General features: G+C 62.7%; 117 protein-coding genes and 1 tRNA gene. 62 read left to right on the plus strand and 56 right to left on the minus strand.

The window, feature by feature from the left end:
• The coding region (locus tag Q4G24_RS08550; protein WP_303366101.1) for a beta-ketoacyl synthase at positions 1 to 872 on the plus strand (872 nt) is incomplete at its 5' end.
• Positions 873 to 1,753: 881 nt separating this feature from the next.
• Here Q4G24_RS08550 and Q4G24_RS08555 read toward each other — a convergent pair.
• Positions 1,754 to 2,659 (minus strand): invasion associated locus B family protein, encoded by a 906-nt coding sequence (locus Q4G24_RS08555; protein ID WP_303366102.1) that lies wholly within the window; start codon positions 2,657 to 2,659, stop codon positions 1,754 to 1,756.
• A 557-nt stretch (positions 2,660 to 3,216) separates the two neighbouring features.
• Between Q4G24_RS08555 and Q4G24_RS08560 the strand changes: the two genes are divergently transcribed.
• The gene (locus tag Q4G24_RS08560; protein ID WP_303366209.1) at positions 3,217 to 4,689 is read left to right on the plus strand and encodes a helicase HerA-like domain-containing protein; all 1,473 of its coding nucleotides are present in this window, start codon (positions 3,217 to 3,219) and stop codon (positions 4,687 to 4,689) included.
• On the opposite strand, the gene Q4G24_RS08565 is transcribed toward Q4G24_RS08560, so the two are convergent.
• Positions 4,632 to 5,075: a DUF6477 family protein gene (locus tag Q4G24_RS08565; RefSeq protein ID WP_303366103.1), complete on the minus strand. Its 444-nt coding sequence runs from the start codon at positions 5,073 to 5,075 to the stop codon at positions 4,632 to 4,634. The two genes, Q4G24_RS08560 and Q4G24_RS08565, sit on opposite strands and share 58 nt — an antisense overlap.
• 88 nt (positions 5,076 to 5,163) lie before the next feature.
• On the opposite strand from Q4G24_RS08565, the gene Q4G24_RS16625 reads away from it, so the two are divergent.
• The 3 genes from Q4G24_RS16625 to Q4G24_RS08575 all read left to right on the plus strand — a co-directional run bounded on the left by Q4G24_RS16625 (position 5,164) and on the right by Q4G24_RS08575 (position 6,811).
• Complete coding sequence (locus Q4G24_RS16625; protein WP_368660935.1) at positions 5,164 to 5,649, plus strand: hypothetical protein; 486 nt, start codon at positions 5,164 to 5,166, stop codon at positions 5,647 to 5,649.
• Positions 5,633 to 6,193, plus strand: a complete 561-nt coding sequence (locus tag Q4G24_RS16630) for a DUF6456 domain-containing protein (RefSeq protein WP_368660936.1) — start codon at positions 5,633 to 5,635, stop codon at positions 6,191 to 6,193. Before Q4G24_RS16625 ends, Q4G24_RS16630 begins: the two co-directional genes overlap by 17 nt.
• A gap of 87 nt (positions 6,194 to 6,280) precedes the next feature.
• Positions 6,281 to 6,811: a CAP domain-containing protein gene (locus tag Q4G24_RS08575; protein ID WP_303366104.1), complete on the plus strand. Its 531-nt coding sequence runs from the start codon at positions 6,281 to 6,283 to the stop codon at positions 6,809 to 6,811.
• A gap of 39 nt (positions 6,812 to 6,850) precedes the next feature.
• Here the strand turns inward: Q4G24_RS08575 and Q4G24_RS08580 are convergent, their stop codons facing one another.
• From Q4G24_RS08580 to mdh, 11 genes are all read right to left on the minus strand, one after another.
• The gene (locus Q4G24_RS08580; protein WP_303366105.1) at positions 6,851 to 7,336 is read right to left on the minus strand and encodes a lytic transglycosylase domain-containing protein; all 486 of its coding nucleotides are present in this window, start codon (positions 7,334 to 7,336) and stop codon (positions 6,851 to 6,853) included.
• A 98-nt stretch (positions 7,337 to 7,434) separates the two neighbouring features.
• Positions 7,435 to 8,823, minus strand: a complete 1,389-nt coding sequence (gene lpdA / locus Q4G24_RS08585; RefSeq protein ID WP_303366106.1) for a dihydrolipoyl dehydrogenase — start codon at positions 8,821 to 8,823, stop codon at positions 7,435 to 7,437.
• Positions 8,824 to 8,888: 65 nt separating this feature from the next.
• Complete coding sequence (locus tag Q4G24_RS08590; protein ID WP_303366107.1) at positions 8,889 to 9,287, minus strand: MAPEG family protein; 399 nt, start codon at positions 9,285 to 9,287, stop codon at positions 8,889 to 8,891.
• Positions 9,284 to 9,538: a hypothetical protein gene (locus tag Q4G24_RS08595; RefSeq protein ID WP_303366108.1), complete on the minus strand. Its 255-nt coding sequence runs from the start codon at positions 9,536 to 9,538 to the stop codon at positions 9,284 to 9,286. Before Q4G24_RS08595 ends, Q4G24_RS08590 begins: the two co-directional genes overlap by 4 nt.
• Before the next feature lie 53 nt (positions 9,539 to 9,591).
• Positions 9,592 to 11,157: a 2-oxoglutarate dehydrogenase complex dihydrolipoyllysine-residue succinyltransferase gene (gene odhB / locus Q4G24_RS08600; RefSeq protein WP_303366109.1), complete on the minus strand. Its 1,566-nt coding sequence runs from the start codon at positions 11,155 to 11,157 to the stop codon at positions 9,592 to 9,594.
• A complete protein-coding gene (locus Q4G24_RS08605) occupies positions 11,154 to 14,126 on the minus strand; it encodes a 2-oxoglutarate dehydrogenase E1 component (protein ID WP_303366110.1) in 2,973 nt (990 codons plus the stop codon). The genes odhB and Q4G24_RS08605 overlap by 4 nt, the downstream gene beginning before the upstream one ends.
• Before the next feature lie 185 nt (positions 14,127 to 14,311).
• Entirely contained in the window at positions 14,312 to 15,196 is an 885-nt protein-coding gene (sucD, locus tag Q4G24_RS08610) for a succinate--CoA ligase subunit alpha (RefSeq protein WP_303366111.1), read from the minus strand.
• A gap of 50 nt (positions 15,197 to 15,246) precedes the next feature.
• A complete protein-coding gene (locus Q4G24_RS08615) occupies positions 15,247 to 15,789 on the minus strand; it encodes a hypothetical protein (protein ID WP_303366112.1) in 543 nt (180 codons plus the stop codon).
• Positions 15,786 to 16,985, minus strand: coding sequence for an ADP-forming succinate--CoA ligase subunit beta (gene sucC, locus Q4G24_RS08620; RefSeq protein WP_303366113.1), 1,200 nt, complete (start codon positions 16,983 to 16,985; stop codon positions 15,786 to 15,788). Before sucC ends, Q4G24_RS08615 begins: the two co-directional genes overlap by 4 nt.
• A 268-nt stretch (positions 16,986 to 17,253) precedes the next feature.
• A complete protein-coding gene (locus Q4G24_RS08625) occupies positions 17,254 to 18,801 on the minus strand; it encodes a hypothetical protein (RefSeq protein WP_303366114.1) in 1,548 nt (515 codons plus the stop codon).
• A 72-nt stretch (positions 18,802 to 18,873) separates the two neighbouring features.
• The gene (gene mdh, locus Q4G24_RS08630; protein ID WP_303366115.1) at positions 18,874 to 19,836 is read right to left on the minus strand and encodes a malate dehydrogenase; all 963 of its coding nucleotides are present in this window, start codon (positions 19,834 to 19,836) and stop codon (positions 18,874 to 18,876) included.
• 108 nt (positions 19,837 to 19,944) lie between these two features.
• Here mdh and Q4G24_RS08635 point away from each other — a divergent pair, with 108 nt between their 5' ends.
• The 14 genes from Q4G24_RS08635 to Q4G24_RS08700 all read left to right on the plus strand — a co-directional run bounded on the left by Q4G24_RS08635 (position 19,945) and on the right by Q4G24_RS08700 (position 29,092).
• A complete protein-coding gene (locus Q4G24_RS08635) occupies positions 19,945 to 20,682 on the plus strand; it encodes a sulfite exporter TauE/SafE family protein (RefSeq protein WP_303366116.1) in 738 nt (245 codons plus the stop codon).
• Positions 20,683 to 20,759: 77 nt separating this feature from the next.
• A complete protein-coding gene (locus Q4G24_RS08640) occupies positions 20,760 to 21,599 on the plus strand; it encodes a CoA ester lyase (protein WP_303366117.1) in 840 nt (279 codons plus the stop codon).
• A 3-nt stretch (positions 21,600 to 21,602) separates the two neighbouring features.
• A complete protein-coding gene (locus tag Q4G24_RS08645) occupies positions 21,603 to 22,151 on the plus strand; it encodes an NnrU family protein (protein WP_303366118.1) in 549 nt (182 codons plus the stop codon).
• Between the two features lies 1 nt (position 22,152).
• Positions 22,153 to 22,359 carry a DUF1737 domain-containing protein gene (locus Q4G24_RS08650; RefSeq protein ID WP_303366119.1) on the plus strand — a complete coding sequence of 69 codons (207 nt, stop codon included), beginning with the start codon at positions 22,153 to 22,155 and terminating at the stop codon, positions 22,357 to 22,359.
• Positions 22,356 to 23,390 (plus strand): MaoC family dehydratase, encoded by a 1,035-nt coding sequence (locus tag Q4G24_RS08655; RefSeq protein WP_303366120.1) that lies wholly within the window; start codon positions 22,356 to 22,358, stop codon positions 23,388 to 23,390. The genes Q4G24_RS08650 and Q4G24_RS08655 overlap by 4 nt, the downstream gene beginning before the upstream one ends.
• A gap of 283 nt (positions 23,391 to 23,673) precedes the next feature.
• Positions 23,674 to 24,066 carry a succinate dehydrogenase, cytochrome b556 subunit gene (sdhC, locus tag Q4G24_RS08660; RefSeq protein ID WP_303366121.1) on the plus strand — a complete coding sequence of 131 codons (393 nt, stop codon included), beginning with the start codon at positions 23,674 to 23,676 and terminating at the stop codon, positions 24,064 to 24,066.
• 13 nt (positions 24,067 to 24,079) lie between these two features.
• Positions 24,080 to 24,466, plus strand: a complete 387-nt coding sequence (locus tag Q4G24_RS08665; protein ID WP_303366122.1) for a succinate dehydrogenase, hydrophobic membrane anchor protein — start codon at positions 24,080 to 24,082, stop codon at positions 24,464 to 24,466.
• A gap of 7 nt (positions 24,467 to 24,473) precedes the next feature.
• Positions 24,474 to 26,276, plus strand: coding sequence for a succinate dehydrogenase flavoprotein subunit (gene sdhA, locus Q4G24_RS08670; RefSeq protein WP_303366123.1), 1,803 nt, complete (start codon positions 24,474 to 24,476; stop codon positions 26,274 to 26,276).
• A complete protein-coding gene (locus Q4G24_RS08675) occupies positions 26,276 to 26,629 on the plus strand; it encodes a hypothetical protein (RefSeq protein WP_303366124.1) in 354 nt (117 codons plus the stop codon). The genes sdhA and Q4G24_RS08675 overlap by 1 nt, the downstream gene beginning before the upstream one ends.
• Positions 26,629 to 26,940, plus strand: a complete 312-nt coding sequence (locus tag Q4G24_RS08680) for a hypothetical protein (protein ID WP_303366125.1) — start codon at positions 26,629 to 26,631, stop codon at positions 26,938 to 26,940. Before Q4G24_RS08675 ends, Q4G24_RS08680 begins: the two co-directional genes overlap by 1 nt.
• A 3-nt stretch (positions 26,941 to 26,943) precedes the next feature.
• The gene (locus Q4G24_RS08685) at positions 26,944 to 27,723 is read left to right on the plus strand and encodes a succinate dehydrogenase iron-sulfur subunit (RefSeq protein ID WP_303366126.1); all 780 of its coding nucleotides are present in this window, start codon (positions 26,944 to 26,946) and stop codon (positions 27,721 to 27,723) included.
• Positions 27,724 to 27,867: 144 nt separating this feature from the next.
• Positions 27,868 to 28,002, plus strand: a complete 135-nt coding sequence (locus Q4G24_RS08690) for a hypothetical protein (RefSeq protein ID WP_303366127.1) — start codon at positions 27,868 to 27,870, stop codon at positions 28,000 to 28,002.
• 53 nt (positions 28,003 to 28,055) lie between these two features.
• Positions 28,056 to 28,895 carry a DUF1989 domain-containing protein gene (locus Q4G24_RS08695; RefSeq protein ID WP_303366128.1) on the plus strand — a complete coding sequence of 280 codons (840 nt, stop codon included), beginning with the start codon at positions 28,056 to 28,058 and terminating at the stop codon, positions 28,893 to 28,895.
• Positions 28,892 to 29,092 (plus strand): hypothetical protein, encoded by a 201-nt coding sequence (locus tag Q4G24_RS08700; RefSeq protein WP_303366129.1) that lies wholly within the window; start codon positions 28,892 to 28,894, stop codon positions 29,090 to 29,092. The genes Q4G24_RS08695 and Q4G24_RS08700 overlap by 4 nt, the downstream gene beginning before the upstream one ends.
• A gap of 22 nt (positions 29,093 to 29,114) precedes the next feature.
• Here Q4G24_RS08700 and Q4G24_RS08705 read toward each other — a convergent pair whose 3' ends face one another.
• On the minus strand, positions 29,115 to 29,507 hold the full coding sequence (locus tag Q4G24_RS08705) for a helix-turn-helix transcriptional regulator (protein WP_303366130.1): 393 nt from the start codon (positions 29,505 to 29,507) through the stop codon (positions 29,115 to 29,117).
• 181 nt (positions 29,508 to 29,688) lie between these two features.
• Between Q4G24_RS08705 and Q4G24_RS08710 the strand changes: the two genes are divergently transcribed.
• From Q4G24_RS08710 to Q4G24_RS08730, 5 genes are all read left to right on the plus strand, one after another.
• Positions 29,689 to 30,039, plus strand: coding sequence for an AtpZ/AtpI family protein (locus Q4G24_RS08710; RefSeq protein ID WP_303366131.1), 351 nt, complete (start codon positions 29,689 to 29,691; stop codon positions 30,037 to 30,039).
• 105 nt (positions 30,040 to 30,144) lie between these two features.
• Positions 30,145 to 30,852 carry a F0F1 ATP synthase subunit A gene (locus Q4G24_RS08715; protein ID WP_303366210.1) on the plus strand — a complete coding sequence of 236 codons (708 nt, stop codon included), beginning with the start codon at positions 30,145 to 30,147 and terminating at the stop codon, positions 30,850 to 30,852.
• A 55-nt stretch (positions 30,853 to 30,907) separates the two neighbouring features.
• The gene (locus tag Q4G24_RS08720) at positions 30,908 to 31,144 is read left to right on the plus strand and encodes a F0F1 ATP synthase subunit C (RefSeq protein WP_303366132.1); all 237 of its coding nucleotides are present in this window, start codon (positions 30,908 to 30,910) and stop codon (positions 31,142 to 31,144) included.
• Between the two features lie 75 nt (positions 31,145 to 31,219).
• The gene (locus Q4G24_RS08725) at positions 31,220 to 31,846 is read left to right on the plus strand and encodes a F0F1 ATP synthase subunit B' (protein WP_303366133.1); all 627 of its coding nucleotides are present in this window, start codon (positions 31,220 to 31,222) and stop codon (positions 31,844 to 31,846) included.
• On the plus strand, positions 31,846 to 32,400 hold the full coding sequence (locus Q4G24_RS08730) for a F0F1 ATP synthase subunit B (protein WP_303366134.1): 555 nt from the start codon (positions 31,846 to 31,848) through the stop codon (positions 32,398 to 32,400). The genes Q4G24_RS08725 and Q4G24_RS08730 overlap by 1 nt, the downstream gene beginning before the upstream one ends.
• 207 nt (positions 32,401 to 32,607) lie before the next feature.
• Here the strand turns inward: Q4G24_RS08730 and Q4G24_RS08735 are convergent, their stop codons facing one another.
• Positions 32,608 to 33,270, minus strand: a complete 663-nt coding sequence (locus Q4G24_RS08735; RefSeq protein ID WP_368660937.1) for an OmpA family protein — start codon at positions 33,268 to 33,270, stop codon at positions 32,608 to 32,610.
• A gap of 199 nt (positions 33,271 to 33,469) precedes the next feature.
• On the opposite strand from Q4G24_RS08735, the gene nth reads away from it, so the two are divergent.
• The 9 genes from nth (at position 33,470) to cysE (ending at position 40,555) form a co-directional block, all read left to right on the plus strand.
• Positions 33,470 to 34,135, plus strand: coding sequence for an endonuclease III (gene nth, locus Q4G24_RS08740; protein WP_303366135.1), 666 nt, complete (start codon positions 33,470 to 33,472; stop codon positions 34,133 to 34,135).
• Entirely contained in the window at positions 34,132 to 35,148 is a 1,017-nt protein-coding gene (locus tag Q4G24_RS08745) for an adenosine kinase (protein WP_303366136.1), read from the plus strand. The genes nth and Q4G24_RS08745 overlap by 4 nt, the downstream gene beginning before the upstream one ends.
• 131 nt (positions 35,149 to 35,279) lie before the next feature.
• On the plus strand, positions 35,280 to 36,539 hold the full coding sequence (gene fabF, locus Q4G24_RS08750) for a beta-ketoacyl-ACP synthase II (RefSeq protein WP_303366137.1): 1,260 nt from the start codon (positions 35,280 to 35,282) through the stop codon (positions 36,537 to 36,539).
• Positions 36,540 to 36,541: 2 nt separating this feature from the next.
• On the plus strand, positions 36,542 to 37,723 hold the full coding sequence (mltG, locus tag Q4G24_RS08755; RefSeq protein WP_303366138.1) for an endolytic transglycosylase MltG: 1,182 nt from the start codon (positions 36,542 to 36,544) through the stop codon (positions 37,721 to 37,723).
• Between the two features lie 309 nt (positions 37,724 to 38,032).
• Positions 38,033 to 38,383, plus strand: a complete 351-nt coding sequence (locus Q4G24_RS08760) for a permease (RefSeq protein ID WP_303366139.1) — start codon at positions 38,033 to 38,035, stop codon at positions 38,381 to 38,383.
• Positions 38,334 to 38,591 carry a hypothetical protein gene (locus tag Q4G24_RS08765; RefSeq protein WP_368660938.1) on the plus strand — a complete coding sequence of 86 codons (258 nt, stop codon included), beginning with the start codon at positions 38,334 to 38,336 and terminating at the stop codon, positions 38,589 to 38,591. The genes Q4G24_RS08760 and Q4G24_RS08765 overlap by 50 nt, the downstream gene beginning before the upstream one ends.
• Before the next feature lie 67 nt (positions 38,592 to 38,658).
• Positions 38,659 to 38,970, plus strand: coding sequence for a hypothetical protein (locus Q4G24_RS08770; protein WP_303366140.1), 312 nt, complete (start codon positions 38,659 to 38,661; stop codon positions 38,968 to 38,970).
• Complete coding sequence (locus Q4G24_RS08775; protein WP_303366141.1) at positions 38,963 to 39,688, plus strand: DUF2793 domain-containing protein; 726 nt, start codon at positions 38,963 to 38,965, stop codon at positions 39,686 to 39,688. The genes Q4G24_RS08770 and Q4G24_RS08775 overlap by 8 nt, the downstream gene beginning before the upstream one ends.
• 57 nt (positions 39,689 to 39,745) lie before the next feature.
• Positions 39,746 to 40,555 (plus strand): serine O-acetyltransferase, encoded by an 810-nt coding sequence (gene cysE, locus Q4G24_RS08780; RefSeq protein WP_303366142.1) that lies wholly within the window; start codon positions 39,746 to 39,748, stop codon positions 40,553 to 40,555.
• On the opposite strand, the gene Q4G24_RS08785 is transcribed toward cysE, so the two are convergent.
• Positions 40,552 to 41,598, minus strand: coding sequence for a quinone-dependent dihydroorotate dehydrogenase (locus Q4G24_RS08785; RefSeq protein WP_303366143.1), 1,047 nt, complete (start codon positions 41,596 to 41,598; stop codon positions 40,552 to 40,554). The two genes, cysE and Q4G24_RS08785, sit on opposite strands and share 4 nt — an antisense overlap.
• Positions 41,595 to 41,930 (minus strand): DUF952 domain-containing protein, encoded by a 336-nt coding sequence (locus Q4G24_RS08790; RefSeq protein WP_303366144.1) that lies wholly within the window; start codon positions 41,928 to 41,930, stop codon positions 41,595 to 41,597. Before Q4G24_RS08790 ends, Q4G24_RS08785 begins: the two co-directional genes overlap by 4 nt.
• A 106-nt stretch (positions 41,931 to 42,036) precedes the next feature.
• Here Q4G24_RS08790 and Q4G24_RS08795 point away from each other — a divergent pair, with 106 nt between their 5' ends.
• The 5 genes from Q4G24_RS08795 to Q4G24_RS08815 all read left to right on the plus strand — a co-directional run bounded on the left by Q4G24_RS08795 (position 42,037) and on the right by Q4G24_RS08815 (position 48,980).
• The gene (locus tag Q4G24_RS08795) at positions 42,037 to 43,632 is read left to right on the plus strand and encodes a bifunctional UDP-sugar hydrolase/5'-nucleotidase (protein WP_303366145.1); all 1,596 of its coding nucleotides are present in this window, start codon (positions 42,037 to 42,039) and stop codon (positions 43,630 to 43,632) included.
• A 154-nt stretch (positions 43,633 to 43,786) separates the two neighbouring features.
• Positions 43,787 to 46,852 carry a DUF4781 domain-containing protein gene (locus Q4G24_RS08800; protein WP_303366146.1) on the plus strand — a complete coding sequence of 1,022 codons (3,066 nt, stop codon included), beginning with the start codon at positions 43,787 to 43,789 and terminating at the stop codon, positions 46,850 to 46,852.
• Positions 46,853 to 46,855: 3 nt separating this feature from the next.
• Positions 46,856 to 47,401, plus strand: coding sequence for an SMI1/KNR4 family protein (locus tag Q4G24_RS08805; RefSeq protein ID WP_303366147.1), 546 nt, complete (start codon positions 46,856 to 46,858; stop codon positions 47,399 to 47,401).
• A gap of 268 nt (positions 47,402 to 47,669) precedes the next feature.
• A complete protein-coding gene (locus tag Q4G24_RS08810; protein WP_303366148.1) occupies positions 47,670 to 48,035 on the plus strand; it encodes a hypothetical protein in 366 nt (121 codons plus the stop codon).
• A 195-nt stretch (positions 48,036 to 48,230) separates the two neighbouring features.
• A complete protein-coding gene (locus Q4G24_RS08815) occupies positions 48,231 to 48,980 on the plus strand; it encodes a hypothetical protein (protein ID WP_303366149.1) in 750 nt (249 codons plus the stop codon).
• Positions 48,981 to 48,986: 6 nt separating this feature from the next.
• Here Q4G24_RS08815 and Q4G24_RS08820 read toward each other — a convergent pair whose 3' ends face one another.
• The 8 genes from Q4G24_RS08820 to Q4G24_RS08855 all read right to left on the minus strand — a co-directional run bounded on the left by Q4G24_RS08820 (position 48,987) and on the right by Q4G24_RS08855 (position 55,102).
• Entirely contained in the window at positions 48,987 to 49,394 is a 408-nt protein-coding gene (locus Q4G24_RS08820) for a hypothetical protein (protein WP_303366150.1), read from the minus strand.
• Between the two features lie 8 nt (positions 49,395 to 49,402).
• Complete coding sequence (locus Q4G24_RS08825; protein WP_303366151.1) at positions 49,403 to 50,635, minus strand: type II and III secretion system protein family protein; 1,233 nt, start codon at positions 50,633 to 50,635, stop codon at positions 49,403 to 49,405.
• Positions 50,632 to 52,692 (minus strand): type III secretion system export apparatus subunit SctV, encoded by a 2,061-nt coding sequence (gene sctV, locus Q4G24_RS08830; RefSeq protein ID WP_303366152.1) that lies wholly within the window; start codon positions 52,690 to 52,692, stop codon positions 50,632 to 50,634. Before sctV ends, Q4G24_RS08825 begins: the two co-directional genes overlap by 4 nt.
• Positions 52,689 to 53,219 (minus strand): hypothetical protein, encoded by a 531-nt coding sequence (locus Q4G24_RS08835; protein ID WP_303366153.1) that lies wholly within the window; start codon positions 53,217 to 53,219, stop codon positions 52,689 to 52,691. Before Q4G24_RS08835 ends, sctV begins: the two co-directional genes overlap by 4 nt.
• A 21-nt stretch (positions 53,220 to 53,240) precedes the next feature.
• Positions 53,241 to 53,570 (minus strand): hypothetical protein, encoded by a 330-nt coding sequence (locus tag Q4G24_RS08840; protein WP_303366154.1) that lies wholly within the window; start codon positions 53,568 to 53,570, stop codon positions 53,241 to 53,243.
• A gap of 63 nt (positions 53,571 to 53,633) precedes the next feature.
• Positions 53,634 to 54,581: a hypothetical protein gene (locus tag Q4G24_RS08845; protein WP_303366155.1), complete on the minus strand. Its 948-nt coding sequence runs from the start codon at positions 54,579 to 54,581 to the stop codon at positions 53,634 to 53,636.
• 101 nt (positions 54,582 to 54,682) lie between these two features.
• Positions 54,683 to 54,838 (minus strand): hypothetical protein, encoded by a 156-nt coding sequence (locus Q4G24_RS08850; RefSeq protein ID WP_303366156.1) that lies wholly within the window; start codon positions 54,836 to 54,838, stop codon positions 54,683 to 54,685.
• Positions 54,839 to 54,853: 15 nt separating this feature from the next.
• Positions 54,854 to 55,102: an EscE/YscE/SsaE family type III secretion system needle protein co-chaperone gene (locus Q4G24_RS08855; RefSeq protein ID WP_303366157.1), complete on the minus strand. Its 249-nt coding sequence runs from the start codon at positions 55,100 to 55,102 to the stop codon at positions 54,854 to 54,856.
• Positions 55,103 to 55,369: 267 nt separating this feature from the next.
• On the opposite strand from Q4G24_RS08855, the gene Q4G24_RS08860 reads away from it, so the two are divergent.
• Positions 55,370 to 56,383 carry a hypothetical protein gene (locus tag Q4G24_RS08860; RefSeq protein WP_303366158.1) on the plus strand — a complete coding sequence of 338 codons (1,014 nt, stop codon included), beginning with the start codon at positions 55,370 to 55,372 and terminating at the stop codon, positions 56,381 to 56,383.
• 71 nt (positions 56,384 to 56,454) lie between these two features.
• On the opposite strand, the gene Q4G24_RS08865 is transcribed toward Q4G24_RS08860, so the two are convergent.
• The 16 genes from Q4G24_RS08865 to Q4G24_RS08940 all read right to left on the minus strand — a co-directional run bounded on the left by Q4G24_RS08865 (position 56,455) and on the right by Q4G24_RS08940 (position 66,895).
• Entirely contained in the window at positions 56,455 to 57,477 is a 1,023-nt protein-coding gene (locus Q4G24_RS08865) for an EscU/YscU/HrcU family type III secretion system export apparatus switch protein (protein WP_303366159.1), read from the minus strand.
• Positions 57,474 to 58,328, minus strand: a complete 855-nt coding sequence (locus tag Q4G24_RS08870; protein ID WP_303366160.1) for an EscT/YscT/HrcT family type III secretion system export apparatus protein — start codon at positions 58,326 to 58,328, stop codon at positions 57,474 to 57,476. The genes Q4G24_RS08865 and Q4G24_RS08870 overlap by 4 nt, the downstream gene beginning before the upstream one ends.
• Positions 58,328 to 58,588, minus strand: coding sequence for a type III secretion system export apparatus subunit SctS (gene sctS / locus Q4G24_RS08875; RefSeq protein WP_303366161.1), 261 nt, complete (start codon positions 58,586 to 58,588; stop codon positions 58,328 to 58,330). Before sctS ends, Q4G24_RS08870 begins: the two co-directional genes overlap by 1 nt.
• Positions 58,588 to 59,244, minus strand: a complete 657-nt coding sequence (gene sctR / locus Q4G24_RS08880) for a type III secretion system export apparatus subunit SctR (protein WP_303366162.1) — start codon at positions 59,242 to 59,244, stop codon at positions 58,588 to 58,590. The genes sctS and sctR overlap by 1 nt, the downstream gene beginning before the upstream one ends.
• Before the next feature lie 12 nt (positions 59,245 to 59,256).
• Positions 59,257 to 60,465: a FliM/FliN family flagellar motor switch protein gene (locus Q4G24_RS08885; protein WP_303366163.1), complete on the minus strand. Its 1,209-nt coding sequence runs from the start codon at positions 60,463 to 60,465 to the stop codon at positions 59,257 to 59,259.
• Positions 60,419 to 60,964 carry a YscO family type III secretion system apparatus protein gene (locus Q4G24_RS08890; protein WP_303366164.1) on the minus strand — a complete coding sequence of 182 codons (546 nt, stop codon included), beginning with the start codon at positions 60,962 to 60,964 and terminating at the stop codon, positions 60,419 to 60,421. The genes Q4G24_RS08885 and Q4G24_RS08890 overlap by 47 nt, the downstream gene beginning before the upstream one ends.
• Entirely contained in the window at positions 60,961 to 62,292 is a 1,332-nt protein-coding gene (locus Q4G24_RS08895) for a FliI/YscN family ATPase (protein WP_303366165.1), read from the minus strand. Before Q4G24_RS08895 ends, Q4G24_RS08890 begins: the two co-directional genes overlap by 4 nt.
• The gene (locus Q4G24_RS08900) at positions 62,289 to 62,891 is read right to left on the minus strand and encodes a hypothetical protein (protein WP_303366166.1); all 603 of its coding nucleotides are present in this window, start codon (positions 62,889 to 62,891) and stop codon (positions 62,289 to 62,291) included. The genes Q4G24_RS08895 and Q4G24_RS08900 overlap by 4 nt, the downstream gene beginning before the upstream one ends.
• A complete protein-coding gene (locus tag Q4G24_RS08905) occupies positions 62,888 to 63,547 on the minus strand; it encodes a hypothetical protein (protein WP_303366167.1) in 660 nt (219 codons plus the stop codon). The genes Q4G24_RS08900 and Q4G24_RS08905 overlap by 4 nt, the downstream gene beginning before the upstream one ends.
• Positions 63,544 to 64,335 carry a type III secretion system inner membrane ring lipoprotein SctJ gene (gene sctJ, locus Q4G24_RS08910; RefSeq protein WP_303366168.1) on the minus strand — a complete coding sequence of 264 codons (792 nt, stop codon included), beginning with the start codon at positions 64,333 to 64,335 and terminating at the stop codon, positions 63,544 to 63,546. The genes Q4G24_RS08905 and sctJ overlap by 4 nt, the downstream gene beginning before the upstream one ends.
• A gap of 67 nt (positions 64,336 to 64,402) precedes the next feature.
• Positions 64,403 to 64,738: a hypothetical protein gene (locus Q4G24_RS08915; RefSeq protein WP_303366169.1), complete on the minus strand. Its 336-nt coding sequence runs from the start codon at positions 64,736 to 64,738 to the stop codon at positions 64,403 to 64,405.
• Positions 64,732 to 65,079 (minus strand): hypothetical protein, encoded by a 348-nt coding sequence (locus Q4G24_RS08920; RefSeq protein WP_303366170.1) that lies wholly within the window; start codon positions 65,077 to 65,079, stop codon positions 64,732 to 64,734. Before Q4G24_RS08920 ends, Q4G24_RS08915 begins: the two co-directional genes overlap by 7 nt.
• A 102-nt stretch (positions 65,080 to 65,181) precedes the next feature.
• The gene (locus Q4G24_RS08925) at positions 65,182 to 65,403 is read right to left on the minus strand and encodes a hypothetical protein (protein ID WP_303366171.1); all 222 of its coding nucleotides are present in this window, start codon (positions 65,401 to 65,403) and stop codon (positions 65,182 to 65,184) included.
• Between the two features lie 32 nt (positions 65,404 to 65,435).
• Positions 65,436 to 65,876, minus strand: coding sequence for a hypothetical protein (locus Q4G24_RS08930; protein ID WP_303366172.1), 441 nt, complete (start codon positions 65,874 to 65,876; stop codon positions 65,436 to 65,438).
• Positions 65,877 to 65,894: 18 nt separating this feature from the next.
• The gene (locus Q4G24_RS08935) at positions 65,895 to 66,200 is read right to left on the minus strand and encodes a hypothetical protein (RefSeq protein WP_303366173.1); all 306 of its coding nucleotides are present in this window, start codon (positions 66,198 to 66,200) and stop codon (positions 65,895 to 65,897) included.
• Positions 66,197 to 66,895, minus strand: coding sequence for a hypothetical protein (locus Q4G24_RS08940; RefSeq protein ID WP_303366174.1), 699 nt, complete (start codon positions 66,893 to 66,895; stop codon positions 66,197 to 66,199). Before Q4G24_RS08940 ends, Q4G24_RS08935 begins: the two co-directional genes overlap by 4 nt.
• Before the next feature lie 217 nt (positions 66,896 to 67,112).
• Here Q4G24_RS08940 and Q4G24_RS08945 point away from each other — a divergent pair, with 217 nt between their 5' ends.
• Positions 67,113 to 68,060: a hypothetical protein gene (locus tag Q4G24_RS08945; RefSeq protein WP_303366175.1), complete on the plus strand. Its 948-nt coding sequence runs from the start codon at positions 67,113 to 67,115 to the stop codon at positions 68,058 to 68,060.
• 76 nt (positions 68,061 to 68,136) lie between these two features.
• Here Q4G24_RS08945 and Q4G24_RS08950 read toward each other — a convergent pair whose 3' ends face one another.
• From Q4G24_RS08950 to Q4G24_RS08960, 3 genes are all read right to left on the minus strand, one after another.
• Positions 68,137 to 68,526, minus strand: a complete 390-nt coding sequence (locus Q4G24_RS08950; protein WP_303366176.1) for a hypothetical protein — start codon at positions 68,524 to 68,526, stop codon at positions 68,137 to 68,139.
• A gap of 17 nt (positions 68,527 to 68,543) precedes the next feature.
• The gene (locus Q4G24_RS08955; RefSeq protein WP_303366177.1) at positions 68,544 to 71,513 is read right to left on the minus strand and encodes a LysM peptidoglycan-binding domain-containing protein; all 2,970 of its coding nucleotides are present in this window, start codon (positions 71,511 to 71,513) and stop codon (positions 68,544 to 68,546) included.
• A 176-nt stretch (positions 71,514 to 71,689) separates the two neighbouring features.
• Positions 71,690 to 71,764, minus strand: a tRNA-Thr gene (locus Q4G24_RS08960).
• A gap of 113 nt (positions 71,765 to 71,877) precedes the next feature.
• On the opposite strand from Q4G24_RS08960, the gene Q4G24_RS08965 reads away from it, so the two are divergent.
• The 4 genes from Q4G24_RS08965 to Q4G24_RS08980 are packed head-to-tail and all read left to right on the plus strand — an operon-like array spanning position 71,878 to position 74,273.
• Positions 71,878 to 72,042 (plus strand): hypothetical protein, encoded by a 165-nt coding sequence (locus Q4G24_RS08965; protein ID WP_303366178.1) that lies wholly within the window; start codon positions 71,878 to 71,880, stop codon positions 72,040 to 72,042.
• Positions 72,043 to 72,045: 3 nt separating this feature from the next.
• Positions 72,046 to 73,326, plus strand: a complete 1,281-nt coding sequence (murA, locus tag Q4G24_RS08970; protein WP_303366179.1) for a UDP-N-acetylglucosamine 1-carboxyvinyltransferase — start codon at positions 72,046 to 72,048, stop codon at positions 73,324 to 73,326.
• Entirely contained in the window at positions 73,319 to 73,792 is a 474-nt protein-coding gene (locus Q4G24_RS08975; protein ID WP_303366180.1) for a DUF2948 family protein, read from the plus strand. The genes murA and Q4G24_RS08975 overlap by 8 nt, the downstream gene beginning before the upstream one ends.
• A complete protein-coding gene (locus tag Q4G24_RS08980; protein WP_303366181.1) occupies positions 73,785 to 74,273 on the plus strand; it encodes an N-acetyltransferase in 489 nt (162 codons plus the stop codon). Before Q4G24_RS08975 ends, Q4G24_RS08980 begins: the two co-directional genes overlap by 8 nt.
• On the opposite strand, the gene Q4G24_RS08985 is transcribed toward Q4G24_RS08980, so the two are convergent.
• Positions 74,262 to 75,047 (minus strand): peptidoglycan-binding domain-containing protein, encoded by a 786-nt coding sequence (locus tag Q4G24_RS08985; protein WP_303366182.1) that lies wholly within the window; start codon positions 75,045 to 75,047, stop codon positions 74,262 to 74,264. The genes Q4G24_RS08980 and Q4G24_RS08985 overlap by 12 nt on opposite strands.
• A gap of 167 nt (positions 75,048 to 75,214) precedes the next feature.
• Here Q4G24_RS08985 and hisD point away from each other — a divergent pair, with 167 nt between their 5' ends.
• From hisD to Q4G24_RS09005, 4 genes are all read left to right on the plus strand, one after another.
• Complete coding sequence (hisD, locus tag Q4G24_RS08990; protein WP_303366183.1) at positions 75,215 to 76,528, plus strand: histidinol dehydrogenase; 1,314 nt, start codon at positions 75,215 to 75,217, stop codon at positions 76,526 to 76,528.
• Complete coding sequence (locus Q4G24_RS08995) at positions 76,525 to 77,004, plus strand: UPF0262 family protein (RefSeq protein ID WP_303366184.1); 480 nt, start codon at positions 76,525 to 76,527, stop codon at positions 77,002 to 77,004. The genes hisD and Q4G24_RS08995 overlap by 4 nt, the downstream gene beginning before the upstream one ends.
• A 1-nt stretch (position 77,005) precedes the next feature.
• The gene (locus Q4G24_RS09000; RefSeq protein ID WP_303366185.1) at positions 77,006 to 77,467 is read left to right on the plus strand and encodes a low molecular weight phosphatase family protein; all 462 of its coding nucleotides are present in this window, start codon (positions 77,006 to 77,008) and stop codon (positions 77,465 to 77,467) included.
• Positions 77,468 to 77,554: 87 nt separating this feature from the next.
• Entirely contained in the window at positions 77,555 to 79,240 is a 1,686-nt protein-coding gene (locus Q4G24_RS09005) for a methyl-accepting chemotaxis protein (protein WP_303366186.1), read from the plus strand.
• 50 nt (positions 79,241 to 79,290) lie between these two features.
• Here Q4G24_RS09005 and edd read toward each other — a convergent pair whose 3' ends face one another.
• On the minus strand, positions 79,291 to 81,087 hold the full coding sequence (edd, locus tag Q4G24_RS09010) for a phosphogluconate dehydratase (RefSeq protein ID WP_303366187.1): 1,797 nt from the start codon (positions 81,085 to 81,087) through the stop codon (positions 79,291 to 79,293).
• A gap of 117 nt (positions 81,088 to 81,204) precedes the next feature.
• Here edd and Q4G24_RS09015 point away from each other — a divergent pair, with 117 nt between their 5' ends.
• From Q4G24_RS09015 to pgi, 5 genes are all read left to right on the plus strand, one after another.
• A complete protein-coding gene (locus Q4G24_RS09015) occupies positions 81,205 to 82,428 on the plus strand; it encodes an RSP_2647 family RNA methyltransferase (protein ID WP_303366188.1) in 1,224 nt (407 codons plus the stop codon).
• Position 82,429: 1 nt separating this feature from the next.
• The gene (locus Q4G24_RS09020; protein ID WP_303366189.1) at positions 82,430 to 82,960 is read left to right on the plus strand and encodes an RSP_2648 family PIN domain-containing protein; all 531 of its coding nucleotides are present in this window, start codon (positions 82,430 to 82,432) and stop codon (positions 82,958 to 82,960) included.
• A gap of 62 nt (positions 82,961 to 83,022) precedes the next feature.
• Positions 83,023 to 84,471, plus strand: a complete 1,449-nt coding sequence (gene zwf, locus Q4G24_RS09025) for a glucose-6-phosphate dehydrogenase (RefSeq protein ID WP_303366212.1) — start codon at positions 83,023 to 83,025, stop codon at positions 84,469 to 84,471.
• A 2-nt stretch (positions 84,472 to 84,473) separates the two neighbouring features.
• On the plus strand, positions 84,474 to 85,145 hold the full coding sequence (gene pgl, locus Q4G24_RS09030; protein WP_303366213.1) for a 6-phosphogluconolactonase: 672 nt from the start codon (positions 84,474 to 84,476) through the stop codon (positions 85,143 to 85,145).
• A 30-nt stretch (positions 85,146 to 85,175) separates the two neighbouring features.
• On the plus strand, positions 85,176 to 86,780 hold the full coding sequence (gene pgi / locus Q4G24_RS09035; RefSeq protein ID WP_303366214.1) for a glucose-6-phosphate isomerase: 1,605 nt from the start codon (positions 85,176 to 85,178) through the stop codon (positions 86,778 to 86,780).
• Here the strand turns inward: pgi and Q4G24_RS09040 are convergent.
• The 4 genes from Q4G24_RS09040 to Q4G24_RS09055 all read right to left on the minus strand — a co-directional run bounded on the left by Q4G24_RS09040 (position 86,777) and on the right by Q4G24_RS09055 (position 90,478).
• Positions 86,777 to 87,286, minus strand: coding sequence for a GNAT family N-acetyltransferase (locus tag Q4G24_RS09040; RefSeq protein ID WP_303366190.1), 510 nt, complete (start codon positions 87,284 to 87,286; stop codon positions 86,777 to 86,779). The genes pgi and Q4G24_RS09040 overlap by 4 nt on opposite strands.
• Positions 87,287 to 87,385: 99 nt before the next feature.
• Positions 87,386 to 89,212 carry a M3 family oligoendopeptidase gene (locus Q4G24_RS09045; RefSeq protein WP_303366191.1) on the minus strand — a complete coding sequence of 609 codons (1,827 nt, stop codon included), beginning with the start codon at positions 89,210 to 89,212 and terminating at the stop codon, positions 87,386 to 87,388.
• Between the two features lie 22 nt (positions 89,213 to 89,234).
• A complete protein-coding gene (locus Q4G24_RS09050) occupies positions 89,235 to 90,194 on the minus strand; it encodes an alpha/beta fold hydrolase (RefSeq protein ID WP_303366192.1) in 960 nt (319 codons plus the stop codon).
• Positions 90,194 to 90,478, minus strand: coding sequence for an SCP2 sterol-binding domain-containing protein (locus tag Q4G24_RS09055; RefSeq protein WP_303366193.1), 285 nt, complete (start codon positions 90,476 to 90,478; stop codon positions 90,194 to 90,196). Before Q4G24_RS09055 ends, Q4G24_RS09050 begins: the two co-directional genes overlap by 1 nt.
• A 60-nt stretch (positions 90,479 to 90,538) precedes the next feature.
• Between Q4G24_RS09055 and Q4G24_RS09060 the strand changes: the two genes are divergently transcribed.
• From Q4G24_RS09060 to Q4G24_RS09080, 5 genes are all read left to right on the plus strand, one after another.
• On the plus strand, positions 90,539 to 91,126 hold the full coding sequence (locus tag Q4G24_RS09060; protein ID WP_303366194.1) for a hypothetical protein: 588 nt from the start codon (positions 90,539 to 90,541) through the stop codon (positions 91,124 to 91,126).
• A complete protein-coding gene (locus Q4G24_RS09065; protein ID WP_303366195.1) occupies positions 91,123 to 94,014 on the plus strand; it encodes a helicase-related protein in 2,892 nt (963 codons plus the stop codon). Before Q4G24_RS09060 ends, Q4G24_RS09065 begins: the two co-directional genes overlap by 4 nt.
• Positions 94,015 to 94,164: 150 nt before the next feature.
• Positions 94,165 to 94,452: an RNA-binding S4 domain-containing protein gene (locus Q4G24_RS09070; RefSeq protein ID WP_303366196.1), complete on the plus strand. Its 288-nt coding sequence runs from the start codon at positions 94,165 to 94,167 to the stop codon at positions 94,450 to 94,452.
• Positions 94,453 to 94,509: 57 nt separating this feature from the next.
• Positions 94,510 to 94,848, plus strand: a complete 339-nt coding sequence (fdxA, locus tag Q4G24_RS09075) for a ferredoxin FdxA (RefSeq protein ID WP_303366197.1) — start codon at positions 94,510 to 94,512, stop codon at positions 94,846 to 94,848.
• A 312-nt stretch (positions 94,849 to 95,160) separates the two neighbouring features.
• Complete coding sequence (locus tag Q4G24_RS09080) at positions 95,161 to 95,670, plus strand: CarD family transcriptional regulator (RefSeq protein ID WP_303366198.1); 510 nt, start codon at positions 95,161 to 95,163, stop codon at positions 95,668 to 95,670.
• A gap of 50 nt (positions 95,671 to 95,720) precedes the next feature.
• On the opposite strand, the gene Q4G24_RS09085 is transcribed toward Q4G24_RS09080, so the two are convergent.
• Both Q4G24_RS09085 and Q4G24_RS09090 read right to left on the minus strand, forming a co-directional pair.
• Positions 95,721 to 96,041, minus strand: a complete 321-nt coding sequence (locus Q4G24_RS09085; protein WP_303366199.1) for a putative quinol monooxygenase — start codon at positions 96,039 to 96,041, stop codon at positions 95,721 to 95,723.
• Complete coding sequence (locus Q4G24_RS09090; protein ID WP_303366200.1) at positions 96,031 to 99,102, minus strand: hypothetical protein; 3,072 nt, start codon at positions 99,100 to 99,102, stop codon at positions 96,031 to 96,033. The genes Q4G24_RS09085 and Q4G24_RS09090 overlap by 11 nt, the downstream gene beginning before the upstream one ends.
• Before the next feature lie 173 nt (positions 99,103 to 99,275).
• On the opposite strand from Q4G24_RS09090, the gene Q4G24_RS09095 reads away from it, so the two are divergent.
• Entirely contained in the window at positions 99,276 to 100,136 is an 861-nt protein-coding gene (locus tag Q4G24_RS09095) for an SIMPL domain-containing protein (protein WP_303366201.1), read from the plus strand.
• Positions 100,137 to 100,188: 52 nt separating this feature from the next.
• Here the strand turns inward: Q4G24_RS09095 and Q4G24_RS09100 are convergent, their stop codons facing one another.
• Both Q4G24_RS09100 and ssb read right to left on the minus strand, forming a co-directional pair.
• On the minus strand, positions 100,189 to 101,472 hold the full coding sequence (locus Q4G24_RS09100) for an O-acetylhomoserine aminocarboxypropyltransferase/cysteine synthase family protein (protein WP_303366202.1): 1,284 nt from the start codon (positions 101,470 to 101,472) through the stop codon (positions 100,189 to 100,191).
• A gap of 104 nt (positions 101,473 to 101,576) precedes the next feature.
• Positions 101,577 to 102,077 (minus strand): single-stranded DNA-binding protein, encoded by a 501-nt coding sequence (gene ssb / locus Q4G24_RS09105; RefSeq protein WP_303366203.1) that lies wholly within the window; start codon positions 102,075 to 102,077, stop codon positions 101,577 to 101,579.
• A 190-nt stretch (positions 102,078 to 102,267) separates the two neighbouring features.
• On the opposite strand from ssb, the gene Q4G24_RS09110 reads away from it, so the two are divergent.
• Positions 102,268 to 102,897 carry a lytic transglycosylase domain-containing protein gene (locus tag Q4G24_RS09110; protein WP_303366204.1) on the plus strand — a complete coding sequence of 210 codons (630 nt, stop codon included), beginning with the start codon at positions 102,268 to 102,270 and terminating at the stop codon, positions 102,895 to 102,897.
• Positions 102,898 to 103,030: 133 nt separating this feature from the next.
• Here Q4G24_RS09110 and Q4G24_RS09115 read toward each other — a convergent pair whose 3' ends face one another.
• Entirely contained in the window at positions 103,031 to 103,633 is a 603-nt protein-coding gene (locus Q4G24_RS09115) for a YSC84-related protein (RefSeq protein WP_303366205.1), read from the minus strand.
• Positions 103,634 to 103,713: 80 nt separating this feature from the next.
• Positions 103,714 to 104,709, minus strand: coding sequence for a porphobilinogen synthase (hemB, locus tag Q4G24_RS09120; protein ID WP_303366206.1), 996 nt, complete (start codon positions 104,707 to 104,709; stop codon positions 103,714 to 103,716).
• A 67-nt stretch (positions 104,710 to 104,776) separates the two neighbouring features.
• Between hemB and Q4G24_RS09125 the strand changes: the two genes are divergently transcribed.
• Both Q4G24_RS09125 and mfd read left to right on the plus strand, forming a co-directional pair.
• The gene (locus Q4G24_RS09125; protein WP_303366207.1) at positions 104,777 to 105,337 is read left to right on the plus strand and encodes a hypothetical protein; all 561 of its coding nucleotides are present in this window, start codon (positions 104,777 to 104,779) and stop codon (positions 105,335 to 105,337) included.
• A 38-nt stretch (positions 105,338 to 105,375) separates the two neighbouring features.
• On the plus strand, positions 105,376 to 108,858 hold the full coding sequence (gene mfd / locus Q4G24_RS09130; RefSeq protein ID WP_303366208.1) for a transcription-repair coupling factor: 3,483 nt from the start codon (positions 105,376 to 105,378) through the stop codon (positions 108,856 to 108,858).
• Positions 108,859 to 108,947 lie beyond the last annotated feature (89 nt).

Raw genomic sequence — 108,947 nt, forward strand, 5'->3', positions numbered from 1 at the left:
GGGACGAAAATTACCGCACCGTGTTCGAGGAAGGGAAGAACCGCGTTCACCCCTTTGTCGTGCCTAAGCTGATGAATAACGCCGCCGCCAGCCATGTCAGCATGGAGTTCGGCTTGCGTGGCCCGTCCTTTACCGTCGCCACCGCCTGCGCCAGCAGCAATCACGCGATGGGGCTGGCGTTCCAGATGGTGCGATCCGGCGCGGCGCGGGTCATGCTGACCGGCGGGGCCGAGGCGATGCTCTGCTTTGGCGGCGTCAAGGCGTGGGAAGGGTTGCGCGTCATGTCCAAGGACGCCTGCCGTCCGTTCTCGGCCAATCGCAACGGCATGGTTCAGGGCGAGGGTGCCGGGGTTTTCGTCTTTGAAGATTATGACCACGCGGTTGCCCGTGGTGCGGATATTCTGGCGGAGGTCATTGGTTTTGCAATGTCCTCTGATGCGCAGGACATTGTTATGCCAAGCGCGCAGGGGGCCGAACGTGCCATTACCGGCGCGATGCAGGATGCCCGGCTGAACCCGGAAAGCGTGGGCTATATCAACGCGCATGGCACCGGAACGGCGGCCAATGACAAGACCGAATGTGCCGCTGTTGCCCATGCGTTCGGCCATCATGCTGACCGGCTGATGATCTCGTCCACCAAGTCGATGCATGGCCATGCCATTGGTGGCACCGGGGCGATCGAAATGCTGGCCTGTATCATGGCGCTGCGCGATGGGGTGATTGCGCCGACGATCAATTACGAAGAACCCGACCCGGAATGTGCGCTGGATGTGGTCCCGAACGAGGCGCGTGAGGCGCGTGTCGATGCGGTCCTGTCCAATGCTTTTGCCTTTGGCGGGCTGAATGCGGTTATCGCATTGCGCCGGGTTTAGTGAGGCGCTTGACGGTTGATGGTGCTGGTGATGCCGACCGGCTGGCTGCTTTGTGATGCGGCAAGGGTCTGATCCAGAAGGTTTTTTCTGATGGGCTGGGGGCGTTTATATCCCGGTCATGCTGGGGCAGGGCAGGGGATCGGGCAGGCTGTCAGCGCGCGTTTAGCTTACCAATCCGCCTGATGGCTCTGAGCAGCAGTCCGGAGAATGGGTTTCATCAAGCCTGCTCAGGGTCTTGTTGCAAGATGCGCCGGATACGCATGACGAATGGCACCCGGATGCAGGCTGATTGCTTTTGTTGCAAGGATTTGGTTTATATAAGAAAAATAGATGGGTCCGCGAATATGGAAATGGTGCTGGTGCCAGAATGGCAGATGATAAGTAAGGGGCTGGACAGAAGCGGCAATCTTTTATCGCAAGGCTTTTGAGGAGGAGATTCTGAAAGCAGCGGGTTATGTGGCGTTTGTCGCAAATAAGCCTTGCAATGCCTCATGCTGGTTTCTGCTTTGATCGTTTTCCCAGAAAGGCGATGCCGTTATCGTCGCCCGGTTCCGGCAAGAAGACGCATTGGGCGTTCGGGCAAAGCAACTCAATCATTCCGCGCGGGGTCTGACAGTTTCAAGACCATGAAGCGGCCCGTTGTTTCCAAGCGGCGATTTCTGAAACGCAGCGCCATGTCACGCGGCATCCGGAGGCTTCTGGTTGATGGAATTGGAAAACAGATACGCTTGATTACTTGAGCGACAATTTTCGTGGTTCGCGTAACAGAAACACCAAGAAACGGTGACGGGCGGCACCGGCAACATTTCGTCGGCCAGATCACCAAGCCTTGACCGTTGAGGGCGCCCGGTCAGCCGGACGCCCGATGTTTCTTGCTTGGATCAGTTTGCAGCCGCAGCGCCGGCGCGCAGTTCGGCGGCATAGGCGGCCAGCGCGTCATAGCCGGCGGTAAAGCCGGTCAGCGACAGGCTCAGGTCCACGGCCTGATCTTCGGGGGCGCCAAAGGGCAGCAGGGTCACAGTGGCCTTGTTGCCGCGCTTCATTGCGGTCAGTTCCTCATTGGTCAGGCCGATGCGCGACACGCAGCCGACAGGGGTGCAGACCGCAAACGGGTAAGCGTTCTTTTTGCCGCTGTCGATCTGCATGGTCAGCCCGTGCATCAGGTCGGTTTCAAGCGGTGCAACCGCGGTCGCGCCAGCCGCCACGCCACGCTGACCTTCCAGCGGGATCAGCGACAGTTCGGCAACAGCAGTGCCATTGCTGTCTTTCATCAGCTGATACAGCTCGCAGGGGTCGGTGTTCGAAGCGGTGTGGATGCAGCGCATGGTCCAGTCACCATGGGTCGCGCGGGTATAGCTGGAGCCGGGTTGCGGTTCCGTGCCTTCACCTTCGGCCGGGGCGGTTTCTGCGGGTGCTGCGGCGGTGCCGTCCGCCGCCGGGGTTTCGGTTGCCGTCGTTGCTTCGGTGGTGGCCGGAGCCTCACCCGCCACTGCTGCGGCGGCATCCTGAACAGCCCCGGCAGCCGCATCTGCGGCTGCACCAGCGGCATCCGCAGCTGCGCCCGCCGCCTCAGTAGTGGCATTGGCAGCAGCTTCAGTCGCGGCATTGGCAGCATCCGCAGCGGCATTTGCTGCGTCGCTTGCGGCGGTGGCCGCACCCTCAACCGCATTGGCGGCGGCCTGTGGCAGCGGCGTGGTGGTGGCCGCGTCTTGTGCGAAAGTTGCGCCTGCCGAAGCGGCAATGGTCAGCATCGCGGCCAGCAGGGCCGGAGAGGTCTTGACTGCCATGGTCATTCCTTTCTTTCTGAATGGGCCATTCAAGGCTTGCTCTTGAGCTATCATGCCGAAACCGGCTTGTCATTCCTTGCCGTTCACTGACGACCGATGCGCCGCACACATCAGCGCGAACGATCACCCCCGCGCGAGCTGCGGCGACAGCCCCCTGCATGAACATGGAAAAAGGGCCGCAATAGCGACCCTTTTCCGTTCCCACCCTGCCGGACTGGCCGGTCTTATTGGGGCCGAAGCTAGAGCCGCTCTGCGCTTGGGTCAATCACTTTCACAAATCTGACATCATCTATTTTCTGCCTTTATCCTTACGCGACTGCGGGCCTTTCCGCCTTGGAAACGCCGCAGCCCGAAGGCTGCGGCGAGGGACAAGAAGGAACACCAGCCAAACGGAGCTACTTGGCCGGATGGCTTCTTCATGGCACAGAGGTCTTAATAAAGCGTTCACGCGGACGCATTTTCTGACGCAAAGGGTGAAAAACGTGCAAATCGTCGATCTGGATCAGGGAACCTTATTCGTTGGCGGCGGTGGTCAGGACTATGCCGAAGCCCAGCAAATGCTGCTGAAATACGGCAACCGCCACGGGCTGATCGCAGGGGCGACCGGGACAGGGAAAACCGTCACGCTGCAAGTTCTGGCCGAAGGGTTTTCCATGGCCGGGGTGCCGGTTTTCCTGTCGGATGTGAAGGGCGATCTGTCGGGAATCGCCAAGCCGGGCAGCGATCAGGCGAAAACCCATCAGGCTTTCACCGACCGTTCCGCGACCATCGGGCTTGATCTGGAATATCGCAAATTGCCGGTGACTTTTTGGGATATCTGGGGTGAAAAGGGCCATCCCGTGCGCACCACGCCAGCCGAAATGGGGCCGCTGTTGCTGTCGCGGCTGCTGGATTTGACGGCGGTGCAGGAGGGGGTGATGAACATTGCCTTCCGCATCGCTGATGAGCAGGGCCTCGCGCTGGCGGATCTGAAGGATCTTCAGGCGATGCTGGTCTGGCTGGGCCAGAATGCGGCCGAGATCTCGCTGCAATATGGCAATGTCTCGACCGCCAGCGTGGGGGCGATTCAGCGGGCGTTGCTGGTGCTGGAAAATCAGGGAGGCGGGCTGTTCTTTGCAGAACCGGCGCTGGAATTGTCGGACCTGATCCGGCAGGATGCGCAGGGGCGCGGGATGATTAACGTGCTGGCTGCAGAAAAGCTGATGAGCGCGCCGCGCCTTTATGCGACCTTTCTTTTGTGGCTGATGTCCGAGCTGTTCGAGCAGCTTCCCGAGGTGGGCGACCCGGACAAGCCGGTGATGGCGTTCTTTTTCGATGAGGCGCACCTGCTGTTCAATGATGCACCCAAGGCGCTGCTGGACAAGATCGAGCAGGTGGTGCGGCTGATTCGCTCTAAGGGGGTGGGGGTGTATTTCATCACCCAAAACCCGACCGATGTGCCTGATTCGGTTTTGTCGCAGCTTGGTAATCGGGTGCAGCACGCGCTGAGGGCCTTCACGGCCAAGGATCAAAAGGCGCTGCGTCAGGCGGCGCAGAACTACCGCGCTAATCCTGATTTTGACACAGTGGATGCGATCCAGCATGTCGGCACCGGCGAGGCGGTGACATCTCTGTTGGAAAACAAGGGGGTGCCGGGCATGGTTCAGCGCACATTGGTGCGGCCCCCGGTCACGCAGCTTGGCCCGATCACGGATGATGAGCGTACGGCGATCATGGCAACCTCGCCGCTGGGGCTGAAATATAATCAGGTGATCGATCGCGAATCGGCCTTTGAAATCTTGTCGCGCCGCGCCGAAGAAGCCGCCGCCGAGGCCGAAAAGGCCAAGGCGGTCGATGATCTGTTCAAGATGGAGGGCGGCAGCGCCCGCAGTCGCGGATATTCCGCGCCGCAGATCAAGGCGGCGCAGCAGACTTCGATTGCCGAAGATCTGGTTGGCACGCTGGGTAAGACCCTGACGCGGCAAGTCACCAATCAGGCCAGCCGGGCGATCATCCGCGGCGTTCTTGGCTCGCTGTTCCGCGGGCGCTGAGCGCGGATTTCTGCCAGAAGCGCGATCAGCAGCCGGATATGGCGGTGCAGGTCGTAATCCGGGGCGCGGTTCAGCCGCGCCTCGTTCAGACGGGCTTCCTCGGCCCGCAGGCGCGGTAGCGCAACATCCGCTGTCGGCAAGTGATCGTTGCGCAGCAGACGCGGCAGGTCACGTTCGCGTCGCCAGCCGCTTTGTCCGGCCTGCGCGGCCCGGACCAGAAGTCGGGGGCGGCGCAGCGATTCGCGGCTGGGAAAGGCGATAATCATGCAATTCTGACGGTGCATCGGGAACTCCTGATTACTGATATGGCCAGAATGAAACAGCTTTTGCGTGTGTTGCGCTGTGCGGAGGATGCGCGGGCGCTTTGGCAGGGATTCCTTAACCATTCTTAGCGATTGGTAAGCATATCAGCCTGCCGAACCTATCGGTGAAACAACCCAAGGGCGTAAACCCCAAGGAATTACAGGATCAAAGATGAGCCTTCTGCCTGCCGATCTGACCCCGAAAACCGCGTTGCATCCCGATTGCGCCATGTATCGCCGCCACGTTGAAAACGGCGAATCCATTCGCGCACTGGCCCGAGAAGCGGGTTGCCATCCCTCAACCATGATGCGCCGGATTCGCCGTTTTGAAAGCCGCCGCGATGATCCGCTGGTGGATGCGGCGCTGGATCGCCCGGCCTCTGCGGCGGATCAGCGCCAGCTTCAGCGCATCCTGCGTCGTCTGGCTGAGCCGGGCGCGGTGCTGGCGGTGGCGGCCGGGATGGACAAGGCCATTGTCAGCCGAGATGAGATGCGCACCGCGATTCTGGATGCCACCCTGGCCGAGCATCTGGCGCTGCAAGGCTGGGTTGAGTTGATCGGGCAGGGGCGCATCGCTCGCTATGTCCTGACGGCTTCGGGGCGGGCGGCGCTGCGGGCGATGTTGGGGGGGGGCTGGCCCGGTGCTGCGGGCGGCTGATCTGCGTACTGCGCAAGCGGTCGACCTTGGCCCGGAGGCCGCGCAGGCGCATCGGGTTTGGGATCGGCGCGTTATCAAAGATCCCGAGACCGGTCAGCGCCGCCGGGCGCGGGTGAACCTTGCCGAAAGCCCGGTGCAATTGCTGGCGCGGCGACGTGGGCCGGATGGCAAGCCCTTCCTCAGCCGCGACGAAATTGCCGCAGCCGAGCGCATCCGTGAGGATTTCGAGCTGGCGCAGCTCGGACCGCGTGTCACCCAGAATTGGGATCGCTTTATGACCTCTGGGGTCGAGGCGGGGCGGGGAACTGGCGGTGACGGTTCTTTCGCTGCGCGCGATCGGGTGGCGGCGGCCCTGCGGGATCTTGGGCCGGGGATGGGAGATGTGGTGCTGCGGGTCTGCTGTTTTCTGGAAGGTGTCGAGGCGACCGAGCGCCGTCTGGGCTGGTCGGCGCGTTCCGGCAAGGTCGTTCTGCGGCTGGCTTTAATGCGGCTGGCGCGGCATTATCAAGTCACTTATGGCGGTGGCACAAGGCTGATCGGTTAACGGCTGCTTAACTATAATGCCAAGTAATCGTTGATTTTTGTGTGGGAGTGTGGTCGGTTCAGGGAAGTGTTTTACAGGCTTGAACCGATGACTTTGACTCGCCTCTTTGCCCTTGGCTTTACCCTGATCCTGACGGCCTGCGGCCAGGGTTCCTCGCCCGCTGACGGGACCAGCCCCTATGATGTGCAGGCTGCGGCCCCCGGTCAGGCGCAATGCTTTACCACCAGCGCGGCAGATAACGCCAAGGGTGCGGCGGCGACCAGTGCCGTACGCCGGGCGCAGGGGCAGGTGCCTGTGCGGGCCAATGATGTGCTGGCCCGCGCTGCTGCGGCCCATGCTTGCGATATGGCAAAACGCGGGTTTATGTCTCATGCCGGGTCAACCACGACGGGGCCACGGCCACGGGCGAAAGCATTGGGCTTTTCACCGCAGATCATTGCGGAAAATATCGCGGCAGGGCCGTTCAGCCTCGACCGGGTTCTGGCGGAATGGAATGCATCTTCCGGCCATCTCAGCAATATCCTGATCCCGCAAATGACCGACTTCGGGATCGGTCGCGCTATTGGCAGCGACGGGCGCACGGTGTTTTGGGCGGCGGTTTACAGCACGCCGGGCTGAATTGTTTTGCCGGGTGGCATGTGCCGCCCGGCAGAATCGTCAGGCCCGCAATCCGGTTTCTTGCAACAGGCCCTTACGTTTGGCCTCGTAGTAATAGCCGCTTGCATACCATTTAATCGCGGCATCATGGTTGCCATCCGCGACCAGATAGGCACCGCGCAAATATTTCACGCCATAATTCAGGTTGTTATCGGCATCCAGAAGCCCTTCCGGGGTGCCGCGATAGCCCATCGTTTTGGCCGTAGCGGGCAGGATTTGCAGCAGGCCATAATAGGGACCATTGCGGGCCTTGGGACGGTGACGGCTTTCGCGGATGGCCAGCCGGTGAACCAGATCGACCGGAACTTCGTGATGCGCCGCCCAATAGTTGATTTTGCGGCGCAATTCGGGTGTTTCATTCGGATACAGCGCCAGCCGGTCTTGCGCTTGAGTTAACGGCTGTTGCTGCGATCGGGGTGCGCTGCCACAGGCTGACAGCGCGGTCAGGATAAGGGCAGAGCCAAGAAAATAACGACGGTTCATCATGTTTCCATCAGAAAAGGGCGGCCCAAGAAGGCCGCCCGATCCCTATGTCCGCGCCAAAGCCGCTGCAAGGGGGCGCTGACGCCCCGGCGGCTTTCTGCTTAAACGTGGATTGCACCGGCGCCGCAGGCCAGCGCCGCTTCGCGCACGGCTTCCGAACAGGTCGGGTGCGCGTGGCAGGTCAGGGCAATATCCTCGGCCGAGGCACCAAAAGACATGGCCACGCAAACCTCGTGGATCATTTCGCCCGCATTCGGGCCAATGATATGACAGCCAAGCACGCGGTCGGTGTCGGCGTCCACGATCATCTTCACGAAACCATCAGCCTGCATCATCGCCTTGGCACGCGCATTGCCCATGAAGGGGAACTTGCCGGTCTTGATCTTGCGACCGCTGGCCTTGGCGGTTTCTTCCGTCAGGCCGACGCTGGCGACCTCGGGCGTGGTGTAGATCACACCGGGGATCACGTCATAATCAACATGGCCATGTTTGCCTGCGATAGTTTCCGCGACGGCCATGCCCTCATCCTCGGCCTTATGGGCCAGCATCGGGCCGGTGATGGCATCGCCAATGGCGTAGATGCCCTTCACGTTGGTGGCCGAATGCGCGTCCGTGGCAATCTGGCCGCGTTCCGTCAGTTTCACGCCAAGGGCATCAAGACCAAGCCCCTCGGTAAAGGGTTTGCGGCCCGTCGCGACCAGCACCACATCGGCCCTGATCTGATGTTCGCTGTCGTCTTTTTTCAGCTTATAGGTGACGGTTGCGCCATCCTTGCCAGCCTCGGCCCCCTGAACCGCTGCACCAAGCACGAAGTTCAGTCCTTGTTTGGTCAGGATTTTCTGGAACTGCTTTTGCACCTCGCCGTCCATGCCGGGGGTGATGGCGTCGAGATATTCCACCACCGTGACATCCGCGCCAAGGCGGCTGTAAACCGAGCCAAGCTCCAGCCCGATGACGCCCGCGCCGATGACCACCATGGATTTCGGGGTTTTCGGCAAAGACAGCGCGCCGGTGGAGTCGACGATCACGCCCGCGTCGTTATCCACCGTGATGCCCGGCAGGCTGGACGGCACCGAGCCAGAGGCGATGACGATGTTTTTCGTATCATAATCCTTGTCGCCCACGCGCACTTTGCCCGCTGCCGGAATCGAGGCCCAGCCCTTGATCCAGTCGATCTTGTTCTTTTTGAACAGGAACTCGATCCCCTTGGTGTTGCCGCCAACGGTGTCGGCCTTGTAGGCCTGCATTTTGTTCCAGTCGACCTTGGGAGCATCCCCGATCAGGCCCATTTTCGCAAAGTTTTCATGGGTTTCATGCAGCATATGGCTGGCGTGCAGCAGGGCCTTGGACGGGATGCAGCCGACGTTCAGGCAGGTGCCGCCAAGGGTGTCTCGCCCTTCGACCACGGCGGTTTTCAGCCCCAGTTGGGCGGCGCGGATGGCGCAGACATAACCGCCGGGGCCGGCGCCAATCACGATAAGATCATACATGGGTGGTTCCTTTCCTTGACCGCGGAACCGGGGGCTTCGCGCCCCCGGACCCCCGCGGGATATTTTTATGAAGAAGAAAGCAGGGCGGTCAGCAGCATGGTCATCGTTGCCAGAAAACCTGTGGCCCAGATAACGGAACGCCAGGGCGACCAGCCAAAGGCATAGGCTGGGACATAAAGCACCCGTGCGATCAGATAGAGCCAGGCGCAGATGGCCGTCATCTGGCTGGCGCTGTTGCCAAGCGTTACGGTGATGACGGCGATCGTGAACAGGATCAGCCCTTCGAAATGATTGTTCACGGCGCGGCGCAACCGGCCGGTGATCGGACTGAATTGCGGCTGGCTGTCACGAGGGCTGGCGTTCCAGTCGGCACCGACATCGCGGTTCATCACCGCCCCGGCAAGGCCAATCTGGACGGCTTGCAAAAGCGCCGCCAGCGCCAGAACGGTCAGCTCGGTGGTCATGCGGTTTCCACGAAATGCAGCGTGGCAGAACGCACACCGGCCTGCGCATTGAACACGCCCGCCGGCCCGTTCAGATAGTCATTCGCGCGTTTGGCGTCGCTGACCGAAAACAACGCCCATGCGCTGCGGTCGTTTTCGCGCCACAATTGCAAGAGGGACAGGCCTGCATTGCCGCGATCTTCGGCATCAGCATCGAAGGCGGCCTTGAAACCGGCGTAATCGGCGATTTGATAATTCATCAGCAGTTGCATGGGGCCGTTCCTTTTGGAAAGGGGCGGCACCGATCTGGTGCCGCCCGTTCGGGTTACAGGTCCATCAGCAGACGGCGCGGGTCTTCCAGCGCCTCCTTGACGCGGACAAGGAAGGTCACGGCGCCTTTGCCATCCACGATCCGGTGATCATAGGACAGCGCCAGATACATCATCGGACGAATGACGATCTGACCGCCGACCACAACCGGGCGGTCCTGAATCTTGTGCATCCCGAGGATACCGGATTGCGGTGGGTTCAGGATCGGTGAGGACATCAGCGAGCCGTAAACACCACCGTTCGAGATGGTGAAGGTGCCGCCCTGCATGTCGTTCATGGTCAGCTTGCCATCACGGGCGCGCGTACCGAGTTCGGCGATCTCTTTTTCGATCCCGGCAAAACTTTTCTGGTCGGCGTCGCGCACGACCGGAACCACCAGACCCGTAGGGGTGCCGACAGCCACGCCCATATGAACGAAGTTCTTGTAAACCACGTCGCCGCCGTCGATTTCGGCGTTGACCTCGGGGACTTCTTTCAGCGCGTGACAGCAGGCCTTGACGAAGAAAGACATGAAGCCAAGTTTGACTTTGTGTTTCTTTTCAAAGGCATCCTTGTATTCGTTGCGCAGGCCCATAATGCCGGACATGTCCACCTCATTATAGGTGGTCAGCATCGCGGCGGTGTTTTGCGCGTCTTTCAGACGGCGGGCGATGGTGGCGCGCAGGCGGGTCATTTTCACCCGCTCTTCGCGGCGCGCATCCTCGGGCGAGGACGGCGCACGCGGGGCAGCCACCGGGGCGGGGGCGGCGCTGGTGGCGGGGGCGGCGCTGGTGGCGGGGCGGGCATTGGCCACGTCCTCTTTCATCACCCGGCCATCCTTGCCCGAGCCTGTGACCTGATCGCGCGAAATGCCCTTTTCAGCCATGGCCTTCTTCGCCGAAGGCGCGTCCTCGATATCCTTGCCCAAGCCTTTGGCTTCGGCGCGGCCTTTCGCAGCAGCGGCGCTTTCCGCGCGCTCAGACTGTGTGGCGCTGGCCGTTGCCCCGGCGAGGATCACCGCCAGTTTGCCATTCGCTTCGACCGTATCGCCCTCATTGGCGATGATTTCCGACAGCACACCGGCGGCGGGGGCGGGAACCTCGACCGAAACCTTGTCGGTTTCCAGCTCGCACAGCATTTCATCCTGCGCCACGGCATCGCCCGGTTTCTTGAACCAGGTGGCCACGGTCGCCTCGGTCACGGATTCACCAAGCGTCGGCACCATGACATCGACCGGCTTGCCATCGGCTGCCGGGGCCTCGCCGCCGCTGGTCAGGCCCTTGGCTTCGGCGCGGTCCTTGGCGGCAGCGGCGCTTTCCGCCCGTTCCTTCACGGTGGCCGATGCGCCTTCACTGATCTGCGCCAGCAGGGCGTTGGGTTCGACCGTTGCGCCTTCTTGCGCGATGATCTCGGCCAGAACGCCAGCGGCGGGGGCGGGAACCTCGACCGTTACCTTGTCGGTTTCCAGCTCGCACAGCATTTCATCCTGTGCGACCGCATCGCCCGGTTTCTTGAACCAGGTGGCCACGGTCGCCTCGGATACGGATTCCCCCAAGGTGGGGACGCGGACTTCGACGGTCATTTCTGTTCCTCGTTGCTCAGAGCTTCGTTCACAAGCGCCTCTTGTTCCGCCTTGTGGCGCGAGGCGAGGCCGGTGGCGACCGAAGCCGCGGCGTTCCGGCCGACATAGCGGGGGCGCGGGTGTTTGGCGTCAATGCGCTTCAGCACCCATTCGATATTGGGTTCAACGAATGTCCACGCACCCTGATTCTTGGGTTCTTCCTGACACCAGACGATTTCAGCGCCCTTGAAGCGTTCCAACTCCTTGGACATCGACTGCGCCGGGAACGGATAGAACTGTTCCAGCCGCATCAGGTAAACATCGGTGATCCCGGCCTCGTCCCGCGCTTTCAGCAGGTCATAATAGACCTTGCCCGAGCAGATCACCACGCGGCGGATCTTGTCATCCGCCACCAGTTTGGTGTCGGAATAGCCACGTTCGGCATCATCGGGCAGGATGCGGTGGAAGGTCGAGCCAGAGGTGAACTCCTCGGCGCGGCTGACGGCCTGCGGGTGACGCAGCAGCGATTTCGGCGTCATAATGACCAGCGGCTTGCGGAAAGGCCGGGCGATCTGACGGCGCAGGATGTGGAAATAGTTGGCCGGGGTCGAGCAATTCGCCACGATCCAGTTATCCTCGGCGCAGCCTTGCAAAAAGCGTTCCAGACGGGCGCTGGAATGTTCCGGGCCTTGACCTTCAAAGCCGTGCGGCAGCAGCATGACCAGACCGGACATGCGCAGCCATTTCTTTTCGCCCGAGCTGATGAACTGGTCGAACATGATCTGCGCGCCATTGGCGAAATCACCGAATTGCGCTTCCCACAGGGTCAGGGCGTTGGGTTCGGCCAGCGAATAGCCGTATTCAAAGCCAAGCACCGCATATTCCGACAGCATCGAGTCATGCACCTCATAGGCGGCCTGACCCTGACGGATGTTGTTCAGCGGATAGTAACGCTGTTCTGATTGCTGGTCGATAAAGGCGGAATGGCGCTGGCTGAAGGTGCCGCGCGTCGAATCCTGCCCGGTCAGGCGGACCGGCTTGCCCTCCAGCAGCAGGCTGCCAAAGGCCAGCGCCTCGCCGGTGGCCCAGTCGAAACCTTCGCCGGTCTCGAACATCTTTTGCTTGGCTTCCAACTGGCGGCCAACGGTCTTGTGCAGGTTAAACCCTTCGGGCGCACGGGTCAGCGCGGTGCCGATCTCGGCCATGGTTTCGGGCGCGATGCCGGTCTGGCCGGCGATATATTCCGCACCTTCGATTTCCAGCCCGGACCATTTGCCATCCAGCCAGTCGGCCTTGTTCGGCTTGAAGTTCTTGCCGATCTCGAACTCTTCGTTCAGATGCGCCTGGAAGGCGGCCTTCATATCCTCGATCTCGCCTTCGGGGATCAGCCCGTCCTTGACCAGACGTTCGGTATAAAGTTGCAGCGTGGTCTTGTGGGTCTTGATCTGCTGATACATCGCCGGGTTGGTGAACATCGGTTCATCACCCTCGTTATGGCCAAAGCGGCGATAGCAGAAAATGTCGATCACTACATCCTTGTGGAACTTTTGCCGGAACTCGGTTGCGACCTTGGCGGCGTGGACCACGGCTTCCGGGTCGTCGCCATTGACGTGGAAGATGGGGGCCTCGACCATCAGTGCGATGTCGGTCGGATAGGGCGAGGTGCGGCTGAAATGCGGCGCGGTAGTAAAGCCGATCTGGTTGTTCACGATCACATGGATGCAGCCGCCCGTGCGGTGGCCACGGATCCCCGACAATTGCAGACATTCCGCAACGATCCCCTGACCGGCAAAGGCCGCGTCACCATGCAGCAGCACCGGAATGACGCTGGTGCGGTCGATGCGGTCGCCCAACTGGTCGCCCTTGGCCCGCGCCTTGCCCAGCACCACCGGGTTCACGGCCTCAAGATGCGAAGGGTTGGGGGTCAGCGACAGGTGGACCTTGTTGCCGTCAAACTCGCGGTCAGAGGACGCGCCGAGGTGATATTTCACGTCACCCGAGCCATCCACATCCTCGGGCTTATAGCTGCCGCCCTGAAACTCGTGAAAAATCGCCCGGTAAGGCTTGGACAGCACATTCGCCAGAACCGACAGGCGGCCCCGGTGCGGCATCCCGATCACGACCTCTTTGGCGCCAAGCGCACCGCCGCGTTTGATGATCTGTTCCATTGCCGGGATCAGCGCCTCGCCGCCATCAAGGCCGAACCGCTTGGTTCCCATGTATTTGACATGCAAGAACTTTTCAAAGCCTTCGGCTTCGACCAGTTTGTTCAGAATGGCGCGCCGACCGTTGCGGGTAAAGGCGATTTCCTTGCCGTAGCCCTCGATCCGTTCTTTCAGCCATGCGGCTTCTTCGGGGTTCGAGATATGCATGTATTGCAGCGCGAAAGTGCCGCAATAGGTGCGCTCCATCAGGTCGGTGATCTGACGGATCGAGGCAACTTGCAGCCCCAGCACGTTATCAATGAAAATCGGGCGGTCCAGATCACCGGGGCCGAAACCATAGGTTTTGGGGTCCAGTTCGCCATGCGAGGGCATGTCGCGCATCCCCAGCGGGTCCAGATCGGCGTGCAGATGGCCGCGGATGCGATAGGCGCGAATCAGCATCAACGCCCGGATGCTGTCCAGCACCGCGCGGCGCAACTGTTCATCCGTCAGCGAAACGCCCTTTTCGCCCGCCTTGCCTGCGATCTTTTTCATCGCGGCATCGGCTTCGGTCTTGCTGGCCATCGGCCATTCGCCGGTCAGCGCCGACGTCAGGTCATCGCCCGGCTGCGGCGGCCAGTCGGCACGGCGCCAGCTTGCGCCCGCAGCCTCTCGTGCAACATCATCACCATCATCGCCAAGGCCGCTGAAAAACGCATCCCAGGCGGCATCCACCGCCGAGGGGTCTTTCGCCCACTGGCCATAAAGCTGTTCGACATATTCCGCATTATGGCCCTGCAAAAAGGACGAATCGTGGAACGCGGTGTTGGGGGATTGGTCGTTCATTGCATGACCTCGAACGGGTTAAGACCGGGGTTGACGTGAGAAGGGAAGCCGGGCGCAGCGCCAAAGACGGGACGCAGGCCGATGCGGGCCTGCCTCCGATCCCTGGCTGTTGATCCTGCTGCCATGTCCCCTCCCTCAGCGGTATCCGTGGCCCCTAATGTAGTCAGGGGCCACGGGATTTCAAATCACTTGCCCATGGCTTTCAGCACGGCTTCGCCAAGGCCGGCGGGGCTGTCGGCAACCACGATCCCGGCGGATTTCATCGCCTCGATCTTGGATTCCGCGTCGCCTTTGCCGCCGGATACGATTGCACCGGCGTGGCCCATGCGGCGGCCCGGAGGTGCGGTGCGACCCGCGATGAAGCCGGCAACCGGCTTTTTGCGGCCCCGTGCGGCTTCGTCCTTGAGGAATTGCGCGGCTTCTTCTTCGGCGGAACCGCCGATTTCACCGATCATGATAATGGCGTCGGTTTCGTCGTCGGACAGGAACATATCCAGCACGTCGATATGTTCCATGCCCTTGATCGGGTCGCCACCGATGCCGACGGCCGAGGACTGACCCAGCCCCACGTCCGAGGTCTGCTTCACCGCCTCATAGGTCAGCGTGCCGGAGCGCGAGACCACGCCGATGCGGCCGCGCTTGAAGATGGAACCGGGCATAATGCCGATCTTGCATTCGTCCGGGGTCATGATGCCAGGGCAGTTCGGCCCGATCAGGCGCGATTTCGACCCGATCAGCGCGCGTTTCACCGCCATCATGTCCAGAACCGGGATGCCTTCGGTGATGCAGACGATCAGCGGCACCTCGGCGTCGATGGCCTCAAGGATGGAATCGGCGGCGAAGGGGGGCGGGACATAGATCACGCTGGCATTCGCGCCGGTTTTGGCGACGGCCTCGTGAACGCTGTCGAAAACCGGCAGATTCAGGTGCGACGAGCCACCCTTGCCCGGCGTGACACCACCGACCATCTGGGTGCCATAGGCAATCGCCTGTTCGGTGTGGAAGGTGCCTTGAGATCCGGTGATCCCCTGGCAGATGACTTTGGTATTCTTATCGACGAGAATGGCCATGTTGGCTTTTCCTTGAATTTAGCGTCCTGCCTGCCCCTTGCGGGGCTGGCTCATTTCGTGATGCGAGAGATGATGACTTCTGCGCCTGTAATGAGGTGCCGGTTTTGGCCGGGAACCCAGCCTGAGACCGAGAGCGTTTGCCCGTCTTTTCGGAACCAGTCAGCCCGACCGCGTTCCGTGGGAACCTTGCTCCAGCCTTGGCGCTGCAATTCGTCCGTCGCAACGGCCAGAACGGCAGCGCCATGGGTATAGGGCATAACCTGAATGGTGCAGTTCAGCCGGTCGTTTTGCTTATTAACTGCCATACGATGCACGCGGGCAAGCCCTTTGCCCGGCAGCCCCATCTTGACATAGCTCGCATCGCTCCATGTCTCGGCGTAGCTGTAACCCTGTTGGGTCAACGACGCGAGCGTTCCAGCGCCCTGCATTTCGGCGCGGACACAGGCGTTGGTCAGCAGGCGGGCTTCGGCAACCTCATCATAGGCTACGGGTTTGAGATCCGTTGCCGAGACAGCCGTTACCCCCGCCGGGGTCACGGTTTCCGTGCAGCCGACCAGAGCGAGCGTTCCGATCAAGAGGAGGAGCGTTTTCACCCCTTCACCGCCTTGACGATTTTTTCGGCACCGTCGCGCAGGTCGTCGGCGGCGATCACGTTCAGGCCGGATTCGGCAATGATCTTTTTGCCAAGTTCGACATTCGTGCCTTCCAGACGGACGACCAGCGGAACCGCCAGCCCGACTTCCTTCACGGCGGCGATAATGCCTTCCGCGATGATGTCGCAGCGCATGATGCCGCCAAAGATGTTGACCAGAATGCCTTTGACGTTCGGATCAGAGGTGATGATCTTGAACGCCTCGGTCACTTTTTCCTTGGTGGCGCCGCCGCCAACGTCAAGGAAGTTCGCCGGCTCGGCACCATAGAGCTTGATGATGTCCATGGTCGCCATCGCCAGACCCGCGCCGTTGACCATGCAGCCGATCTCGCCATCCAGCGCGATATAGTTCAGGTCGTATTTCGAGGCTTCCAGCTCTTTCGGGTCTTCCTCGGTGGTGTCGCGCAGTTCCAGAATGTCGGGGTGGCGATACAGCGCGTTGTTATCAAAACCAACCTTGGCATCCAGCACCTTCAGATCGCCCTGTTCGGTCACGATCAGCGGGTTGATTTCCAGCATTTCCATGTCTTTTTCGACAAAGGCCCGGAACAGGTTGGCGGCCAGCGTGGCCATCTGCTTGGACTGGTTCTTGTCGAAGCCATAAGCCTGCGTCAGCTTGCGGATGTGGAACGGCTGCAGGCTGGTTGCCGGATCGACGCTGAAGCTGACGATCTTTTCCGGGGCCGAGGCCGCGACCTCCTCGATGTCCATGCCGCCTTCGGTCGAGGCGACAAAGGACACGCGCGAGGTGCCACGATCCACCAGCAGCGCCAGATACAGTTCGCGGGCAATATCGGAACCGTCCTCAAGGTAGATGCGGTTGACCTGTTTGCCGACCGGGCCGGTCTGATGCGTGACCAGCGTCTTGCCGAACATCTGGGTGACATTCTCGACGACCTCATCAATCGACTTGGCCAGACGGACGCCGCCTTTTTCACCGGCTTCGGCCTCTTTGAACTTGCCCTTGCCGCGGCCGCCAGCGTGAATCTGGGATTTCACCACCCAAAGCGGACCGCCCAATTCTTTGGCCTTGGCGGTCACTTCCGATGCCGAGGGGTTCAGAATCGCGCGGCCTTCGCTGACGGGGGCGCCGTATTCTTTCAGTAGCGCCTTGGCCTGATATTCGTGGATGTTCATCACAATCCTCCGGTTGCAAATGCGGTTGCCGATTTGTGACATATTGGAAAACGGATTTCGACCGTTTTCCGCAGAATTGGTGAAAAATCTGTAAGTTTTTTCCGTTTGTGATCACGCAATTTCGGGCTGTGATCACAACCGGGCGTAATCTGTCTTTCGTCGCCTTGTGGTGCTGATAGGGCAGCCAGATCGCCGTTAGCGCCGTCAGTGGATCAAGGTCACGGCGCCGTGCGACCGTCGGATATGGCCCCGCTTGTGCGGGGACGGTTCAGTTCAGCCAGAGCGCAGCGAACACACCATCGCCCATCAGCAGGGTGTTGAACTGGTTCAGCGCATTGCCGTCGGCCAGCGGGCCGGTTTCTATATAGGGCAGCGCCCCGGCACCCTGAATCCAGTCGATCAGATCAATGGGGCGGGGGTCCGTGAACATCCGGCCGATATTGAGACCGCCGCCGCTGCGCCAATAGGGGATCAGCAACTCGCCCTTCAGGATCGCCTCGACCTCATCCAGCACCGCCAGCCATGCCGTGCCGGTTTCAGGCGGCAGGGCTACGCCGGTGGCGCTTTGCTGGCTGTCGTTGGGAATCCATTCGCGGGTGTTGTCGGTTTCCGCCGCGACGCGTTGCCAGAAAATGCGGTTATCCGCGATCATCGCCAGAAAGCTGGCATGGGCGGCCTGAGCCTGCGCGGTATCGGGCTGGCTGCGCAGGCTGAACAGCACCGCTGCCGCTGTGTCGATCCACAGGTCATCGACAATACTGGCCAGACCGTCATTTCCGGGCGGCAGCGCGGCAAAGGCTGCGCGGGTCTCCATCACGCGGGCGATGGAATCGGTCGGGTCATAGGTCAGCACCACCTGCGCGCTTCCGGACAGAAGATGCGTATAGGCCGACAGCCAGGCGGCATCCGCCAGATCGAAGCGCATCACCGGCAGGGTCGTATCGCCATCGTGGGCTTCGGGGCCGACACCGAACATCTGGCCCGCGATCTGCGCCAGATCCTCGCCGCTGTCGCGGCTGCCATTGGCGTTGATGTCGAACCAGAGGTCGGCAAAGTCGATGTCCAGCCCGAAATCGCTGCCCAGCCCGGCCAGGGGCGCGCGGGCTTGCTGCATCTGCGGCGGAATAGCGGCCATGATGTCGCGGATGATGCCGGGGGTGACGGGTTCAGCGGCGGGGTTGGAGGGCAACGGCAGCCGCAGCAAGGGCAGGTCGGCAAGATCATGCGACAGGCCCACGCGCCAGCGCGTCTGAAGTGTGCCCTCGACCGCTTGCAGGAAGGTCAGCCCGGCCAGTGCAAAGCGTTCCTCGGGACTGGGGTCCGCCAAGGCGGCCAGCCGTGCCTGCACCCCTGTGATGCCATCGCGGCCAATGCTGCGCGACAGAGCCAGATCGGGCGCGGGGCCGGTGGGCGTGGCGGTTTCGGCAGATGTTTCCGGGGCAGGCTCAGGTTCGGCCTCGGGTTCAGGTTCGGCAGGCTCGGGTGCCAGCTTCATCCGCACCGCGTAAACTTGATCAACTATGCCATAGATGCTGCCGACTGCGACAGAAATCTCATTACTGGCCTGTTCCAATGCGCGGCTGCTGGCGGCGAGGGCGTCTTCGGCGGGCGCCTCCAGCCCAGCCAGTGCCGCGATGTCGTCGGAAATAGCCTCGATTCGGTCGGCGCCGTCGTTGATCCGTTGTGCCGCGTCGCGGGCGCTTTCCGCGCCGTCCCGCAACCGCCCTGCGGTTTGTGCCAGATCGGGGGCCTGCGCCAGCACCGGCAGGCTGAACGCCGCCGTGAGCAGGGCGGCAGGGACGGAAAAGAGCTTCATAACACACCCTTTGATTGCAAAAGAAAACCCCCGGCACAGAGGCCGGGGGTTCGTGTCACGGTCAGCCAAAGATCAGGCCAGCGAGCCGTCGATGCCTTTGCAGGCTTCGACCAGACCCTTCACCGCATCCACCGATTTCTGGAACATGGCGTTTTCGTCGCTGTTCATCTCGATCTCGATGACTTTTTCGATGCCTTTCGCGCCGATCACGGTCGGCACGCCGACATAGAGACCGTTCAGGCCATAGGCGCCGTCCACATAGGCCGCGCAGGGCAGGACGCGCTTTTGGTCTTTCAGATAGGCTTCCGCCATTTCGATGGCCGAGGTTGCGGGCGCATAGAAAGCGCTGCCGGTTTTCAGCAGGCCAACGATTTCCGCCCCGCCGTCACGGGTGCGCTGCACGATGGCGTCCAGTTTCTCTTGCGTGGTCCAGCCCATCTTGACCAGATCCGGCAGCGGGATACCGGCGACGGTGGAATAACGGGCCAGCGGCACCATCGTGTCGCCATGGCCGCCCAGCACGAAGGCGGTGACGTCCTTCATCGAGACGCCGAATTCCAGCGACAGGAAGTGACGGAAGCGCGCCGAATCCAGCACACCGGCCATGCCGACGACCTTGTTCGCGGGCAGGCCGCTGAACTGTTGCAGCGCCCAGACCATCGCGTCCAGCGGGTTGGTGATGCAGATCACAAAGGCGTTCGGCGCGTGCTTGGCGATGCCCTCGCCGACCGATTTCATCACCTTGAGGTTGATGCCCAGCAGGTCGTCGCGCGACATGCCCGGCTTGCGCGGCACGCCTGCGGTGACGATGCACACATCCGCGCCGGCGATGTCGGCGTAATCATTGGTGCCTTTCAGGCGGGCGTCGAACCCTTCGGACGGGCCGGATTCGGCAATATCCAGCGCCTTGCCCTGCGGGGTGCCTTCGGCAATGTCGAACAGGACCACATCGCCCAGTTCCTTCATCGCCGCCAGATGCGCCAACGTGCCACCAATCTGACCGGCACCGATCAGTGCAATCTTGGGTCGAGCCATCATATCCTCCTAAAGGTTTATCAGCTTGGCGGCAGGGGTAAGCCTTTGCAGCCCGCCGCGCAAGGCGTTACAGGCAGGGTTTGCGCTAACCTTGCACGGGATGAACGAATGGAGCCGCAAATCTGGGCACTGATGGCGCTGGCCGCCTTTCTTGTCGGTCTGTCCAAGGGCGGGCTGTCCATGATCGGCGTGCTGGCGGTGCCGCTGGCGGCGCTGGCGATCAATCCGGTGCTGGCGGCGGCGTTGCTGCTGCCGGTTTATGTGCTGTCGGATCTGTTCGGGCTGCTGGCCTATCGTCGCCAGTTCGATGCGCGGGTGATTTTGCGGCTGACACCGGGGATGCTGGCGGGGGTGGCGCTGGGATGGGCCACGGCCTCGCTGGTGTCGCCGGATGCGGTCGGCGGGCTGGTCGGGGTCATCGGGCTGGGCTTTGCGCTGTGGTCGTTGCTGCGCCCGCCGCCGCCCGATGCAGCGCCGCGCCCCGCGCGCTGGCTGCCGGGAACGATCTGGGGCGGGCTGGCCGGATATACCAGCTTTGTCAGTCATTCGGGGGCGGCACCCTATCAGGTCTATGTGCAGCCTTTGCGGCTGGGGCGCGAGGCTTATGCCGCCACAGTGACGGTGTTTTTTGCGATCACCAATGCGGTCAAGCTGATCCCCTATGCGGCACTGGGGATGCTGTCAGTTGATAACCTGTGGCTGTCGGCCAGCCTGTTCCCCATCGCCGCTGCGGGCGTCGGCATCGGCGTCTGGGCGGTGCGGCGCATATCCGAGCGCGGCTTTTACCTGTTCATCACCTGGGCCTTGCTGCTGGTCTCGCTCCGCCTGATCTGGGCCGCCTTCTGACGCTGCGGCGCGGCATTTCCACTTGCCGTTTCGTTCGGGCTGCGGCAGTCTCGCGCAAGATTATTGCGAGGCGAGACATGACCAAGCCCTATCGTTCCGTTCTGTATATCCCGGCAGCCAATGCCCGTGCGATGGAAAAGGCCCGCGCTCTGGCGGCGGATGCCATTATCTTTGACCTTGAAGATGCTGTCGCGCCGACCGAAAAGACGGCCGCCCGTGCGGCGCTGAAAGACGCGCTGGCGCAGGATTATGGCGGGCGGTCGCGGATCGTGCGGATCAATGCGCTGGACACAGAATGGGGCAGGGCGGATGCCGCAGCCTTTGCCAGCGGGGCGGATGCGGTTCTGATCCCCAAGGTGAACAGCCCCGCCGATCTGGATGCGGTGGCGGCGATTATCCCCGACACGCCGCTTTGGGCGATGATGGAAACGCCGCTGGCGATGCTGAATGCCGCCGCGATTGCCGCCCATCCGCGTTTGCAGGGCATGGTCATGGGCACCAATGATCTGGCCAAGGATATCAATAGCCGCTTTCGCCCCGACCGTCTGCCGATGCTGACCGGACTGGGGCTGTGCCTGCTGGCCGCCAAGGCGCATGGCAAGGTGATCGTGGACGGGGTGTTCAACGCCTTCAAGGACGAGGACGGGTTGCGTGCGGAATGTGAACAGGGCCGCGACATGGGCTTCGATGGCAAGACGCTGATCCATCCGGCGCAGCTTGACATCGCCAACGCGGCCTTTGCGCCCTCGGATGCGGAAATCGACCTTGCCCGCCGCCAGATCGAGGCCTTCGACGCCGCGCAGGCGGAAGGTAAGGGCGTGGCGGTCGTGGATGGCAAAATTGTCGAAAATCTGCATATCGTGACGGCGAAAGCCACTCTGGACAAGGCCGCAGCCATTGCGGCAATGAAAGGATAAGCCATGTTTTTCCTGATTTTAGGCGTGGCCTTATGGTCTGCCGCACATCTGGCCAAGCGAGTCGTTCCGGGGTTCCACAAATCGCTTGGCGGGTCCGAGCGGCCGATGGTGACGGCGGCGCTGATTATCGCGGTGCTGCTGATGATCTGGGGCTATCGCTCAGCCGACGGAGATATATGGTGGGGGCCGACGGCAGCCCTGAAAGGGATCAATAACCTGATGGTGCTGGCCGGGTTCTACCTGTTCGCAGCCGCCGGAATGAAAACCGCAATCACCCGCAAGCTGCGCCACCCGATGCTGACCGGCTTTATCCTGTGGTCGGCGGGGCATCTGCTGGTGAATGGCGATCTGCCCTCGTTGATCCTGTTCGGCGGGCTGACCCTGTGGGCGCTGGCGGAAATCGTGCTGATTAACCGCGCAGAACGCTGGACACCGCCGCAGGGGCCACTGAACCCGCGCAAGGAAATCATGGCGCTCATTGGCGGCGTGATCGTCTTTGGCGTGGTGGCGATGATCCACAAATGGCTTGGCTATAACCCGTTCGGAGCATGACATGACCACGCTTTACCGCTGCATCACCGAAGATGACACCTCACGCTTTTGCCACCGTGTTTCCGAAGCCTTGTCAAAGGGTTGGGCGCTGCACGGCAGCCCGACCATGGCGCATGATCCGGTCAAGGGCGTGATGCGCATGGGGCAGGCCGTCACCAAAACCGTCGCTGTCGAATACCATCCCGACATGAAACTGGGCGAGCAATGAGCAAAACCAATCCGGGCCGCTTTTTCGAGGATTACCGCATCGGTCAGGTGATCCGCCATGCCGTGCCGCGCACCGTGGCCGAGGGCGAACGCGCACTGTATCATGCGCTGTATCCGGCACGGCATGCGCTCTATTCCAGCGACGAATTCGCCGCTGATTGCGGGCTGGACGGCAGCCCGATGGACGATCTGATCGCCTTCCATATCGTGTTCGGCAAGACCGTGCCGGATGTCAGCCTGAACGCGGTGGCGAACCTTGGCTATGCGCAGGGGCGCTGGCTGGCCCCGGTCTGGCCGGGCGATACGCTGCGGTCCGAATCCGAAGTGATCGGGCTGAAACAGAACAGCAACGGCAAATCCGGGGTGGTTTATGTGCGCACCCGCGGGCTGAACCAGACCGGCGATGTCGTGCTGGAATATGTGCGCTGGGTCATGGTGCGCAAACGCGATGAGGCCGCGCCTGCGCCGGAAACCGTGGTGCCGGATCTGCCCGCCGTGGTGGATGCGGCCGATCTGATCGTTCCCGAGGGGCTGAACTTCTTGGGCTATGACTTTGATCTGGCGGGCGAACCGCATCGCTGGGGCGATTACGCGATCGGAGAAAAGATCGACCATGTGGACGGCGTGACCATCGAGGAAGCCGAGCATATGCTGGCCACGCGCCTGTGGCAGAACACCGCCAAGGTGCATTTCGACGCCACCAACCGCGAGGACGGGCTGCGGCTGATCTATGGCGGCCATATTATCAGCATGGCGCGGGCCTTGTCCTTCAACGGGCTGGCGAATGCGCAGATGATCGTGGCGCTGAACGGCGGCGCCCATGCCAATCCCTGTTTCGCTGGTGATACCGTGCGGGCGTGGTCCGAGGTGCTGGACAAGGCCGAAACCGATGCGCCTGGCGTCGGTGCGATCCGGCTGCGGCTGGTGGCGACCAAGGGCGACAGCGGCGCGTTCCCCCTGCGCGGTCAGGATGGCAAATACGCGCCCGATGTGCTGCTGGATCTGGACTACTGGGCCTTGATGCCGGTCTGATCTTTCTTCTTCACGGAAATATCCCGGGGGTGCGGGGGCAGCGCCCCCGCATTGTTTGTGACTCTTTTCCTCATAAAAAACTGTTGCCCGCTAATCGTGATCACAAGTCTGACCATGTGATCACAAATCCTGAAAAATAGATAAAATTCACAGCAATTGATTGCTGAACCCGTGACAAGCCCGTGAAAATGGTGCAAGTCAGAACGCAAATCCAGCCAGCCCGCCGCGCCAGCTTTCACGATAGCCAAGCGGTCTGGGCCACGATCCGAAGGGAGAGAGCCTTATGGCTGACGTGAATCGCGGCAATCGTCCGCTGTCACCGCATCTTCAAGTCTATCGGCTGCCGCTGACGGCCATCACCTCGATTCTGACCCGCGCCACCGGCCATGCTTTGCTGGCGGGCGTGGTTCTGTTCGTGTGGTGGCTGGTGGCGGCTGCAACGTCCGACCGGGCTTTCGCCTGTGCCGATGCTGTCGTGCATAGCTGGTTCGGCTTTCTGGTGATCTGGGGCTCGGTCTGGTCGCTGTGGTATCACTTTGCCGCCGGCATCCGCCACCTGATCTATGATGCGGGGCACGGGCTGGAGATCGACACGGCGCATAAAATGGCCATCGGCGTTATCGCGGCTTCGGTCGTGCTGACCCTGCTGACCATGATTTTCTATTATTTCGGCTGAGGGAGAGGGCAAGATGCGTTACATCACCCCGCGCAAGGCTGCTTCGGGACTGGGCGCGTCCCATACCGGGACCGAACATCACTGGTTTATGACCGTCAGCGCCGTGGCGCTGGCGATCCTGACCCCGGCTTTTCTGCTGGTTGCGGGCCGTGCCATCGCGCTGCCGCGCCCGGAAGTGCTGCTGTATTTCTCGAAACCTTACCCGGCCATCGTGACCGGGCTGTTTCTGGCCGTTGGCATGATCCATTTCATGCGCGGCACGCGAATCATGATCGACGACTATTTCCGCGGCACCGCCCGCAAGGTCGGCCTGATCGTCGCGGATATTTTCGGGTGGGCGCTGATCGCCTGCGGTCTTTTTGCGCTGGCGCGGATGTCGCTGGCCACGGTTCTGGTCTGAGGGCGTCATGGCTGATTACGATTACACAACGCATGATTATGATGTGGTCGTTGTGGGCGCTGGTGGCTCTGGCCTGCGGGCGACGCTGGGTATGGCCGAGCAAGGGCTGCGCACGGCCTGCGTGACCAAGGTTTTCCCGACCCGTTCCCATACCGTTGCGGCGCAGGGCGGCATTGCTGCCAGCCTTGGCAACATGGGGCCGGACCATTGGCAATGGCATATGTATGACACGGTGAAGGGCAGCGACTGGCTGGGCGACACCGACGCGATGGAATATCTGGCGCGTGAGGCCCCCAAGGCGGTCTATGAGCTGGAACATTACGGCGTGCCGTTCAGCCGGACCGAGGAAGGCAAGATCTATCAGCGCCCCTTCGGCGGCCACACGACCGAGTTTGGCGAAGGCCCCCCGGTGCAGCGCACCTGCGCCGCTGCCGACCGCACCGGCCACGCGATCCTGCACACGCTCTATGGTCAGTCGCTGAAGAACAATGCTGAGTTCTTCATCGAATATTTCGCGCTGGACCTGATCGTTACCGACGGCAAATGCACTGGCGTTGTCTGCTGGAAACTGGACGACGGCACGATTCATGTGTTCAACGCGAAAATGGTGGTGCTGGCGACCGGCGGTTATGGCCGCGCCTATTTCAGCGCGACCTCGGCCCATACCTGCACTGGCGACGGTGGCGGCATGGTCGCCCGCGCCGGTCTGCCGCTGCAAGATATGGAGTTCGTGCAGTTCCACCCGACCGGGATTTATGGCTCGGGCTGCCTGATTACCGAAGGCGCACGGGGCGAGGGCGGCTATCTGACCAACAGCGAGGGCGAGCGGTTCATGGAACGCTATGCGCCGACCTATAAGGATCTGGCCAGCCGCGATGTGGTCTCGCGCTGCATCACCATCGAGATCCGCGAAGGCCGTGGCGTCGGTCCTGACAAGGATCACATGTTCCTGAACCTGCAACACCTGCCGCCCGAGGCGCTGGCAGAACGTCTGCCGGGGATCAGCGAATCGGCCAAGATTTTCGCAGGCGTCGATGTGACCAAGGAACCGATCCCGATTTTGCCGACGGTGCATTACAACATGGGTGGCATCCCCACGAACTATTGGGGCGAAGTCCTTGATCCGACGGATGAAAACCCGGACCGTATCTTCCCTGGCCTGATGGCTGTGGGCGAGGCTGGCTGTGCTTCGGTTCATGGTGCGAACAGGCTTGGCTCGAACTCGCTGATTGACCTTGTGGTGTTCGGTCGCGCCGCTGCGATCCGCGCTGGCGAGGTCGTCGAGGCTGACACCCCGGTGCCGGCGACGAATACGGCTGCGGTGGCGAAGATCCTCGACCGTTTCGACAGCATCCGCAACGCCAGCGGCGGCACGCCGGTCGCGGAACTGCGGCTGGAAATGCAGCGCACCATGCAGGCCGATGCGGCGGTGTTCCGCACCGACAAGACGCTGGCTGAGGGCGTGGACAAGATGAAATCTATCGCCGCCAAGCTGGACGATCTGCACGTCACCGATCGCGGTCTGATCTGGAACACCGATCTGATGGAAGCGCTGGAGCTGACCAACCTGATGCCCAACGCCATGGCCACCATCGTTGCCGCCGAGGCGCGCAAGGAAAGCCGCGGCGCCCATGCGCATGAGGACTGGCCCGAGCGGGATGATGCCAATTGGCGCAAGCACTCTCTTGCGAAGGTCGATGGCCCGGATGTTAAACTGTATTACCGGCCCGTTCACCTTGATCCGCTGACCAGCACCGAGGAAGGCGGGATCGAGCTGAAAAAGATCGCGCCTAAGAAAAGGGTTTACTGATGCGTCTTTCCTTGATTGCGGCAGCCGCCGCCATGACTGCGCTGTCAGGCTGTGTTGTTCCCGTTGCGACCACCACACCGACTGCGCCCACGCCGACCGCTACGCCCGCAACCGGGCTGACGGCGGCGGCTCGCGCCACCGCGCGCAATGTTATCAACACCGAAATGGCTGCGCGCCTGCCCGGTGTGAACACGCAGCCCTATACGGATTGCGTGGTGTCCAATGCCTCGCTGGCGGAACTGGCCGATCTGGCCGGGCTGCAAGGCAAGGCAGGGGCCGCCGATGCGGTGGCCGGTATCGTCAAGCGCCCGGCGACGACCCAGTGCATCGCACGGGTTGCGGCGACCGCCTGATGCGCAGGCTTGCGCCCTTGGCCCTGATCGGGGCGCTGGCCGTTACGGCCTGCGGCCCGGTCACGGTGGAACAGGCCGAACGGTCCTGTCTGGATGATGCGCGCAGTGCCAAAGGCCCGCGCGGATCGGTCGCCATTGGCGCAGGTGGCAGCCGCCACGGGATTTCCCCTTACGGACGGGTCGAGATGTCCGTCTCGTCCGATTACATCTTTGGCCGCGATCCGGCCGAGGTGTTTACCAATTGCGTGATGCGCCGTTCGGGGCAGATGCCCACACGGTCGCTTGCCGACCAGCCGGGTTGGAAAGGATAGATCATGGTTCAACTCACCCTTCCGAAGAACAGCCAGATCCGGGTCGGCAAGACCTGGCCCAAGCCCGAAGGGGCAACCAATATCAAGACGTTCAAGATCTATCGCTATGATCCGGCGACGGGCGAGAATCCGCGTCTGGACACTTATTTCGTCGATCTGGACAAATGCGGCCCGATGATTCTGGACGCGCTCATCAAGATCAAGAACGAGATCGACCCCACGCTGTCCTTCCGCCGCTCCTGCCGCGAAGGGATCTGTGGTTCCTGCGCCATGAATATCGACGGTGGCAACCATCTGGCATGTATCTATGGCATCGACGAAGTGGCGGGGGATGTGAAAATCTATCCGCTGCCGCATATGGCGGTGGTCAAGGATCTGGTGCCGGACCTGACGCATTTCTATGCGCAGCACGCCAGCGTGAACCCCTATCTGATCACCAAATCTCCGACGCCGAACAAGGAATGGCGCCAGTCGATCGAGGATCGCAAAAAGCTGGACGGCTTGTATGAGTGCATTCTTTGCGCTTCCTGCTCGACCTCTTGCCCGTCCTATTGGTGGAACGGCGATAAGTATCTTGGCCCGGCCGCGCTGCTGCACGCCTATCGCTGGATCATTGACAGTCGTGATGAGGCCACGGGCGAGCGTCTGGACGATCTGGAAGATCCGTTCAAACTGTATCGTTGCCATACGATTATGAACTGCACCAACACTTGCCCCAAAGGGCTGAACCCAGCCAAGGCAATTGCCTCGATCAAGCATATGATGGTGGAACGGATCGTCTGATCTGTTTGACATTCTCTGCACGGCGCGGGATGATCCGCGCCGTTTTCATTTGCAGACCGGCTATGCCACAATAGCAATACTGCTTCTGGACAACCTGCGCTAAATACCACGCCGAGGGAGGCGATTCGAACAAGGATTCGCCCAATGACGAACGACATTCAAAAGGCCAAAGCCGCTGAGAAAGCCCGCCGCGCCCGCGCCGTGCTTGAACAGATGTATGGCTATTACGACTATGAGGCCCCGGTCGCTGCGCGTGACGAGGTGCCTTACGCGGCCTGATTGGGCCGTTCATTTATGTTGACGGGGCAGGGCAGGCGGCGCAACATGCGCCCATGTCCAGTGCCGTCACCCGTATTCCTGCTGATGCCGCCGCCCGTCGGGCGTCGCGGGTCGTGCTGACCTATGATCCGGCAACGCTGCCGCCGCCTGATCTTCCCATTCTGGATGTTGCGCGGCAAGCGGCCGAAAAGACGGCTGAAATCGTCGTTCCGGCACGGGAAGGTCGCTGTTTCGACGTGCCGCAGGGCAGCTTCTTTCGGATCACCTGCATTGACGGTCCGCAGGTAGGGGATCTGAACCTCTGGTCCGCTGCCGACCCTGCCGAGCATTTCTTTTCTGGTAAGACCCGCGCCATTCACGGCACCCATGTCACGGTGGGCGACCGGCTGTGGTCGCGGCTGCCGTGGCTGCGCCCGATGGCGACGATCACCGCCGACACGCTGCGCTGGTATGGGCGCGATGGTGACGGCGGTGCCGTGCATGACGTCATCGGCACCCGCTGTGATCCCTATACGCATCGGCTGCTGTCGGGAGGTGATTATCACCACTGCTGCCATTCCAACCTGACCAATGCGCTGGCGGCGCATCTCGGCCTGCCAGTGCAGGATGCTGAACCGCTGGTCCATGACGTGCTGAATGTCTTTATGCTGACCGGCTTTACCGGGCCACGGATGCGCTATTTTATGAAGGCCAGCCCGGTTCGCCCCGGCGATTATATCGAGTTTTACGCGGAAATCGACCTGATCGGCGGGCTGTCAGCTTGTCCCGGTGGCGATTGCGGCGACCAGCACAGTTCGGATGCGGCGTCCTGCCACCCGCTGCTGGTGGAAATCTTCGCGCCGCCGGCACCGCCACGCGCCGCGCCGGAACCCAGCTCCTACCGCTGGCCATGACCGATCCCGAAGAACATAAGACGTTGCGCCCGCTGGTGCAGCGTTTCAAGGTGATCTTATGGACGACATGCAAAGACCATATTGAAAGCTATGGCCGCCTGAACGACCCTCGCATCTGGCTGTGTGGTCTGCTGGTCGTATCGCTGTTTCTTGGGATTTCGGCCCTGATTATCGAACTTAACCTTTGGCTCAGATAGCGGCGGCGCCTTTCTTCTTCACCTAAATATCCCCGCCGGAGGCACCAGCGCCGTCAGGCGCTAACTCAAGAACGCTTTGGTCGCTTTCTAACTCAACCGCCAGAAATCGTTCAAAATCATCCAGATCGACCGGATCGAACTGCCCGAAACCTTGCATCCAGACCGAGGCCGCCCGCATCCCGTCCGGGTCCAGCTTGCACCAGTTGATACGGCCCCGGCGCTCTTGTGCGATGAGCCCGGCTGCGGCCAGAACCACCAGATGTTTGGATACTGCGGCAAGGCTGATCCCAAAGGGGGCGGCGACATCGCTGACGGCCATGTCATCCTCCAGCAGCATGGTCAGGATCGCGCGCCGGGTCGGGTCTGCCAGGGCGGCAAAGATGCGGTCAAGCTGCGCGGACGGGGGATTGCTCATGCTGTGGGCCGGAATGGTCAACGAAACGGTTGAATAATGCCCCGTGCTGCTGCCTACCACAAGTCAAAAGCTGATTTTACTATCTCCACATGAAAACAACAGCTTGGGGTGGCCAATCCATTGCTTGACTCGGGGCTATCCTGACCCTATCACAGCCCGGACCGATAACGCGGGTGTGACCTTGGCCGAGACCAGTGAAACCGACCGCCAGCGCGATGCCGACAGGCTGCGCTCGCTTGAGGAAAAACTGGCGCAGGCCAAACGGGCCGCTGAACCTGCCAAGCCGGTCAAAGACTTTCATCAGGCTAATCAGGCCTGGCGGATGGTGACAGAGCTGGTAGCCGGGTTGGGCATTGGGTTGCTGATCGGTTATGGGCTGGACAGATGGCTTGGCACGATGCCGGTCTTTCTGGTCATCTTCGTTCTGCTTGGCTTTGTGGCCGGGGTCAAAACGATGCTGCGCACCGCCGCAGAAATCGGAAAGACCGCTGAGGGCAAGGCGCAAGCTGCGGCTCGCAGGGGCTGTGAATAAGGTTTCGGGCACTGCCCGGTAAGGATATGGGCGCATCGGCGCCCGGCAGGAAAGGGGCTGACAGTGGCTGGTGACGCGCATAGCGAAGGTTTGGTCTTTCATCCGATGGATCAGTTTCTGGTCAAGCCGCTGTTCGGGGATGGCCCGGTCAACTGGTGGACGCCGACCAATGTGACGCTGTGGATGTTCATTGCACTTGCCGCGATCACCGCGCTGATGGCGCTTGGCACCCGTGGCCGCGCGATCATTCCGGGCCGCGTTCAGTCCATCGCGGAACTGGCCTATGGTCTGGTTCACAAGATGGTCGAGGATGTCGCGGGCAAGGACGCGCTGCGCTATTTTCCCTATATCATGACGCTGTTCATGTTCATCGTTTTCTCGAACATACTGGGTCTGCTGCCAAAATCCTTCACCACCACTTCGCATATCGCGGTGACGGCGGTTCTGGCGTTCGGGGTGTTCATCAGCGTGACGGTGATCGGCTTTGTCAAGAATGGCGCGCATTTCCTTGAGCTGTTCTGGGTCAAGTCTGCGCCGCTGGCCATCCGCCCGGTTCTGGCCGTGATCGAGGTCATCAGCTATTTCGTGCGTCCGGTCAGCCACTCCATTCGTCTTGCTGGCAACATGACCGCAGGCCACGCCGTTATCAAGGTTTTCGCGGGTTTTGCCGCCATTGCCGCTGTCGCGCCGGTCTCCATTCTGGCCGTCACCGCCATGTATGGCCTGGAAATCCTCGTCGGCTTTATCCAAGCCTATGTGTTTACCATCCTGACCTGCGTCTATCTGAAAGACGCGCTGCATCCGTCGCACTAAGGCGGCTGCTCGGGATACCTCAATTCACCACTTCCAACCGCAAGGAGAATACACCATGGAAGGGAATATCGCTGAACTCGGTCAGTATCTGGGTGCTGGTCTGGCTGCTATCGGTTCCGGCATCGCCGCTGTCGGTGTGGGCAACGTGGCCTCGAACTTCCTGGCGGGCGCTCTGCGCAATCCGTCGGCTGCCGGCTCGCAAACCGCCACGCTGTTCATCGGCATGGCCTTCGCGGAAGCTCTGGGGATCTTCGCGTTCCTCGTCGCGCTTCTGCTGATGTTCGCAGTCTGATCCACCCCATCCTTGCGGCGGGGTGAGGGGCAACCCCTCACCCCTTCGTGACCTGAAAGGCCAAGGGGTAAGGAAATGTTCAGCCTGTTGCAGCAGACCGCGCCTGTCGTGGTCGAAACCATTGAAGAAAACACCGTAGTTGTGCCGGAAGCGGCGCATGGCACGGTGGAGGTGGCCCACGGGGCCGCTGCTGCTGCGGAAAGCTCGACCGGGATGCCGCAGCTTGATTTCAGCACGTTCGGCAACCAGATCTTCTGGCTTCTGGTGACGCTGGCGGTGCTTTACTGGGTGCTGTCACGCATCGCGCTGCCGCGCATCGCCTCGGTCATTTCTGATCGTCAGGCGGCGGTGACGGGCGATCTGATGGCCGCCGAAGAATTCAAGCGCAAGGCGCAGGAGGCCGAGGCCGCCTATGAGGATGCGCTGACGCAGGCCCGGAGTGAGGCCGGCAAGATCGTCGAGGCCAACCGCGCCGCGATCCAGAAAGATCTGGATGCTGCGATTGCCAAGGCGGATGCTGAAATTGCCGCTCGTGGGCTGGAATCGGAAAAGCGCATTGCGGATATTCGCGCCTCGTCGCGTGCCGATGCCGCAACCGTGGCCAAGGATGTGACCGCTGATCTTCTGGCCGCGTTTGGTGGTCAGGCTGATGCGGGCGCAATCAATGCCGCCGTGGACGCCAAGCTGAAAGGGGCTGCCTGATGAAACGTCTTGCCATCATCGCGGCCTTGGCTGCCAGCCCGGCTTTTGCCGCCTCTGGCCCGTTCTTCTCACTGCGCAACACGGATTTCATCGTGCTGCTGGCTTTCCTGCTGTTCGTCGGGATTTTGGTTTATTACAAAATTCCGGGGCTGATCGGTGGGATGCTGGACAAGCGTGCCGAGCAGATCCGCGCCGATCTGGCCGAGGCCCGCAAGCTGCGTGAAGAGGCGCAGGAGGTTTATGCCAGCTATGAACGCCGCCAGCGCGAGGTGAAGGATCAGGCCGACGCCATCGTTGCCAATGCCAAGCGCGAAGCTGAGGTCAGCGCCGAGAAGGCCCGCGCCGATCTGGCCCGCTCGATCGAGCGCCGGATTCAGGCCGCGCAGGACCAGATTGCCAGCGCCGAAAATGACGCTGTGCGCGCGGTTCGCAACAGCGCCGTGGGGGCTGCGGTGGCTGCGGCGGCGGAACTTCTGGCTGCGCAAGGCAATGCCACGCAGCGCAGCGCCGAGATCGACAGCGCCATCGAAGATGTTGCCCGGCGGCTGAGCTGAGCATCTTTTCAGAGCAATCAAGGCCCCGCTTCGGCGGGGCTTTTTTGTGCGATTAACGAATTCTTGGGGATTTTCTGCCAGACTGACACCATGAAACGAATGGTGGCGATGATTCTGGCGGCGCTGTCTGGCATATTCTGCCGGGCTTGCGGCGATCTGATGCAAAAGGCCGGGCGTATGGCCCGACCTCTGGTCGCTGTGTCCCGCTTATTGCGTCGGGCGGATATTGATTTCCACCCGACGGTTCTGCGCCCGGCCTTCGGCGGTGTTGTTGCTGGCAATCGGTTGCGCCTGCCCGCGACCTGCAATCGCCAGCCGCGTCTGCGCGACCCCTGCTGCGGTCAGGATACCGGCAACCGACCTTGCCCGGCGCTCGGACAGATCAAGGTTATAGGCGGCGGTGCCGGTCGAATCGGTATGGCCGATAACCTCGACCCGGCTATTCGGATATTGGTTCAGGTTCCGCGCCAGCGCGTAAAGGTCATTCTGCGCCGCACCCGACACGGCGGCGGAATCGGTGGCAAACAGAATGCCCTCGGGCATGATGACCGACAGATAACTGCCGTTGTTCACGATGCGGATGTTCGGGTTGGTGATCTGGCTGCGCAGCGCCCGTTCCTGCTGATCCAGAACCGCGCCGACGGCGGCACCCGCAGCCGCACCCACGGCGGCGCTGCGCAGCACGTCGCGGGTTTCGGTTTTATTGTCCCGCTGGGCGCCGTAAATCGCGCCCGCTGCGGCTCCGGCAATCGCACCTTGCGCGGTGCGGCTCATGCCGGTGGTTGTGGTTCCATCGGTCGGCGCACAGGCTGCAAGGCCCAAAATCCCCGCCGATGCCAGAAGAAGGGTCACACGCGCTTTCATCATCATAGCCTCGTTCCATTGACAGTTGCGGAAATGCCGGAATGGGCTGCATTGCTGGACCTGCCCGGCTTTCCTTCTGCTATTCAACGCCGGGGCTTTGCTCTGGTTCCGGTTCTGACCTGCGCTCGCGCAGGGGTGAAGCCGTGGGATTGCATTGGCGACGGCTGGGGCTTGCAAAGCCATGCCCTGCGTTGCATCAGGCGGAATGGCCCGGAAAATCACGAAATTACCCGCAGCATTGTCTTATCGCACTCAGGTCGAGATCTTTTCCCGACTACGGGCGCAGGCACCGCAGCCGGAAACCGAACTTCATTATGGCAATGCGTTTCAACTGCTGGTGGCGGTGGCGCTGTCGGCACAGGCCACCGATGCAGGGGTGAACCGGGCAACCTCGGCGCTGTTTCAGCAGGTGACGACACCGCAGCAAATGCTGGATCTCGGGCTGGAGGCGCTGACCGAGCATATTAAAACCATCGGTCTGTTCCGCCAAAAGGCCAAGAATGTCATCGCCCTGTCGTGGATATTGGTCGAGGAGTTCGGCGGCGAAGTGCCGTCTTCCCGCGCCGCGCTGATGCTTTTGCCGGGGGTGGGGCGCAAGACGGCGAATGTGGTGCTGAATTGCGTCTGGCATTTTCCGGCGCAGGCGGTGGACACGCATATTTTTCGCGTCGGCAACCGCACGCAGATCGCGCCGGGCCGCGACGTGGACGAGGTGGAACGCGCCATCGAAGACAATATCCCCGCAGAGTTTCAGCAAAACGCCCATCACTGGCTGATCCTTCATGGCCGCTATATCTGCACCGCCCGCAAGCCGCGCTGTGTGGATTGCCTGATCCGGGATCTCTGCCCTTACGAGGAAAAAATCGTATGAGTTATGACGTTATCGGCATTGGCAATGCCATTATGGACATGATCGCCCCGATCGAGGACGCCCGGCTGACCGCATTGGGTATCGAGCGGGGGATCATGCAACTGGTGGACCAGAGCCGGGCCGAAGAACTGACCGTTGCGCAGGAAATGGCCGACGGGGCAGCGGATGGGCGCGCTCATGCACAGGTGCTGCCGGGCGGTTCAGTCGCCAATACGCTGGCCGGGATTGGGAAGCTGGGGCTGCGGACCGGCTTTATCGGGCGGGTGGCAAATGACCCGCTGGGGCTGAGTTATGCCGAGCAATGCGAACTGGCGGGGACGCGGTTTCTGAACCCGCCGGTTGCGGGGGATTCCCTGCCGACCTCGCGCAGCCTGATTTTCGTGTCGCCCGATGGTGAGCGGTCGATGAACACATATCTGGGGATTTCGGCGGAAATCAGCCCTGATGATGTGGACCCCGCCGCGTTTCAGGGTGTTGGCTGGCTGTTTCTGGAAGGCTATCTGTTTGATAAGGCAAAAGGAAAGCAGGCGTTCCTGAAAGCTGCTGAACTGGCCCATGCGGCGGGTGGGCGCGCGGGCATTGCGCTGTCAGATCCGTTCTGTGTGGACCGTCATCGAGAGGATTTCCGCCGCCTGGTGGCCGGTCCGATGGATTATGTGATCGGCAATGTGCATGAATGGACCTCGCTTTATCAGACCGAAGATCTGGAGGCCTCGCTGGCGCAGGCCAGCCGCGATTGCCGGCTGGTGATCTGCACCCGATCCGGCGAAGACGCTTTGCTGATCGAGGACGGGCGGCGGGTGACGGCGCGGGTCGATCCGGTGGTGCCGGTCGATGCGACGGGGGCCGGCGATCAGTTCGCGGCGGGGCTGATCTATGGGCTGGCCTCAGGGCGGCCGCTGGAGGTTGCGGGCCGGATGGCGACGCTGGCTGCTGCCGAGGTGATCGGCCATGTCGGGCCGCGCCCGCAGGCGGATTTGCGCGAAGCCTTCCGGGCCGAGAGGCTGATCTGATCGGCGGGCGGTGAACCATCGGCCGTGCCTGATGTGCAAAAAAAGGCGATGCGCGGGGTCTGGTTTCGCGCGTTGCGTGAAACGGGTGGCGCGTGTATCACATGCGGCAGAATAATTCAGAAGGGAATACCATGCGCAGAGTTGTCGTCACGGGGCTGGGAATGGTCACGCCGCTGGCTTGCGGGGTTGAGGAAACATGGTCGCGGCTCCTGGACGGGCAGTCGGGTGCGGGGCCAATCACACGCTTTGATCCGGCCAATGTGGTGACGAAATACGCTTGTGAGATCCCGCAAGGCGACGGCAGCGATGGCACGTTCAACCCCGATGACTGGATGGAGCCGAAAGAGCGCCGCAAGGTCGATGATTTTATCCTTTATGGTATGGCGGCGGCCGTTCAGGCGGTGAATGACAGCGGCTGGGCACCCGAAACCGAAGAACAGCGTGAGCGCACCGGGGTGATGATCGGCTCGGGGATCGGTGGGCTGACCTCGATCGCCGAAGCGGCGGTGCTGATCCATGAGCGTGGACCCAAGCGGGTGTCGCCGTTTTTCATCCCCGGCTCGCTGATTAACCTCGTTTCCGGGCAGGTGAGTATTCGCTTTGGTTTCAAGGGGCCGAATCATGCCGTGGTGACGGCGTGCAGCACAGGCGCCCACGCGATTGGCGATGCGGCGCGGCTGATCCAGCTGGGCGACGCGGATGTGATGGTCGCAGGTGGTGCGGAAGCCCCCATCAGCGAAATCGGGATTGCCGGGTTCAATGCCTGCAAGGCACTGTCCACCAAACGCGCGGATGATCCCAAGGCCGCCAGCCGCCCGTGGGATGCAGAGCGCGATGGCTTTGTGATGGGCGAAGGCGCGGGTGTTGTCGTGCTGGAGGAATACGAACACGCCAAAGCACGCGGGGCAAAGATTTACGCCGAGGTGCTGGGCTATGGCCTGTCGGGCGACGCTTATCACATCACCGCGCCGAGCGAGGATGGCGATGGCGGTTTCCGCTCGATGTCTGCAGCGCTGAAGCGGGCCGGGCTGGAGCCTGCCGCGCTGGATTACATCAATGCGCATGGCACCAGCACGATGGCCGATGTGATCGAACTGGGCGCGGTCGAGCGTCTGCTGGGCGATGCAGCGGGCAATGTGGCGATGTCGTCCACGAAATCCAGCATCGGGCATTTGCTGGGCGCTGCGGGCGCGGTCGAGGCGATTTTTTGCGTGCTGGCGATCCGCGACCAGATCGCCCCCCCAACGCTGAATCTGGATGATCCGGCGCGGGAAACGGCGATTGACCTGTGCGCCAATGCTGCTGTGCGTCGCAAGATCGACCTGGCGCTGTCGAACAGCTTTGGCTTTGGCGGCACCAATGCCAGCCTTGTTGTCGGCAAGGTGCGCTGACCATGTGGCGCAATATCGTCTCGAACCTGATGACGCTGGCTATTCTGGGGCTGGTCGCGGTTGCGGCGGCAGTTGCCTGGGGGCGGCACCAGTATAGCGCCCCCGGTCCCAGCGATGTAGCGCAATGCGTGCAGGTCGCGCCGGGGGCCAGTCTGCGCGCCGTCAGCGACCGGCTGGCCGAGCAAGGGGCGATTTCGCAAGCCTATATTTTCCGCACCGGCGCGGATTATGCGGGCAAGGCAGGTGATCTGAAATTCGGCAGCTATCTGGTGCCAGCCCATGCCAGTATGGAGCAGATCGTCGATGTGATCACGGCTGGCGGGCCAAGCACCTGCGGCACCGAGGTGATTTTCCGGGTGGGTGTGCGGGGCAATACGGTGGTGTTGCGCGACGTCAATCCGCAGACTGGCCAATATGAGGACCGCGCCCGCTATAATCCTGCGACCGAGGATGCGCCCGAGGCGATCATGCAGGCCGAGGCGCAACCTGATGCGCGGCTGCGCTTTGCGGTGGCCGAAGGCACGACAAGCTGGCAGATCGTCGAAGGGCTGAAAGAAGCCGGTTTCATGTCGGGCGAGATCAGCAGCGTTCCGGCGGAAGGCGCGCTGGCGCCGGATACCTATGAGGTCAAGAAGGACGCCGACCGGCAGGCGCTGCTGAACGAAATGGAGCAGCGGCAGGCGGCCATTCTGGCAACGGCATGGGAAAACCGGGTGATGGGGCTGCCTTATCGCACGCCGGAGGAGGCGCTGATTATGGCCTCGATCGTGGAAAAGGAAACCGCGGTGGCGGCCGAGCGGGAAACCGTGGCAGGCGTTTTCGTGAACCGGCTGAATCAGGGGATGCGCCTGCAAACCGACCCGACGGTGATCTATGGCGTGACCGGCGGGCAGGGGATTCTGGACCGGGGGTTGCGGCGCTCGGAACTGGATCGGCGCACGCCCTATAACACCTATCAGATCGACGGGCTGCCGCCGACGCCGATTGCAAATCCCGGTCGGGCAGCCATCAATGCGGCGCTGAACCCGGCACAGACGGATTACATCTTTTTCGTCGCTGACGGGACCGGCGGTCATGCTTTCGCAGCAACGCTGGAGGAGCATAACGCCAATGTTGCCCGCTGGCGCGAGATCGAGGCGCGGCAGGGGCAGGCGGCTGACTCGCCAGTGCAGGATGGCGGCTGAGATCTGTGATCCGTTACGGGAGCTGGAGCCGGCGCGATTCCCTCGCGCCGGTTTTTTCATGCCATGTTTCGGCAGATGAGAGGGCCGCTGCCGCAGATGTTGCGGAGGGTGTTGCGGGGCGCGGACCCTATCAAACATGGGATTTTGTGGGGTGTTGCGCTCGCTGCATGGTTTAAAGGTTGACTTTGCGAACGCCCTTAGATAGAAAGTTCCCATGCTGGGAGAAGTGGGTAAGCGGCCGGGTCAATGACCTTGCCGCTTTTTTCATTCCTCGCCTCGTGCGGACAGGCACACGAGACAGGGCAATCAATGACAGCACGATTCGAGCCGGGGCCGGGCGCCCCGGATGGGCCTTACAGCCCCGACAAGGCGGCGGCCGATCTGGCCGTGGCACAGGAACTGTTCCGCGAAACCGCCGCGGATCTGAACGGAGTCCGCCGGGCGCTGCGCGACGGCGAGACGGATCAGGTGAAGGATGCGGTCAAGCTGGTGCGCGAGCTTCGCGTGGCAACCCAGCTTGTGCTGGAGGAAAGGAACAAGCTTGACAAGATTCGCAAGGACATTGCCGGAGGGGTCGGAGTGGGTGCGCTCGACCTTGACGCAGCACGCGATGAAATCGGGCGCAGGCTGGCTTGCCTGCGCCGCGCCGGAGGAGGTTGAGACGTTTCTGGCCAGCCTGTCGGAAAACGCGCTGGTCAGCCTGCCGTGGATTTTCGACTTTTGGGCCATGCCGCACCAGTTGCCCCCCGAGGGCGACTGGAAAAGCTGGGTTATCATGGGTGGGCGCGGTGGCAGTATTGGAAGCGCTGACATCGGAGGCGGGGCCAAGCTGAGCGTCACGATTCCATGCCCGTCGCTGAAAGAATAGATGCGGATGCTATTATGTTGACCAAGGTGCCGGATATTGGTCTAGGGCAGCTTTCGCGGGCAATGGGTTGCGGCCGTTATCGCCCGCGCATCTGCGGATCGAGGGGCGGCGGATCACATGGCTGCGCCGCACACGGGTGCAGGGTGACGGCTGGGACGGCCCGGATGTGCCGCTTGGCGAAGGCTTGGAAGCTTACCTGCTGCGCCTGACCCGCGACGGCACTTTGCTGCATGAGGTCAGCCTGACGGCCCGCAATTGGACCGTGCCGCAAGATGTCTGGGATACCGCCCGCGCGGGTGGGGATTTCGCCGTCGAGGTCGCGCAACTGTCTGAAACCTATGGCCCCGGCTTTTTCGCAGAGAGGATGATTCATGTCTGAACAGGAAACCGCCAAACTTGGCCTGCCGCTGGTCCAGCCCGCGCAGGCGCAAAAGCATGTCACCGTGAATGAAGGGCTGATGCGGCTGGATGGGCTGGTCAATCTGGTGCTGGAAAGCGCGGATCTGGCCACCCCGCCTGAAACGGTCGTGGATGGGGTCGCCTATGGCGTCCCGGCAAGTGCTGTCAACGCATGGGCCGGGCAGGGCGGGCGCATCGCCATTGGTGCAAATGGCGGCTGGGTCTTTGCCGACCCGGCCGCAGGTCAGCGGGCGATGCTCCGCGACAGGGGGCTGCCTGCGATCCACGACGGCAAGGCTTGGCGCATTGGCGCGATCACGATGGGGGCGCTTGGCAGCGGGCTGAGCGCCGGGCTGGCCGAAGCTGTGGTGACGCTGACGGCGGGTGAGCGGGTCACATCTCTGGTCTATATCCCCGCAGGTGCAATGGTGATCGGTGCCAGTGCAAGGGTTGTCGAGAAGATCACCGGCAGCGCAAAGACTTGGCGGCTTGGAACGGTGGACAGCGATGGCGGCGGCAGCGACCGCTTTGGCAAGGGGCTTGGGCTGGACGCTGGCTCTTATGCAGGGGGGATGCTGTCGCTGCCCATGACCTATTGGGCGCCCGCCCCGCTGGTCATCAGCGCCGAAGGGGGTGCTTTTACTGGCGGTGCAATCAGCGTTTCGGTGCATTGGCTGACGGTGGCGATTCCGGCCTGACGCTTTCCCTCGCCCGCGTTTTGGCGTAGGGCGAGGGGGTATCTGTCGGAGGATCGCATGGACGGGATCGGGGAAATCAGTGCGGACGAATTGTGGCCGCGCATCTGCCTTGAGGCGCAGGAGGCCATTCAGGCCGAGCCGCTGCTTGGCGCATTGATCCATGCCGGGTTGCTGCATCATGGCAGTTTCTCCAGCGCGCTGGCCTATCGTTTCGCGCTGAAACTGGCCTCGGGCGAGATGTCGGAGCAGGTGCTGCGCGAGATTGCCGATGCCGCCCATGGGCAGGAGCCGGCGCTGGTCGATGCTGCCCGCCGCGACCTGCTGGCCCATTATGAACGCGATCCTGCCACCCACCGCCTGATGCAGCCGATGTTGTTTTTCAAGGGGTTCCAAGCCCTGCAAGCCTATCGCCTTGGCCATTTCCTGTGGCAGAACGGGCGGCATGATATGGCCTATTTCGTGCAGATGCGCTGTTCCGAAGTGTTCGGTGTCGATATTCACCCCGCCGCACGGATCGGCACGGGGGTGATGATTGACCACGCCCATTCCATCGTGATCGGAGAAACTGCGGTCGTGGGCAATGATGTGTCGATGCTGCATTCCGTTACGCTTGGCGGCACCGGCAAAGAGGATGGGGACCGCCATCCCAAGATCGGCAATGGCGTGCTGATCGGTGCAGGTGCCAAGATTTTGGGCAATATCCATGTGGGGGGACGCAGCCGTATCGCTGCTGGTTCGGTGGTGCTGGAGGACGTGCCGGGCTGCAAGACCGTCGCCGGGGTTCCGGCGCGGATCGTGGGTGATGCCGGTTGTGCTGAGCCATTCAGCTCAATGGATCACATGCTGCGCCTGCGCGAGATGCTTTAGGCGCTTCCGGTGAGTTCCGGCAGGGTCATGTGGTTGCGGGACAGGTAGTCATCCAGTTCCGCCGCCAAACGCGGCAGCATGGAAAAGCCCTGATAGATCAGGCTGCTATATAACTGAACAGCACTGGCACCAGCCCGCAGCTTGGCGATAAGCTGTTCGGTGCTGGCAATGCCGCCAACCCCGATCAGCGGGATCTCGCCACGGGTCAGCGCGTAAAGTCGCGCCAGAACAGCGGTCGAGCGGTCGAACAGCGGCTGCCCTGACAGCCCGCCCGCCTGTTGCGCCTGCGGATCGGTCAGGCCGTTGCGCGACAGGGTGGTGTTGGTGGCAATCAGCCCGTCGATGCGGGCGTTCAGTGCGACTGCTGCCAGATCGGCCAGCCCTGCCTCGTCCAGATCAGGGGCGAGTTTCACGAAGACCGGACGGCGGCGGCCGGGCAGGGCATCACGCGCCGCCTGCACACCGGACAGCAGGGCGGCCAGCGCCTCGGGACCTTGCAGGTCGCGCAGTTTTTCCGTGTTGGGAGAGCTGACATTGACGGTCAGAAAATCCGCGCCCACCCCGGCCATCTGAACGACTTGCGCGAAATCGGCCATGCGGTCACTGCTGTCCTTGTTCGCGCCGAGGTTCAGCCCGACGGGGATGCCCGCCACACGCTGCGCAAGGCGCTGGCCAATGATTCCAGCCCCCTCATTATTAAACCCAAAGCGGTTGATGATGGCGTGATCCGCCGTCAGCCGAAACAGGCGCGGCTTGGGGTTCCCCGGTTGCGGCCGCGGCGTCGCGGCGCCGACCTCAATGAAGCCGAAACCAGCGCGGGACAGCGGCCCGACCACACGGGCATTCTTGTCATAGCCCGCCGCCAGCCCGATCGGGTTCGCCAGATGCATCCCTGCAACCTCGCAGGCCAGCCGGTCAGAACCTACCGGCCCACCAGGCAGCGGCACCAGCCCTGTTGCCAGCGCCCTGATCGACAGATCATGCGCGGTTTCCGGGTCCAGCCGGTGCAGCGCGGCCAGGCCGATACGCTCGATCAATTTCATCCCAAATCTCCGAAATCATGCCCATCCGGGCCAAGCCGCAGAGGTCGGTGCCATAGCACCTCATCCAGCCGCAACGCGCGATACAGATGTGGGAACAACGCCCCGCCGCGTGACACTTCCCACCGCAGCGAATCGCCAAGCGCCGCACCGTCCAGCGCCGCCAGAATGGCATCCGATACCCCGGCGAAATGCTTGGCTGCGGTTTCCCGAACCTGCTCAACGGTCGAGAAATGGATGAACCCATCGGCCAGATCGACCGGCGCGCCAAGGGTTTCCCCGCGCGTGCGCAGATCGTTCCATTCGGCCAGACGAAAAATCTTGAAAATCAGCATGGCGACCTTATCGCCGCGACTTTCCTGCCGGTCAAGCACTGTCAGGGGTTGCGATATGCAGCCGTTCCGGCAAACCTGCGGTCATCATTAAACCCGGAGGTCATCCATGCGGAACCGTCTTATGCTGTCTGCCGCCGTTCTTGCGCTTGGCGCGGGGGCTGCGCAGGCCGATTTTACCCTGCACGTCCTGCATACCAACGATTTTCACAGCCGCATCGAATCAATCAACAAATATGACAGCACTTGCGATGCCGAGACCGAAGGCAAGGGTGAATGCTTTGGCGGTATCGCGCGGATGGCCTCGGCGGTTAAATCGCTGCGCGATCAGCTTGGTGGCGAAAACGTGATCCTGCTGGATGCAGGGGACCAGTATCAGGGCAGCCTGTTCTATACGACCTATAAAGGCAAAGATACGGTCGAGTTTATGGACCTGCTGGGCTATGACGCCATGGCGGTTGGCAATCACGAGTTCGACGATGGTCCCGAAGGGCTGGCGGTGCTGGCCGATGGCGTCAGCTTCCCGGTGATTTCAGGCAATATTGACGTGTCGCAATCCAACGTGCTGGCGGGCAAGGTGCCGCATAGCACGGTGCTGGAAGTCGGCGGCCAAAAGATCGGAATTATCTCGGCGCTGGCAACGGATACACCGGAAACCGCCTCGCCGGGTAAGTCGGTGATCTTCGGCGACGACATCGACAGCCTGAAAGGGCAGGCGCAAGCGATGGCGGATCAGGGTGTTGATAAGGTCATTGCGCTGACCCATGTCGGCTATCTGCGCGATCAGGAAATCGCTGCGCAAGTGCCGGGTGTGGATGCGGTGATCGGCGGCCATTCGCACACGCTTTTGGGGGATATGGACGGGGCCGAAGGGGCCTATCCGACGATGGTTGCAGGCGCGGATGGGGCACAGGTGCCGGTGGCGACGGCCTATGCCTATGGCAAATATCTGGGCCATCTGACCCTGACCTTTGATGACGCGGGCAATCTGAAATCGGCAACGGGCGCACCATTGCTGCTGGACGCCTCGGTGCAGCCCGATGAGACCGTGGCCGCGCGCGTGGCGGAACTGGCCGGACCGCTGGAGGAGCTGCGCCAGAAGGTCGTGGCCGAGACCAAGGCCCCCATTGGTGCTGACCGCGCCGATTGCCGGGCCAAGGAATGTGAAATGGGCGTGCTGGTCGCGGATGCGATGCTGGATCGGGTCAAGGATCAGGGCGCGACCATTGCCATCCAGAACGGCGGTGGCTTGCGGGCCTCGATTGACGCCGGGCCGATCACCATGGGCGAAGTCCTGTCGGTGCTGCCGTTCCAGAACACCCTGTCCACCTTTACCTTGCCGGGCGCGGGTGTGGTCGAGGCACTGGAGAACGGTGCCAGCCAGATGGAAGAAGGCGCGGGCCGGTTCTCGCAAGTTGCCGGGCTGCGCTATACGGTTGATCCGGCATCCCCCGCAGGCAGCCGCATCAGTGATGTGCAGGTGAATGAGGGTGGCGAATGGCAACCGATCGACCCGGCCAAGGATTACATCGTCGTCAGCAACAACTATATGCGCGGTGGCGGTGATGGCTATGCGGTCTTTGCCGAAAAGGGCAGCAACGCCTATGATTTTGGCCCTGATCTGGCCGATGTTCTGGCGGAATATCTGGCAAAGCAAGGCCCGGATTATGCGCCACAACTGGATGGGCGCATCACGGTGAAATAAGCCCGCGACATTGCAAAGCCCCGGATGCCATCGCGCATCCGGGGCTTTTTTGCATTTTAGGGTGATGTTTCGGCGGCTTTTCGCCAGCCGTCAAGAAATCATCCCGCTGTCATATTCGTGACATCCTGCCGGGTCATGGTCAGAGCAACTCTGCATGTTCGCCATCAGCCAAGGCTTTGTTTTCATGTATATGATCGACAAAACCCGGAATGCTCGGCCCATCATTCCTGCTGTCCAGAAAGCTGTTTCGGTTCCATCTGCACCCTCTGTTGAAACGGCATCTGCAAAAGCCGGTCCTCAGGTTGCGAATGTCGCGGCCAAGCCGCCTGCACCCGTATCTTCGCCGGCCACGCCCGAGCGCAAGGCGCAAATCGACAACTGGCTGAACGAAAATGCGACTGCCGAAAAGTCGGTGCTTGTGCTGTTTAACGACCAAGAGGGCGGCAAGCGTGTCGGGCAAGCCCTGCGCGGTGAATCGGATTTGGGCCAGTTGACGACCGCCGAGCGTGATGCGCTGGCTGAAAGTGCCGTGCAGGCATGGCGTAACCAACCCAATCTTGCCGTCCGCAGCGAGAACATCCGCGAAGCTGTGGCAGAGGTTCGGCATGATCCGGTGGCGCGTGCAGCTCTGGCGCGGGGCTTGGCTGGACCCGAGCTTGCGGCCCAAGAAGTTTACGCACAGGGCGGCAGCATTATGACTTCGGTCGGGGATGGTGCGGTGCGCCATCAGATGTTGCAACAGGCGCTGCAACTGGACTCCACAGCGGTCATTGGTGCGGCCGAGGGGGTCGAACCACAACTGGCCTCGATCCTGCCACATATGCCTGCTACGACTCGACAAGCGGTCTGGTCGGTGCTGGCGGACCGTGACCGTCTGGACCCAGCGCAAGCCGAGCGGATGGCCACCGCCGCTTTCATGTTCGAGGATGGCAAGGCCCTGACTACGCAGCAGGGGCAAAGCGATTTCGCGGCTGCGATTGCCAATGCGCGCGCGCCCGGAAACAGCGATGCCGACCGGATCCGGCGTGAACAAATGACACGCGATCTGGAAACCGCGCTGGCCGACCGTGATACCCGTAACATGCTGTTCGCGCAGGAAACCCCACCTGAATTGCGGGTATGGGCGCTGGATCACATTGCCGGCGATGGCCGTTGTTGCCGTCCTGCCGATGCGCTGAAAGGCGGTTGGGAATCCGAGGGTATTTCCAAATCCTATGCTGAACAGGCAACCGAAGCCTATCGCGCCCGTGGCTCCGAGCCGCAGGAACTCTCGGGTGAGGCGCTGCGCAATATCGTCGGGCAGGCGATGGGGATGTCGCCGGATGCGCTGCCGCAGGATGGTCTAAGTGAGGCATGGCTGGAACGCGGGCTGGAGAACCGATTCTACAGCAATAGCCCGGCCAATGCTGCGCTGGACAAGCTGGCCGATCAGATCCGCGCCGTCGGCGGTGAGGCCGCGCAGGTGACGGTTGTGCCGGTGACCGTCACCAGCAAGGATCAGGGTGCCGCAGTTGTTCCGGTATTCCGCGTCGAAGATCCGCAGGGTGGACCGGCCCGTTTTGTCGATCACAGCGGCCGCAGCTATCGTGACCTGAACGATTGGGATGAGAACAGCACCCTTCCGAAAGGCAAGATGACCTATGCGCAGGGGTTGGACCTGTCGGCTTCTGAGCTGACGCATCGCAATACGCCGGGCGTGGTCGATAGCTTTGCCGAAGGTTTCGGTCAGGTGGTGGATGCCGTCGCCATGGGGGCGGGGATCGTCGCCGGGGTTGCGCTGATCGCCGGGACTGGCGGCACAGCCACACCATTGGTTGTCGCAGGGGCTTCGGCCTTGTGGATGACAGGACGTGCCGGGCAAGAGCTTTATGACAAGGCCACCCATGGCGAGGATATTCTGGACCTGTCCAATCCTTCGGTGCGGGGGAACTGGCTGGAGGTCGCCGCAGGTGTGCTGTCCGTCGGAGCCATTGGCGGGGCGTTGAAACTTGGCGCAGCAGGGGCAAAAATCACGCCGGGCATGGCGCGGATGGTGGCAGGCGTCAGCTATGCCGCGGATGCTGCCGATGCGCTGACCATTCTGGATCAGTCCGTCCAGCTTGGTCAGAATTGGGATAAGATGTCCGGCGCGGACCGGGCCGGGGCGCTGTTGAACATTGCTTTCTGGGGCGGCATGGGGGTTGCCTCGCATGTGGCTGGCACGCGGGCGCGTAACTTTGCCGATCTCGATGCCGATCTGCGTGTGCGTGGCATGGCGGGCGGTGATGTGCCGCTGCAAAACAATACGAACCTGGCGCCGGGTGGAATCCGCATTGCCTATGACCTTGACGCCAGCGGCAAGCGGGCAAGCAATATCCAGATCGAAACCGGACCTGGCGCAATCGACCCGCAGGCACTGGATCGCCATATCCACATCGCAGAGCAGATGCAGGCCGCGGGAGGGTTGCGTGACCGGCTGAACCGGCTGCTGACCGGCAAACAGACGCCTGAACCCGGTTCTGCCGCATGGGAAGCCTGGTTGGAGATTGCCAAAATCGAAACCGAAGTGCTGACATTGGCCAATGCCGCCACGGATGGCAGTCTGGACCCGGCTACGCTCGCAACCCGTCAGCGCGAACTGGATCAGGCATTGATCCGCGAACAAGCCCGGCTGGAGACCGGCGGCAGCATCGGGCAGGGCTTTGTCGCCGCCCCTCGTTCGTTGGATGATCTGCTGACCTATTACACCGAAACCGGCGATATTACGCGCGGCATCCCCGCAACCGTCGCAGCGATTGACACCCCCCTTGCCAATGCCAGCGCACATATCGACTATGGCAGCGTGAACGCAGCGGGTCAGGCGCAGGGTATCAATGCCGTGATTACCAAAGATATACTGAATACGGGGACAGGTGCAAAAGGTGCAATCCGGCCTCCGGGATATGTGCATGGTGATGACAACCATTCACGCGGGCATTTGCTGGCAAAAATGCTGGGTGGAAGTGGGAGCGATCCACGCAATCTGGTTATGCTGTATCAAAGGGATACCAACTCGCCCGTGATGAGGGATTTTGAAAGAAATGTCTATGATGCAGTTGCGGCGGGGGAAGTGGTGAACTATCAGGTGACCCCTATTTATGAGGGTGGTGTGGATTATCCTGTTTCAGTTGCCTTTCAGGCAAGGGGAAGCGACGGATTGGATGTTTCCATTACGATAAATAATATTGATAAAGGGAAGTGATCTATGGACTGGATGGCTGAACTTTCTCAAATCATGCCGCCTCCAGCGTTGGAAGATCGCCGGGGCGGAACGTCGCTGGAAGATTGGAGGAAGTTAGAGCAAGAAATGGGGATCGGGTATCCGGCCGATTTCAAGGAATATGTAAATATTTGGGGTAAGGGATATATCGGACAATTTTTTTATATGTTCTCACCAACATCAGATACAAGCGCATCCCTTCTTCCTCACGCCTCGACCAGCGCCAGTGAAGCTTATGCAATCTTGAAGTTACACAACCCGAAATATTTTCATTATCCAAACTACCCCGAGAATGGCAGCATGTTGATGGGGGGGCGGACGGATAACGGGGATTATTTGGGGTGGATTATTGACCATGACCTGCCGCCTGAACAATGGTCTGTTGCCATTTGGGATGATGAAGAGGATATTCGCAAGCTGGAAGGCGTCAGTTTTGGACAGTTTATCGTTGGTGTGGTGAAGGGTGATATTCGCCCCGAGGAGTTCCCGGATGATATATGGGATACGGTTCCGCTGTCGTATCATCCTTAACAGGAGTGTTTGATGTGGCCGCAGGAATTGTGGAACGGTTAAGGGAAGTCTTGTCTCAAACCCGTGGCATATTTTGGGCGAGAAAGCATATAGATTGGATCGTTGAGCTTTCTCAAATCATGCCGCCTCCCGCGTTGGAAGATCGCCGGGGTGGCACGTCGCCTAAGGATTGGGCGGAGTTGGAACGGGAAATGGGTATAAAATATCCAGCCGATTTCAAGGAGTATGTGAACATTTGGGGAAAAGGGTATATCGGTAGCTTTTTTATATGTTCTCACCTACATCGGAAAACAACACGTCTTTACTTCCTCATGCAACAATCAGCGCCAGTGAAGCCTATGCAATATTAAAGCGGCACCATCCTACACAACTGATCCATCCCAACTATCCCGAGAGTGGCAGTATGTTGATGGGAGGTCGAACGGATAACGGGGATTATTTGGGTTGGGTCATTGACCGTGACCTGCCACTTGAGCAGTGGGCTTTTGCTATTTGGGGACATGAAGAAGATGTCCGCAAACTGGAAGGCGTCACTTTTGGGCAATTTATCGTTGGCGTGGTGAAGGGTGACATTCGCCCTGAGGAGTTCCCAGACGATATATGGGATGCGGTCCCGCTATCGTATCAGCCTTGATGGGCAGATGTTAACCTATCTTGGTGGTCGAGCGACAAGAAGATTGCGTTGCTGCCGATTGCGCCGCTGAGGATGCTTCCGATGGGAGCTTAAAAATCTCCGCTAAACCCACCTCTTTACTTGAATGTCACCCAGTTTTCATGCAGCTTATCGCTGCGCCTTATGGTGCGTGTTTTGACGACGATAGGCTGAGCCATGACCCGCAAGATTTATCTTAATACGCCCCATTGTTTTCGCTTTATGATCGCCGGGGGGGCGGTTTTGGCATTGACGGCCTGCACCGATCCCAATTTCGGCATGTCGGAAACCGTGACCACAACCGCTGCGCAGCGGGTTGGGATGCTCAAGGCGGAATTGCGGACCCGGCCGAATGATACAAAGGTTCTGGCTGAAATCGGCAAGATTTATGCCGATCAAGGGTTCTGGACCGAAAGCATGGGGGCCTATCGTGAAGCGCTGATCGTCAGCCCCGGCCAGCGCGATTTGGTGCTTGGCTATGGCCGGGCGCAGCTTGCGCTTGGTGATTATGCCGGGGCGCTGCAATCCAGCAATCAGGCAGGCGGCGGTGATGTTGATGTGCTGTTGTTGCGCTCGGGTGCGCTGGCCGGGCTTGGCCAGTTGGCAGAGGCGCGGGCGCATCTGGATGTGGCGCAGGCGCTGAACCCGCGCGATCTGGATGTGCGCAGCAATATCGCGCTGGTCGCGGCGCTGTCGCGTGATCCGCAGGCTTATGCAATTTCCCGCGCGGTGGCCTTTGCACCGGATGCACAGCACCGCCATATCCGCAATATGATTCTTGTCGGCGGAATCACCGGCTATGATGGCAATGCACGTTCCGATGCGGAACAGCGCGGCATGGACCCGTCCGAGATTAGCGAGATTCTGGCCGTTGGCCGTCGGGCGCGGACTCAGGGGATGCGTGCTTTTACCGTTCTGGCAAGCTGACAGAAATCAGCCGCCGTAATAAGGATCAGCCGGGGTTGTCGGGTAGATCACCGCCCCACGAGAGGGATAACGGCTGGTGCTGCCGGCTGGCAGGCTTGCCGCCGTTCCGCCGATATAGCGATCCGCCGCGCGACCAACCGGACCTGCCGGGGCCGGGCCGGGGTTGCGTGGGTCCACCAGATCCGAAGGGCGGGCGATCTGTCGGGCAAAAACCACATCGCGCTGACAAGCCGAGGGTGCCGATGAATAGCCCGATGGCTGCGCGATATTACAGGCAACCGCCTGCACCCGGCCAAAATCATCATAGGCATAGGCCGGATCAGCGGCGCGGCGGATCACATTGCCCTCCTGAATGAAGGGGTCATTGCATCCGGCCAGCAGCAGAACAGACATGAAAACAAGATGGCGGGTCATCGGGGGTCTCATCTGGTGATAAATCCGACAGAGCGTTGCGGTGCCGGGCGTTGGCTACGGGCTTCGGTCGCATCCTGCGCACCGGCCAGATAGGGGGTAATGAAAATCATCAGCTCACGCTCGCTGCGGGTGCGCGAATTGCGACCAAAAATTCGGCTCATCCCCGGCACGCCGCTGCTGCTGCTTTCGGAAAACTGCTCATAAAGACCGGCGATGGCGAAACTTTGGCCGCTGCCGACCTCAACGATGGTGTCGGCGCGACGAACCGAGACCCCCGGAACCTGAAACCCGTCCACGGAAACTGAGTTGGTCTTGTCCACAAAGCTGACTTCAGGGCGGACGTGGACCGCGATGCGGTTGCCGGGCAGGATGGTCGGGGTAAAGTCGATCGACACCCCGTATTCCTTGAACGCTGCCGAAATCACCCCGTCGCCCTGATTGATCGGATAGGCGAACTCTCCGCCAGCGCGGAAACTGGCGGTCTGGCCGGAAACGGTAGTCAGTGTCGGCTCGGACAGGATTTGCACCACGCCGCGTTGTTCCAGCGCGTCGATCAGCGTATCGATGGTAAAGCTGCCGGCGGTGGCGCGTCCTCCGGCGGCGGGACCGCTGATCGCGCCGCCATCCAGAAACCCGGTTGGGTCGCCAAGCCCTGTCACCACCCGCAGCGGCCCGCCAGCCGAGCGACCTAAAGCCGCCAGATCGACGCCAACCCGGCGCAGGTCGCTGCGGGACGCCTCGACAAAGCGGACGCGTAGGGAAACCTGCGTGGCCCCGGCGTAGGTGCTGTTGTCTATAACTGGCACGTCTTGCGCCTCCAGCGCGCTGCGCACCGCACTGGCCGAGCGTGCTGCGCCAATGTCCTGCGCTTGTCCCGAAATCACCACGGCGTCGCCCTGATCGTGCAAGGACAGCCCTGGACCAAGCAGCGACTCTACCCGCCCGGTGCCGCGCCGGACGGTGACGGCAAAGTCGATCATGGTGCGGTCCTGCATATCACGCACGATGATATTCGTGCGTCCCTGCGATACGCCGGTAATATAGATCGAGGTGGGCGAGGATGCCTGAACATCAGCCACCATGGGATCGGCCACAAAGACATTTGCTGCGCCTTCGGGCAGGTTAAAGGCGCGGCCCTCACCCTCGGTCAGATTCAGCACGGTATTGGCGGCGGCGCTCAGAGCAAGAATCAGAACCAGCAGCGCGGACAGGGCGAATTGGCGAAGAAACGTAGCGGTCATTGAATCGACATCATGGCAAGAGGTTGAACCTTATAGTTCGGGGCGACTTCTTTATGGGACAGAACGGGCAGGTCCATGTCGTGATTGGTCAGAAAGCGGCGCAGAAAGCGGCGCACATCCATGGCCGCGATGAAAACCGGCATCCGGCTGTGATCCGATAAATCGCCCATGGCAGATTTCATAACATCCAGAAGGCGGCGGGATTGCTGTGCCTCCAGCGCCAGATAGACGCCGGACGGGGCCTGCCGGATTGCACCGCGAATGGCCTCCTCAATGTCGGCCTCGATCACATAGGCGGCAATCATGCGGTCGGTATCAGCATATTTATGGCTGATCTGCCGGGCCAGCGCGGCGCGGACATATTCCGCCAGCAGGTCGGTATCCTTTTCACGCGGCGCCCATTCCACGATGGTTTCCAGCATGATGCGCAGGTTGCGCACGGGGATTTCTTCTTCGACCAGACGACGCATGATGGCGGCGATCTTCTGCACGGGAAGGGCTTTTTGCGCCTCGGTCACAAGGCTTTCATAGCGGCTTTCCATTGCCCCCAGCAGCGCGCCGACCTCTTGCACCCCCAGGAATTCGGCAGCGTGGCGGGGCAGGCGGGCGGTGGCGATGGCGGCCAGCGCCTGTTCGGCGGTCTGGAACCGGACCCCGGCCTTGCGCAGCGCCGGGGCGGTTTCGGGATCGGCCCACCAGCTTTGCTGCTCGGCGGCCGATAGCGGTGCATTGGTCAGGTTCAGGCCAAGGATACGCGCAGCATCAGGCTGATCCAGCAAGCGCAGGCGGGCAGGAGGGATGGCCCCTTCGGCCACCGGCACATTCTCGACCCGCAATTGCCAGCGGTCGGTGGGCAGTTCCGGGTCGCTGGACAATTGCAGACGCGGAAAAGGCACGCCCAATTCCTCGAACAGCCGGGTGCGTTCGCGCAGGGCAGCGCGGTCAAAGGCCCCACGCTGCAACCCTTGCGCGACCTCGGTGCCGACGGTCAGTTGAATCGGTGACATCGGCACCATCATCAGGTCGGTGCGACCAACAGCGGTTGGGCTGTCCTCACCCAACGGATCGCCCTCATCGGCCCTTAGCCGCACCTGTCGCGCGATCCACAGGCCCGAGCCGCCGATCAGCGCCGCCAGCGCCAGAAAGGTCAGCGTTGGAAAACCGGGGATAAAGGCAAAGCCCACCATGACCAGCCCCGCCACCTGCATGGCGCGGGGGCTGGTTCCGATCTGCGTGGCAATATCACGGCCAAGATCAAGCGATTCCGAATGGGTAATCCGGGTGATGACCACACCCGAGGCAATCGCCATCAGCAGCGCCGGGATCTGGCTGACCATGCCATCCCCTACGGTCAGCACGGAATAACGGTTCAGCGCCTCGCCAAAGGGCATCCCGTTTTGGCCGACGCCGACGCCAAGCCCGCCAAGGATGTTCACCGCAATGATAATCAGCCCGGCGATGGCATCGCCTTTGACGAATTTCATCGCGCCGTCCATCGAGCCGTAAAACTCGGATTCCAGTTGCAGCCCTTCGCGGCGGCGGCGGGCTTCGGCCATGTCGATTTCACCGGCGCGCATGTCGCTGTCGATAGACATTTGCCGCCCCGGCAGCGCATCCAGCGAGAACCGGGCGCTGACCTCGGCTACCCGCTCGGCGCCTTTGGTGATGACGATGAACTGCACGATGGTGATAATCAGAAACACCACGATTCCGACCACAAGCGAACCGCCAAGCACAAAAGTGCCGAAGGTCTCGACGATCTGCCCGGCATCGGCTTGCAGCAGGATCATCCGCGTGGTCGAGATGCTGATGGCCAGTCGGAACAGCGTCGCAAACAGCAGGATCGCGGGCAGGGTGGAAAAGCTGGTCGGGTTGCGCAGGTAAACGGCAACAATCAGAATCAGGATCGACAACGACATATTCGTGCCGATCAGAACATCCAGCAGCCATGTTGGCAGCGGCAGGATAATCATAAAGACAATCAGCACCAGCAGCAGGATCAGCGCCAGATCCTGCCGCATGGCGATGCGCCGCAGCATATGGGCCAGAAGATTCATGGCAGAATATCCGTTGCAGGCGTCTCGGGGTCCGGCGGTGCCAGTTCCAGCGCATGATCCAGTGCGGCCCGCGCGGCCTGACGGTCGCCAAGACGCTCATACACGCGGGCGGTCAGATAATGACGGGCCGCCAGATGCGCGGACTGTGGCGGGCTGTCCAGATGTTGCTCGGGCTGGTCAAAGCGGCTCAGCACCGCCAGCGCCTGACGCGGATCACCAGCCCGCAGCAGCGCCTCGGCCACCAGCAGCACGGTTTGCGGGCGCAGATCGCCCATTGCCATGGCTGCCAGCGCCAGAACCATAGCCCGTGCGGCATCGGCATGGCGCAGATAGACCAGTGCCAGCGCCGCCAGATGACGCCCATGCCGGGCCGTATCAGCATCGGCCAGCACGTCCGATGCGCTGGCGGCGGCCTCTTGCAATTCAGGATAGGCCCGCAACCCGTCCAGCACCTCTTGCGCGGCAGCGGCGGGCACGGTTTCGGCACGTTTGGCCGGGGGCTGAGGCTGAGGGGAATAAGCAGTCACGTCGTTAATCGGTCCACCGGGTTACTGGCTGCCAAGGTCAAGAACGCGGGCCAGCTTGTGCCGCTCATCCTCGATCACGGCGGCGACCAGACGCCCAAGCCCCGGCACCGCACGATCCGCCATCGGCGCAAAGCGATGGGCGGCCTCCAGCGCCGCGACCAGTTCGATGGTGGGGGGCAGTTCAGCACGGCCAAGGCTGTCCTGCATCATCGTATCCAACCCACGCAGGGGCGCATCCCCCGCCTGCTGATCGTCGCGGGGTTTGATCTCGGGCTGCGCCATCGGGGCAACCGGCTGGCGGCGTGCGCTGGCCGGGGTCTGCACCAGCCCGGTTGCAGATTGCGGGCGCAATGCCGGTTGCGGTCGTGTTGTTTGCGGGGGTAGGGTGGGTTTCAACGCGGGGCGTCCTTGTTCTTAATAGCGAATATCAACCTGCCGCGTGTCGCGGCTGAGGCTGATGCGGCCCGAGGTGATGCGGTTCACGGTCCAGCCATCGGCGGTGCGGTCGCCTTCGCGCAGGGTTTGGCCTGTCTTGGTGCGCAGCTCCGGGTGGCCGCCAAGCCAGACCGAGGCCACCGCCAGCGCGGGCGCATCGGCACCATTGGCAATATCGACGATCAGCGGCAGGCTGCGGCCAAAATCGGTCTCGAACTGGCTGCGCAGCTCGCGCCAATGGGGGGCCTTGTCTGCGGGCATCACCCCCGACACCCGCAGCACGCCGTCGCTGGGGGCGACGTGCAACCCCTCCAGCCCGGCTGCTGCCAGTCTGATGCGCAGGGCCTCGGCAGCGTCGCTCTGGCAGGTGCCGATACAGGCGGTCAGCCGCGGCGAGGTTGCCTGCAACGCCCCTGCGGTTATCTGTGGCGGCGCGGTTCCGGTTGCCGCCTGTATCGGGGGATGAGGGATGGCATCAAGCCGTGCAGCCTGTGCCTCCAGCCCCGGCAGCCGTGCTGCGCCGGGCGGTATCTGCACGCCGATCAGCAGTCCGGTGCCAAGCGTCACCGCGGCCAGCAGCACCGCCATGCGCAGGGGCATCCGGCTGGCCATATCGGGCCGGGTGCGGCTGATGGCAATGGTGGTGTCCTGCGTCAGCCGCAGCATTGCCGGCAGCGTTCCAATCCGGGCCTGCCCGTCCGGCAAGGTCTGCGCATGGCACCCGCCCATCAGGCTTATGCCCGCGCCCCGCGCCTGCATCCGCAGGCGCTGGTCTTTCAGCGTAACGGTCATCGCTCCGGCAGGAACACCCTCCAGAATAATGTCATCATCAGGGCCGCCGCCAATTCGGCAGCGTCCACCCTTCAACGCCGCTGACGCGCCGGCATGTGGTCCTGTCAGCACCGTCAACAGGAATGTATCGGTCATTGCAGCATCCCCCCTTATGCGACGTTGCAGACCCGCCGCAGAACCTGCGGCAACCGAAAGGAAAAAGGGCGCGACACCGCCACGCCCTTTTAAAAGGGCGATCAGCCGTTCACCTTGTCCCAAGCTTTTTTCGAAGCGTCCTTCGCCGCCATAGCGGTGTTGAACATCAACGATTGCTTGTTGATTTCGGTTTGAGTGCGCAGGGCTTCCTGCTGCATGGACTTCATTTCAGCGAGAGATGCACCGACGTCAGCCATGATTCTTCTCCATTATCAGGTTGAGGTTTGGTCTTCGTTGATAGTTGCCCACAGCTTCGGCAGCGCGTCGATGCCAGCATCATACGCCTGAGCGAGAAGGGACAGCCGGGCATACTCGTCTGTGCTGACCCCACGACCCATTTCCATGGTCACACGCCCTTTACCCACCGTAAGCCGTTCCGTCAGACGCCGCAGCTCTGCCCCGTCGGGGTCATTCGCCAGGCGCCGGTCCAGCTCGACGATCTCGATATTGCGATCGGACATCGAAACCTCCTTAGTCGCGGGTCACACCCGCTTCGTCCAGGGGGCAGACTGGCGGTGGACTGTGACAGTTCAGTGAAGGATTCGGCAAAGTTTGGCGACGCCACCGCAGCATTTTGTCCACTTGCGAAAAGCCGCCGGAATGGGCCGGGTGCCGTGCGGAAATCCGCCTTGCGTCATATTTCTGACGCAATCTGGCGGCAGGCTGGAGGCGCTGGCGACGTGAATCACACACAAGCCCCATCTTTGGGGGCAAGAGGGGTGTATGCTATGAACTTCCTTTCAATTCTCACGATGCAGATGCCGCGCGTGATGATGCCGCAGCCAATCGGGTTGAATAACAACGGCGTGCAGAATGGTGGCAACAATCTGGCCACGATGCTTCAGGGGCTGGCCGATGTGTTCCAGGGCCTGTCCGAGATGATCGGCGGCGGCGCTGCGCGCAACACGAACACGAGCAACAGCTTTACCGGCGTGATGGTCGGGTCTGGCTCGACGAGCAATGCTGGCCTGGTGTCTTCGGACGCTGCCCCGATTGCGGGCAAGGCGCGCATCTGGGGCGACCCGCATTTCATCGGTGCCGATGGTGGCAAGTTCGACGTTCAGGGGCAGGCGGGCAAGACCTATAACCTGCTGTCGGACAAAGGTTTCCAGATGAACGGTCGCTTTGACCAGTGGCGTAACGACCCCAAACAGACCGTGGTTGGCGAGGTCGGCATTACCGCTGGTTCCAACTATATCAACGTGTCCAAGACCGGCAAAGCCGTGGTCAACGGGCAAGAACTGAAAGACGGCCAGCGCGTTCAACTGCGTGATGGCGGTTATGCTGAAAAGCGCGGCAAGGATGTGATCGTCAAGAAAGGGGAATGGGAGGTCAACTTCCAGACCAAGGGCGACCATATCAACATGGACATCAAGACCGATAACGCGATTGCCGATGGCGTCCGTCCGCATGGTCTGATCGGCCAGACCTTTGACGGCGACGGCAAAGCCCGCAACGGCGACAGCTTTGCCGGTGCGCAGGGTGGCGGCGCGATTGAGGATATTCACGGCAATATCGTTGCCCGTGGCGATAAAACCGCGATCACCAGCTATGAGGTCGATGCCCTTTGGGACACGACTTTCCGTCACCACAACCGCGATTATGCGGGCCAAAGCGCCTATGCGGATGCCTCGCGCAACACCATGCAGATGTTGATGATGACCAGCTTCAGCACGCTGGCCAACAGCTTGTTCAGTAATCAGAACCAGTGGGGCTGGGGCAACTCGTCCTATCGGTTCTGATACCTGCCTGTCCGCTGATGAAAGGCCCTGCCGTCTGGTGGGGCCTTTTGCGTTTGCGGGCAAGTGTGGGGCTATTGCAGGTGCGAGGCAATGGCGGTGATCTGATCATCGTCGGTGATATAATCACCGACCGCCTTGCCAGTCAGAGCCTTGACCGCCGCGCTGTCCCAACTCACCCGCAGATCGCGGCGGGTGCTGATGGCGCGGCTGATCGCCTCGGCACCGCGCATCCGCATCACCAGCAAGGGCGCGGGCATGTCATCCTGAACCCAGCGAATCGCGACTGCGTTGCGGTTGCCGTCGCGGATAATCGCGGTGGCCTGCGCCATGCCGGCAGGGCGTTCGACCATATCGCGCCGGGTCTGGCTCAGTTGCCCTTTCATCAGCGGGTCGCCGTCCTGTTCCTTGAACTCGCGCTTTAACTCGGTGATGGACATGCGCTGTTCACGCATGAACTCGAACCGGCTGACCATGTAATCCAGCAGCGCCGCAAGAGTCAGAATGGCGGTCAGCCCGACCAGCAGCGGCATCAGAATATTGTCGACGACACGGCCCGCGCAGTCCAGACCGCAGGGCGGCGTGGGCAACAGCGCCCCGATCTGGCCGCGCAGCATGACAAACAGCAGCGCCCCCACGGCGCAGACCCGAATCAGGTGCATCAGGAACTTGACCCATGCCGCGCGGCCGAACAGCTTTTTGAATCCCTTGGCCGGGTTCAGCTTGTTGAAATCAGGAATCAGCGGATGGGTCGAAAACAGCGGCCCGCCCGACACCGCCATACCCATCAGCACCACCAGCACAATGACCATCACAATCACCGGCGCGACCAGACCGATGGCCAGATCCAGCGCCAGCCGCGCCTGCGCCGCAAGATAGGGCCAAAACGGCAGATCCTGCGGCGGGGTGACGGTGAACAGTTGCGTCAGATCGTGCCAGATCGCATGACGCCTTGCGAACAGATACAGCAGCACCGCCAGCGTGCTGACCGAGGCCAGCGCCTCGCGTGAGGTGACGACCTGACCTTTTTGCCGCGCTTTTTTCAGTTTTTGGCGGCTGGGTGGCAAGGTCTTTTCTTCGGATGAAACGCCGCTCATGGGGTGGCCTTGGGGAAAAAGCCGCGCAGGGCTTCGGGACCAAGCGCCGGGCTGGACAGCAGCGTGACGGCATAGCCGGCCAGCATGACCGCTCCCAGCAGCATCAGCAGAACGTGGACCCCCTGTTTCACCGACATGGACAGGAACATCGCATTCAGTTGCGGCATGTATTTGGTTGCGACCACGATGGCGATTTCCGTCAGCAGCAGCGGCACCACCACCGGCAGCGCCAGCAGCACGCCGCTGCGCAGCAGGTGATCCAGCAGCGCCAGCACCTGACCCGCCAGCCGCGCATCGACCGGAGGCAACGGCTGGAACAGGCCGATCACCGCGTAACTGCGCAGCAGCGGGCCGAACAGCGCCTGCGTCAGCGCCCCTGAGGCCGCAAGCACCAACAGACAGACCAGCATCAGAAAGGTGCCGCTGACCGAGGCTTCTCCGCCCGCGCCGGGGTCGATCAGATTGGCCATGCTGGCGCTGCGTTGCTGGTCGATCAGGTCGCCAGCGGTCTGTGCCGCCCAAAACGGCAGCCCGGTCAGCAGCCCCATCAGCGCGCCAACCACCAGTTCCCGTGCGATCAGGCCGGGGATGCGATCAGGGCTGGCAAGTCCGGGGTCAGCGGCCAGCGTTGCCAGAGCGCCCGGCAGCACCGGGCAGCACATGGCGACGATCACCGCTCCGCGCAGATAGCCGGTGTTCAGTTTGAAGCGGCCAAAGATCGGTTGCAGGGCAATGAACCCCAGAGGCCGGGCGGCCACCAGAACCAGCAGGATCAGCATATGCCCCATCTGATCCGGCGCGGTCAGTCGCTCCAGCAGGGGCAGCGATTCGGGTAGCGGCGCGGGCCACATCAGCGCCCGCTGCCTGCAATGCGCGAAAACACATCATCGGCAAAGCCGACAAGCTGGCTGGTCAGCGCCGCGCCAAGCACCATGATCGTGATTGCCACCGCCACCAGCTTGACCGCGTGGGGCAGGGTCTGGTCCTGAATCTGGGTCAGCGCCTGAATCAGCCCGATCAGCAGCCCGACCGCGGTGGCGGCAATGATAACCGGCAGGGAAAGCTGCATCACCAGAACCAGCGCGTGATTGAGCGCCTCATACAGCACCATCAGGCGGCCCCCACATAGGACATGACCAACCCATGTGTCAGCCGCGACCAGCCATCAACGGCCACGAACAGCAACAGCTTGAACGGCAGCGAGATCACCATGGGCGACACCATCATCATGCCCATGGCGGTCAGGATATTGGTGATCACAAGGTCGATCACGATAAAGGGCAGATACAGCAGCACGCCGATTTCAAAGGCGCGGGTCAGTTCGGCGGTCACAAAGGCCGGGGCCAGAATAAACAGGTCGGATTCGCCCGGTGTTACGGTGCCGCCTGCGTGCATTTCTTGCGCGGCTTGCAGGAAAAAGGCGCGATCCTCGGGGGTGGTGAACCGGGTCAGAAAGGCCCGCACCGGCTCCAGCCCGCGCTGGATCATCTCGGGCCATTGCGCCGGATCGGACAGGGCCGAAAGCCCGCTTCCCTGATCGGCAACTGCGGCGTAAGATGCCACCATCACCGGCGACATCACATAGCCGGTCAGCACGATGGTGACGCCATACAGCACCAGATTGGGCGGCGTCTGCTGCACCCCCAGCGCCGAACGCACCAGAAACAGCACAACCGCGATTTTCACAAAGGCAGTCAGGCTGACGACGACAAAGGGGACGATCATCAGCCCGGTGGCGGCGATCAGCAGGGGAAAGGGGCTGTCCATGAGTGCCGCCCGTCAGCCTTCGCCAAAGATGCGGCGGATCTCGCAGGCTTTTTGCCCGGCTACGGTAATGATCTCGCCCTGACCAATGACCTGACCGTTGACCACAATGTCGATCAGCGCGCCTTCGGGCCTGTCCAGCGTGACGATGGTGCCGGGACCGGCGGTGCGCAGATCGGCCAGCGGCATCAGCGCCTCACCGATGCGAAAGGACAGCCGCATTTCCAGCGCCTCAAGCGCAGGAGCCTGCGGAGGTGCTGCTGCCGGGCTTTCTGCTGAAACAGGGGCAGGGGTGGCAGGCTGCTGCTCGGCGTCGTTGGGCAGGGGGGTGTTGTCGGTGGTCATGCGGTCCTCGTGCAGATTGGCGGGCAGGGGCGTGGATTGTTGCGGGCGGCGCGGGGTCAGAGCGGCCAGCATCCGCCAGCGCCGTGCAGTATCCGGGGCGGCGGCGGGTATGTCGTTGGGTTCCGCCATCACAGGTGCGATCAGCCGGTTTTCCACGACCACCCGCAGCGCACCGGGGGTTGGGTCAGCCTCAAGCAGCAGCGCATCGCCGGGGCGCAGGCTTTGCAATTCGGCCAGAGACAGGCGCAGGCTGTCCATCTCGATGGCGATGCGCAGCATCATGCCTGCCAGTTCCGGGTGCGGTAATTGCCAGCGGCGCATCGCCGCCGCCAGCCGTTCCGCTGCCGCAGGTGACAGGCGCAGCGCCAGAATGGCGCGGGCTGCCGGGGGCGGCGTTTCGATGACCAGCGCAACGCTGATGGCGTCAGGGATCGGCAGATGCGGACCAAGCCCAAGAAAGCGCAGCGACAGTCCGGTCAGCGCCTCGGCCGCGTCCAGCCAGTCCGCGAGGGCATCTTCCAGCAACAGCGCGGCATCTGCGGGTGCTGCGGCATCAAGCGCCTGTCCGCACAGCCGTCGCAGCAGCGATGGGGGCAGGGAAAGCGCGGCGGCCTCGCCGTCAATTTCCAGTGCCAGCCACAGGCTGTCTGCGGCCTCCGGGCGCGGTGGCCCGATCAGCGCCTGCACCCGCCCGGAAGCACAGGCGATAACCAACGGTGCATGACGGCGGCACAGCGCATTGCGCAGGCTGGCCTGTCGGTGGTTCAGCGCGACGGGCCGCGCCGTCGCCTGAGGGGCCGGGGCGAGGCCGGGAAAAGAGGCCCGCCGCAGGTCAAGACCCAAGGCCGGTTGTGCCATGCTGTTGTCTGAATGGGTCATTACGCACCCCCTCCTTGGGATAATGACATTCTGCGGCCTCGGCCTCGTCGGCCTGTTCGCGCAGCCGTTGCCGGGTTTCGGCCAAGGGCAGTCGCAAGCGGTGGCGCTTGTCCAGCACCTTCTCGGTTGCGGCCAGCGCAGCACGGGCCTGATCCAGCGCGGCGCGGGCATCGTCGATTCTGCGGGCGGCTTCGGCGACTGCGGCTTCGGCCTGTGCTTCGCGCTCGCGGTCAGCGGCAAAGGTGGTCAGCACGCTGTCCAGCGCGCCGCGCAATTGCGCAGACCCCAGCATCGGATTGCGCAACGCCACCCGCCGCGCGGCCTGTTCCTGCGCCAGTGCATCGGCCTGCGCTCGCGCCGCGTCACGGGCGGCAACCGCATCGGCCAGCGCCGTGCGGGCGCGGGCAACGCCGCGCAGGGCAAGGTCGCGGCGCAGCCCGGCCAGCCGGATCAGCGCATCGGTTTGCGACAGGCGACGGGTGATTTGCGTCAGGCTCATGCCAGCCCCCCAAGCGCCGCCAGCGCGGCGCGGGTTTCGGCCAGTGTGCTACGGTCATCGGTGGACTGCCGCAGGAACGCCTCGGTTGCGGGACGGCTGGCGATGGCGGCATCGGCCAGCGCATCCGCGCCGGGCTGATATTCCCCGACTTGCAGCAGGATGGAAATGTCTTCCAGCTTGGCCAGCCGGGCCAGAACCGTCTGGCTGGCGGCGATCTGTTCGCGCGGGGCAACCGCCGACATGACCCGGCTTTTCGAGCGCAGCACATCAATCGCCGGGTAATGCCCGGCAGCAGCCAGATCACGCGACAGGATGATATGGCCATCGAGCAGGCTGCGCATTTCATCGGCCACCGGGTCGGCTGCATCGTCGTCGCCTTCGACCAGAACGGTATAGATGGCGGTGACGGCCCCTTCGCGGGTGCGGCCCGGACGTTCGACCAGCCGGGGAAGCTGCGCAAAGACCGAGGGCGGAAAGCCGCGCCGCACCGGCGGTTCCCCTGCGGAAAGGCCGATTTCACGCAAAGCGCGGGCGACGCGGGTGGCGCTGTCGATCAGCAGCAGAACCCGCATCCCCTGCGCCCGAAATGCCTCGGCGGCGGCGGTGGCGGTCAGGGCCGCGCGCAACCGTTCGGTGGCGGGCCGGTCCGAGGTTGCCACCACAACCGCAGCCCGGTAACGGCCTTCGGGGCCAAGGTCGCGTTCCAGAAACTCGGCCACCTCGCGGCCACGCTCGCCAATCAGGCCAAGCACAATGGCGTCGGCCTCGGCCCCGCGGATGATCTGTGACAGCAACGTTGATTTGCCGACCCCCGCAGCGCCGAAAATACCGATGCGCTGACCTTGCCCCATGGTCAGCATCCCGTCGATGGCCCGTAAGCCGGTGACGAAAGGCGCGTCGATCACCGGGCGATCCAGCGGCGCGGGCGGGTCGGCCTGCAAAGGCGTGTCGCGGGCAATCGGGGCGCCGCCGTCCAGCGGGTTGCCAAAGGCGTCGATCACCCGCCCCAGCAGGGCCATGCCTGACGGGCCGCGCGGCTCGGCCCCGGTCGGGATCACCTCGGTCCGGCCCGACAGGCCGCGCATGTCCCCCGCCGGGGCCAGAATCGCCTGTTCGCCATCGAAACCGATGATCTCGGCACTCATTTCAACGCGGCTGACGGGATCACGCAGCAGACATTCCTCACCGATGCGGCCATCGGCCAGATGAGCATGAATGACGCAGCCGGAAATCCGCGTGACCCGCCCGCGCAGCTCGACCGCTGCAACCCGGCTGGCGCGGGCGCGCAGGCTGGCGGCAAGGCTGTCATCCGGCAACGCGGGCATCATTCGTCCCCTTTCGGATTACCGGCAGGTGCGGTGGGCAGCGGTTCCCACGCGCGCAGAGCCTGATCGGTCAGCGCCGCCAGACCAATTTCAGCACTGCCGTGATCGCTGGTCAGCACCGCGCGACCGGGTTCCAGCGCCGGGTCGCGGTGCAGCCCAATGATTTCCGGTCCATCTCCGTCCAGATCATTCACCGCGCGTTCCACCGCCATCACGCTGTCGGGCGCGGCAAAGATGCGCCCGCGCCGGTGGTCGCGCATCTGTCGCAGGGCCGTCAACGCGGCGCGATAGGCGGCTTCATGCGGTTCGACCTCGCCAATGATCCGGCGCACGGTCATGGCGACCAGCCGGGCGAGTTCAGGCTCCAGCGCGGTCAGGCGACGCTGCGCGGCGGCCTCGGCCTCGGCCAGAACGCGGGCGGCGGTGCGGGCCGATTCACGGAAGGCGCGGTTGCGGGCCTCGGACAGCACGTCGCGTTCCAGCTTTTCCACCTGTTCGCGGCTGGCAAGCCGGTGCTGTTCGGCATCATGCAAGATCGAATCGGCCTGTCGCAGACGGCCAACCTCGTCACGACGCAGGATGCGGGGGCTGCGGTCGGTCATGGTTTGCCCCTTTGTCCAAAGGCGTCCATTGCCGCATCCAGCGCCGCCTGCGGGCGGTCTGCGCTGGCGTGCCGTGGCTGCGTCAGCGGCAGAACCTGCGGCTTGCGGCGGCGCAAGAGCGGCTGACGGCGGCGTGCCGGGGGCTGTGGCTGTGGCTGAGCAGGTGCATCCAGAACGGGCGTATCCGTAAGCGGGACGCTGGCGCCGAACTCTTGCGCCAGCGGGGCGGGCAAGGCACCAAGCCATGCCGCCCTGATCTGCGATTGTGCCAGTTCCAGCCGCTCAGGCAGAGGCTCGCCCGCAGGTGGTGCGGACAGATGCCGATGGTGGAGTGCAAAGCGGCGGGCCTGATCGCTGACCAGCCCGGCTTGGGCTGCCCGCGATTCGGGGGTGATGGCCTGTGCCAGATCATGCCCGACCAGCGCCGCGGCAGCCGCTTCCAGAACCTCGCCTGCTTGCTGCGGCGGCAACAGCAGCAAGACCAGAGCCGGGGCCTGCATGTCGAGGTCATCCGGCAGAAGCGGCAGACCATGTGCCAAACGCCCGGCGACCCGCCCCAGGGGCGCCACTCCCGCCAGCCGTTGCGCACCGCGTCGGTTGTTCAGCGCCACTCGGTCGCGCGCGACCTGCACCAGATCGGCACCGGGGCGGCTCATGGCTGACCCTCGCCCGGACTGTCAAAGCCTGTATCACGACGCTGCGCCAACCGCGCCCGAAGCATCGGCCAGCCCGCCAGCCCAAATCCCGCCAGTGCCAGCGCCGCCAACCCGCCAAACATTGCCCATAACCGGCTGGCGCTGGCCGGATGAACCCAGACGCCAAGCACTTCGCTCAGTGCCGGAGCGTTGCTTTGCGTGGGGGCGGTTTCGGTCGCGGGAACCATCACCACGGTGATATTGTCGTAAAGCAGCCCTTCGATCGAATTTGCGACCAGCAGCTTGATCTGCGCGCTGTAGTTTTCCACATCGGACCCGGCCGCATAGCGCACGAAAACCGAGGCTGACGAAGGTTTCACATCCCGCCCCAGCATATCCGATTGCGGCAGCACGACATGGATGCGGGCCGACAGCACCCCGTCGATCTCGGCAATCGTGCGGGATAACTCCTGGCTGAGCGCATAGATCAGCCGGGCGCGTTCCTCGGTTGGCGAGCTGACCAGACCTTCCTTTTTGAACACATCGCCCATGCTGGCATATTGCCGGGCGGGCAGGCCGCGCGCATTCAGGACCGCCATTGCATCGGCAAAGCGGGCCTCATCCACGCTGACGCTGATGCTGTTGGCGCTGCCGCTTTTCGAGGCCGGGATGCCCGCGCCAATCAGCGCGGCGACCATCTCGTTTGCCTCATGTTCGGTCAGGCCCGTGTAAAGATTGGCTTTGCAGGCGGTAAGGGCAAGGGTCAGGCAAAGCATGGCCGCAAGGCGGCGGGTATGGGTCAGGGTCATATTGGAAATCCAAACCCGGCAGGTCGCGGGCTGGCTGTCCTCGGTGGTGCATCGCGGCCCGACGGCCTTATGCGCCCTTCAGAAAGCTGTTGAGATTGTTGCCAAGCGTCTGAGAAATCGACGTTGCCATCGAAAACTGCATGATCTGGTGCTGGACCTGCAAGGCGGTGTGATAGCTGTCTTGCAGCGCCCGCACCTGCTGGGCCATGTCCGTCGCGGGGCCTGCACCGGCGGGGGGCGCGACCTGCGTCTGAATGGTTTGGGCGCTGGCGGCGAAATCCATATGCATCTTGCCGAGACCCTTCAGCGCGTGTTGCGCCAGATCGCTCAGCATTGGCTGTTCCGTGCCGCTTTGCAGGGCCGGGGCCGCCGCATTTCCCATTGCCGTGACCGAAGTTACCATATCGCGTTCCTTTGTGCCGCTGTGCTGCTTGTCGTGACCATCGCCTGCCATCCGGGGCTGCCACCGCCGCCGCCCGCAAGGCCAAGGCCAAGCGCCGACAGGCTGAAGGGTCCGAATGGCATGTCGATAGTCAGGGAGAGCCGCCCCGGCTGGTCAGGCCGGGACCGTTTCACGCGCGGTCCGCGTGCGACCGCCGCTGCAAGGCGGCGGAAGGGGTTGGCCCGCAACCGCGCCCCGGCCGCCGTGCGCGCCATCCGGCGGCGCAGGATCGCACGCAGCGCCGCCGCGATGTCCTTCGCGGGGCCGGTGGTCCTTTCGGCGGTTTCAGTTTGGGCGCTCATGGGCCGGAAATCCTTGTGCTTTCTGTTCGTCTGTCGGGTGGGGTGCGGGGGAAGGCGGTCGGCGTTGCTGGCGACCGGAAAGCCGCCTTCCGCCCGCAAGGATCAGTAGTTCTTGCCTCCGCCGATCCCGCCGGCCAGGCTGCCCATCATGCCGGCAAAGTTCAGTACGCCCGAGGCCATGCCAAGCGGCGGGAACACCATCTTCAGAAGCCCGCCCAGCGGCGAGTTCAGGATGCCGCCAAGCGCCTTGGCTATCTTGCCGATGCCGCCAAGCGCCTTACCGATGCCCCCAAGGGCTTTACCAATTCCACTAAACAGTCCCATCTTCATATCTCCATGCCAGTGAAAATGCCCGCTTAACCATGATCGCCGTGACGCACGGGCGTCGTCTCGGCCTCCAGCGCAAGCCCCTGATAGCCTTGCGTGGTTTCTGGCCCGCCATTGACCAGCGCATCGGTAAAGCCCTCGGCATAGCCGCCGGTGCCTTCCAGTTCCTGCGCGATCTCGCGGGCATCCTGATGTTGGTTCTGCAACGCCTTGCACATGGCCAGAATGGCCTGTGCTTCGGTCCGGCCTTCCATATCCGAGGCGACAATCGCCGTCAGCATCTGGTCAGCCCCGGCGAAATCGCCGCGGACCATGGTTTGCATCGCCAGACCGATCCGGCCCGCCGCATATTGCGGCATCCAGTCGGCAATCGCTTGGAAAATCGGGGTCAGATCGGTGTCAATGCCGCGCATGACACCGGAATAACCGGCCTCGATCAGCAGTTTCATATCGGCGCGATCCAGTTCCATAACCTGCACCCCCCCGCCTTAACCCGCCAGTTCCGGCATATCGGCCCGCAGCGAGGTCAGCACCTCACGCGCCTGTTCAGCGCGGGTGGTGGCGCGGTTGGCCGCATCCGAGATAATCTCGACCCCGGCTTCGGGATTGCCGTGACCGATCATGAACAGGCCGCGCCCGATATTGGCCAGCGCATCATCGGGATATTGGTCCGCCCATGCGTCGAAAATCGGCATCAAAGGCGCATCCGTCCCCCGCTGGCCGCAGAGAATGGCCGCAGCCATCATCAGATGCAGGTCGTCGATCTGGTCGGCGCTGGCGGGTTGGCGGGTCATGGGCGGTCCTTTCGTGCTTGGTCTGTCATGCCGCCGGGGACTGGTGCGGAAAGCACGGCCGGAGGCGGGGTGATCCGGTCGCGCAACCGACCGGGACCACGGATAATCAGCGGCAGGCCGGATTGGCCGCGGGCCTGCTGGCGGGCGGCCATGGCCGAAATGACGGCCTCGACGGCCTGCACATAACCTTGCGGCGCGACCAGCCGGGCGATGCCTGCATCTGGCGCGCCGAGCAGCGGCCACTCCGGGCTGTCCAGCCCGACGGCCCGCAACTCCCGGCGCAGATCGGCCATCGGTACGTTTTGCAGCGGCAACAGCTTGCTGGTCATGGCTTCGGGCGGCTCGACATGGATGGCGGCGCCGTCGAACCACCAGAGTGCCAGCCCGCGCCCGGACAGATCCTCGAGTGCGTCGCGCAGGCTGCCGGTGCTGTTCTCAAGATCGGCACGCCCGGACAGCCCCGCAGCGGGGATGATCGGAACCGTGGTTTTATGTGCCATCTCAAGCAGCATGGTCTGTATCGTCACATCCTTGGCCGTATAGGGAAACGGCTGTTCAAGTATCAGGCGCCCGGCGTCCTGCGCCCGCAACGGGGGCACGGCCAGCCCCGAGATCAGCCCAAGAGCCGCAAGGCCGGGCAGCCACCGCATATTGCGCAAAAGGGCAGCGCCAGCGGCGCGGTTCAGGTCAGTCATGGTCGTTCACCTGCCCGTGAGTGAAGCCGAGATTTTTAACAGTTGTGCGACAGTCCGGCTTCAATTTGGTGAATCCTGTCGGTCGGCAGAAAAGCACCGATTGGGGGCCTTCGCCGGCGGATTTTCACCACGACCCGCAGGGCGTCATCTGATTGTCACGCGACTGCCGCACCTTTGGGATCAGCGTTACCCTATCTTTATGCTGACGGAGTTTTGCATGACCGCTTTTCGCTCTTTGACTGCCGTGGCCCTGATCTTGCTGGCCCCCCCGGCGCTGGCTGACTCGACCAAGCGTGCGGCCAGCGTCGCGCAGGCATTGATTCCCGTCTATCAGCATATTGGCGCGGAATATGATCCGGCGGCCGCCGAGATCGAACTGGCCCGGATGATCGACGCTTGGGCCGGTCAGCCAAAGGTTCAGCAGCGCCTGCCCGCCGCAATCGAGCAAAGCGCCCGGCTGATGATGGATGGCGCCTATGGGGCCACGCGCGGGATGAATTATGACCTGCTGCGTGATCTGATCTATACGCTGGCCGCCGAATCGGGGGCGGCTGAGACCTCGCGTCTTGTCACCGCATGGAATGAGGTTGATCCGTTCCATTATGTCCTGCAACCCGGCACCGGGCTGGCGGCCAGCGATCTGGAAGCCTATTCCCGGCTGAAGGCGCGGGTGGGCAAGCCTTCCGATCCGCAGCAGCTTATCGCCTATTGGGATTCGCAGGAGGGGAACGATGTAAACCGCGTCCTGCCGACCCGCATGGCAGCCTGGGTCGAGGGGGTCGAGGCGAATTGGGACCAGTTGAGCGAGGCCGAGCGTATCCGTGCCGCCGATCTGATCGAGATTGACGCGATGCCGCCGAAATCCCTGGTGCGCAAGGTCACAGGCACCGACAGCATGGTGAAATGGATCGCTGCGGTTGACGTGAAACTGACCAAAAGCGAACAGCCCGCCAGCCCTGACCTGCGGCATTTCACCCGCAACGGTGCCTTTGCCGGGCCGATGTATAAGCCGCTGGCCGAGGTCATCGCCCTGTCGAACCAGCGCCGTGCCTCAGCCGGGGCAGGGGCGGCAGCCAATCAGTTGATGCGGCTGAACAACTGGTCTGCAATGACCGGCGAAATGCATAGTTGGGAAAGCTATCGCTATATGACGCAGGGCTATTAAGACCGCAGGTTTCAGGATGGTAAAAAGGCGCAGCTTGCGGGCTGCGCCTTTTCTTTTCTGATAGGCTGCGGGCTGCTTAACCAGCCGGTTTCATCTGGTCGCGGCTTTGCGGTGGCACATAGGTTTCGCTGCGGCTGATCTGTTTCACATCGCTGACAGCATCGCCATCAAACGTCACCACCAGCAGGATATATTCGCCGCCAAACAGGGTGGTGCCAGCGTAATAGACCCATTCGCTGTCGTGATCGGCGTCTGCTTCGCCCAAGATCGCACGCACCTTTTTGCGGGGGGTGCCAGCCGGAATTGCGGCAATCGCATCGGCAATCATGTCATAGCGCGGGTCGCTGGCGTCGGCATCATGCGCGACCGAGGTCCAACGTGCAGTGTCAAAAGCCGTCTCGGCCAAGGCAGTTCCCGCAACAGAGGTCATGGCGATCAGCGCCCCCCATTTCAGAATGTTTTTCATTACGTCACCTTATCTGTTCAGCTGCCGGTGTTTTGCAGCTTGGGTGTCATCTCCGGGTTAGCCTCATGCTGTGGGCTGCCTTCTGGCACCAGACCATGCGCGCCGACGGCAACCTGATCCGACCATGACAGATTCAGATTCTGGTCGATCACCACCAGCCGACCATCATCCAACGCCTGCTTTACCAGCCGCGACAATTCAGCATCCGAAGCGTTGGGATTGTCCAGCGCGATCTGGCGGCCGACCTCGTTGTTATACAGATCCATGGCCTCGCGCTGCGCGGGGTTGCCGTTGATCATCTCATGCGCGGTGGCGTAATTGGCGGCCCATTCTGCGCCGAAAGCCTGCGTCATCCGTGCATTCCAGAGCGCGTGGCGATAGGCGTCAACGTGGCCGTCATTCTGCCATTCGGCCGAGGAACCGGCGAAGCCTGCGGGCTGATCCACCGCGCCGGGGGCCTCATCCATGACGTTTTTCGTCAGCAAGGCCCAGCGCAACTGGTCAACAGGATTCAGCCGGTCCAGCATATCGGCCTCGGTCTTGGGCATGTCGCTGCGCTTGAGCTGCCTGATCGCGTCCTGAGCCTTGGCCATGTCGAAATCGCCGGGCAATTTGTCAAGCAGGCCGTCCAGCCCGTTGACGATCCCTTCCGTCAGCGGGTTTACCACCGACGGCTGCCAGTTTCGGGTGCTGTCATCGGCCCTGACCTGATAATCGTTCAGGATGCCATTCAGATCACGGCGCCCCGGAATATCGCCCGGTTGGGTCGGCGTGTTGGCCGGGGGTGTGTCTGATGTGACCGGCGGCGGGGTCTGATCCGATCCGCTGATTGAGGGCGATTGCGAGGGACCGAATACCCCCGATCCGGTATCGCCGCTGGATTCGGTCTGGACAGAAGGCGTGCCGGGATCGCCGGGAATGGTCACGACCTCGGGTTCGGGTCCACGGGCGCTGCCGGGAACATAGACCGTATCGCCTTTGAAGATCAGTGATGGGTTTATCAGGTGGTCCTGATTGGCGGCCAGTGTTTCCTGATAGTCCCAGCCATGTTCCTGCGCCAGATTCCACAAATTGTCATCTTGCTGAACGGTGATCCGGTCCATGCGGTTATATTCGGCGGTCGGGTTGATACGGCCTTCGCCATCCATCGCACCGGTTGCCGAGGAATGGGCTTGCAGCAAATCCGCCCGCACCCAGCCTGATACCGGTGCATCCTTGCTGTCGGTGCCGCTGACCTGCATCCATTCCTGACCCTGCGCATCGGTCTGGCGGCTGCCTTCGTCGCGCAGAAAGCTGCCGCTTTGCACCACGCCAAGGCTTTCGCCTTCGGGGCTGGTGCGGATATGGGCGCCGACATAGGGCTGCACAGCATAGGTCTTGCCGTCATTTTCGGGGGCAGGGGGCAGGCGGGTTTCGGTCTTGTCCGGGGTGCCTTCGGTGCCGGGTTGGATGGTAACTTTTCGGGTGCTGGTGATGTCATCAACCCCCGTCGCCAGAATAACCGAGGCTTCGATGTCGGCCACGGCGGCATCCAGTTTGAACCCCGGCTGAATATCGACGCCGCTGCGTTCGATGGTTTTCAGCTCCAGATCAAGCTGCGCCCCTGCGGTTTCGGCGGCTTGCTTGAAGTCTCCGGCAAAAAGCTGCTCTGTGGCGTCTTTCAGCTTGCCGGGGTCGTTGATGGTCAGGGTTTCGGTCAGCACCCCGGAATCGCCGCGTGATATGTCGTCAAAACCCTGCGTGCGGACCTCAAGATTGTTTTGCAGCGTGATCTTGTCCAGCGTCATCGGGGTGTTGCCGGACAGCGCATCCGCCTCGGGGAGCGGGCGTCCGCCAACCGAAGTTGTGGGCGTCGAGCCTTTCGGCAGGGTGTAATGCAGGCTGGCCGTCACATTGGCCTGACCCAGTTCCAGCCGGTTGTCGGCTTTCAGCGTCAGCCCGCCGAAACCGCCGGTCTTGCGGTTCAGGCGCTCCTTGGCTGACAGGCGCAGCCCGCCGCTGACGGAATAGGTCACGCTGCCGTCCTTGTCGGCGGTCGGCAGTTCCACCCGGCGGGTGATCCGGCGGTTTTCGTCCAGCCGCCCTTCCAGCGCGCCTTCCAGGACTTTCAGATCCCCCTTGACCTCGGCGGCCAGACGGCTGCGGCTGCCGATGGTGGTTTCATAGGCGGTCACATGGCTTTGCAGGAAATCCATATCCTCCTGCGTCACCCCGGCGGCGGTCTTGCCAAGCCAGCCGGGCGTGCCGTCCTTGTGCAGCGGATTGGCGATCGGATTGCTGCCGCTGCCGTTGGCCGCATGATACAGCGTCGATCCGGCGAAGGGGATCGCGTTTTGCGCCACCATTGCCATGGCATCATCGACCATATCGGCATTTTGCAACCGTTGCAGGGCCTCACCGGCGCGGATGGCGTCCTCCTTGTTGTCAAAGGTCATTTCGACGACATCAAAGATCTGCCCGCCGATCTCGGCCTTGACATTGACGCCGGGGGAACCGGATGCGCCCCCCTTGCCGCGTCCCAACGCATCGGTGCCGGTTTCGCCGGTGGCCGCCAACAGCGACTGTGCATCGTAACGCAGGGTATAGGTGCTGTCGGGCGCATCGCTGTTGCGGGTGATGGTGGTTTGCCCGCCCATCTGCCCTTTGATGCCAACCTTGCCATATTTCAGGCTGCCCTGAACCTTGGCCTCGCCGGTCATGCGGATGGACAGCGTATCGCCGGCGCTGTTCAGCTTTTCAACACCTTCGCGGATATTGGCACCGCTCACGATCCCCTGCGCCGCGTCCTTTGCGCCCTCAACCGAGCCGGAACCACCTGCGGGGCTTTTGCCGGACGTGCCTGAGGTGGTGCTGCCCGAGTTGGTGTTGGCCGAGCCGGTGCCGCTGTTGTTTTTTGGCTGCGGCGGTTGCGGCAGGGTTTTCAGGGGCAGGGTTGACAGGTTCGGGCGCATCAGACTGGCCACGCCGCTGCGAAGTTTGTTTATCATCGTCCGGCTTTCTGGTTGCAAATGTCATCTGGCGCCATTGGCACCTGCTGTCAGCAACTCTGACCCGGAGATGTAAAAGTTTTACGTCAGGACAGCCCGGTTTTCATTCACGCCACAAATCGGCGGAATATCGCCAGCCCGGCAGGAAACCGCAGTGATTTCAACAAAAGGGGAAATGGTGCTGTGAGAGAGGATTGAACTCTCGACCTCTCCCTTACCAAGGGAGTGCTCTACCACTGAGCTACCACAGCGTTGGTGTGGAGGGGCGTTTAACCCCAGTTGCCGGAGGGCGCAAGAGGTCTTTGCAAAAAACATGACAAAGCGGTGCTGGACCCCGCGTCCTGCCAGCGTTAACAGGGCTTTCATGGATAAAGAAACAACCGATCAGTCCGCGCCCAAACGCAAGAACGCCCCGAACAGCCGTGAGGAGCGGCTGCGGGCGGCCTTGCGGGCGAATCTGGCGCGGCGCAAGGCGCAGGCGCGGGGGCGGGCTGACGAGGACACGCCGCAGGGCGAGACAGAGGAATAGAGCATGGATCAGATCATCGTTCAGGGCGGCGGCCCGGTTTCCGGTGAAATCCCGATTGCCGGGGCCAAGAACGCTTGCCTGACGCTGATGCCGGCGACGCTTTTGACCGATCAGCCGCTGACGCTGACCAATGCGCCGCGGCTGTCCGATATTCGCACCATGACCGAATTGTTGCGCAGCTTCGGGGCCGAGGTCGCCAGCCTGCAAGACGGGCAGGTGCTGGCCATGTCCAGCCATGACCTGACCAGCCAGCACGCGGATTATGATATTGTGCGCAAGATGCGGGCCAGCAATCTGGTGCTTGGGCCGCTGCTGGCGCGGTTCCACCGGGCAGAGGTCTCGCTGCCCGGCGGATGCGCGATCGGCGCGCGTCCGATGGATCTGCATATCGAAGGGCTGACCGCGCTTGGTGCCGAAATCGAGCTGCGTGACGGCTATCTGCACGCCAAGGCACCGGGCGGGCTGAAGGGCGCGCGGTTTGCAATGCGCTTTGCCTCGGTCGGGGCGACGGAGAATATCGTGATGGCCGCGACATTGGCCAAAGGCACGACGGTTCTTGAAAATGCCGCGCGGGAACCGGAAATCGTCGATCTGGTGCGCTGCCTGCGGGCGATGGGCGCACAGATCGACGGCGAAGGCACCAGCACCATCACCATTCAGGGGGTCGATTGCCTGCATGGGGCGACGCACCCGGTCGTTACTGACCGGATCGAGCTTGGCACCTATATGCTGGCCCCGGCGATCTGTGGTGGCGAGGTCGAATTGCTTGGTGGCAAGATCGAACTGCTGGCGGCCTTTTGCGAAAAGCTGGATGAGGCCGGGGTCAGCGTCGAGGAAACCCCGCGCGGCATCAAGGTCTCACGCAAGAACGGGCGGGTGAAGGCTGTGGATGTGACCACCGAACCCTTCCCCGGCTTTCCGACCGACCTGCAAGCGCAGATGATGGCATTGATGTGCACCGCCGAAGGCACCAGCGTGCTGGAGGAAACCATCTTTGAAAACCGTTTCATGCACGCCCCCGAACTGGCCCGCATGGGCGCGCAGATCGAGGTTCATGGCGGCCATGCCACAGTTCACGGCGTCGAAAAGCTGAAAGGGGCGCGGGTGATGGCGACCGACCTGCGGGCCTCGGTCAGCCTGATTCTGGCGGGTCTTGCCGCCGAGGGGGAAACCGTGGTCAGCCGCGTTTACCACCTTGATCGTGGTTACGAGCGTGTCGTGCGCAAGCTGCGCGGCATCGGAGCGCAGATCGAACGGGTCAAGGAAGGCGCGGACCATGACTGACGCCAGCTTTCACGACGCCGATCCCGCACCGCTGGCCCTGCGCGCCGAGGATACCGAGGATTTGCGTGTTATCGCCACGCTGGCGCAGGACGCGATTCTGACCGTAGGTGATCTGACCTATGACCGGCGCGGGCGGCGTTTTTCGGCATTGCTGAACCGCTTTCGCTGGGAAGATGCCGATGCTGCCCGCCGCGAGGATCGCCCCTATGAGCGGGTGCGGGCGCTGCTGGTGATCTCGGACGTGGTGGCGGTGCGCAGCGACGGGATCGCGCGTGATGACGCCGGGCTGGTGCTGTCGTTGCTGGATCTGGAATGGCAACCGGGCGAGGATGGCACCGGGCGGCTGATCCTGAACCTCGCGGGTGATGGTGCGATTGCGCTGGATGTCGAATGTCTGTCGGTCGATCTGCGCGACGTGACCCGGCCCTATGCTGCCGTTTCGGGCCAGATGCCTACGCATGACTGACCCGGCCATTCGCCGGCTGACCCCGCAGGATGCCGCTGAATGGCGGGATTTGCGGCTGGAGATGCTGCGGCTGGCACCGCATGCCTTCTCGTCCCGGCTGGTGGATTGGCAGGATCGTCCGCTGGCCGATTTCGCCGCCCGTCTGGAGCAGGCCCGTGCCTTTGTCACCGGACCGCAGGGGCAGGCTGGGGAGGGGCAGGCAGGAGCCGTTGCTCTTTGGGAACCCGCGCCGGATGTGCCGCTTACGGCACTGATCCTGTCCGTTTACACCCGGCCAGATGCGCGAGGGCAAGGGCTGGCTGGGGCGCTGATCCGCCATATCCTGCAAGACGCGGCACAGGCTGGAATGACCCGCGCCACGCTGCGGGTGATGCGCGATAATCCGACGGCCCGCCGCCTTTACGAACGGCTTGGTTTTCAGCCCGATCCGGCGACCTCTGATGCCCGCCAGATCGGGATGATGCGCCCCTTATCCGCGTGATTCCGTGCGCAGGCGCCGGATCTGATCGGCATTCAGATAGCCGGTGACACCCAGTTTTCGTGCCGCCTGCCAGCGAGAGATCGCGCTGCGGGTATTGCGCCCGAACACGCCGTCGGTGCCGCGTGTGTCAAAGCCAAGCAGCGACAGCCGCAACTGGATTTCCCGCCGCTCGGATGCGCTGAGGCTCAGCAGTTGTTCCTCAATCTGAGCCCGATTGCTGGTAGCGGGCTGCGGCGTTGTGGTGCCACGACCCCGCGCCTGTTCGTTGATCTGCCGAATTTGCGCAGCGGTGACATAGCCGGTCTGGTTCAGCTTTTGCGCCTTTTGCCAGTTCTGGATCGCGCTGCGGGTGCGGCTGCCCCACAACCCGTCCGGCGTCCCGGTGTTGTAACCCAGCCGGTTCAGTTGCGCCTGAACATTGGTGCGCTGCTGCCGGGTCAGGTTCAGCGCCGCCTCGGTCCGGGCTGCCGCCAGTGCGCTGTTGGCGGATGCCTGCCCCCGGTTGGCGGTGGTGCCGCGGGGATCAAGCCGGTTCAGCGCCTGCTGCGCCTGCGCACGGTAAATGCCATTCGGGTAACGCGACAGATAGTTGCGGTAAGCGGCGGCGGTATTGGTGTTTTGCGCCTGAATATAGGCGGCCTTGTCCATCTCTTGATTCAGGATGCTGTTGGCTACACCGCCCAAAATCCGGCCAATATCATCATTTGCAGAGGCAGCAGGGGGCAGCGCCAAGGCTGCCGAAAGCAGCGTGGCAGACAGGGAAAGCGAACGCATATAATTCTCCTTTGCCTTGGAAACAGGCAGTTCAATGGGACAATGCATACTCATCGGTTTGGTTTCCGACCTCTTTTTCTGCGGGCAAAAAGCCGCCGAACCCGGCTGTGGCTTGAGCCGGGCAAAACCAGCCGCTACAACGATTCGACCATAAGGAAAAAGCGCCGATGCCCCGACACCTGACCACCGCTTCCGCAGATTTTCCCGATCAGTTCGCCGCCGTTCTGTCTGCCAAGCGCGAGGATGCGGTGGATGTGAATGACACCGTTGCCGCGATTATTGCGGATGTGCGGGCGCGGGGGGATGCGGCGCTGTGCGATTATACTGCGCGCTTTGACCGGCTGGATCTGATCCCGGACCGGCTGCGGATCAGCGCCGATGAGATCGCGGCGGAAATTGCCCGCGTCTTGCCTGATGATCGCGCCGCCCTGTCGCTGGCTGCGGCCCGCATCCGTGCCTATCACGCCCGCCAGATGCCCGAGGATGCGCAATGGACAGACCCCGAGGGTGCGACCCTTGGCTGGCGCTGGACCCCGGTTGCGGCGGCGGGGCTGTATGTGCCGGGCGGGCAGGCCAGCTATCCGTCCTCGGTGCTGATGAATGCGATTCCGGCGCGGGTTGCGGGGGTGGAGCGGCTGGTGGTCTGTGTGCCGACACCGGACGGACAGGTGAACCCGCTGGTGTTGCTGGCCTGTGATCTGGCCGGGGTGGATGAGGTTTACCGCATCGGCGGGGCGCAGGCGATTGCGGCGCTGGCCTATGGCACCGGCACCATCCGTCCAGTCGATAAGATCACCGGGCCGGGCAATGCATATGTCGCTGCCGCCAAGCGTCAGGTCTTTGGCCGCGTCGGCATCGACATGATTGCCGGCCCGTCCGAGGTTCTGATTATCGCTGACGGGGCGCAAAACCCTGACTGGCTGGCGCTGGATCTGATGGCGCAGGCCGAACATGACGCCGACGCTCAGTCGATCCTTGTCACCGATAGCCCCGAGATGGCCCGCGCCGTCGCAGATGCGGTGGAGCGCCTGATTCCAACCCTGCCGCGTGCCGCGATTGCCGGGGCAAGCTGGCGCGATCACGGCACCATTATCGTGACCCGCGATCTGGCCGAAGCGGCTGCCCTCTCTGATCGTGTGGCCCCTGAGCATCTGGAACTTTGCGTGGCCGATCCCGAGGCGTTGATGGCGCAGATTCACCACGCCGGGGCGATTTTCCTTGGAGCCTATACGCCAGAGGCGGTTGGCGATTACGTCAGCGGCCCGAACCATGTTCTGCCCACGGCGCGTTCGGCACGGTTTTCCTCCGGCCTGTCGGTGCTGGATTTCCTGAAACGCACCACCATCGCCCGGCTGTCGCCCGGTGCCTTGGCCGAGATCGGCCCTGCCGCTGCCCGTCTGGCCGACAGCGAAGGGCTTGGCGCTCATGCCGCATCCGTCCGCGCCCGTCTGGACGCATTGAACGAAAAGGCTCGCCCATGAACCGCCTCTGTCGTGTCGAGATCGACGATTCCGCCCTGCCACCCGCCAGCCCCGAGGTCGAACAGGAACGCCGCGTGGCGATCTTTGATCTGCTGGAGGACAACAGCTTCGACCTGCCCGCCCGCGATGGCGCGGCGGTTCCGCCGGGGCCTTACGCGCTGAATCTGGCGCTGATCGACGGGCGGCTGGTCTTTGCCGTGGCGCAGGACAGCGGCGATCGGGTGGGCGAATTTCATATGTCGCTTGGCCCGTTCCGGCAGGTGGTCAAGGATTATTTCCAGATCTGCGAAAGCTATTTTCAGGCCGTCAAGCGCCTGTCGCCCGCGCAGATTGAGGCCATCGACATGGCCCGGCGCGGTATCCACAACGAAGGCGCCCGCACGCTTCAGGAACGGCTGGAAGGTAAGGCGAGCGTGGACATCGACACCGCCCGCCGCCTGTTTACGTTGATCTGCGCTTTGGTTCCGGTGAAATAGCTTGACCGGGCCGATCCCCCATTCGGTGCTGTTCTGCTGCGATCACAACGCGATTCGCTCGCCCATGGCCGAGGGGATGATGAAGCAGTTTTATGGCCACGCTGCCTATGTGCAGTCGGCCGGGATCAAGAACGATCTGGAAATTGATGGCTTTGCGATTGCCGTTTGCCGCGAAATCGGGGTGGCGCTGGACAATCATCGGGTGCGCTCCTTTGACGAGATGAAAGACTGGGGGGACGACCTGTCCAGCTTTGATCTGGTGATTGCGCTGTCCCCGGCCAGTCAGCGTTATGCGCTTGATCTTGCAGGCAGCTTTCACATTGATGTGGAATATTGGCCGGTCCTCGACCCGACCGGAATCGGTGAGGGGCGGGAGGCCCGGCTGACCTCCTATCGCGCCACCCGTGACCAGATCCGGGACCGCCTGCTGGCCCGGTTCGGCCCAGTGATTGATAAAATTTGAAATATTATTTTTGCCGCGATTAACGGTTTCTTGGTTCTTTCCCCTTAATGCTGGCCCAAATGGTGACAGCATAAGGGACTTTAGACCATGACCGAACGGCAATTTATTCACCCAGACCCGGCGCAGGCCATGGCCGCGCTTGAATCATCCCGATGTGTGCTGCGTTTTGATCTGACCGGGCATATTTTGGATGTGAACGACGCCTATCTGGACTTGTGCGGCTATCGGCGCGACGAACTGTTGGGGCAGACTATCTCTATTTTGCAAGATCCCAATGACATCACAGGCAGTGTGGACAGTTTTTGGGCCGGTTTGCGCCGGGGGGAGGCGCAGCAGGGCGATTTCCGCCGGATCAATAAACGCGGTGAACCTTTCTATATTCAGGCACTTTACACGCCCGTGCGTAATGCCGCTGGTGTTGTGTCCGAGGTGGTGGCTTTTGCCGTTGACATCAGCGCAGCCTATAAGATTGCGGCGGACGCAACCGGCAAGGTCGATGCGCTGACCCGTTCACAAGCGATGATCGAGTTTACGGCAACTGGTGAAATCCTGTTCGCCAACCAGAATTTTCTGGATGCGATGGGCTACAGCCTTGAGGAGATCAAGGGCCGCCATCACCGTATGTTCATGGATCCGGCCGATGCGATGCAGCCTGAATATGAACAATTCTGGCGTGATCTGAGCAATGGCCATTATCAGGCCGGAGAGTTTCGCCGGCTTGGGAAGGGCAGCCGTGAGATTTGGATCTTTGGCAGCTATAATCCCGTGACGGACGATCAGGGCAAGATTTGCAAGGTCATCAAATTTGCGCAGGATGTGACTGCACGTGTGCGAGCTATTACCGAGATCAGCCAAGGGCTTCAGGCTTTTTCGCGCGGGGATCTGACCGCGAAGATCAGTGAACAGGTGCGTGGTGAGTTCGCAGGTCTGCGTGACCATTTCAACGAATCCATCACCGCTTTCCGCACTATGGTGGGCGATATCCGAACGACGGCACATAGCATGAGCGGCGAGGCCGGTGAAATTGCCAAAGGGGCCAGCGATCTGGCTCGGCGCGGCGAAAGTCAGGCGGCCTCGCTGGAACAGACAGCTGCGGCGGTCGAACAGATTTCTGGTAATATCACGATGACCAGCCAATCCGCACAAGAGGCAGACAATGCGGCCCGCGATGCGCAACAGGTCGTGCTGAAAGGGGCCGAGGTCGTGGCACAGGCGATTGCTGCCATAGAACGCATCGACGAACACACCCGCCAGATGGGTGAGTTCACCCGTGTTATCGAAAGTTTTGCATTTCAGACCAACCTGTTGTCCATTAACGCCGCTGTTGAGGCCGCGCGAGCGGGTGAGGTCGGGCGCGGTTTCGCCGTGGTCGCCAACGAGGTGCGCAACCTTGCACAGCAATCGGCCAAGGCGTCACAGAATATCGCGGACCTGATCGGCAAGTCGGAAACCGAGGTCAAGATCGGCGTCAAGCTGGTGCGCGATGCCGGTGAATCGCTGGACCAGATCCGTGCGGGGGTGGGCGGCATGGTCGAAAGCATCGCCGGCATTGCCCATGCGACCACCGAGCAATCGACCGGCGTGCGCGAGGTCTCGGATGCGCTGTCGCAGCTTGACAGTGTGAATCAGGCGAACCTTGCCATGTCGGATGAATATGCCACCGCCGCTGGGTCATTGTCGCAGCAGGTCAAAGAACTCAGCGCGATGCTTGGCCGCTTTCACATCGACGCCGCAGCAGAGACCAGCAGCAATCTCCAGCGCAGCGCCGCCTGAATATGGAAAGGCCCCGCATTTTGCGGGGCCTGATCTTTATGCTGAAAGGCTTAGATTGCTACCGCAGCGCCCGTGGTTGCAGGGCCAACATGCTCGCGGAAGGCCGCAAACAATTCCCGACCCATCCCATGCGCCTCGGCGGGGGCAGCGGCGGGCTCGCGGGTCTCAAACCCTTCGGTCAGGCAGTCCAGCCGACCGCTGACCGCATCCAGCCGCAGCAAATCGCCATCGCGCAGCCGGGCGATCGGGCCGTCCTTGATGCCCTCGGGCGACAGGTGAATGGCTGCCGGAACCTTGCCCGAGGCACCCGACATCCGGCCATCGGTGACAAGCGCAACCTTCAGCCCGCGATCTTGCAAGACCGCCAGAACCGGAGTCAGCGAATGAAGCTCGGGCATCCCATTGGCCGCAGGGCCCTGGAAGCGCACCACGACGATCACATCATCGGTGAACGCGCCATTGCGAAACGCCTCCTTGACCGCTTCCTGATCGGAAAACACGCGGGCAGGGGCCTCGATCACCCGGTTTTCCTCCTTGACTGCGGAAACTTTGATAACCGCACGTCCCAGATTGCCCGACAATTGCCGCAAGCCGCCCGTTGCTGCAAAAGCATCCGAGGCTGGGCGCAGGATCTTGTCGTTCAGCGAGGCCCCGGCGCCGTCTTCCCATGTGACGGCGCCATCGCGCAGTTTGGGTTCGCGTCGCCACGGTTCCAGCCCCTCACCCATGATGGTGGTCACATCGCCATGCAGCAGCCCGGCATCCAGCAATTGCCCGATCATGAAGCCCAAGCCACCAGCCGCGTGGAAATGGTTCACATCGGCCAGTCCGTTCGGATAAACCCGCGCCATCAGTGGCACGGCATTGGAAATCTCGTCGAAGTCCTCAAGGTCCAGAATGACGCCCGCCGCCCGTGCCATCGCGGGCAGATGCAGCACCAGATTGGTCGAACCACCCGTCGCCATCAGCCCGACGATCCCGTTTACGAAGGCGCGCTCGTCAAGAATTTGCCCCGCCGGAATATAGCTGTTGCCAAGCCGGGTCATTGCGGCAGCGCGTTTTACGCCGTCGATGGTCAGAGCCTCCCGCAGCGGCGTATTGGGGGCGACAAAGCTGGAACCGGGCAGTTGCAGGCCCATGAACTCCATCAGCATCTGGTTTGAATTGGCGGTGCCGTAAAACGTGCAGGTGCCGGGCGCATGATAGCTGGCCATCTCGGCCGCCATCAGCGCATCGCGCCCAACCTCTCCGGCGGCAAATTGCTGGCGCACCTTGGCCTTTTCGTCATTCGGCAAACCCGAGGGCATCGGTCCAGAGGGCAAAAACACCGCCGGGATATGCCCGAAACTGGCCGCCGCCATCACCAGTCCCGGCACGATCTTGTCACAAATCCCCAAGAAAACCGCAGAATCGAATGTGTCATGGGACAGCGCAATCCCGGCAGCCATGGCGATCACATCGCGCGAAAACAGCGACAGCTCCATCCCGGCACGGCCCTGCGTCACACCATCACACATCGCCGGAACCCCGCCCGCAACCTGCGCCGTCGCCCCGGCACTGGCGGCGGCCTTACGGATCAGCGCCGGAAAAGTCTCATAGGGCTGATGCGCCGACAGCATGTCGTTATAGGCGGTCACGATGCCGATGTTGGGGGCGCGGGTTTCGGCCAGCTCTGCCTTGTTGGGCATGGCGGCATAGGCATGGGCCTGATTGCCGCAGGACAGATGCGCCCGCCGTGGCCCGGCTTCGGCCTGCGCGGCGATGCGGTCCAGATAGGCTGCGCGACTGGCTTCGGACCGGCGGCGGATGCGGTCGGTGACGCGGGTGATGGCGGGTTGCAGCGACATGGGCGGCCTCCTTAGCTGTCCCGCGCAAGTTACAATGTTAGCGTTAACCGCGCAAGTGCGGCGGCTGGACGTGCTGGCGCAGGTCTGGCACAAGCGCGGTAAAGGTCAGAGGGTGCGATGAACGACGACAGCGCAGAAGATATGGGGCAGGGCGGCCTGCCGGTGGTGCGGTTGCGGCCCAAGGCCAATGCGCGGGCGACACGCCATGGTTTTCCGTGGGTTTTCGCGGATGAACTGGTGACGGATCGCCGCACCCGTGCGCTGTCACCCGGCACATTCGCGCGGCTGGAGGACGACCAGCGCCGCCCTCTGGCGCTGGTGACGGTGAACCCGGCGTCGAAGATCATCGCGCGCGTTATGGATATGGACGCCGGAGCCGAGATCAATGCCGACTGGTTGCGGGCGCGGCTGTCGCGGGCGCTGGCCATGCGTGAGACGCTGTTTGACCAGCCCTTTTACCGGCTGATCCATGCCGAGGCCGATGGTCTGCCCGGCACCATCATTGACCGTTTCGGTGATGCGGCGGTGATCCAGCCCAATGCCGCCTGGGCCGATGCCGCCGCGCCGCTGATGGCCGAGGTTCTGGCCGAAATCGCCGGGTTGAATTGCGTGGTGATGAACGGGCAGGGCCGCGCCCGTGGGCTGGAGGGGCTGGAGGAGCGCAGCGAAATCCTGATCGGAAGCCAGCCTGATCCTGTTCAGGTGCCGATGAATGGCGCGATTTACATGGCCGACCTGATCGGCGGCCAGAAAACCGGCCTGTTTTTCGATCAGCGCCCGAACCATGCCTTTGCGCAGCGATTGGCCAAGGGTGCGCGGGTGCTGGATGTGTTTTCCCATGTCGGCGGCTTTGGTCTGGCGGCGTTGGCGGCGGGGGCGGAACATGCCACTTGTGTTGACGGCAGCGCGGCAGCTCTGACGCTGGCCCGGCAGGGGGCCGAGGCCATGGGGGCCGCAGACCGGCTGGAAACCCTGCAAGGCGACGCTTTCGCGCAGATGGAGAAGCTGGCCGAAGCCGGGATGCGTTTTGATCTGGTGATCTGCGATCCGCCTGCGTTTGCGCCGTCGAAACAGGCACTTGAGGCTGGCCTGCGTGCCTATGAGCGGGTGGCGAAACTGGCCGCGCCGCTGGTCGCGCCGGGTGGTTATCTTGGGCTGTGTTCATGTAGCCATGCCGCAGATCTGACCGCCTTCCGCAATGCCAGCGCACGCGGCATTGGCCGGGGTGGTCGGCGGATGCAGTTGTTGCACACCGGGCAGGCCGGGCCAGACCACCCGACCTTGCCGCAACTGGCGGAAACGGGCTATCTCAAGGCGCTGTTCTTCCGGCTGGATGGTTAAAATGCGGGCGGTTCTGGATGCCTGCGTGCTGTTTCCGACGGTGCTGCGGGAAATCCTGACCGAAACGGCGGCGGCTGGGGCTTACAGTCCGCTTTGGTCGCAACGTATTCTGGACGAATGGACCGGCGCGGCGCACCGGCTTGGGGCCGATCAGGCGCGGGTTGCGGGTGTTGAGGCGGCGCTGCTGGCGGATCGTTTTCCGGCGGCGATGGTTCGCCCGACCGCCATTCCTGCTGCCGATCTGCCCGACAGCGGCGATCTGCACGTTCTGGCGGCGGCCATCAGCGGCGATGCGCAACTGATCGTGACTGCTAATCTGCGCGATTTCCCGCGTCGGGTGCTGGCGGATTACGGCCTGCGGGCGATCCATCCTGATGCGTTTCTGCTGGACCTGCCTGCCGTTCTGGTCGCGCCTGCGGTGGCCTCCACCCATGCACGCGTCTTGGCCGCGGGCGGTGATATGACCCCGCGGGAGATGCTGAAACGCGCCCGCCTGCCGCGCCTTGCCCGTGCATTGGCGGCGCAGCCATGACCGAGCTTGCCGTTAGCGCAATCATAAACTATGCCCAAGACAGCGGAAAACTGGGGGATACCATGGTTTCGAGGGTTATTCCGGTCGAGGATTTCGATCTGGTCATATTCGGCGCAACCGGCGACTTGTCGCGGCGCAAGATCATGCCGGGGCTGTTGCGTCGTGATCTGGCCGGGCAATTGCCGGATACGGCGCGGATTATCGGCTCGGCCCGCTCGGGGTTGAGCGATGACAGCTTCCGGCAGGACATCGCCGCCGCTCTGGCCGAGTTCGGCCCTGCAGATGTGCCCCCTGACCAGTTGCAAACCTTTCTGAACCGGCTGCATTATGCCCGTATTGACGCGAAAGGCGGCGAGGGCTGGTCGGGTCTGCATGATCTGCTACGCCCGGATGTGGTCCATGCGTTCTATTTTTCGGTCGCGCCGTCGCTGTTTGGTGATCTGGCCGACGGTCTGGCCGCGCATGGCATGGCTGACGATCAGGCGCGGATCGTGGTCGAAAAGCCTTTTGGCCGGAATCTGGACAGCGCAAGGGCGCTGAACGCAACGCTGGCACGGCATTTTGCAGAGCATCAGATTTACCGCATCGACCATTATCTTGGAAAAGAAACCGTTCAAAACCTGATGGCGGTGCGTTTCGCCAATATCCTGTTCGAGCCCCTGTGGAAGTCGCAATATATCGACCATGTGCAGATCACCGTGGCGGAAACCGTCGGCGTGGGCGGGCGCGGCGAATATTACGACACATCCGGCGCGATCCGCGACATGGTGCAAAACCATCTGATGCAACTTTTGTGCCTGATCGCTATGGAGCCGCCCTATCATTTCGATCCCGATGCGGTTCGTGATGAAAAACTGAAGGTTATTCGGGCGTTGCAGCCTCTGGTTCCGGCGGATGTGGTGCGTGGCCAGTATCAGGCCGAGGGCGAAAACCCCGGCTATCTGGCGGATTCCGGCGACTCTGACAGCCGCACCGAAAGTTTCGTGGCGATGAAGGTGCAGGTGGCGAACTGGCGCTGGCAGGGGGTGCCGTTCTATCTGCGCACCGGCAAGAAGCTGCGGGCGCGGACCAGCGAAATTGCGGTGGTGTTCAAGGAACCGCCACATTCGATCTTTGACGACAGCGGCGAGCCGCGCGCGAACGAGCTTGTCATCAGATTGCAACCGAACGAAGGTATTAACCTGAAGGTTATGATTAAAGAGCCGGGGCCGGGCGGGATGCGTCTGGTTCAGGTGCCGCTGGATATGTCCTTCGCAGAGGCTTTGGGAACGGATGGTGACATGCCGGATGCCTATGAACGGCTGATTATGGACGTCATCCGGGGCAACCAGACGCTGTTCATGCGCGGCGATGAGGTCGAGGCCGCATGGGCCTGGATCGACCCGATCATTCGTGAATGGGAGGAGGGCAAGGAGCGGCCTGAACCCTATGACGCTGGATCATCCGGCCCCGAGGAATCGCTGCGGCTGCTGCACCGCGACAATCGCCGCTGGCGGGAGATCCGTGCATGAGTATCAACCTGATAACCTATCCCGACCGGCAGGCGCTGGTTTTGGCACTTGCACAACAGCTTGGGCAGGAATTGGCGCAGCATTTGCGCACCAACGAACGGATCAGCTTTTGTGTGCCGGGCGGCACCAGTCCGGCACCCGTTTTCGACGCGCTGTCGGCGCTCGATCTGGACTGGTCGCGGGTGACGGTTCTGCTTGGCGATGAACGCTGGGTGGCCGAGGATCATCCGCGGTCCAATGCCGCGTTGTTGCGCCGTCACCTGCTGCGCAGCAAAGCGGCTGCGGCCCGGCTGTTGCCGCTGTATACCGGCGCGGCAACCCCGGATGAGGCCGCTCCCGGCCTGTCGGAACTGGTTGATACGCTGCTGCCGCTGAATGTCAGCCTGTTGGGCATGGGCGAGGATATGCACACCGCCAGCCTTTTCCCCGGTGCTGAAGGTCTGGCCGAGGCATTGGCTGCGGATGCGCCTGCGGTGCTGCCGATTCATGGCGGTGGGGCGACCGAACCCCGGATCAGCCTGACGGCGCGGGTGCTGGCCTCGACGCTGAACGGGCATCTGCTGATCTATGGCGCGGCCAAGCGCAAGGCGCTGGAACGCGCCGCCAGCCTGCCGCCGGAACAGGCTCCGATCCGGGCGGTGATGCGCGATCTGACCGTGCATTGGGCCGAATGATCTGAAAATTGAAAGGGTTGCGCAATGCGTCTGGAACAGGAATGGACGGCCTTAAAGGACTACCGCGCGACTCTTGGCGGTGACATCCGGGCGCTGTTTGCGGCTGACCCCAACCGGGCGCAGAGCTTTACCACCCATGCCGACGGGCTGGTGTTCGACTGGTCCAAGACCGCCATCGACGCCCGCGCCCGCGATTTGCTGCTGGCCCTGATCCGTGCTGCCGGGGTCGAGGCCCGGCGTGACGCGATGTTCGCGGGCGAAAAGATCAACGAAACCGAGGGTCGCGCGGTCTTGCATACCGCCCTGCGCGGCAGCAAGCCGGTGCAGGTCGATGGCCGCGACGTGATGCCCGGCGTGCAGGATATCTTGGAACGGATGCGGCAATTCGCGCGGGCGGTGCGCTCGGGCGAGGTCGCTGGGCAGGGCGGGCGCTATACCGATGTGGTGAATATCGGCATCGGCGGCTCGGATCTTGGTCCGGCGATGGCGGTGTTGGCGCTGGCTCCCTTCCATGACGGGCCGCGGCTGCATTTCGTCAGTAATGTGGACGGGGCCGATATTGCCGATACGCTGGACGGGCTGAACCCGGAAACCACGCTGGTGATCGTGGCCTCGAAAACCTTCACCACAATCGAGACGATGACCAATGCCGAAACGGCCCGGCGCTGGATGGAGGGGAGAGTGACGCATCCGGCCAGCCAGTTTGCGGCGGTTTCGACCGCGCTTGGCCGCACCGCGCAGTTTGGCATCGACGCCGAGCGGGTGTTTGGTTTCGAGGATTGGGTCGGCGGGCGCTATTCCATGTGGGGGCCGATTGGTCTGGCCTTGATGCTGGCGATCGGGCCAGAGGATTTCGATGCTTTTCTGGCCGGCGGCGCGGCGATGGACGCGCATTTCCGCAGCGTCCCGCCCGCGCAGAACATGCCGATGCTGCTGGCTTTGGTCGGTATCTGGCACCATCAGATCTGCGGGTATCCGACCCGCGCGGTGCTGCCCTATGACAACCGGCTGGCGCGGCTGCCTGCCTATCTGCAACAGCTTGAAATGGAATCAAACGGCAAGGGCGTGGCGATGGATGGCACCGATTTGCCCTTTGCCGCCGGTCCGGTGGTATGGGGGGAACCCGGCACCAACGGCCAGCACGCTTTTTATCAACTGATCCATCAAGGCCGCCAGATCGTCCCGGCCGAGTTCATTCTGGCCGCCAAAGGCCATGAACCGGCGCTGGCGCATCAGCATATCCTGTTGATGGCGAATTGTCTGGCGCAGTCGCAGGCGCTGTTGCTGGGCCGTGATCTGGATGCGGCGCTGGCGCTGATGGCCGAAAAGGGCCTGACCGGGGCCGAGCTGGAACGGCAGGCGCGGCATCGGGTGTTCACCGGCAACCGCCCCTCGACCACGCTGCTGATCCCGCAAACCACGCCCTTCACGCTTGGTCAGATCGTCGCGCTCTATGAGCATCGCGTTTTTGTCGAAGGCGTCATCATGGGCATCAACAGCTTTGACCAGTGGGGGGTCGAGCTTGGCAAGGAACTGGCCAAACGGCTGGAGCCGCTGCTGATGGGGCAAGAGGTCGCCGGGCTGGATGGTTCGACCGCCGCGCTGGCGGCAGAAATCCGGCAGATGCGGGGCTAAGGCTTTTCGCGCGGGTCCAGCTTCAACTGCATGAACCGCAAATCCAGCCAGTTGCCGAACTTGGCACCGACCTGATACAGCACACCCGCCTGTTCAAAGGCCAGCTTTTCATGCAGGCGGATGGAGCCCGTATTCCCCGCCTCGATCCCGGCCACCATGACATGCTTGCCAATCGCTCGTGCGCGCTGGATCAGTGCCTGCATCAGCGCCATTCCAATGCCGCCGCCGCGCAGATCGGCCCGCACATAGACCGAATGTTCGACAGTGTAGCGATAGCCGTCAAAGGCCCGCCAATCCCCGAAAGAGGCATAGCCCATGACCTGCCCCGTATCCGAGATTGCCACCAGCACCGGATAGCCCGCGCGCTGCCGATCCGCCAGCCACGCCCGGCGGTTGGACAGATCGACCGGACTGTCGTTCCAGATTGCGGTCGTCTGTTCGACGGCGTGGTTATAGATTGCCGTAATCGCGGCAAGGTCATCATCTTTGGCGTCGCGGATCAGCATGGTTTGGTCCCTTTGTGCTGACGACGGGAGCCGGGGCAGCACCGGCGTCAATCCGCAACAGCAGCGTGATGAAAAGCCCCGCTTGCGCGGGGCTTTCGCTTAATTTTCCATCGTTTCCAATTCGTCGATCAGGCTTTCGATCATCGACAGGCCCTTGTCCCAAAACGCCGGATCGCTGGCGTCCAGACCAAAAGGTGCCAGCAATTCACGGTGGTGCTTGGACCCACCCGCGCGCAGCATATCGAAATACTTATCCGCGAACCCGTCCGGCGCGGCCTCATAGGCGGCGTAAAGCGCGTTCACCAAGCCGTCGCCAAAGGCATAGGCATAGACGTAGAACGGCGAATGCACGAAATGCGGCACATAGGACCAGAAGGTTTCATAGCCGGGCATGAACTCGAAGGCATCGCCAAGCGATTCATGCTGAACCGCCATCCACAGCGCGTTGATGTCATCCGGGGTCAGCTCGCCTTTGGTGCGGGCAGCGTGGAGGCGACATTCGAAATCATAGAAGGCGATCTGACGGATCACCGTGTTAATCATATCCTCGACCTTGCCGGCCAACAGAGCCTTGCGCTGCACCGGGTCGGTGGTGTCGGCCAGCAGCTTGCGGAACGTCAGCATCTCGCCAAAGACGGATGCGGTTTCGGCCAGCGTCAGCGGGGTCGAGGCCAGCATTTCCCCCTGTGCCGCCGCAAGTCGCTGATGGACACCATGGCCAAGCTCATGCGCCAGGGTCATCACATCACGCGGTTTTCCAAGGTAATTCAGCAGGATATAGGGGTGCGCATCGGTCACGGTCGGATGCGCGAAAGCCCCGGGTGCCTTGCCCGGCGTTACCGGCGCGTCGATCCAGCCCTTGTCAAAGAATGGCTGCGCCAGTTCGGCCAGCTTTGGGTCGAACCCGGCATAGGCATCCAGCACCGTCTGCCGCGCCTGCGGCCAGTCTATATCGCGCGGGGTTTCCGTGGGCAGCGGCGCGTTGCGGTCCCAGATTTGCAGCTTGTCCAGCCCCAGCCAGCGTGCCTTCAGCCGGTAATAGCGATGCGACAGCCGCGGATAGGCGGCTTTGACGGCCGTGGTCAGCGCCTCGACCACCTCGGGTTCGACGTGATTGGACAGGTGCCGCGCGGTCTGCGGGGTCGGCATTTTGCGCCATGTGTCCTCGACTGCCTTTTCCTTGGCGAGCGTATTATGAATACGGCTGAACAGCTTGATGTTCTTGCCAAAGACAGTGGCCAGCGCCTTGGCCCCAGCCTCGCGCCGGGCGCGGTCGTGGTCAGACAGCAGGTTCAGCGTGGCTTCCAGCCCCATCTCCTGCCCATCCACGTCAAAGGTCAGCCCTGCAGTGGTTTCATCAAACAGCCGGTTCCATGCGGCGGCACCGACCACGGAATTGTCGTGCAGAAAACGCTCCAACTCGTCGGAAAGCTGATAGGGACGCATGGCGCGCAGCCGGTCGAACACCGGCTGATAGCGGGCGGGGCCATCAGCAGCGGTAAAGATCGCCTGATAGCGGTCATCAGGGATGCGGTTGAACTCTAACGAGAAAAACACCAGCGGCGTGGTGAAGTGGGTCAGCTTGTCTTGCAGATCAGCCAGCATTTTGGCGCGGGCGGCGTCGGTGGTGTTTTGGTAATAGCGCAGCCCGGCATAAGACATGATCCGCCCTGCCAGCCGGTCGATATCTTCGTTGCGCTGGATACAGCGCAGCATCTCGGCCGGGGTCAAATCCGCCAGCTTGCCCTCGTAATCGCGGGCAAAAGCGGCGCAATCCTGTTCCAGACGGTCCAGATCGCGGGTCAGTTCGGGTGCGTCGGGGCTGGCGTAAAGGTCGGTCAGATCCCACACCGGCAAATCGCCGAGGCTGGCGGAACCTTTGGGTGCATCGGCATCAAACAGGCGGGCAGAGAGGTGATTGGTCATCATTTTCCCTTTTCTTTGCCCCTCATGTGTCAGCGCCGCCCCGTTGGTTCAAGGGTGCCGCCCGGAAAAGCGACAGGGCAGCATTCAGGAAACGGTCGCGGGCGGTGGGGGTTTCCATCATAATTTCATGCTGTGCCATCGGTTCTTCGAACAGCTTTGCGCCGGGCCAGTGGGCGGCGCGGCTGCGAATGGCAGCGTGGGTCACGATCCGTTCCCGTCCGCCCAGAGAGATCAGCGCCGGCAGGTCGGGCGCGGGCAGGGCGGCCAACCGCTGACATTCCCGTAGCGCCGCGCCGAGCCATGCGAAACTTGGCCCGCCCAGCGTCAGTTCGGGCCAGGCGGCGGATTCCTGAACCATGCGCGCCCATGTCTGCGCATCGCTGGTCAGCATGTTATCCGCGAAAGGATAATCCAGCACATAAGTGCCGTTGCCTGTGCCGGGGATGATCCGGTTTTGCTGGCCAAGCCGCCCCGCCGTGCTGGTGATTGCCCGCGCCAGCGGCACCGGAAAAGGCAGGCGAATCCCCCACATTGGCGCCGAAAACACCGCACTGGCGACAGGCAGCCCGTGTTCCAGCGCCGCGAGGCCAACCGCACCCCCCATGGAATGGGCCAGCAGATGCCACGGGCGGGGCAAGTTCAGATCGACCGCCGCATCCAGCAGTGCCGCCACATCGCGCTGATAATCCGCGAAATCCGAAACATGCCCGATCCGCGGATCGGGCAGCGATCGCTCAGAAAGGCCCTGACCACGCCAGTCAGGCCCCAGCACGGCGAATCCCTGTGCCGCCAACCATGAGGCTGTCGGCTCATATCTTTCCAGATATTCAGTGCGCCCCGGAAACAGCAGCACCGTTGCCACGGCATCCTTGGGCTGCCAGACGGCGGCACGCAGCCGCCGCCCGTCATCCGTGCGCAGCCAGAACGCCCGTGCCATGGATGGCGGGTCGTCCGGCAGGCGCAGATAGGGCGCGTCCTGCATCAAGCCAGCGCCGAGGCCAGCTTCATTGCGGTCCCCATCGAGCCGTCCAGTTTCAGCTTGCCCATCATAAAGGCCGTCGTCGGGTTAACGCTGCCGTTCAGGATACCCTCAAACGTGTCGCGGCTGGCGGTCAGGGTGACATCGGTGGGTTCATCCCCGGCCCGCACACCGCTCTGGTCGATGACCACCGCGCCCTCGCCCTCGATCACGAACTTGGCGCTGCCGTCAAAACTGCTGATTTTCGCGCCCAAAGCCTGAACCGCGCCCTCGATCACATTGCTCATCTTATTCCTCCAGTAAGATGCGGCTGGCACCTGCCCGCCGCCGGGGTTACAGATAGCACCATGACGATCCGCAAGCCCCTTTTCTATCGTGTCGTCGCGGCATTTGGCACGCTGACCGTTACGATCTCGTTAACAGCGGGCGGATTTTCCAGTGCTTTTGCCGAAAATGCTGTGGATAATTCGCTGGACAGCCGTTTTGCCGCACTTTCACAGGATGGCGAGGGCTGGCGCATCGCGGAATCGGATATTCTGCGGGCATGGTCGCAATCGGGGGCCGCGCCGATGGATCTGCTGTTGCAGCGCGGTGAGGAGGCGCTTGATTCGGGCGATCTGGCCGGGGCCATCGGCCATCTGACCGCGCTGACCGATCACGCGCCGGATTTCCCGGCTGGCTGGCGGGCGCGGGCCGAGGCTTACGCGATGGCTGGCCTGACCGGCCCGGCAATGGCCGATCTGGCCCGCTGCCTGGCGCTGGAGCCGCGTGAGTTTCAATGCCTGACCCGGCTTGGTGCGTTGCTGGAAGACAGCGGCGATGCGGACCGGGCGCTGGCCGCGTATCAGGCGTCGCTGGCCATCCATCCGCATCAGGCCGAGGCGCAGGACGGCCGCGCCCGCATCCTGCGCGACCGCGAAGGACAACCCGTATGAGCCGCGTCACCGCCGTTCTTGGCCCAACGAACACCGGCAAGACCCATTACGCGGTCGAGCGGATGCTGGCCCATCGCACCGGCGTTATTGGCCTGCCGCTGCGGCTGCTGGCGCGTGAGGTCTATGATCGGATCGTCAAGGCGCGGGGGCCTTCGGTCGTGGCGCTGGTCACGGGCGAGGAGCGCATCGTGCCGCAGCGGGTACAATATTGGGTCGCCACCACCGAGGCCATGCCCGAGGTTGGTGCGGATTTCGTCGCCATTGACGAGATCCAGATGTGCGCCGATCCGCAACGTGGTCATGTGTTCACCGATCGCCTGCTGCATATACGCGGCCTGCACGAAACCCTGCTGCTGGGGTCTGATACCATGCGATCCGCGATTGCGGCGCTGGTGCCAGGGGTGCAGTTCCTGCGCCGCGAACGGTTCAGCACGCTGACATGGGCCGGGTCGAAAAAACTGTCGCGGATGCCACCGCGCAGCGCCATCGTGGGCTTCAGTGTCGATGATGTTTACGCGATGGCCGAGCTGATCCGGCGGCAGAAGGGCGGCTGCGCGGTGGTCATGGGCGCACTTAGCCCGCGCACGCGCAACGCTCAGGTGGCGATGTATCAGGCCGGAGAAGTCGATTATCTGGTGGCGACCGATGCCATCGGCATGGGGCTGAATCTGGATATTCGCCATGTCGCCTTTTCCGAAACCCACAAGTTCGACGGGCGGCGGATGCGGCATCTGTTCCCGCATGAGCTTGGCCAGATCGCGGGCCGTGCGGGTCGCCATACCGAACCCGGCACCTTTGGCGTGACAGGCGAAGCCGAGCCGCCCGATCAGGGCGTGATCGACGCCATCGAGAACCACCGCTTTGCCCCGATTCAGCGATTGATCTGGCGCAACAACCGGCTGGAGTTCGGCAATGCCGACCGGCTGATTGCCAGCCTTGAGGCGGCCCCCGACAGCGAGTGGCTGACCCGTGGGCGCGAGGCCGATGATGTGCAGGCACTGAAAGCCCTGCGCGATTTGCCGGAAATCCGCGACAGATTGTCCGGGCCGCAGGATTTGAAGCTGCTGTGGGATGTCTGCCGAATCCCTGATTTCCGCGGGATTTCGCCTGCCGAACACACAACCTTGCTGGCCCGCATTTATGAGTTTCTGCAGGCGCAGGGCCATGTTCCAAGCGGTTGGCTGGCCGATCAGATCCAGCGCATCGACCGCACCCATGGCGATATAGACGCAATCAGCAAACGCCTGGCGTTTATCCGCACATGGACCTATGTGGCGCAGCGGCCCGGATGGGTTGCAGAAGAATCACATTGGCGCGAGGCGACAAGGGCGGTAGAAGACCGCCTGTCGGATGCGCTACACGCTGCATTGACGCAAAGATTCGTGGACCGGCGCACTTCGGTATTGCTGCGCCGGCTCAAGCAAAAGGAAGCATTGGTGGCCGAGGTCAACGACAAGGGCGAAGTGATGGTCGAAGGCGAATTCGCCGGCCGTCTGGAAGGATTCCGTTTCAAGGCCGACCCCTCGGCTGCGGGGGATGAGGCGAAAATGCTGAACCGCGCTGCCTATGAGGCGCTGCGCCCCGAGTTCAGCCTGCGGGCGGACCGTTTCTATAACGCGCCCGATACCGAGCTGGATTTCACCGAACAGGGCGGGCTGATGTGGGGCGCGTCAGCGGTCGGCAAGCTGGTCAAGGGCGCGGATGCGCTGAAACCCGGCGTCGAGGTTTTCGTCGATGACGAGGCCGGGCCGGATGTGGCTGAAAAGGTCCGCCGCCGGTTGCAGCATTTTATCGACCGCAAGATCGCAGCCGGATTCGAGCCGCTGATCGCCATGCAAAAGGACGAAACCCTGACCGGGCTGGCCCGTGGTCTGGCCTTCCGTCTGGTCGAGGCTTTGGGCGTGATCCCGCGTCAGGACATCGCCGCCGAGGTCAAGGATCTGGATCAGGATTCGCGCGGGCTGCTGCGTAAGCATGGCGTGCGTTTCGGTCAGTTCACGATCTTTCTGCCCGCGCTGCTGAAACCCGCACCAACCCGGCTGCGGCTGGTGCTGTGGTCGCTTTATGAAGGGTTGGCCGAGTTTCCCGAAAGCCCGCCGCCGGGGCTGGTGACGATCCCGAATATCGACGGCGTTCCAATGGGTTACTATACGCTGTCGGGCTATCGCCCGGCAGGCGAGCGCGCCATCCGCATCGACATGCTGGAACGTCTGGCCGATCTGCTGCGCGGTCAGGACAGCCGCGCGGGCTTTGAGGCGAATCCCGACATGCTGTCGATCACCGGCATGACGCTGGAACAGTTCGCGGATCTGATGGGCGGGCTTGGCTATCGCGCCGAAAAAGGCGAGCGACCCAAGGCGAAGCCCGAAGTCGCCCCCACACCTGAGATTGCGCCTTCGGATGCGCCGCTGACCGAGGACGAATCGGTCTTTGCAGAACAGAAACGCGCCGAATGGGATGCCGAACAAGCCGCCCGCAAGGCCGCCGATGCTGAGGCCGGGGCAGAGGGTGACGCCGTTCCCGAACCTTTTGAGGCCGCACCCGAGGTTGAGACGTTCTATACCTTCACTTGGGCGCCGCGCCCGCGTGGTGGCCAGCAGCGCCCGCGTCGTGAGGGGGATGAGGGGCAGCCGCGTCGCGGTCGTCGTGACGGCCAGCAGGCAGAGCAGGGGCAAGGCGACCGCCCGACCCGCGAGAACTGGGGCGAGCGCAAGGGGAAACCCGGTGGCAAGCCTGATTTCAAAAAAGGCGGCAAGCCGCACCGTGACCGCAACGATCGCGGTGCGCAGGGCGGCAAAAGCTTCTCGGCCCGCCCGCCGAAATCGGAAAAGCCGATCGACCCGGACAACCCTTTTGCAATCCTTGCGCAGCTCAAGGACCGCAAATGACCCGTGATCAGGCAGGCGTGGAGCAAAACTGCGCCTGCCTGATCCACGCCTTCTGGTTCGGCGGCAGACCGAATTCTGGCCCGCCCCATGTCCGGTTCCGGCATGGCGGCAGGGGCGTTTGCCCCTTTCCCCTGAACAGGCTCGCTTTTGATGTCTGATGACAGCCTGCGCCTTGATAAATGGCTGTTTCATGCCCGTATCTTCAAATCGCGTAGCCTTGCCGCCGAACGGATCGAGGCCGGAGGTGTCCGCCTGAACGGTCAGCCCTGCCGTAAGCCGGGACGGGCCGTCAAGCCGGGAGACATTATCACCATATCGGCGCGTGGCCGGGTGCGGGAATTGCGCCTGCTGGCCCCCGGCACCAGACGCGGCCCGGCGGCTGAGGCGGCCACGCTTTATGACGATATGTCGCAGGATGGCGCGTCACCGCTTGAATGATCCGCGTCTAGGGTCTAGGTGAAGCGCCGGAAACCGTCGCGAATGGGATAAAAAGAAATGACCTATGTTGTCACCGACAACTGCATCATGTGCAAATACACCGATTGCGTCGAGGTCTGCCCGGTCGATTGTTTTTACGAGGGCGAAAACACGCTGGTGATTCACCCGGATGAATGTATCGACTGCGGCGTGTGCGAACCGGAATGTCCCGCCGATGCAATCCGCCCGGATACGGAACCCGACATGGAACCCTGGGTCGAGTTCAACCGCCAGTATTCCGAACAATGGCCGGTTATCACCCGTAAGAAAGACCCGATGCCGGGTTATCAGGATATGGATGGGGTTAAAGGCAAGCTGGAGAAATACTTCAGCCCGAACCCCGGTCAGGGTGACTGATTCGCCTGTCTTAATTGCGCGGCAATGATCTGCCTGGCGGCAGGTCATTGAAAATTCTGTGAAATATAGCGAATCCCTGGAGTTGCCCCGGCGATTCGAGATGCTTTTTTCACGGGCGTTTTTGTGATATAAGATTGTTACATTCCATCCGACCCCCGCGGTTCGGGTGGTTTTGTAATGACAGACCTGCTTCGTGATTCATGCCTTCTGCCAAAGGCATCACAGGACAAAATCAAATCCGCCCTTACCCGGTCCCTTGACCGGAAGGGGCTTTTCGCGTCCCGCATAAGGGGCGCGCAACTGGAGAGCATGATGGCCAAAGCCAAGAACCCGGACTTCCGCCCCAATGATTTCGTCGTCTATCCCGCCCATGGTGTCGGAAAGATCGTCTCGATCGAGGAACAGGAAGTTGCCGGTCTCAAGCTGGAAATGTTCGTGATTTCTTTTGAAAAGGATAAGATGACCCTGCGCGTGCCGACGCAGCGCGCAACGCAGATCGGGATGCGTGGTCTGGCCTCGCCGGATCTGGTCGAACAGGCGCTGACCACGCTGAAAGGCAAAGCCCGCGTGAAACGTGCGATGTGGTCGCGCCGGGCGCAGGAATACGAGCAAAAGATCAATTCCGGCGATCTGCTGGCCATTGCCGAGGTGGTGCGCGACCTGCACCGCAATGATGAGCAGCGCGAGCAATCCTATTCCGAACGCCAGTTGTATGAAGCGGCTCTGGACCGGCTGACCCGCGAAGTTGCTGCCGTGAAAGGTCTGGACGAAGCCAAGGCGCAGGCCAGCGTGGGCGAGGTTCTGACCAGCCGCGCCGCCTGATTCGTCAGACGGTTGCTTTTGGACCTGCCAGTTACCCGCTGGCAGGTCTTTTACGTTTCAGGCCCCGTTTCCAAGCCGGTGATCTCATATTGCCGGACAATCGCTCGCGTTGCTGTCCACCAGACCGAGTTCCGCGTGCGCTGCTGGTGATGGGCAAAGGCATCGGCGCTGCTGAAACATTCCTCGACGCCCCATATCAGAGGGTCGCTTGTCTGCCAGACCCGGAACGACAGGCAGCCGGGTTCCGCCTGCGTCAGCCGGATATGCTCGGGCAGATGGTTACGAATGATCTCGGCCTGGTCCACGGTGGCACAGATCAGCCGCCCCGACAGGCGCACCTGCGTATCGGCTGGCCCCATATCAGCGGGCATTGAGGATCTTGAGCTGATGGGTCTGGCCGCCCTTTTGATACTGCACCCCGCCATTGCCAATGGCGCTGATGGTGCCGCCATTGATCTGATCCCCGATCCGCAGCGTCACGATGCGCCCGTTCGACAGTCGCACCAGCGCCCGTGCGGTGCGGCCTGCGCCCGCCGTGCCGATAATCTGCGCCCTGCGGGTATCCATGGCGCGGGATTGGGTGGCGTTGCGGGCGATGGTTTGCGTTTGCGCCGAAGCATTGCTGCCGCCGGTGTCGGGTTCGTCGTCCAGTTCCGGCGCACGGTAGGTCTGCTGGCGGGCGGCGGCGGCGCGTTGCTCGGCCTCGGCTTGTGCGCGGGCGCGGGCCTCGGCTTCGGCACGGGCGCGGGCCTCGGCCTGAGCATCAGCCTGCGCACGGGCGCGGGCGCGGGCTTCGGCCTGTGCCTGAAGCTGCTCATCCTCGCGGTGCTGACGGTCTATCTCGGCTTGCGTGGGACCGGCAGAGGGGGCGGGGGTCGCTACGGGCTGCGGGGTTGCTGCCGGGATTGTGGCGGGTGCAGGCGCGGCTGCTACCGGCGCAGGTGTTGCCGCCTGTTGTATCCCACCGGGGCGGCGTTGCGGCAAAGCTGAACGGGCCAGCCCGCCCATGGACACGCCTCCCGGCGCGGCTGTGGCGGCGGCAATGGCGCTGTCAACGGCCTGCGGGCTGACAGCGGCAACCGAAGGGTTCCCTGCGGTTGTGCTGCCGCTGCGGCGGGTGGGTCGTGCAGATGTATTAAGCCCGCCCAAATTGCGGGCGGGCGTGGCGGCGGCGGTGGGCTGAGAGGGTTGGGCTGCGGTTTGCGTCCCGCTGCGTGCCGGTGGTCGGGTTGAGCGGTTCAGCGCATCGCCCTGCGCCTGCGCGACGGCCGCATCGACGGCACTGCGGCTGACAGAGGAGGCTGAGCTGTCCTGCCCCGGACGACGCTGCGGGCGGTCCTGCACCTGAACGATCATGGCGTTACGCTCGACCTGCGTCAGTGGGGTATAGCCCGCCGCAGCGGTGCGGCGGTCGTTCCAGAAACCATCGTCCGTCACCGCCACGCGGCGCGGCTGCACCAAGTCAGCAGGCAGCAGATGCAGGCCCGGCGCCAGCATCAGCGAGGCCCCCTGATCGCTGGGCCGGGTCGAGGGGCGGGGCGAGCTGTTCAGCGCCGGATTGCTGGCGGCAGGGGCCGGTGCGCTGCTGCGGCTGGCGGCCGGAGTCGACGCAGCCGGGCGCGAGGGCGGACGTGCCGCGGCGGGGCGTTGGGTCGGCTCGGTGCTGGTCGCATAGGGCAGCGGGTTCTGCGGGACGCGCGGTGCGGCATCGGCGCGTGCCGGGGCTGCCGTGCGGGCAGGGGTGCTGGCCGGGCGGGCCGAGCTGCGCAGGTTGCTGCCCGCCGTGCTTTGTGGCTGGGTGGCCGCAGAGGCGGTTGGGGCGGAACTGTTGCTGCGCGTCACCGAGGCCGGACGGCTGGCGGGCCGTGCCGATACGACCGGGGCGCTTTGTGCTGCCGTTGCTGCGTCTTGCTGCGGCGCGGGGGCTGTGCGCTGCGCGGGGGCCGGGACAGGATTCAGGGTTACGGTTGCGGGTTCTGCCGGGGTGATTTCCGGTGCCGGTGCAGGGTCCGCTTGCGCCTCTGCCAGCGCAGCATTGATCGCCGCGTCACGATCCGGCGCGGGCTGGTCTGCTTCATCGGGGGCAAGTTCATCGGGGACAGGGGCTGCGGTTGGTGCAGGCTGCGGATCAGCCGCCGTTGGCTGCTCCGCCGGGGCGCTGCTGCTGCCCGGCGTGATGGCAATGGCCGTCGGGCCGTCCGTTGCGGGGACCGTGCTTTGCTCCGGCAGCGGTGCCGGAACCGGGTCGGCAGGGGTCGGTTCAACAGCTTCAGGTGTGGCGGGTTCTGGCGTCACTGGTGCGGCAACAGGGGCCGCCTCGGGTTGCGCAACCGGCTCGGCAACCGGGGGGGGGGCAGGCGGCGAGTCTTTGCCACCAAGGAACAAGAAGGCCACCAGCAGCACGGCCAGCAGTAAACCGACCAGAGGCAGCACGCCTGACAAGCCCTTGCGGGTGCCGGGGGCCTCGGCTGGGGCTGTGTCCGCCCCTTGCTGTTGTGCTTTGCGGGCCGCCGCCGCGCGGTCCAGAACCGCCTGCGCACGGGCAGGCAGCACGCGCGGAGCGGCAGGGGCCGCCGGGCTGGTTGCCGGGGCAGGTGGCGCGTGGCGCACGACCGGCTTTTTCGCGGCTTCGGGCAAAGGGGCTGCTGTCGTGGGCGGTTTCGCGTCAGGCTCGGACACCGGCACCGAAGGCGCGGCAATGACCGGGGCCGCAACAGCGACCGGCACGGGATCAGGTTTGACAGCCGGTTCGGGCGCAACTGCCGGGGCAGGCTTTGCCGGGGCTTCGAGGCTAAAATGCGGGGTGATAGCCGAAATAGGCGCCGCTGCTGACGGATCCGCGACCAGCTCGGCTGGCATGGCAGTCGGCGTGACCGTTGCCGCGGCAGCCGTGGCGATTGCGGTTACAGGCGCGGCTTCGGCGGCGGCAACGGCCACGGTCGAGGCGACATTCATCTCGTCCAGATCGTCGTCCTGACCAAAGACCGGCAGTTCGGGGAACTGATCCGGGCGCGGTTGCGCCGTATAAAGCCCCGGCACGAAGCCATGTGCGCGCAAGAAATCCTCGGCTTCATGCAAGGTCTCACGGGCCACGGCAGCGATATGAACCACGCCATCACCGGCGTGCCAGTCAAAGGACAGTTCCTCGACCGGATAGGGGGTGCGGCCTTGCAGCGCCGCAGCTACCGCCTGCGGATCAGGTTCGACCGGGGCCGAGGTGTAGAGGATCTGATCCTCGGGAATAATGACCGTCAGGATCGGGTCCAGCCCTTCGGCACCGCCCGCCCGCGCCCGCATCCCGGCCATTGCCGCCCGCATCTGCGGATCGTCGAACCGGGCCTGCCCAAGAACCGCCCCACCAACGCTTTCGCGCAGCAAGACGGCGTGATCGGTGAAAGACAGGGCGAATTGCCCGGCGCTGGTATCCTGCATCGACAAACCCTCGTCACCGGCCAGTCAGCCGGGCGTGATGTTATGGTTGTTTGCTATGTGCTAACGCAAAACCCCGGCTGAGGGAAGTGCCGCCAGCCCACACGGAAATGTCAGGGAGCGTTTTTCGCAATCGCGCGTTAAGTCGCAGAAATGGCTTCATCAAGAGGTTTCCGATGAAATCCCCGCTCTCGTTTCTGCCTGTTGCCCTTGGCGTGGCGCTGACCCTGCCGCTGGCCGCGCCGGTTTTGGCGCAAGAAGGCCGCGCACATGGCGAACATATGGCCCCGAAGATCATGCACGGCCCGGCGATCACGGTTTCTGGCACTGGCGATGCGCAGCTTGCGCCGGAACTGGCGACAGTGACGCTTGGCGTCTTGACGCAGGCAGAGAAAGCCGCCGATGCGATGTCGCAAAACAGCGCCGCGCTGGATCAGGTCATGCAGGTTTTTACTGCTGCCGGGGTTGAGGCCCGTGACATGCAGACCAGTGGTTTGTCGCTGAATGTCCAGTATGAATACCCTGAAAACCGCCGCCCGGTGACGGTTGGGTATGAGGCCCGTAACGGGCTGATGGTGCGGGTCCGTGATCTGGACAGCCTCGGCGGCCTGCTGGATCAGGCCATTACCGCCGGGGCCAATCAGGTCGAGGGCATCAGCTTTGGCGCGGACAATACCGATGCCGCGCTGGATCAGGCCCGGCAAAACGCCGTGAAAGACGCCATGCACCGGGCGCAGATCATGGCGGAAACCTCGGGGATGCGGCTGGGGCCGGTGCTGTCGATCAGCGAAACTGGCGGAATGCCAGAGCGCCCGCAGCCGATGATGGCCCGCATGGCCGCAGATGGTGCCGCACAATCCGCCGTGCCGATTGCAGCCGGTGAACTGACGCTTTCGGCCAATGTGCAGATGCGCTTTGCCCTGCTGCCGCTGGACGGGCAGGGCGATGGCCAACCGCCGCTGATCCCGGCCCCAACCGATGCGGCCCGCACCGCGCCGGAAGCTGCTGCGGAGCCTGCACCGGACGTCTCGAACTAAACGCAACCATGGCAATTTCCCCGCGCCGGATGCACCCGGCGCGGGGTTTCTTTCAGCCTGCCGCCATCAGCGCCTGTTGCAGATCCGCGATCAGGTCGGCCGGGTCTTCGATGCCGATGGACAGGCGCACCATCTCGGGTGCGGCACCGGATGCGCGTTGCTGATCCTCGGTCAACTGGCGGTGCGTGGTGGAGGCGGAATGGATTACCAGCGACCGCGCATCCCCAAGATTGGCCACATGGCTGAACAGTTTCAGCGCATTGACCAACCGCACACAGGCGTCATAGCCGCCCTTCATCTCAAAGGTGAACAGCGCCCCTGCACCTTTCGGAAACAGGCGCTGCGCCCGCGCGTGCCAGGGCGAATCCGGCAGCCCCGCCCAAGTCACCCGCGCCACCTGCGGCTGCGCCTGCAACCATTCGGCCACCGCGCGGGTATTCTCGACATGGCGCTGCATCCGCAGGGGCAGGGTCTCGATTCCCATCAGCGTGTAATGCGCGGCCTGCGGGTTCAGCGTCATGCCAAGGTCGCGCAAACCTATGGCAATACCGTGGAACGTAAAGGCCAGATTGCCAAAGGTTTCATGGAAGCGCAGCCCGTGATAGGCGGGTTCCGGCGCGGAAAGGCTGGGAAACTTGTCGCTGGCCGACCAGTCAAAGCGGCCCGAATCAATGACTGCGCCGCCCATAACCGTGCCATTCCCGGTCAGATATTTGGTCAGACTGTGAACGACCAGCGTGGCGCCCATCTCGATCGGGCGGCACAGATAAGGCGTGGCCAGCGTGTTATCCACGATCAGCGGAATCCCCGCCGTATCGGCAATCGCCGCCAGCGCCGGAATATCAGTGACATAGCCGCCAGGGTTGCTGATCGATTCGCAGAAAATCGCCCGCGTGTCGCCGTCGATGGCCGCCCGCACGGCATCCTCATCATCCAGATCGACGAAACGTACCGACCAGCCAAAGCGACGGATGGTCTGGCTGAACTGGGTGATCGTGCCGCCATAAAGCCGGGTCGAGGCCACGATGTTCAGTCCCGGTCCCATCAGCGGAAACAGCGCCATGATCTGCGCCGCATGACCGGACGAACAGCATACCGCCCCCGCGCCGCCCTCCAGCGCGGCAAGCCGGTTCTGCAAGGCCGCGACGGTCGGGTTGGTCAGGCGCGAATAGATATATCCGACTTCTTGCAGGTTGAACAAACGCGCCGCGTGATCGGCGTCGCGGAACTGATAGGCGGTGGTCTGGTAAATCGGCACCTGCCGCGCCCCCGTCGCCGGATCGGGTTCCGCCCCGGCATGGATCGCGGTCGTGTCAAATCCCCAAGCGTCGGTCATTTTTGATCCCCCCTTTTCGCTTGGCGGCAGGCTAGGACGGGGGGCGGGCCTGCGCAATGGGAAAGCCGCCCGCGTTCCCTGCGGGCGGCTTTTCGTGGTTCGGATCAGAACGGAATATCGTCGTCGAACTCGGCCCGTGCCGGGGCCTGCTGACCACCACGCGATGAACCGCCGCCATAGCTGTCACCGCCGCCGCTGTAGCTGTCGCCACCATAGCCGCCCTGACCACCGCGCCCGCCGCCGCCACCTTCGCCGCGACCATCCAGCATGGTCAGCTCACTGCGGAAGGGGCGTAGGACGACCTCGGTCGTGTAGCGGTCCTGGCCGGATTGGTCCTGCCATTTGCGGGTCTCAAGCTGACCCTCGATATAGACCTTGCTGCCCTTGCGCAGATATTGCTCAGCCACCTTGGCCAGCGGTTCCGAGAAAATGGCGACGGAATGCCATTGTGTGCGTTCCTGCCGTTCGCCCGAATTGCGGTCGCGCCAGGTCTCGCTGGTCGCAATGCGCAGGTTCACCACCTTGCCGCCGTTCTGAAATGTGCGCACCTCGGGGTCGGCACCCAGATTGCCGATCAGAATGACCTTGTTGACGCTGCCTGCCATCTGCTTGTCCTTTGCCGTAAAAATCTTGAGCCTGATCTAACCTGATGCGGGGCCGCAGGGAAGCGGTTTCCCTGGCACCCCATCGGCAGCTTTTCGCCCATCGCCTTGCGCGTTCTTATCAGCAAAGGGTTTCGCAATCGTTAATTTTGGGTAATATGCCGTCAAGTTCGCATAAGACGAGGGGCAGAGGATGAGCAAATCCACCATGTTCATGGGGCTGAAAGCGGCAACTCTGGCGGTCGCGGCGCTTGCCGTTGCGGTTCCCGCCCATGCTGACGGGCTGCGCCTTGGCGGTGCATCCAGCAAGACCCGCGCGGCACAGTTCGAGCGTCAGACCCGGTTGATGGATACCCGTCTTTCGCAGCAATATCAGCGTTCTGTCCGGCTTCAGCCGGAAGGGGCGCAGACCTCGATCACCATTGAGCTGACCGAGCGTATCCCCTCGTATCGCGGGCGCAACAGCGCCTATGTGCCGCACGCCCGCGCCGCAGCGCGTAAACACGGCATCCCCGAGGATCTGTTCCTGCGGCTGGTTCAACAGGAATCGGGCTGGAACCCGAACGCCCGCAGCCACAAGGGCGCACATGGTCTGGCGCAGTTGATGCCCGGCACTGCGGCAAAACTGGGCGTCGATCCGCGCGATCCGATCCAGAACCTTGAGGGTGGGGCGCGCTACCTGCGCATGATGTATAACCAGTTCGGCAACTGGCGGCTGGCGCTGGCGGCCTATAATGCCGGGCCAGGAGCGGTCCAGAAACATGGCGGCATTCCGCCCTATCGTGAAACCCGCAATTATGTCCGGGTGATCTCGGGAAGCTAAGAAAAAGGGGCCTTGCGGCCCCATTTTTTTGCCTCCGGCGGGGATATTTCTGACAAAAGATGGGGCAGGGTGCTGCGCTTTGTGATCTTTTGTCTCTAAATATCCCCGCCGGAGGCATCTGGCCTTGCAGCCGTCACCCCCGGTTCAGTCCGGGGATAACGCTGGTCGCGCCTGCCGCGCCGATGCCAGCGATACGGGTGTATTTCGTGCCTTCGATCGCGGCGCCGGCCATCAGCCCGGACTGGCCGAAGATCACCGCGATAATGGGGTATTGCATGGTCAGCGTGTCGCGGCCAATTTCCATGCCGGTGGCGGGCAGGGCGTAAAAGGCGTCGGCACTGGCGGACCAGACCGGGCGGCTGCGAAAATCATTCAGCGCCGCATCGGTGTTGAAGAACAGGGCGTGGGCATATTGTTGCGCCCCGGCCTGCAAGCCGATGCTGGCTTTTGCGGCGGAATAATAGGCTACGGTGTTATCCCCGATCCGCAGCGCACCTTCACCATAGGCGCCGCCAACACCGAAGCCGGCTTCGGTCAGCAGCGGCATATACAGCACCGCCTTGGCGCTGGACAGCAGTGGTTGGGTCATCGGCACATTGTTCAGCATATAGTTGCGCGTGGCATCGACACGGCCTTCGATCCGCTGCGTGCCGTCAAAACTGATCGCCTGATCGCCACAGGCCGCCAGCCCCGCAGTTGCGGCGGAGCTGGCAAGAAAGGTTCGTCTGTTCAACATATTCTGCCCCATTCCTCAGGATTGCGCCCGAGGTCGTCGCGCCCCGGTTGACCCGCAGAAGAATAGGGCAAAATCTGCTTTCAGGCCAGCATTTCCGCAACCTGCGGGGCGAAATAGGTCAGCACCCCGTCACAGCCCGCGCGGCGGAAGGCCAGCAGGCTTTCCAGAACCACATCGCGCGACAGCCAGCCGTTGCGGATCGCGCCTTCGATCATCGCATATTCGCCACTAACCTGATAGGCAAAGGTCGGCGCGGCGAACTGGTCGCGGACCATGCGGCAGATGTCCAGATATGCCATTCCCGGCTTGACCATGACCATATCCGCGCCTTCAGCCAGATCGCGGGCAACGCAGCGCAGGGCCTCGTCACGGTTGGCGGGGTTCATCTGATAGGTTTTCTTGTCCCCGACCAGCCGGCCCGAGGCCCCGACCGCATCGCGGAACGGCCCATAAAAGGCGCTGGCATATTTTGCCGCATAGGACAGGATTGCCACATCCCGATGCCCGGCGCTTTCCAGGGCGCCACGCAATGCACCGATGCGCCCGTCCATCATGTCGGACGGCCCCAGCAGATCAGCCCCGGATTCCGCCTGCACCAGCGCCATGCGCACCAGCGCCTCGACGGTTTCATCATTCAGGATCACCCCATCGCGCACCAGCCCGTCATGGCCGTTGCTGTTGTAAGGGTCCAGCGCAATATCGGTCATCACCACCAGATCGGGGGCGACTTCTTTTACGGCGCGGATCGCGCGGTTGCCGATATTGTCGGCGTCCCATGCACGTTCGCAGGTCTCGTTCTTCAGGTCCGGGTCGGCATGGGGAAAGATGCAAATTGCCGGAATCCCCAGCTTTGCCGCTTGTTCCGCAGCCCGTTTTGCCCCGTCCAGTGTCAGCCGGTGAACGCCGGGCATCGAAGGGATCTCGCCTGCGCCACCTGTTACCTCGGTCACGAAAATCGGCCAGATCAGGTTTGAAGGAGTCAGGTTGACCTCGGAGACCATGGCGCGCATGGCCGGGCTTTTGCGCAGGCGACGCAACCGGGTGGCGGGGAAGGGGGCGATGATCGGGGTTGCCATGATGGGGCCTTTCCTGTCTTGCGCCCTCGTTCTAAGGTCGCGGGCGCGAAAGAACAAGGAAACAGCCGTGCCTCAGATCAGCGGATTTCTGGACCTGATGGATGCCCGCAGCTTTGGCGTGGTCTGGTACTGGGTGGCGCTGGCATGGGTCTGGACGCGGGCCGGGCGTCGTGTTCTTGGTGTTCCGCGTGAGGTCATCGCCGCTGCGCGTCGTAGCCTGAACAGCCCCACGCCCGAGCCGCCCGAGGCCGTGGCGCTGCTGGACTGGCTGTCGCTGAACCTGCCGCGCTGGCAGCCAACGCCGGTAGAACGCGCGGTGCTGGTCGGGATCGGCGGCTTTGGCCTTGGCGGGCTATGGGCGCTGGGGGCCGGGCTTGGGCTGGAACTGGCGCTGGCCGCCAGCCTGCTGCTGACGCCGCTGGCGCTGCTGTGGTTGCTGAACCTGTGGCTGGCAGCGCGGTTGGCGCGGTTGCTGAACAGTGCAGAGCCATTGCGCGACATTGCCACGCAGGCGGCGCGGCGCATGGTCTGGCATAGCCGGCTGGTCTTTGCGCTTGGCGTGATTTCGGTGATGGCAACGGCGATGGTGGGCGCGATCTGGCGGCTGCTGCACCCGTTCGGCATCTGATGCTTGACGCCACGCCGCGCCGCGCTATCTGAGGTTTCATGTCCGACCACCTGATCCTGTCCGGCGCACCCGAAGGCTATGACGCCGCCCTGTTGGCCCGAGAGTTGTCTCGGGGCCAGCCCGTCATCCACATCGCCCGCGACGACCGCCGCATGGCTGCGATGCGTGCTGCGCTGGCCTTTTTTGCCCCGCAGGCCGTGGTGCTGGAGTTTCCCGCATGGGACACGATGCCCTATGATCGAATTTCCCCGGCAGCGGGCCTGCAAGCCGCGCGGCTGGCGGTTCTGACGGCGCTGGCGCATGGTGCGATTCGGGGGCCGTTCGTGCTGTTGACCACGGCTTCGGCGGCGATGCAGCGGGTGCCACCGCGCGCCTCGCTGCAAGGGGCCAGCTTTTCCGCCCGCGTGGGTGAGCGGATCAATCAAGACAGCTTGCGCGGGTTTCTGGCGCGGATGGGCTTTGTGCAATCGCCCACGGTGACGGAACCCGGCGATTATGCCATTCGCGGCGGGATCATCGACATTTACGCACCGGGACAGGCGGGGCCGGTGCGGCTGGACCTGTTCGGGGATGTGCTGGACGGGGTGCGTCGCTTTGATGCCGAAACCCAACGCACCACCGAAAAGCTGGACGCCATCGACCTTGCACCCATGTCCGAGGTCATGCTGGACGATGCCGCTATCGCCCGGTTCCGGCAAAATTACCGGGCGGAATATGGCGCGGGCGCATCCGATCCGCTGTATGAATCAGTCAGCTCCGGGCGCAAACAGGCGGGTGTGGAACATTGGCTGCCTTGGTTTTTTGACGGTCTGGACAGCCTGTTTGACTATCTGCCTGACGCTTCGGTGATGCTGGACGACCATCTGGAACAGGTCCGCGAGGCCCGCTGGGACAGTGTTTCCGAACAATACGCCGCCCGACGCGAGGCACTGGCCCGCAAAGCTGCGGGCGATGCGCCCTATCGCCCGGTGCAGCCCGCCGGGCTTTATGCCGATGCGGGCGAATGGGCGGCATGGCTGGCCCCTCGTCGGGTGATCCGGCTGGCTGCACTGTCCGCACCACCGGGACCGGGGGTGCTGGACGCCGAGGGCCGCCTGGGTCGCAACTTTGCTCCTGAACGTCAGTCCGAAAATCTCAATTTGTTCGGTTCCTTGGCGGATCATCTTCGAAACAAGGTGAGGTATGGCCGGGTGGTTCTTGCCAGCTTTTCCGAGGGCGCCCGAGAGCGTCTGTCCGGCTTGCTGGCTGATGAGGGCGTGGCCGGGTTAACCACGATCAGCGATATTCGTGAATTGCCTGACCGCGCGGGTGCGCTGGCCCTGACCGTCTGGCCGCTGGAGGAGGGCTTCGAGGCCCATGGTCAGGCGGTGGGCAAGCTGCCGCTGGTGGTGATCTCGGAACAGGATGTCCTTGGCGACCGGCTGATCCGGGGTGCTAAAAAGCGGCGCAAGGCGGAAAACTTTCTGAAAGACATCACCACGCTGACGCCGGGCGATCTGGTGGTGCATGTGGAGCATGGGATCGGGCGCTATACCGGGTTGGAAACCATTACCGCCGCCGGGGTGCCGCATGATTGCGTGGCGCTGGAATATGCGGGTGGGGACCGGCTGTTCCTGCCGGTGGAAAACATCGAGCTTCTCAGCCGCTATGGTCACGAAGAGGGCTTGCTGGACCGTCTTGGCGGCGGCGCATGGCAAGCCCGCAAGGCCCGCCTGAAAGAGCGTATCAAACGCATTGCTGACAAGCTGATGCGCATTGCCGCCGAGCGTCTTTTGCGGGCCGCCCCGGTGCTGGAGCCCGCCCACCATGAATGGGAGAGTTTCGCCGCGCGTTTCCCCTATAATGAAACCGACGATCAGGCGGCCGCGATTGAGGATGTGGAAACGGATCTTGCCGCAGGCCGCCCGATGGACCGGCTGGTGGTGGGCGATGTGGGGTTTGGCAAGACCGAGGTGGCGATGCGTGCGGCCTTCATTGCGGCCTCGCAGGGCAAGCAGGTGGCGGTGGTCGCGCCGACAACTTTGCTGGCGCGGCAACATCTGAAAAGTTTTACCGAACGCTTCCGTGGCACGGCGATCAATGTGCACGGGCTATCGCGGTTTATCCCTGCCAAAGAGGCCAGCCAAACCCGCGCGGGCCTTGCAGATGGCAGCGTGGATATTGTCGTCGGCACCCATGCCGTTCTGGCAAAAGCTGTGCGTTTCAAAGATCTTGGCCTGCTGATTATCGACGAGGAACAGCATTTCGGCGTAGCGCATAAAGAACGCCTGAAGGAGTTGCGCAGCGATATTCACGTCCTGACCCTGACCGCGACGCCGATCCCGCGCACGCTGCAAATGTCGCTGACCGGGGTGCGTGACCTCTCGATCATCGGCACGCCGCCGGTGGACCGGCTGGCGATCCGCACCTATGTGTCCGAGTTCGACAGCCTGACCATCCGCGAGGCGCTTTTGCGCGAGAAATACCGGGGCGGGCAGTCGTTCTTCGTGGTGCCGCGCCTGTCTGATCTGCCCGATATTCAGGACTGGATCGCCGAACACGTCCCCGAAGTCAGCGTGATTACCGCCCATGGCCAGCTTGCGGCGGGTGATCTGGACCAGCGGATGAATGCGTTTTACGATGGCAGCCATGATGTGCTGCTGGCGACAACGATCGTGGAAAGCGGGCTGGACATTCCAACCGCCAACACGATGATCGTCTGGCGGGCGGATATGTTCGGGCTGGCGCAGCTTTACCAGATCCGGGGCAGGGTCGGGCGGTCCAAGGCGCGGGCCTATTGTTATCTGACCACCAAACCCCGTGCGCCGCTGACCCCGCAAGCCATGCGCCGACTGAAATTTCTCGCAAATATCGATGGCTTGGGGGCGGGATTTAATCTTGCATCTCAGGATCTGGACATCCGGGGCGCGGGCAATATCGTGGGCGAAGAACAGTCCGGTCATATCAAGGAGGTTGGCTTTGAACTTTACCAGCAAATGCTGGAAGAAACCATCGCTAAGCTGAAATCCGGCGAGATCGAGGGCGCCCCGGACGACGAATGGGCACCGACCCTGAATCTTGGCGTTCCAGTTACGATTCCAGAAGGTTACATCGCAGACCTTGACGTTCGGCTTGGTCTTTACCGCCGCCTCGCGGATCTCTCCACCAAGGTCGAGATGGAAGGCTTTGCCGCCGAGCTGATCGACCGTTTCGGCCCGCTCCCGCGGGAGGTCAATACCTTGTTGCTGGTCATGCGCATCAAGGCGATGGCGAAACGTGCCAATATCGCACGGCTCGACGCTGGTCCCAAAGGGGCCACGATCCAGTTCCATCAGGACAAGTTCCCCAACCCGGCCGGGCTGGTCAGTTTTCTGACCGATCAGCGCGGGCAAGCAAAAGTGACCGACAATAAAATCACCATCCGCCGCGAATGGGCGACCGATGCCGACCGCATCAAGGGTGCCTTCGCCATCGCCCGCGATCTGGCCGCCAAAATCAAGGAAGGGAAAGCCGCCCCCAGAGCGTCCAATTCTTCTTCATAAAAATATCCCGGGGTGAATTGGCCGCAGGCCAAGAGGGGCTACGCCCCTAGCTTTGCCGTTATTTTTCGGGATTTTTCTGTATTGTTCAG

Origin of the sequence: Paracoccus sp. (in: a-proteobacteria) (assembly GCF_030538695.1) — a bacterium.
Taxonomy (GTDB): domain Bacteria; phylum Pseudomonadota; class Alphaproteobacteria; order Rhodobacterales; family Rhodobacteraceae; genus Paracoccus.

Excerpts from the sequence above, each read along its gene's own strand:
- Q4G24_RS08775 (WP_303366141.1), top strand. The coding sequence starts at position 38,963 with ATGTCTGAACAGGAAACCGCCAAACTTGGCCTGCCGCTGGTCCAGCCC.
- fabF (WP_303366137.1), top strand. The coding sequence starts at position 35,280 with ATGCGCAGAGTTGTCGTCACGGGGCTGGGAATGGTCACGCCGCTGGCT.
- mfd (WP_303366208.1), top strand. The coding sequence starts at position 105,376 with ATGTCCGACCACCTGATCCTGTCCGGCGCACCCGAAGGCTATGACGCC.
- Q4G24_RS08625 (WP_303366114.1), bottom strand. The coding sequence starts at position 18,801 with ATGAAGCTCTTTTCCGTCCCTGCCGCCCTGCTCACGGCGGCGTTCAGC.
- Q4G24_RS08735 (WP_368660937.1), bottom strand. The coding sequence starts at position 33,270 with ATGATGATGAAAGCGCGTGTGACCCTTCTTCTGGCATCGGCGGGGATT.
- edd (WP_303366187.1), bottom strand. The coding sequence starts at position 81,087 with ATGTCGCTGCAACCCGCCATCACCCGCGTCACCGACCGCATCCGCCGC.
- Q4G24_RS08825 (WP_303366151.1), bottom strand. The coding sequence starts at position 50,635 with ATGACCGCTACGTTTCTTCGCCAATTCGCCCTGTCCGCGCTGCTGGTT.
- sdhC (WP_303366121.1), top strand. The coding sequence starts at position 23,674 with ATGGCTGACGTGAATCGCGGCAATCGTCCGCTGTCACCGCATCTTCAA.
- Q4G24_RS08995 (WP_303366184.1), top strand. The coding sequence starts at position 76,525 with ATGAACCGCCTCTGTCGTGTCGAGATCGACGATTCCGCCCTGCCACCC.
- mltG (WP_303366138.1), top strand. The coding sequence starts at position 36,542 with ATGTGGCGCAATATCGTCTCGAACCTGATGACGCTGGCTATTCTGGGG.
- sctR (WP_303366162.1), bottom strand. The coding sequence starts at position 59,244 with ATGGACAGCCCCTTTCCCCTGCTGATCGCCGCCACCGGGCTGATGATC.
- ssb (WP_303366203.1), bottom strand. The coding sequence starts at position 102,077 with ATGGCAGGCAGCGTCAACAAGGTCATTCTGATCGGCAATCTGGGTGCC.
- Q4G24_RS08850 (WP_303366156.1), bottom strand. The coding sequence starts at position 54,838 with ATGGCTGACGTCGGTGCATCTCTCGCTGAAATGAAGTCCATGCAGCAG.
- Q4G24_RS08785 (WP_303366143.1), bottom strand. The coding sequence starts at position 41,598 with ATGAAATTGATCGAGCGTATCGGCCTGGCCGCGCTGCACCGGCTGGAC.
- Q4G24_RS09060 (WP_303366194.1), top strand. The coding sequence starts at position 90,539 with ATGACGATCCGCAAGCCCCTTTTCTATCGTGTCGTCGCGGCATTTGGC.
- Q4G24_RS08810 (WP_303366148.1), top strand. The coding sequence starts at position 47,670 with ATGTTCTCACCTACATCGGAAAACAACACGTCTTTACTTCCTCATGCA.
- Q4G24_RS08605 (WP_303366110.1), bottom strand. The coding sequence starts at position 14,126 with ATGAACGACCAATCCCCCAACACCGCGTTCCACGATTCGTCCTTTTTG.
- Q4G24_RS08965 (WP_303366178.1), top strand. The coding sequence starts at position 71,878 with ATGGATAAAGAAACAACCGATCAGTCCGCGCCCAAACGCAAGAACGCC.
- sctJ (WP_303366168.1), bottom strand. The coding sequence starts at position 64,335 with ATGACCCTGACCCATACCCGCCGCCTTGCGGCCATGCTTTGCCTGACC.
- Q4G24_RS08635 (WP_303366116.1), top strand. The coding sequence starts at position 19,945 with ATGGAGCCGCAAATCTGGGCACTGATGGCGCTGGCCGCCTTTCTTGTC.
- Q4G24_RS08900 (WP_303366166.1), bottom strand. The coding sequence starts at position 62,891 with ATGACCGACCGCAGCCCCCGCATCCTGCGTCGTGACGAGGTTGGCCGT.
- Q4G24_RS09090 (WP_303366200.1), bottom strand. The coding sequence starts at position 99,102 with ATGCAGGATACCAGCGCCGGGCAATTCGCCCTGTCTTTCACCGATCAC.
- Q4G24_RS08920 (WP_303366170.1), bottom strand. The coding sequence starts at position 65,079 with ATGAGCGCCCAAACTGAAACCGCCGAAAGGACCACCGGCCCCGCGAAG.
- Q4G24_RS08580 (WP_303366105.1), bottom strand. The coding sequence starts at position 7,336 with ATGATGAACCGTCGTTATTTTCTTGGCTCTGCCCTTATCCTGACCGCG.
- zwf (WP_303366212.1), top strand. The coding sequence starts at position 83,023 with ATGGTTTCGAGGGTTATTCCGGTCGAGGATTTCGATCTGGTCATATTC.
- Q4G24_RS08760 (WP_303366139.1), top strand. The coding sequence starts at position 38,033 with ATGACAGCACGATTCGAGCCGGGGCCGGGCGCCCCGGATGGGCCTTAC.
- hisD (WP_303366183.1), top strand. The coding sequence starts at position 75,215 with ATGCCCCGACACCTGACCACCGCTTCCGCAGATTTTCCCGATCAGTTC.
- Q4G24_RS08575 (WP_303366104.1), top strand. The coding sequence starts at position 6,281 with ATGACTTTGACTCGCCTCTTTGCCCTTGGCTTTACCCTGATCCTGACG.
- Q4G24_RS09055 (WP_303366193.1), bottom strand. The coding sequence starts at position 90,478 with ATGAGCAATGTGATCGAGGGCGCGGTTCAGGCTTTGGGCGCGAAAATC.
- Q4G24_RS08895 (WP_303366165.1), bottom strand. The coding sequence starts at position 62,292 with ATGATGCCCGCGTTGCCGGATGACAGCCTTGCCGCCAGCCTGCGCGCC.
- Q4G24_RS08975 (WP_303366180.1), top strand. The coding sequence starts at position 73,319 with ATGACTGACGCCAGCTTTCACGACGCCGATCCCGCACCGCTGGCCCTG.
- Q4G24_RS08720 (WP_303366132.1), top strand. The coding sequence starts at position 30,908 with ATGGAAGGGAATATCGCTGAACTCGGTCAGTATCTGGGTGCTGGTCTG.
- Q4G24_RS08725 (WP_303366133.1), top strand. The coding sequence starts at position 31,220 with ATGTTCAGCCTGTTGCAGCAGACCGCGCCTGTCGTGGTCGAAACCATT.
- Q4G24_RS08915 (WP_303366169.1), bottom strand. The coding sequence starts at position 64,738 with ATGGTAACTTCGGTCACGGCAATGGGAAATGCGGCGGCCCCGGCCCTG.
- Q4G24_RS08805 (WP_303366147.1), top strand. The coding sequence starts at position 46,856 with ATGGACTGGATGGCTGAACTTTCTCAAATCATGCCGCCTCCAGCGTTG.
- hemB (WP_303366206.1), bottom strand. The coding sequence starts at position 104,709 with ATGGCAACCCCGATCATCGCCCCCTTCCCCGCCACCCGGTTGCGTCGC.
- sctS (WP_303366161.1), bottom strand. The coding sequence starts at position 58,588 with ATGGTGCTGTATGAGGCGCTCAATCACGCGCTGGTTCTGGTGATGCAG.
- Q4G24_RS08675 (WP_303366124.1), top strand. The coding sequence starts at position 26,276 with ATGCGTCTTTCCTTGATTGCGGCAGCCGCCGCCATGACTGCGCTGTCA.
- Q4G24_RS08930 (WP_303366172.1), bottom strand. The coding sequence starts at position 65,876 with ATGGAACTGGATCGCGCCGATATGAAACTGCTGATCGAGGCCGGTTAT.
- mdh (WP_303366115.1), bottom strand. The coding sequence starts at position 19,836 with ATGGCTCGACCCAAGATTGCACTGATCGGTGCCGGTCAGATTGGTGGC.
- Q4G24_RS08595 (WP_303366108.1), bottom strand. The coding sequence starts at position 9,538 with ATGCAACTGCTGATGAATTATCAAATCGCCGATTACGCCGGTTTCAAG.
- Q4G24_RS08730 (WP_303366134.1), top strand. The coding sequence starts at position 31,846 with ATGAAACGTCTTGCCATCATCGCGGCCTTGGCTGCCAGCCCGGCTTTT.
- Q4G24_RS08705 (WP_303366130.1), bottom strand. The coding sequence starts at position 29,507 with ATGAGCAATCCCCCGTCCGCGCAGCTTGACCGCATCTTTGCCGCCCTG.
- sucC (WP_303366113.1), bottom strand. The coding sequence starts at position 16,985 with ATGAACATCCACGAATATCAGGCCAAGGCGCTACTGAAAGAATACGGC.
- Q4G24_RS09070 (WP_303366196.1), top strand. The coding sequence starts at position 94,165 with ATGTCTGATGACAGCCTGCGCCTTGATAAATGGCTGTTTCATGCCCGT.
- Q4G24_RS08695 (WP_303366128.1), top strand. The coding sequence starts at position 28,056 with ATGTCCAGTGCCGTCACCCGTATTCCTGCTGATGCCGCCGCCCGTCGG.
- Q4G24_RS08800 (WP_303366146.1), top strand. The coding sequence starts at position 43,787 with ATGTTCGCCATCAGCCAAGGCTTTGTTTTCATGTATATGATCGACAAA.
- Q4G24_RS09050 (WP_303366192.1), bottom strand. The coding sequence starts at position 90,194 with ATGCAGGACGCGCCCTATCTGCGCCTGCCGGACGACCCGCCATCCATG.
- Q4G24_RS08795 (WP_303366145.1), top strand. The coding sequence starts at position 42,037 with ATGCGGAACCGTCTTATGCTGTCTGCCGCCGTTCTTGCGCTTGGCGCG.
- odhB (WP_303366109.1), bottom strand. The coding sequence starts at position 11,157 with ATGACCGTCGAAGTCCGCGTCCCCACCTTGGGGGAATCCGTATCCGAG.
- sctV (WP_303366152.1), bottom strand. The coding sequence starts at position 52,692 with ATGAATCTTCTGGCCCATATGCTGCGGCGCATCGCCATGCGGCAGGAT.
- Q4G24_RS08655 (WP_303366120.1), top strand. The coding sequence starts at position 22,356 with ATGAGCAAAACCAATCCGGGCCGCTTTTTCGAGGATTACCGCATCGGT.
- Q4G24_RS08940 (WP_303366174.1), bottom strand. The coding sequence starts at position 66,895 with ATGACTGACCTGAACCGCGCCGCTGGCGCTGCCCTTTTGCGCAATATG.
- Q4G24_RS08905 (WP_303366167.1), bottom strand. The coding sequence starts at position 63,547 with ATGAGCCGCCCCGGTGCCGATCTGGTGCAGGTCGCGCGCGACCGAGTG.
- Q4G24_RS08765 (WP_368660938.1), top strand. The coding sequence starts at position 38,334 with ATGAAATCGGGCGCAGGCTGGCTTGCCTGCGCCGCGCCGGAGGAGGTT.
- sdhA (WP_303366123.1), top strand. The coding sequence starts at position 24,474 with ATGGCTGATTACGATTACACAACGCATGATTATGATGTGGTCGTTGTG.
- Q4G24_RS08925 (WP_303366171.1), bottom strand. The coding sequence starts at position 65,403 with ATGGGACTGTTTAGTGGAATTGGTAAAGCCCTTGGGGGCATCGGTAAG.
- Q4G24_RS08690 (WP_303366127.1), top strand. The coding sequence starts at position 27,868 with ATGACGAACGACATTCAAAAGGCCAAAGCCGCTGAGAAAGCCCGCCGC.
- Q4G24_RS08945 (WP_303366175.1), top strand. The coding sequence starts at position 67,113 with ATGACCGCTTTTCGCTCTTTGACTGCCGTGGCCCTGATCTTGCTGGCC.
- Q4G24_RS08650 (WP_303366119.1), top strand. The coding sequence starts at position 22,153 with ATGACCACGCTTTACCGCTGCATCACCGAAGATGACACCTCACGCTTT.
- Q4G24_RS08790 (WP_303366144.1), bottom strand. The coding sequence starts at position 41,930 with ATGCTGATTTTCAAGATTTTTCGTCTGGCCGAATGGAACGATCTGCGC.
- Q4G24_RS16625 (WP_368660935.1), top strand. The coding sequence starts at position 5,164 with ATGAGCCTTCTGCCTGCCGATCTGACCCCGAAAACCGCGTTGCATCCC.
- Q4G24_RS08665 (WP_303366122.1), top strand. The coding sequence starts at position 24,080 with ATGCGTTACATCACCCCGCGCAAGGCTGCTTCGGGACTGGGCGCGTCC.
- Q4G24_RS08950 (WP_303366176.1), bottom strand. The coding sequence starts at position 68,526 with ATGAAAAACATTCTGAAATGGGGGGCGCTGATCGCCATGACCTCTGTT.
- Q4G24_RS08560 (WP_303366209.1), top strand. The coding sequence starts at position 3,217 with ATGCTGCTGAAATACGGCAACCGCCACGGGCTGATCGCAGGGGCGACC.
- Q4G24_RS09115 (WP_303366205.1), bottom strand. The coding sequence starts at position 103,633 with ATGTTGAACAGACGAACCTTTCTTGCCAGCTCCGCCGCAACTGCGGGG.
- Q4G24_RS08980 (WP_303366181.1), top strand. The coding sequence starts at position 73,785 with ATGACTGACCCGGCCATTCGCCGGCTGACCCCGCAGGATGCCGCTGAA.
- Q4G24_RS08815 (WP_303366149.1), top strand. The coding sequence starts at position 48,231 with ATGACCCGCAAGATTTATCTTAATACGCCCCATTGTTTTCGCTTTATG.
- Q4G24_RS08890 (WP_303366164.1), bottom strand. The coding sequence starts at position 60,964 with ATGAGCCTGACGCAAATCACCCGTCGCCTGTCGCAAACCGATGCGCTG.
- Q4G24_RS09110 (WP_303366204.1), top strand. The coding sequence starts at position 102,268 with ATGAGCAAATCCACCATGTTCATGGGGCTGAAAGCGGCAACTCTGGCG.
- Q4G24_RS08870 (WP_303366160.1), bottom strand. The coding sequence starts at position 58,328 with ATGTGGCCCGCGCCGCTACCCGAATCGCTGCCCCTGCTGGAGCGACTG.
- lpdA (WP_303366106.1), bottom strand. The coding sequence starts at position 8,823 with ATGTATGATCTTATCGTGATTGGCGCCGGCCCCGGCGGTTATGTCTGC.
- Q4G24_RS09080 (WP_303366198.1), top strand. The coding sequence starts at position 95,161 with ATGGCCAAAGCCAAGAACCCGGACTTCCGCCCCAATGATTTCGTCGTC.
- Q4G24_RS08955 (WP_303366177.1), bottom strand. The coding sequence starts at position 71,513 with ATGATAAACAAACTTCGCAGCGGCGTGGCCAGTCTGATGCGCCCGAAC.
- Q4G24_RS08700 (WP_303366129.1), top strand. The coding sequence starts at position 28,892 with ATGACCGATCCCGAAGAACATAAGACGTTGCGCCCGCTGGTGCAGCGT.
- Q4G24_RS09020 (WP_303366189.1), top strand. The coding sequence starts at position 82,430 with ATGCGGGCGGTTCTGGATGCCTGCGTGCTGTTTCCGACGGTGCTGCGG.
- Q4G24_RS08865 (WP_303366159.1), bottom strand. The coding sequence starts at position 57,477 with ATGAGCGGCGTTTCATCCGAAGAAAAGACCTTGCCACCCAGCCGCCAA.
- Q4G24_RS08555 (WP_303366102.1), bottom strand. The coding sequence starts at position 2,659 with ATGGCAGTCAAGACCTCTCCGGCCCTGCTGGCCGCGATGCTGACCATT.
- Q4G24_RS08860 (WP_303366158.1), top strand. The coding sequence starts at position 55,370 with ATGAACTTCCTTTCAATTCTCACGATGCAGATGCCGCGCGTGATGATG.
- Q4G24_RS08715 (WP_303366210.1), top strand. The coding sequence starts at position 30,145 with ATGGATCAGTTTCTGGTCAAGCCGCTGTTCGGGGATGGCCCGGTCAAC.
- Q4G24_RS08845 (WP_303366155.1), bottom strand. The coding sequence starts at position 54,581 with ATGACCGATACATTCCTGTTGACGGTGCTGACAGGACCACATGCCGGC.
- Q4G24_RS08745 (WP_303366136.1), top strand. The coding sequence starts at position 34,132 with ATGAGTTATGACGTTATCGGCATTGGCAATGCCATTATGGACATGATC.
- Q4G24_RS09015 (WP_303366188.1), top strand. The coding sequence starts at position 81,205 with ATGAACGACGACAGCGCAGAAGATATGGGGCAGGGCGGCCTGCCGGTG.
- Q4G24_RS08640 (WP_303366117.1), top strand. The coding sequence starts at position 20,760 with ATGACCAAGCCCTATCGTTCCGTTCTGTATATCCCGGCAGCCAATGCC.
- Q4G24_RS09095 (WP_303366201.1), top strand. The coding sequence starts at position 99,276 with ATGAAATCCCCGCTCTCGTTTCTGCCTGTTGCCCTTGGCGTGGCGCTG.
- Q4G24_RS09045 (WP_303366191.1), bottom strand. The coding sequence starts at position 89,212 with ATGACCAATCACCTCTCTGCCCGCCTGTTTGATGCCGATGCACCCAAA.
- Q4G24_RS09065 (WP_303366195.1), top strand. The coding sequence starts at position 91,123 with ATGAGCCGCGTCACCGCCGTTCTTGGCCCAACGAACACCGGCAAGACC.
- Q4G24_RS08685 (WP_303366126.1), top strand. The coding sequence starts at position 26,944 with ATGGTTCAACTCACCCTTCCGAAGAACAGCCAGATCCGGGTCGGCAAG.
- Q4G24_RS08935 (WP_303366173.1), bottom strand. The coding sequence starts at position 66,200 with ATGACCCGCCAACCCGCCAGCGCCGACCAGATCGACGACCTGCATCTG.
- Q4G24_RS09040 (WP_303366190.1), bottom strand. The coding sequence starts at position 87,286 with ATGCTGATCCGCGACGCCAAAGATGATGACCTTGCCGCGATTACGGCA.
- Q4G24_RS08820 (WP_303366150.1), bottom strand. The coding sequence starts at position 49,394 with ATGACCCGCCATCTTGTTTTCATGTCTGTTCTGCTGCTGGCCGGATGC.
- cysE (WP_303366142.1), top strand. The coding sequence starts at position 39,746 with ATGGACGGGATCGGGGAAATCAGTGCGGACGAATTGTGGCCGCGCATC.
- Q4G24_RS09085 (WP_303366199.1), bottom strand. The coding sequence starts at position 96,041 with ATGCCCGCTGATATGGGGCCAGCCGATACGCAGGTGCGCCTGTCGGGG.
- sucD (WP_303366111.1), bottom strand. The coding sequence starts at position 15,196 with ATGGCCATTCTCGTCGATAAGAATACCAAAGTCATCTGCCAGGGGATC.
- Q4G24_RS08680 (WP_303366125.1), top strand. The coding sequence starts at position 26,629 with ATGCGCAGGCTTGCGCCCTTGGCCCTGATCGGGGCGCTGGCCGTTACG.
- Q4G24_RS08565 (WP_303366103.1), bottom strand. The coding sequence starts at position 5,075 with ATGGTTAAGGAATCCCTGCCAAAGCGCCCGCGCATCCTCCGCACAGCG.
- Q4G24_RS08885 (WP_303366163.1), bottom strand. The coding sequence starts at position 60,465 with ATGACCCATTCAGACAACAGCATGGCACAACCGGCCTTGGGTCTTGAC.
- Q4G24_RS08985 (WP_303366182.1), bottom strand. The coding sequence starts at position 75,047 with ATGCGTTCGCTTTCCCTGTCTGCCACGCTGCTTTCGGCAGCCTTGGCG.
- fdxA (WP_303366197.1), top strand. The coding sequence starts at position 94,510 with ATGACCTATGTTGTCACCGACAACTGCATCATGTGCAAATACACCGAT.
- Q4G24_RS08590 (WP_303366107.1), bottom strand. The coding sequence starts at position 9,287 with ATGACCACCGAGCTGACCGTTCTGGCGCTGGCGGCGCTTTTGCAAGCC.
- murA (WP_303366179.1), top strand. The coding sequence starts at position 72,046 with ATGGATCAGATCATCGTTCAGGGCGGCGGCCCGGTTTCCGGTGAAATC.
- Q4G24_RS09100 (WP_303366202.1), bottom strand. The coding sequence starts at position 101,472 with ATGACCGACGCTTGGGGATTTGACACGACCGCGATCCATGCCGGGGCG.
- Q4G24_RS08645 (WP_303366118.1), top strand. The coding sequence starts at position 21,603 with ATGTTTTTCCTGATTTTAGGCGTGGCCTTATGGTCTGCCGCACATCTG.
- Q4G24_RS08855 (WP_303366157.1), bottom strand. The coding sequence starts at position 55,102 with ATGTCCGATCGCAATATCGAGATCGTCGAGCTGGACCGGCGCCTGGCG.
- nth (WP_303366135.1), top strand. The coding sequence starts at position 33,470 with ATGGCCCGGAAAATCACGAAATTACCCGCAGCATTGTCTTATCGCACT.
- Q4G24_RS09005 (WP_303366186.1), top strand. The coding sequence starts at position 77,555 with ATGACCGAACGGCAATTTATTCACCCAGACCCGGCGCAGGCCATGGCC.